This is a genomic window from Ruminococcus sp. XPD3002 (assembly GCA_900119535.1).
Classification (GTDB): Bacteria; Bacillota; Clostridia; order Oscillospirales; family Ruminococcaceae; genus Ruminococcus; species Ruminococcus flavefaciens_H.
Genome location: FPJT01000002.1, coordinates 57,672 through 173,014 on the forward strand (window position 1 = coordinate 57,672; position 115,343 = coordinate 173,014).

The 115,343-nt window shown below is 46.2% G+C and carries 108 protein-coding genes and 1 pseudogene (2 of these 109 cut by a window edge); 60 read left to right on the forward strand and 49 right to left on the reverse strand.

The genetic code is table 11. The features are described 5' to 3' along the window. The 3 genes in view from BT127_RS01665 to BT127_RS01675 are tightly spaced (at most 22 nt apart) and all read right to left on the reverse strand, a layout consistent with a single transcriptional unit that may run on beyond the window. A protein-coding gene (locus tag BT127_RS01665) for a phosphatidylserine decarboxylase (RefSeq protein WP_075423296.1) crosses the window boundary here: on the reverse strand, positions 1-352 show its 5' portion. It extends 512 nt beyond the left edge of the window; 352 of the gene's 864 nt are visible here — the first part of the coding sequence; it begins with the start codon at positions 350-352; its stop codon lies off the left edge, out of view. A gap of 4 nt (positions 353-356) precedes the next feature. After that, positions 357-1,586, reverse strand: coding sequence for a 2-hydroxyacyl-CoA dehydratase (locus BT127_RS01670; RefSeq protein ID WP_075423297.1), 1,230 nt, complete (start codon positions 1,584-1,586; stop codon positions 357-359). Between the two features lie 22 nt (positions 1,587-1,608). Then, on the reverse strand, positions 1,609-4,536 hold the full coding sequence (locus BT127_RS01675; RefSeq protein ID WP_075423298.1) for an acyl-CoA dehydratase activase: 2,928 nt from the start codon (positions 4,534-4,536) through the stop codon (positions 1,609-1,611). Positions 4,537-4,883: 347 nt separating this feature from the next. Between BT127_RS01675 and BT127_RS01680 the strand changes: the two genes are divergently transcribed. From BT127_RS01680 to BT127_RS01700, 5 genes are all read left to right on the forward strand, one after another. Beyond that, complete coding sequence (locus BT127_RS01680; RefSeq protein WP_075423299.1) at positions 4,884-5,582, forward strand: hypothetical protein; 699 nt, start codon at positions 4,884-4,886, stop codon at positions 5,580-5,582. 14 nt (positions 5,583-5,596) lie between these two features. Beyond that, complete coding sequence (gene uvrC, locus BT127_RS01685; RefSeq protein WP_075423300.1) at positions 5,597-7,420, forward strand: excinuclease ABC subunit UvrC; 1,824 nt, start codon at positions 5,597-5,599, stop codon at positions 7,418-7,420. A 215-nt stretch (positions 7,421-7,635) separates the two neighbouring features. Next, positions 7,636-8,193: a 16S rRNA (guanine(966)-N(2))-methyltransferase RsmD gene (gene rsmD / locus BT127_RS01690; protein WP_075423301.1), complete on the forward strand. Its 558-nt coding sequence runs from the start codon at positions 7,636-7,638 to the stop codon at positions 8,191-8,193. Beyond that, complete coding sequence (coaD, locus tag BT127_RS01695) at positions 8,190-8,681, forward strand: pantetheine-phosphate adenylyltransferase (RefSeq protein ID WP_075423302.1); 492 nt, start codon at positions 8,190-8,192, stop codon at positions 8,679-8,681. The genes rsmD and coaD overlap by 4 nt, the downstream gene beginning before the upstream one ends. A gap of 5 nt (positions 8,682-8,686) precedes the next feature. After that, the gene (locus BT127_RS01700; protein ID WP_075423303.1) at positions 8,687-9,232 is read left to right on the forward strand and encodes an ATP synthase subunit B family protein; all 546 of its coding nucleotides are present in this window, start codon (positions 8,687-8,689) and stop codon (positions 9,230-9,232) included. A 37-nt stretch (positions 9,233-9,269) separates the two neighbouring features. Here the strand turns inward: BT127_RS01700 and BT127_RS17110 are convergent, their stop codons facing one another. The 3 genes and pseudogenes from BT127_RS17110 to BT127_RS01710 form a co-directional block, all read right to left on the reverse strand. Further along, complete coding sequence (locus BT127_RS17110) at positions 9,270-9,446, reverse strand: DUF2179 domain-containing protein (protein ID WP_318257126.1); 177 nt, start codon at positions 9,444-9,446, stop codon at positions 9,270-9,272. 81 nt (positions 9,447-9,527) lie between these two features. Continuing rightward, positions 9,528-10,202, reverse strand: a pseudogene (locus tag BT127_RS01705) (YitT family protein); the annotation flags it as partial. Positions 10,203-10,223: 21 nt separating this feature from the next. Then, complete coding sequence (locus BT127_RS01710) at positions 10,224-10,460, reverse strand: hypothetical protein (protein ID WP_075423304.1); 237 nt, start codon at positions 10,458-10,460, stop codon at positions 10,224-10,226. Positions 10,461-10,836: 376 nt separating this feature from the next. On the opposite strand from BT127_RS01710, the gene BT127_RS01715 reads away from it, so the two are divergent. The 29 genes from BT127_RS01715 to BT127_RS01855 all read left to right on the forward strand — a co-directional run bounded on the left by BT127_RS01715 (position 10,837) and on the right by BT127_RS01855 (position 40,483). Continuing rightward, positions 10,837-12,222: a sugar transferase gene (locus BT127_RS01715; RefSeq protein WP_075423305.1), complete on the forward strand. Its 1,386-nt coding sequence runs from the start codon at positions 10,837-10,839 to the stop codon at positions 12,220-12,222. A gap of 2 nt (positions 12,223-12,224) precedes the next feature. Further along, positions 12,225-13,289 (forward strand): mannose-1-phosphate guanylyltransferase, encoded by a 1,065-nt coding sequence (locus BT127_RS01720; RefSeq protein ID WP_075423306.1) that lies wholly within the window; start codon positions 12,225-12,227, stop codon positions 13,287-13,289. A 75-nt stretch (positions 13,290-13,364) separates the two neighbouring features. Next, positions 13,365-14,402 (forward strand): GDP-mannose 4,6-dehydratase, encoded by a 1,038-nt coding sequence (gene gmd / locus BT127_RS01725; RefSeq protein WP_075423307.1) that lies wholly within the window; start codon positions 13,365-13,367, stop codon positions 14,400-14,402. A gap of 16 nt (positions 14,403-14,418) precedes the next feature. Next, positions 14,419-14,682 carry a hypothetical protein gene (locus tag BT127_RS01730; RefSeq protein WP_075423308.1) on the forward strand — a complete coding sequence of 88 codons (264 nt, stop codon included), beginning with the start codon at positions 14,419-14,421 and terminating at the stop codon, positions 14,680-14,682. A gap of 23 nt (positions 14,683-14,705) precedes the next feature. Continuing rightward, positions 14,706-15,854 carry a glycosyltransferase family 4 protein gene (locus tag BT127_RS01735; RefSeq protein WP_075423309.1) on the forward strand — a complete coding sequence of 383 codons (1,149 nt, stop codon included), beginning with the start codon at positions 14,706-14,708 and terminating at the stop codon, positions 15,852-15,854. Continuing rightward, positions 15,854-16,090 (forward strand): hypothetical protein, encoded by a 237-nt coding sequence (locus BT127_RS01740; RefSeq protein ID WP_075423310.1) that lies wholly within the window; start codon positions 15,854-15,856, stop codon positions 16,088-16,090. Before BT127_RS01735 ends, BT127_RS01740 begins: the two co-directional genes overlap by 1 nt. Position 16,091: 1 nt before the next feature. Continuing rightward, positions 16,092-17,219 carry a glycosyltransferase gene (locus BT127_RS01745; protein WP_075423311.1) on the forward strand — a complete coding sequence of 376 codons (1,128 nt, stop codon included), beginning with the start codon at positions 16,092-16,094 and terminating at the stop codon, positions 17,217-17,219. 14 nt (positions 17,220-17,233) lie between these two features. Next, complete coding sequence (locus BT127_RS01750; protein ID WP_075423551.1) at positions 17,234-18,169, forward strand: GDP-mannose 4,6-dehydratase; 936 nt, start codon at positions 17,234-17,236, stop codon at positions 18,167-18,169. A 23-nt stretch (positions 18,170-18,192) separates the two neighbouring features. Further along, positions 18,193-18,531 (forward strand): hypothetical protein, encoded by a 339-nt coding sequence (locus BT127_RS01755; protein WP_075423312.1) that lies wholly within the window; start codon positions 18,193-18,195, stop codon positions 18,529-18,531. A gap of 241 nt (positions 18,532-18,772) precedes the next feature. Further along, on the forward strand, positions 18,773-19,441 hold the full coding sequence (locus BT127_RS01760) for a F0F1 ATP synthase subunit A (protein WP_082334857.1): 669 nt from the start codon (positions 18,773-18,775) through the stop codon (positions 19,439-19,441). A gap of 20 nt (positions 19,442-19,461) precedes the next feature. Continuing rightward, the gene (atpE, locus tag BT127_RS01765) at positions 19,462-19,680 is read left to right on the forward strand and encodes an ATP synthase F0 subunit C (protein WP_075423314.1); all 219 of its coding nucleotides are present in this window, start codon (positions 19,462-19,464) and stop codon (positions 19,678-19,680) included. 26 nt (positions 19,681-19,706) lie between these two features. Further along, positions 19,707-19,925 (forward strand): ATP synthase F0 subunit C, encoded by a 219-nt coding sequence (atpE, locus tag BT127_RS01770; RefSeq protein WP_075423314.1) that lies wholly within the window; start codon positions 19,707-19,709, stop codon positions 19,923-19,925. A gap of 37 nt (positions 19,926-19,962) precedes the next feature. Further along, positions 19,963-20,451 carry a F0F1 ATP synthase subunit B gene (atpF, locus tag BT127_RS01775; protein ID WP_075423315.1) on the forward strand — a complete coding sequence of 163 codons (489 nt, stop codon included), beginning with the start codon at positions 19,963-19,965 and terminating at the stop codon, positions 20,449-20,451. Then, positions 20,451-22,472: a F0F1 ATP synthase subunit alpha gene (gene atpA, locus BT127_RS01780; RefSeq protein WP_075423316.1), complete on the forward strand. Its 2,022-nt coding sequence runs from the start codon at positions 20,451-20,453 to the stop codon at positions 22,470-22,472. Before atpF ends, atpA begins: the two co-directional genes overlap by 1 nt. An 11-nt stretch (positions 22,473-22,483) precedes the next feature. Then, positions 22,484-23,401 carry an ATP synthase F1 subunit gamma gene (gene atpG, locus BT127_RS01785; RefSeq protein WP_075423317.1) on the forward strand — a complete coding sequence of 306 codons (918 nt, stop codon included), beginning with the start codon at positions 22,484-22,486 and terminating at the stop codon, positions 23,399-23,401. 80 nt (positions 23,402-23,481) lie between these two features. Then, positions 23,482-24,879 (forward strand): F0F1 ATP synthase subunit beta, encoded by a 1,398-nt coding sequence (atpD, locus tag BT127_RS01790; protein WP_075423318.1) that lies wholly within the window; start codon positions 23,482-23,484, stop codon positions 24,877-24,879. A gap of 15 nt (positions 24,880-24,894) precedes the next feature. Further along, a complete protein-coding gene (gene atpC, locus BT127_RS01795; RefSeq protein ID WP_075423319.1) occupies positions 24,895-25,305 on the forward strand; it encodes an ATP synthase F1 subunit epsilon in 411 nt (136 codons plus the stop codon). Between the two features lie 229 nt (positions 25,306-25,534). Next, positions 25,535-26,944: a preprotein translocase subunit SecD gene (locus BT127_RS01800; protein WP_075423320.1), complete on the forward strand. Its 1,410-nt coding sequence runs from the start codon at positions 25,535-25,537 to the stop codon at positions 26,942-26,944. Further along, positions 26,941-27,909, forward strand: coding sequence for a protein translocase subunit SecF (secF, locus tag BT127_RS01805; RefSeq protein ID WP_075423321.1), 969 nt, complete (start codon positions 26,941-26,943; stop codon positions 27,907-27,909). The genes BT127_RS01800 and secF overlap by 4 nt, the downstream gene beginning before the upstream one ends. A gap of 442 nt (positions 27,910-28,351) precedes the next feature. Beyond that, entirely contained in the window at positions 28,352-29,125 is a 774-nt protein-coding gene (locus BT127_RS01810; RefSeq protein ID WP_075423322.1) for an alpha/beta fold hydrolase, read from the forward strand. A gap of 15 nt (positions 29,126-29,140) precedes the next feature. Beyond that, a complete protein-coding gene (locus BT127_RS01815) occupies positions 29,141-30,877 on the forward strand; it encodes a UDP-N-acetylmuramoyl-tripeptide--D-alanyl-D-alanine ligase (protein ID WP_075423323.1) in 1,737 nt (578 codons plus the stop codon). Positions 30,878-31,008: 131 nt separating this feature from the next. Continuing rightward, complete coding sequence (locus BT127_RS01820; protein ID WP_075423324.1) at positions 31,009-32,199, forward strand: D-alanine--D-alanine ligase family protein; 1,191 nt, start codon at positions 31,009-31,011, stop codon at positions 32,197-32,199. A gap of 88 nt (positions 32,200-32,287) precedes the next feature. Next, complete coding sequence (locus BT127_RS01825) at positions 32,288-32,866, forward strand: sugar O-acetyltransferase (RefSeq protein ID WP_075423325.1); 579 nt, start codon at positions 32,288-32,290, stop codon at positions 32,864-32,866. After that, positions 32,863-33,633 carry a CAP domain-containing protein gene (locus tag BT127_RS01830; protein ID WP_075423326.1) on the forward strand — a complete coding sequence of 257 codons (771 nt, stop codon included), beginning with the start codon at positions 32,863-32,865 and terminating at the stop codon, positions 33,631-33,633. The genes BT127_RS01825 and BT127_RS01830 overlap by 4 nt, the downstream gene beginning before the upstream one ends. A 30-nt stretch (positions 33,634-33,663) precedes the next feature. Then, a complete protein-coding gene (locus BT127_RS01835; protein WP_075423327.1) occupies positions 33,664-34,614 on the forward strand; it encodes a LysR family transcriptional regulator in 951 nt (316 codons plus the stop codon). 282 nt (positions 34,615-34,896) lie between these two features. Continuing rightward, on the forward strand, positions 34,897-35,736 hold the full coding sequence (locus BT127_RS01840; protein ID WP_075423328.1) for a sulfide/dihydroorotate dehydrogenase-like FAD/NAD-binding protein: 840 nt from the start codon (positions 34,897-34,899) through the stop codon (positions 35,734-35,736). A 1-nt stretch (position 35,737) separates the two neighbouring features. Further along, positions 35,738-37,123: an NADPH-dependent glutamate synthase gene (gene gltA / locus BT127_RS01845; protein WP_075423329.1), complete on the forward strand. Its 1,386-nt coding sequence runs from the start codon at positions 35,738-35,740 to the stop codon at positions 37,121-37,123. A 5-nt stretch (positions 37,124-37,128) separates the two neighbouring features. Beyond that, the gene (locus tag BT127_RS01850) at positions 37,129-37,755 is read left to right on the forward strand and encodes a redox-sensing transcriptional repressor Rex (RefSeq protein ID WP_075423330.1); all 627 of its coding nucleotides are present in this window, start codon (positions 37,129-37,131) and stop codon (positions 37,753-37,755) included. A 436-nt stretch (positions 37,756-38,191) separates the two neighbouring features. Continuing rightward, positions 38,192-40,483 carry a cellulase family glycosylhydrolase gene (locus tag BT127_RS01855; RefSeq protein WP_075423331.1) on the forward strand — a complete coding sequence of 764 codons (2,292 nt, stop codon included), beginning with the start codon at positions 38,192-38,194 and terminating at the stop codon, positions 40,481-40,483. A gap of 133 nt (positions 40,484-40,616) precedes the next feature. Here BT127_RS01855 and BT127_RS01860 read toward each other — a convergent pair whose 3' ends face one another. Next, positions 40,617-40,931, reverse strand: a complete 315-nt coding sequence (locus tag BT127_RS01860) for a hypothetical protein (protein ID WP_075423332.1) — start codon at positions 40,929-40,931, stop codon at positions 40,617-40,619. 56 nt (positions 40,932-40,987) lie between these two features. Next, the gene (locus BT127_RS01865; protein WP_075423333.1) at positions 40,988-42,055 is read right to left on the reverse strand and encodes a hypothetical protein; all 1,068 of its coding nucleotides are present in this window, start codon (positions 42,053-42,055) and stop codon (positions 40,988-40,990) included. A 302-nt stretch (positions 42,056-42,357) separates the two neighbouring features. On the opposite strand from BT127_RS01865, the gene BT127_RS01870 reads away from it, so the two are divergent. Then, the gene (locus BT127_RS01870) at positions 42,358-42,576 is read left to right on the forward strand and encodes a helix-turn-helix domain-containing protein (RefSeq protein WP_075423334.1); all 219 of its coding nucleotides are present in this window, start codon (positions 42,358-42,360) and stop codon (positions 42,574-42,576) included. Between the two features lie 47 nt (positions 42,577-42,623). Here the strand turns inward: BT127_RS01870 and BT127_RS01875 are convergent, their stop codons facing one another. Genes BT127_RS01875 through BT127_RS01925 form a run of 11 tightly spaced genes read right to left on the reverse strand, consistent with a single transcriptional unit; the run spans position 42,624 to position 53,510 of the window. Then, complete coding sequence (locus BT127_RS01875) at positions 42,624-43,010, reverse strand: metal-dependent transcriptional regulator (protein ID WP_075423335.1); 387 nt, start codon at positions 43,008-43,010, stop codon at positions 42,624-42,626. Positions 43,011-43,024: 14 nt separating this feature from the next. Beyond that, a complete protein-coding gene (gene pgsA / locus BT127_RS01880; protein ID WP_075423336.1) occupies positions 43,025-43,609 on the reverse strand; it encodes a CDP-diacylglycerol--glycerol-3-phosphate 3-phosphatidyltransferase in 585 nt (194 codons plus the stop codon). Then, complete coding sequence (rimO, locus tag BT127_RS01885; protein ID WP_075423337.1) at positions 43,606-44,937, reverse strand: 30S ribosomal protein S12 methylthiotransferase RimO; 1,332 nt, start codon at positions 44,935-44,937, stop codon at positions 43,606-43,608. Before rimO ends, pgsA begins: the two co-directional genes overlap by 4 nt. 2 nt (positions 44,938-44,939) lie before the next feature. After that, entirely contained in the window at positions 44,940-45,575 is a 636-nt protein-coding gene (locus tag BT127_RS01890; protein WP_075423338.1) for a regulatory protein RecX, read from the reverse strand. Further along, the gene (recA, locus tag BT127_RS01895) at positions 45,575-46,768 is read right to left on the reverse strand and encodes a recombinase RecA (protein ID WP_075423339.1); all 1,194 of its coding nucleotides are present in this window, start codon (positions 46,766-46,768) and stop codon (positions 45,575-45,577) included. Before recA ends, BT127_RS01890 begins: the two co-directional genes overlap by 1 nt. Next, on the reverse strand, positions 46,768-47,625 hold the full coding sequence (gene prmC / locus BT127_RS01900) for a peptide chain release factor N(5)-glutamine methyltransferase (protein WP_075423340.1): 858 nt from the start codon (positions 47,623-47,625) through the stop codon (positions 46,768-46,770). The genes recA and prmC overlap by 1 nt, the downstream gene beginning before the upstream one ends. Further along, positions 47,619-48,629: a DUF1385 domain-containing protein gene (locus BT127_RS01905; RefSeq protein WP_075423341.1), complete on the reverse strand. Its 1,011-nt coding sequence runs from the start codon at positions 48,627-48,629 to the stop codon at positions 47,619-47,621. Before BT127_RS01905 ends, prmC begins: the two co-directional genes overlap by 7 nt. Before the next feature lie 16 nt (positions 48,630-48,645). Next, complete coding sequence (locus BT127_RS01910; RefSeq protein ID WP_075423342.1) at positions 48,646-50,052, reverse strand: sensor histidine kinase; 1,407 nt, start codon at positions 50,050-50,052, stop codon at positions 48,646-48,648. Beyond that, the gene (locus tag BT127_RS01915) at positions 50,052-50,753 is read right to left on the reverse strand and encodes a response regulator transcription factor (protein ID WP_075423343.1); all 702 of its coding nucleotides are present in this window, start codon (positions 50,751-50,753) and stop codon (positions 50,052-50,054) included. Before BT127_RS01915 ends, BT127_RS01910 begins: the two co-directional genes overlap by 1 nt. Before the next feature lie 53 nt (positions 50,754-50,806). Beyond that, the gene (locus BT127_RS01920) at positions 50,807-52,123 is read right to left on the reverse strand and encodes a hypothetical protein (RefSeq protein WP_075423344.1); all 1,317 of its coding nucleotides are present in this window, start codon (positions 52,121-52,123) and stop codon (positions 50,807-50,809) included. Positions 52,124-52,151: 28 nt separating this feature from the next. After that, the gene (locus BT127_RS01925) at positions 52,152-53,510 is read right to left on the reverse strand and encodes a citrate synthase (RefSeq protein WP_075423345.1); all 1,359 of its coding nucleotides are present in this window, start codon (positions 53,508-53,510) and stop codon (positions 52,152-52,154) included. 167 nt (positions 53,511-53,677) lie between these two features. On the opposite strand from BT127_RS01925, the gene spoIID reads away from it, so the two are divergent. Continuing rightward, positions 53,678-54,691: a stage II sporulation protein D gene (gene spoIID, locus BT127_RS01930; RefSeq protein ID WP_075423346.1), complete on the forward strand. Its 1,014-nt coding sequence runs from the start codon at positions 53,678-53,680 to the stop codon at positions 54,689-54,691. Positions 54,692-54,732: 41 nt separating this feature from the next. On the opposite strand, the gene BT127_RS01935 is transcribed toward spoIID, so the two are convergent. The 8 genes from BT127_RS01935 to BT127_RS01975 form a co-directional block, all read right to left on the reverse strand. Next, positions 54,733-56,553 (reverse strand): hypothetical protein, encoded by a 1,821-nt coding sequence (locus tag BT127_RS01935; protein ID WP_075423347.1) that lies wholly within the window; start codon positions 56,551-56,553, stop codon positions 54,733-54,735. Between the two features lie 4 nt (positions 56,554-56,557). Further along, positions 56,558-57,124, reverse strand: coding sequence for an RNA polymerase sigma factor (locus BT127_RS01940; protein WP_075423348.1), 567 nt, complete (start codon positions 57,122-57,124; stop codon positions 56,558-56,560). A gap of 456 nt (positions 57,125-57,580) precedes the next feature. Then, positions 57,581-58,537 (reverse strand): AEC family transporter, encoded by a 957-nt coding sequence (locus BT127_RS01950; protein ID WP_075423350.1) that lies wholly within the window; start codon positions 58,535-58,537, stop codon positions 57,581-57,583. A gap of 16 nt (positions 58,538-58,553) precedes the next feature. Continuing rightward, positions 58,554-59,825: an ABC transporter substrate-binding protein gene (locus BT127_RS01955; protein ID WP_075423351.1), complete on the reverse strand. Its 1,272-nt coding sequence runs from the start codon at positions 59,823-59,825 to the stop codon at positions 58,554-58,556. Next, positions 59,822-60,631 (reverse strand): ABC transporter permease, encoded by an 810-nt coding sequence (locus BT127_RS01960; protein ID WP_075423352.1) that lies wholly within the window; start codon positions 60,629-60,631, stop codon positions 59,822-59,824. Before BT127_RS01960 ends, BT127_RS01955 begins: the two co-directional genes overlap by 4 nt. A gap of 12 nt (positions 60,632-60,643) precedes the next feature. After that, a complete protein-coding gene (locus BT127_RS01965) occupies positions 60,644-61,450 on the reverse strand; it encodes an ABC transporter permease (protein WP_075423353.1) in 807 nt (268 codons plus the stop codon). 1 nt (position 61,451) lies between these two features. Beyond that, entirely contained in the window at positions 61,452-62,498 is a 1,047-nt protein-coding gene (potA, locus tag BT127_RS01970) for a spermidine/putrescine ABC transporter ATP-binding protein (protein ID WP_075423354.1), read from the reverse strand. A gap of 244 nt (positions 62,499-62,742) precedes the next feature. Further along, the gene (locus tag BT127_RS01975) at positions 62,743-63,366 is read right to left on the reverse strand and encodes a cytidylate kinase-like family protein (protein WP_075423355.1); all 624 of its coding nucleotides are present in this window, start codon (positions 63,364-63,366) and stop codon (positions 62,743-62,745) included. A 445-nt stretch (positions 63,367-63,811) separates the two neighbouring features. On the opposite strand from BT127_RS01975, the gene BT127_RS01980 reads away from it, so the two are divergent. Further along, entirely contained in the window at positions 63,812-65,629 is a 1,818-nt protein-coding gene (locus tag BT127_RS01980; protein WP_175541895.1) for a phosphoenolpyruvate carboxykinase (GTP), read from the forward strand. A 394-nt stretch (positions 65,630-66,023) separates the two neighbouring features. Here the strand turns inward: BT127_RS01980 and BT127_RS01985 are convergent, their stop codons facing one another. The 5 genes from BT127_RS01985 to BT127_RS02005 form a co-directional block, all read right to left on the reverse strand. Then, a complete protein-coding gene (locus BT127_RS01985; RefSeq protein WP_075423356.1) occupies positions 66,024-67,760 on the reverse strand; it encodes a peptidoglycan DD-metalloendopeptidase family protein in 1,737 nt (578 codons plus the stop codon). 565 nt (positions 67,761-68,325) lie between these two features. Beyond that, positions 68,326-68,802 carry an S-ribosylhomocysteine lyase gene (locus BT127_RS01990; protein ID WP_075423357.1) on the reverse strand — a complete coding sequence of 159 codons (477 nt, stop codon included), beginning with the start codon at positions 68,800-68,802 and terminating at the stop codon, positions 68,326-68,328. 2 nt (positions 68,803-68,804) lie between these two features. Then, a complete protein-coding gene (locus BT127_RS01995) occupies positions 68,805-69,662 on the reverse strand; it encodes an RluA family pseudouridine synthase (RefSeq protein WP_082334858.1) in 858 nt (285 codons plus the stop codon). After that, positions 69,659-70,462: a hypothetical protein gene (locus tag BT127_RS02000; protein WP_075423358.1), complete on the reverse strand. Its 804-nt coding sequence runs from the start codon at positions 70,460-70,462 to the stop codon at positions 69,659-69,661. Before BT127_RS02000 ends, BT127_RS01995 begins: the two co-directional genes overlap by 4 nt. A 50-nt stretch (positions 70,463-70,512) precedes the next feature. Further along, positions 70,513-71,166, reverse strand: coding sequence for a histidine phosphatase family protein (locus BT127_RS02005; RefSeq protein ID WP_075423359.1), 654 nt, complete (start codon positions 71,164-71,166; stop codon positions 70,513-70,515). 278 nt (positions 71,167-71,444) lie between these two features. Between BT127_RS02005 and BT127_RS02010 the strand changes: the two genes are divergently transcribed. Continuing rightward, positions 71,445-72,176, forward strand: a complete 732-nt coding sequence (locus tag BT127_RS02010) for a helix-turn-helix domain-containing protein (RefSeq protein ID WP_075423360.1) — start codon at positions 71,445-71,447, stop codon at positions 72,174-72,176. Positions 72,177-72,570: 394 nt separating this feature from the next. On the opposite strand, the gene BT127_RS02015 is transcribed toward BT127_RS02010, so the two are convergent. From BT127_RS02015 to BT127_RS02035, 5 genes are all read right to left on the reverse strand, one after another. Then, complete coding sequence (locus tag BT127_RS02015) at positions 72,571-73,104, reverse strand: 2-oxoacid:ferredoxin oxidoreductase subunit gamma family protein (RefSeq protein WP_075423361.1); 534 nt, start codon at positions 73,102-73,104, stop codon at positions 72,571-72,573. Further along, a complete protein-coding gene (locus BT127_RS02020; RefSeq protein WP_075423362.1) occupies positions 73,104-73,874 on the reverse strand; it encodes a thiamine pyrophosphate-dependent enzyme in 771 nt (256 codons plus the stop codon). The genes BT127_RS02015 and BT127_RS02020 overlap by 1 nt, the downstream gene beginning before the upstream one ends. Beyond that, positions 73,874-74,917 carry a 3-methyl-2-oxobutanoate dehydrogenase subunit VorB gene (locus BT127_RS02025; RefSeq protein WP_075423554.1) on the reverse strand — a complete coding sequence of 348 codons (1,044 nt, stop codon included), beginning with the start codon at positions 74,915-74,917 and terminating at the stop codon, positions 73,874-73,876. Before BT127_RS02025 ends, BT127_RS02020 begins: the two co-directional genes overlap by 1 nt. Before the next feature lie 46 nt (positions 74,918-74,963). Beyond that, entirely contained in the window at positions 74,964-75,170 is a 207-nt protein-coding gene (locus BT127_RS02030; RefSeq protein ID WP_075423363.1) for a 4Fe-4S dicluster domain-containing protein, read from the reverse strand. A gap of 153 nt (positions 75,171-75,323) precedes the next feature. Further along, positions 75,324-75,983, reverse strand: coding sequence for a cobalamin biosynthesis protein CobQ (locus tag BT127_RS02035; protein ID WP_075423364.1), 660 nt, complete (start codon positions 75,981-75,983; stop codon positions 75,324-75,326). Between the two features lie 257 nt (positions 75,984-76,240). On the opposite strand from BT127_RS02035, the gene BT127_RS02040 reads away from it, so the two are divergent. The 3 genes from BT127_RS02040 (at position 76,241) to BT127_RS02050 (ending at position 79,489) form a co-directional block, all read left to right on the forward strand. Next, entirely contained in the window at positions 76,241-78,157 is a 1,917-nt protein-coding gene (locus BT127_RS02040; RefSeq protein ID WP_075423365.1) for a cellulase family glycosylhydrolase, read from the forward strand. 76 nt (positions 78,158-78,233) lie between these two features. Next, the gene (locus BT127_RS02045) at positions 78,234-78,443 is read left to right on the forward strand and encodes a hypothetical protein (protein WP_075423366.1); all 210 of its coding nucleotides are present in this window, start codon (positions 78,234-78,236) and stop codon (positions 78,441-78,443) included. 107 nt (positions 78,444-78,550) lie between these two features. Further along, positions 78,551-79,489, forward strand: coding sequence for a PPK2 family polyphosphate kinase (locus tag BT127_RS02050; RefSeq protein ID WP_075423367.1), 939 nt, complete (start codon positions 78,551-78,553; stop codon positions 79,487-79,489). A gap of 341 nt (positions 79,490-79,830) precedes the next feature. Here the strand turns inward: BT127_RS02050 and BT127_RS16175 are convergent, their stop codons facing one another. The 9 genes from BT127_RS16175 to BT127_RS02095 form a co-directional block, all read right to left on the reverse strand. Beyond that, the gene (locus BT127_RS16175; protein WP_082334859.1) at positions 79,831-80,979 is read right to left on the reverse strand and encodes a dockerin type I domain-containing protein; all 1,149 of its coding nucleotides are present in this window, start codon (positions 80,977-80,979) and stop codon (positions 79,831-79,833) included. A 100-nt stretch (positions 80,980-81,079) separates the two neighbouring features. Continuing rightward, positions 81,080-81,751: a dockerin type I domain-containing protein gene (locus tag BT127_RS02060; RefSeq protein ID WP_075423368.1), complete on the reverse strand. Its 672-nt coding sequence runs from the start codon at positions 81,749-81,751 to the stop codon at positions 81,080-81,082. 128 nt (positions 81,752-81,879) lie between these two features. Then, on the reverse strand, positions 81,880-83,304 hold the full coding sequence (locus BT127_RS02065) for a glycoside hydrolase family 16 protein (RefSeq protein WP_075423369.1): 1,425 nt from the start codon (positions 83,302-83,304) through the stop codon (positions 81,880-81,882). Beyond that, positions 83,301-83,822, reverse strand: coding sequence for a GNAT family N-acetyltransferase (locus tag BT127_RS02070; protein WP_075423370.1), 522 nt, complete (start codon positions 83,820-83,822; stop codon positions 83,301-83,303). The genes BT127_RS02065 and BT127_RS02070 overlap by 4 nt, the downstream gene beginning before the upstream one ends. A gap of 213 nt (positions 83,823-84,035) precedes the next feature. After that, on the reverse strand, positions 84,036-84,899 hold the full coding sequence (fba, locus tag BT127_RS02075) for a class II fructose-1,6-bisphosphate aldolase (protein WP_075423371.1): 864 nt from the start codon (positions 84,897-84,899) through the stop codon (positions 84,036-84,038). A 156-nt stretch (positions 84,900-85,055) separates the two neighbouring features. Beyond that, positions 85,056-85,520, reverse strand: coding sequence for a double zinc ribbon domain-containing protein (locus BT127_RS02080; protein ID WP_082334861.1), 465 nt, complete (start codon positions 85,518-85,520; stop codon positions 85,056-85,058). 224 nt (positions 85,521-85,744) lie between these two features. Next, the gene (locus BT127_RS02085; RefSeq protein ID WP_075423373.1) at positions 85,745-88,837 is read right to left on the reverse strand and encodes a glycoside hydrolase family 11 protein; all 3,093 of its coding nucleotides are present in this window, start codon (positions 88,835-88,837) and stop codon (positions 85,745-85,747) included. 314 nt (positions 88,838-89,151) lie between these two features. Continuing rightward, positions 89,152-91,272 (reverse strand): glycoside hydrolase family 11 protein, encoded by a 2,121-nt coding sequence (locus BT127_RS02090; protein WP_075423374.1) that lies wholly within the window; start codon positions 91,270-91,272, stop codon positions 89,152-89,154. Positions 91,273-91,590: 318 nt separating this feature from the next. Then, a complete protein-coding gene (locus BT127_RS02095) occupies positions 91,591-92,952 on the reverse strand; it encodes a peptidoglycan DD-metalloendopeptidase family protein (RefSeq protein ID WP_075423375.1) in 1,362 nt (453 codons plus the stop codon). A 392-nt stretch (positions 92,953-93,344) separates the two neighbouring features. Between BT127_RS02095 and rnhA the strand changes: the two genes are divergently transcribed. Genes rnhA through nifU form a run of 4 tightly spaced genes read left to right on the forward strand, consistent with a single transcriptional unit; the run spans position 93,345 to position 95,828 of the window. After that, the gene (gene rnhA / locus BT127_RS02100; protein ID WP_075423376.1) at positions 93,345-93,791 is read left to right on the forward strand and encodes a ribonuclease HI; all 447 of its coding nucleotides are present in this window, start codon (positions 93,345-93,347) and stop codon (positions 93,789-93,791) included. 11 nt (positions 93,792-93,802) lie between these two features. Next, positions 93,803-94,993 carry a cysteine desulfurase NifS gene (nifS, locus tag BT127_RS02105; protein ID WP_075423377.1) on the forward strand — a complete coding sequence of 397 codons (1,191 nt, stop codon included), beginning with the start codon at positions 93,803-93,805 and terminating at the stop codon, positions 94,991-94,993. A gap of 12 nt (positions 94,994-95,005) precedes the next feature. Beyond that, a complete protein-coding gene (locus tag BT127_RS02110; RefSeq protein WP_075423378.1) occupies positions 95,006-95,404 on the forward strand; it encodes a hypothetical protein in 399 nt (132 codons plus the stop codon). A gap of 7 nt (positions 95,405-95,411) precedes the next feature. Continuing rightward, positions 95,412-95,828 carry a Fe-S cluster assembly scaffold protein NifU gene (nifU, locus tag BT127_RS02115; protein ID WP_075423379.1) on the forward strand — a complete coding sequence of 139 codons (417 nt, stop codon included), beginning with the start codon at positions 95,412-95,414 and terminating at the stop codon, positions 95,826-95,828. 64 nt (positions 95,829-95,892) lie between these two features. Here the strand turns inward: nifU and BT127_RS02120 are convergent, their stop codons facing one another. Both BT127_RS02120 and BT127_RS16665 read right to left on the reverse strand, forming a co-directional pair. Then, positions 95,893-96,507 carry a DUF4230 domain-containing protein gene (locus BT127_RS02120; RefSeq protein ID WP_075423380.1) on the reverse strand — a complete coding sequence of 205 codons (615 nt, stop codon included), beginning with the start codon at positions 96,505-96,507 and terminating at the stop codon, positions 95,893-95,895. 20 nt (positions 96,508-96,527) lie between these two features. Then, positions 96,528-96,668 (reverse strand): hypothetical protein, encoded by a 141-nt coding sequence (locus tag BT127_RS16665; RefSeq protein WP_175541896.1) that lies wholly within the window; start codon positions 96,666-96,668, stop codon positions 96,528-96,530. Positions 96,669-96,840: 172 nt separating this feature from the next. Between BT127_RS16665 and BT127_RS02125 the strand changes: the two genes are divergently transcribed. The 4 genes from BT127_RS02125 to BT127_RS02140 all read left to right on the forward strand — a co-directional run bounded on the left by BT127_RS02125 (position 96,841) and on the right by BT127_RS02140 (position 99,145). Then, on the forward strand, positions 96,841-97,029 hold the full coding sequence (locus BT127_RS02125; protein WP_075423381.1) for a hypothetical protein: 189 nt from the start codon (positions 96,841-96,843) through the stop codon (positions 97,027-97,029). Between the two features lie 167 nt (positions 97,030-97,196). Next, the gene (locus tag BT127_RS02130; protein WP_075423382.1) at positions 97,197-98,462 is read left to right on the forward strand and encodes a hypothetical protein; all 1,266 of its coding nucleotides are present in this window, start codon (positions 97,197-97,199) and stop codon (positions 98,460-98,462) included. 70 nt (positions 98,463-98,532) lie between these two features. Then, positions 98,533-98,754 (forward strand): hypothetical protein, encoded by a 222-nt coding sequence (locus BT127_RS02135; RefSeq protein WP_075423383.1) that lies wholly within the window; start codon positions 98,533-98,535, stop codon positions 98,752-98,754. A gap of 25 nt (positions 98,755-98,779) precedes the next feature. After that, positions 98,780-99,145, forward strand: a complete 366-nt coding sequence (locus BT127_RS02140; protein ID WP_075423384.1) for a GNAT family N-acetyltransferase — start codon at positions 98,780-98,782, stop codon at positions 99,143-99,145. A gap of 96 nt (positions 99,146-99,241) precedes the next feature. On the opposite strand, the gene BT127_RS02145 is transcribed toward BT127_RS02140, so the two are convergent. Next, positions 99,242-101,257: an endo-1,4-beta-xylanase gene (locus BT127_RS02145; protein ID WP_075423385.1), complete on the reverse strand. Its 2,016-nt coding sequence runs from the start codon at positions 101,255-101,257 to the stop codon at positions 99,242-99,244. Positions 101,258-101,880: 623 nt separating this feature from the next. Here BT127_RS02145 and proS point away from each other — a divergent pair. The 11 genes from proS to BT127_RS02215 form a co-directional block, all read left to right on the forward strand. Further along, a complete protein-coding gene (gene proS / locus BT127_RS02150) occupies positions 101,881-103,323 on the forward strand; it encodes a proline--tRNA ligase (protein ID WP_075423386.1) in 1,443 nt (480 codons plus the stop codon). Positions 103,324-103,440: 117 nt separating this feature from the next. Further along, the gene (locus BT127_RS02155; protein WP_075423387.1) at positions 103,441-104,400 is read left to right on the forward strand and encodes a hypothetical protein; all 960 of its coding nucleotides are present in this window, start codon (positions 103,441-103,443) and stop codon (positions 104,398-104,400) included. Between the two features lie 15 nt (positions 104,401-104,415). Then, positions 104,416-104,754, forward strand: a complete 339-nt coding sequence (locus BT127_RS02160; protein ID WP_075423388.1) for an ASCH domain-containing protein — start codon at positions 104,416-104,418, stop codon at positions 104,752-104,754. A gap of 21 nt (positions 104,755-104,775) precedes the next feature. Continuing rightward, complete coding sequence (locus BT127_RS02165) at positions 104,776-105,432, forward strand: SIMPL domain-containing protein (protein ID WP_075423389.1); 657 nt, start codon at positions 104,776-104,778, stop codon at positions 105,430-105,432. A gap of 246 nt (positions 105,433-105,678) precedes the next feature. Beyond that, a complete protein-coding gene (locus tag BT127_RS16670; protein WP_175541897.1) occupies positions 105,679-111,144 on the forward strand; it encodes a lectin-like protein in 5,466 nt (1,821 codons plus the stop codon). A gap of 51 nt (positions 111,145-111,195) precedes the next feature. After that, the gene (locus BT127_RS02190; protein ID WP_075423390.1) at positions 111,196-111,699 is read left to right on the forward strand and encodes a class D sortase; all 504 of its coding nucleotides are present in this window, start codon (positions 111,196-111,198) and stop codon (positions 111,697-111,699) included. A 79-nt stretch (positions 111,700-111,778) separates the two neighbouring features. Further along, on the forward strand, positions 111,779-112,162 hold the full coding sequence (locus BT127_RS02195) for a VOC family protein (protein ID WP_075423391.1): 384 nt from the start codon (positions 111,779-111,781) through the stop codon (positions 112,160-112,162). Between the two features lie 14 nt (positions 112,163-112,176). Beyond that, complete coding sequence (locus tag BT127_RS02200) at positions 112,177-112,584, forward strand: hypothetical protein (RefSeq protein WP_075423392.1); 408 nt, start codon at positions 112,177-112,179, stop codon at positions 112,582-112,584. Further along, complete coding sequence (locus tag BT127_RS02205; RefSeq protein WP_075423393.1) at positions 112,585-113,718, forward strand: DUF5050 domain-containing protein; 1,134 nt, start codon at positions 112,585-112,587, stop codon at positions 113,716-113,718. Further along, positions 113,718-114,161: a hypothetical protein gene (locus tag BT127_RS02210; protein WP_075423394.1), complete on the forward strand. Its 444-nt coding sequence runs from the start codon at positions 113,718-113,720 to the stop codon at positions 114,159-114,161. Before BT127_RS02205 ends, BT127_RS02210 begins: the two co-directional genes overlap by 1 nt. A 255-nt stretch (positions 114,162-114,416) precedes the next feature. Further along, a protein-coding gene (locus BT127_RS02215; RefSeq protein ID WP_075423395.1) for a hypothetical protein crosses the window boundary here: on the forward strand, positions 114,417-115,343 show its 5' portion. It continues 447 nt past the right edge of the window; only the first 927 of its 1,374 coding nucleotides appear in the window; it begins with the start codon at positions 114,417-114,419; its stop codon lies off the right edge, out of view.

A 115,343-nucleotide genomic window follows, 5' to 3' on the forward strand; every position in this document is an offset into this window, starting at 1 on the left:
GTCCGTTTATCCTGTATGCGGAAAGCTTCGAGTCGCATGGACTGATAAGGTGGTTCGGCTCGGTATCAATGGGACGCTTCTCGGGACGCACTCTTCTTGTGAAGAAGTCGTTGTATGAGCGGAATCCGTCCATGATGTACTGTGAGGTGTCTATTCCGCCCGACTTTATGAACCTGTCGATAAGCGGCTTTGAAAGGGGCGAATCCATGTATGCTCCAGCAATTTTGGATACTATCGGAGCGGTAAGAACTTTAAGTGCCATACGTCCGCCGACAGTTCCGTAGAGCTTTTTAAGGAACTGCCCCTGTTTTTCGTTCGTGACGATTATCTCGCCGTTTCTTTTCTTTATCATAGGACTATCTTCTTGCATTAGCCAGCATGAGCTTTATGCGGTTTTCCTGATTGACTCTTGTAGCGCCGGGATCGTAGTCTATAGCAACGATGTTAGCATTCGGATTGTCCTGCTTTATGGCACGGGACATGCCCTTTGCCACGATATGGTTAGGAAGGCATCCGAAAGGCTGAGTGCAGATGATGTTCTCTACGCCCGACTGTGCGAGAGCTGCCATTTCGGCAGGTATCAGCCAACCTTCGCCCATAACTACGCCCTGATTTATGTACTTGTCGGCAAGTGCGCGGAGATGCTCGAAATCGTGGAGCGGCTCGAATACACCGTGTTCCTTCATAACGCTGATAAGCTCCTTCTGCTTTGAGTAGATAAGGTCATAGCCTATCTTGTTGAATATGGAGCTTTTTGTGACATGGTCGTATATCTTTGCATCGTTGAACGTACCTGCGGCACAGTACATTACGAATTCCAGAAGGGAAGGAACTACAGGTTCACAGCCCTCCGATATAAGGAAGTCTTCAAGGTGGTTGTTGGCAAGGGGAGAATATTTTACGTATATCTCGCCTACTATTCCGACTTTTACCTTCTTTTCGCCCGAAAGCTCAACAGAAGCGAAATCGTCGAGTATCATGCGGTATATCTTCTTTGTTTTGAGGAACTCCTTGCTGCCTGTGCGGAATATCCTTCCGAGTATGGTCTGCCATTTGTTGAGGTAATACAGTGAACGTCCCTTTTTTACCTCGTATGCACGGCACTTGTTGTAGCAGGTCATCATAAGGTCGCCGTAAAGCACCGCATAGAGCATCTTCATGAACATCGGTGCGGTTATCCTGAAGGCACTGTCCTTTTCGAGTCCGCTGAAGTTCAGCGAGCATACGGGAACCTGCGGATAGGTCTTTGCGAGAGCCTTCCTGAGCAGGTGGATGTAGTTTGAAGCACGGCATCCTCCGCCTGTCTGAGTTATAAGGAGCGCAGTCTTGTCGGGATCGTATTTTCCGCTGTTCAGCGCATCCATGAACTGTCCTATTACCAGAAGTGCAGGGTAGCAGGCATCATTGTGTACATTTTTAAGTCCCTCGTCAACTACAGCCCGTGAATCGTTCTGAAGCAGTTCAAGCTTATAGCCCTGTGCCTCGAATATGGCTATCAGGAGCTTGAAGTGTACCGGGAGCATATCAGGTACGAGGATGGTATGGGTTTTTATCATATCCTCGGTGAATTTTGCGTATTCTTGCATTTTTTTACCTCCCTGAGGGCGATTATTTCTGTTCCATTGCCGCAACAAGGCTCCTGAGCCTTATCTTAGCGGCGCCGAGATTGTTTATCTCGTCTATTTTCAGCTGAGTATACAGCTTGCCTTTGCTTTCAAGTATAGTACGAACCTCGTCACCTGTAACGGCATCGATTCCGCAGCCGAAGGATACGAGCTGGATGAGCTGCATATCGGGCTGAGTTGTTACGTACTCTGCGGCACGGTAAAGTCTTGAATGGTAAGTCCACTGGTTGAGGACTCCGAGCTTTGGTGTGTGGGACAGCTGAGCAACGCTGTCCTCAGTTATAACAGCCATGCCGAGACTTGATACCAGCTTGTGTATGCCGTGGTTTATCTCCTTGTCGATGTGATAAGGTCTTCCTGCGATGACGATTATCCTTCTGCCCTCTTTACGCGCCTGACGTATTATCTCTGCGCCCTTTGCGGATATATCGGCGTGGAAGCGGTCAAGAGCAGCGTAAGCTTTGTCGACTGCGGCAGGTATCTTGCCCTTGATGTTGAATCTGCTGAGGGACTTGGCAAGAACCTTTATCACGTTCTTGCGGATATTGAGGTCCATATACGGATGTATGAAGTTGTTGTCGTTAAGACGGGGATTATTGGCTAAAAGAAGCTCGGGGTAGTATGCGACTACGGGACAGTTGAAGTGGTTGTCGGAGTTGCCCTCGTCCAGATTGTAGCTCATGCAGGGGTAGAAAATGAAGTCTGCGCCCTTGTCGAGAAGGTTCTCGATATGACCGTGAGTGAGCTTTGCAGGGTAGCACACGGTATCCGAAGGGATAGTGTGCTGACCGAGGTAATACATATCTCGTGAGCTTTCGTCCGAGAACACGGTACGAAAACCGAGCTCGGTGAACAGTGTATGCCAGAAAGGCATCTGCTCGTAGAAGCTGAGTGCAAGGGGAAGTCCCACTGTTCCGCGGGGATACTCGGGCTGTCCCTCGTTTTCAAGGGCAAGTATGCTGTTGTACTTGTACTCGTAGAGGTTCGGGACTGTATTCCTTCCTGCCTTTCCGCCGCCCTTTTCGCAGCGGTTGCCTGAGATGAAGTTGCGTCCCTTGCCGAAGCTGATGATGTTGAGCTGACAGTTTGCGGTACATCCTCCGCACTGTGCGGAGCGTGAGGTATAGGAGAAGTTGTCAAGTTCGGCTTTGGAGATAAGTGAGGAGTCTCCGACGGAGTGCTCCTTTGCGTAGAGAGCGCATCCGAATGCGCCCATAAGTCCCGAGATAGCTGGACGGATAACGTTTCTGCCAAGTTCCTTTTCAAAGGAGCGGAGCACGGCATCGTTCAGGAAGGTACCGCCCTGAACTACTATATTCTTACCGAGGTCGTCGGGAGAATTTGCACGTATTACCTTATATATGGCATTCTTGATTATTGAAGATGAAAGACCTGCGGAGATGTCCTCTACTGTGGCGCCGTCCTTCTGAGCCTGTTTTACGGAGCTGTTCATGAATACGGTGCAGCGTGAACCGAGGTCAACAGGGTGCTTTGCGAAGAGTCCAAGCTGTGAGAACTCCGCAATATCGTATCCGAGAGCCATAGCGAAGGTCTGTATGAACGAACCGCATCCCGAGGAACATGCCTCGTTGAGCATGATGCTGTCGATAGTCTTGTTCTTTATCTTGAAGCACTTGATGTCCTGTCCGCCGATGTCTATGATGAAATCAACGTCGGGACAGAAGTAAGCAGCAGCCTTGAAATGGGCAACAGTCTCGACTATACCGTGGTCAACGGCAAGACCTGCCTTTATGAGATCTTCACCGTAGCCTGTTACTGCACTGCCCTTTATGACGATATCGGGGTTCATCTCGGAGTAGATGCACTTTACCTGATCGGCGATCTTGTCCAGAGGCTGTCCCTGATTTGAGGAGTAGTGGTGATAGAGGATGCGTCCGTCATCGGTGATGAGTACGAGCTTTGTGGTTGTAGAGCCTGCATCTATACCGAGGTAAGCATCGCCCTTGTATGTACGTATATCGGCGTAACCGAGGTCGAATTTCTTGTGACGGCTTATGAACTCGTCATACTCAGCCTGAGAAGCGAAAAGAGGTTCACCTGTAACGATGTTGTCCGAAGCCTTTGCGTTGATTATCTTGTCGATAAGGTCGGAAATACCGCATGGCTGTGAAGTCTCACGGGCGTATATCGAGCATCCGTAAGCTACGAAAACAGGAGCTTCATCGGGGAATACAGCGTGTTCCTCATCAAGACCGAGAGTTCTTACGAAGGCTTTTTTCAGTCCCCGCAGGAAGAAAAGAGGTCCGCCGAGGAATAGCACCTTTCCCTCGATAGTACGTCCCTGAGCGAGTCCCGAAACGGTCTGATCCACAACTGCCTGGAAGATACTTGCGGCAACGTCCTCACGTCTTGCGCCCTGATTGAGAAGCGGCTGTATATCGGACTTTGCGAAAACTCCGCAGCGTGAAGCGATAGGGTATATCTTCTGTGCACGGAGAGAAAGCTCGTCGAGTTCGTCTGCGGTTATGCCGAGAAGTGTAGCCATCTGGTCTATAAAAGCACCTGTACCGCCTGCACAGGAGCCGTTCATACGCTGTTCCACACCGCCTGTAAGGAAGATTATCTTTGCATCCTCACCGCCAAGCTCTATCACAGCATCCGCATCAGGCTGTTTTTCCTTTACCGCAAGGAAAGCTGCATGAACTTCCTGAACGAATGGTATTCCGGCAGAATTAGCAAGTCCGAGACCTGCCGAGCCTGTTATACATACAGTGAATTCCTCATCAGGGTAATCCGCTCTGATTATTTTCAGCTGATCTGTCACGGTCTCTTTGACCTTTGAAAGGTGACGCTGATATTTAGAATAAACGATATTTCCGTCGGTATCAGTTATTACCGTTTTGACGGTAGTAGAGCCGACATCGATCCCAAGTGAGTATCTGTTCGCCATATTACACCTCAATAATTATATTCTGAGCATAAAAATACATAATACATTATACAACATAATTCTGAAAAAATAAAGGGTTTTCACACAATTTTCGTATTTCCCGATATTACGTTGATAAAGCTGTAAATTTTTTGTAGTTTATGACGATATGGCGCTGAAAAAATGTATTCAAGGGGATTTTCTGCAAGAGAAGGCGTCCCTTCCGGGTTCTGTGATGATCATGAGGAAGAGCGGTTACAAACAGGGAATTTCTGTTACAATTTAAATTTGATGTTGCCAAGCACCGTTAAAATATGTATAATTATAAAAGAAAGAATAACTATCCCCATGAAGCGGAGGTAATAAAGATGAATATGAACAGGGTTAAAGCCTTTGCAGGTTCGGCACTTGTACTGATTTCGGCAGTTCTTTGCAGCTGCGGAGCTAAAAATACAGAGAGAAAGCGTCCCGTGACCGACAGCGGACTTGCTGTATTTACGGATGCACCCACAACTGCACCGCAGCAGACTGTTCCGCAGGTCGATAACGACTACGATCAGACAAAGGACGACTACTATTACAATGATGAGAGCGACTACTATCAGCAGGAAACTACTGCCGTGACCACTAAGAAGAACAAGAAAAACAAATCATCGTCCACAACAGCGGCAGCTTCCAAGAATAAAAAGAACAAGAAGAACAAGAATACCACTACTGCCGCAGAGGAGTATGAGTCTGCCGAGACCTACACCGAAGCATGGACTGAGTTCGATGATAAAAACTATGTGGAATATCACTTCCGCAATCAGAAGCTCCTGAACCAGCATTTTGAGAAGCACGGCGGAGAGTTCAGGAAGGACTTCGGCTATCAGAACGCCGAGGAGTACGAAAAGGGTGCAAGCGACGTTATCAACAATCCCGAGGCTCTCCATAAGACAGAAGCTGAGGACGGCGACGGAGTTTACTACATCGAAGCTACCAACGAGTTCGTGATACTCTCCACAGACGGTTATATCCGTACTTATTTCCGTCCCAACGGCGGACTTGATTACTATAACAGACAATAGCAAGAGGTGAGAAAATGAATCCGAGATTGCCGTATCTCCGAGATAAGACTTCAAAGCTGACTTCCTCCCCGGGAGTCTATATAATGAAGAACAAGGAGCTTGCTATAATCTATATCGGCAAGGCTAAGAACCTTAAAAACCGTGTTACCAGCTATTTCCGTGAGAATCCCGACCATACCCCGAAGGTAGCTGCTATGGTGTCGAATGTCTACGACTACGACTTTATAGTTACGGACAGCGAATTCGAGGCGCTGCTGCTGGAATGCAGCCTTATAAAACAGCACAAGCCGAAGTATAACATCCTCCTCAAGGATGACAAGGGCTATCACTACATCCGCATCTCCGACGAGGAGTATCCCCGTATCACCAACGAAAAGAACAATAAGGCTTCGGGCAGATATCTCGGACCGTACACCAGCGGCTTCATCACCAAAGAAGCTGTAAGCGAGGCGAACCGTGTTTACATGCTCCCCACTTGCCGAAGACGTTTTCCGCAGGATTTCGGCAAGGAGCGTCCCTGCCTCAACTATCATATCAAGCTATGCATGGGAGTCTGCCGCGGAAAAATTTCCGCAGAGGACTACCGTGAGACTGTGGAACAGGCAGTGGACTTCATAAAAACAGGAAGCGCACAGTCCGTTGAACGCATGGAAAAGGAAATGGAAGAAGCTGCCGAACGCCTTGAATTTGAAAAGGCTGCAATGCTCCGTGACCGCATAGCAGCTGTCCGCAAGGCTTCCGAGAAACAGAAGATGATAAACAGCGGTGTGGACTCCGCCGACGTTATAGGTATTGCCGCATCTGATGAGGGACTTTATATATCCGTCCTTATGTACCGCGAGAACCGCCTTTTCGACAAAGCGGTTTTCCAACTCGGCAGACCTGAGGAGGGTGAGGACATACTCTCACAGTTCATGATACAGTATTACCACGGCAGGGATGATATCCCGAAAACTATAGTTGTGGACCATATACCCGATGAGGAGGACCTTATAACCGAACTTCTCGAAAAACAGGCAGGCAGAGGCGTAAAGGTACATGTTCCGCAGAAGGGAAGACTCAACGACCTGCTGCGTCTTGCAAAGGACAACAGTGCGGAATACGCTGCAATAAAGCGAAGCCGTACTGCCAAAGAGGTCATTGCACTTGAACAACTGGGCAAGAGTCTTGGACTTGAAAAGCCGCCAAAGTACATCGAAGCTTACGATATATCCAACCTTTCTTCGGAATCGATGGTTGCGGGAATGGTAGTGTTCGAGGACGGCAGACCGCTGAAAAAAGCTTACAAGCGCTTCACCGTCAAGGAACAGGAGTACCAGAACGACTACGGCAGTATGCACGAGGTACTGAAACGCCGACTTATGCACATTGTAACTCAGGAGGGGGACGAGTATTTCACCCGTAAACCCGACCTCATCCTTCTTGACGGCGGCAAGGGACACGTTAATGCGGTAGTCCCCATACTCCGTGAGCTTGAACTGGATATCCCTGTTTTCGGCATGGTCAAGGACGACAAACACCGTACCCGTGCCATTGCAACAGGCGGACGTGAGATACAGATAAACGATATACGTGCGGCTTTCGACCTTGTTACAAGGATACAGGACGAGGTACACAGGTATTCCGTCAGCTTCATGCATACCCGTCACAAGAAAAAGACCTACAGCTCCGAACTTCTTACGGTAAAGGGCGTAGGCGAGAAAAAGGCGGCTAAGATACTCATGAAATACAAGACGAGGGACAAGCTTCGCTGTGCAACTCCCGAAGAACTTGCAGTTACCGCAGGAGTAAGTCTTGAAACAGGGGCGCAGTTATGGGAAGTTATACAGCACATGTAGTATATACACCACGTCAAAATGAACAAAAAATCAACTTTCTGTCGATTGCGGATTGTCAGGAATAACCTATCTTTTTAAAATGATATAGACAAGCTTTCGGAAATAGGTTATAATAGCTTATGTATAAAGTGATTTCGGCTTCCGTATGCCGTAAATGCGGAACAGCACGTTTACTGCTGCGCAAGGCAGTGTGAACAGCGGCTGCGGAGCTTTTGATGAGAGTTATTACAGGTTCTGCCAGAGGCAGGCGTCTTGTTGCGCCCGAAGGACTCGATGTGCGTCCTACGAGCGATAAAGTTAAAGAGGGCATATTCTCCGCCATACAGTTCAGAGTCGAAGGCTCTTATGTTCTTGATCTCTTCGCAGGAAGCGGTCAGATGGGCATTGAAGCACTGAGCAGAGGCGCAGAAAGAGCGGTGTTCGTGGATAATTCGCTCCGTTCCATAAGGTGCGTGAACGAGAATCTCAGGAATACCAAGCTTGAATGGCGTTCAGAGGTCATAAACCGTGACAGCTACGACTATATCAAGCTCACTGCCAAGAAATTTGACATCATCATACTCGATCCCCCTTACCGTCACGGTCATATAGCGAATCTTCTTCCCCTTGCGGCAAAGAAGCTCAGCGACGGCGGCTGCATCATCTGCGAGTATGAACAGGAAGCGGAAGAACCTTCTGCTCCCGAAGGAATGGTCCTCAGGAAGATCTACACTTATGGCAAGATAAATGTTGCCATTTTTGAAAAGCCCGACGCTGAGGAGGCTGAGGAATGAGAAGGATAGCTGTTTGTCCGGGAAGCTTCGATCCCGTAACACTGGGACATCTTGATATCATAACACGTGCTTCAAAGCTGTTTGATAAGGTGATAGTCCTTATATCAAGGAACGCAGGCAAGGCTCAGCCGAGCTTTACCGCTACCGAGCGTATGCTCATGATACAGGCTGTTACCCGTGATCTGGATAACGTCGTTATAGATATTCTCGACGGGCTCCTTGCGGATTACGTACAGAATGTCGGTGCGATAGCTATAGTAAAGGGACTTCGTGCCGTCAGCGACTTTGAATACGAATTTCAGATGGCTCTTGCCAATAAAAAGCTCTATGCAGGGGCAGAGACCGTCTTTCTTACTACTGCGGCAGAGAATATGTATCTCAGCTCCAGTGTTGTAAAACAGATAGCATATTTCGGCGGAGACATAAGTCATTTTGTCCCCGAACAGATACTTGGCGATATAACTCAAAGACTTGTTAAAGAGAGGTAAAAGATATGAGTATTGATGAGATCCTTGATGAAATGGACGAACTGCTGGATAAGGCTCCTTCAGTTCCATTTGTTGCACATAAAAAAGTGGTCGACGGAGAAAGACTCCGCGAGCTTATTAACGATGTAAGACTGAATATGCCTCACGAACTGAAAGAGGCTAAGAAGATAGAGTTCGACTGCCAGCGCATACTCAACGAGGCTAAGCTCAATGCCGAGGGTATCATCCGCAAGGCAGAGGAGCGCGCTCAGCAGATAGTCGGCAAGGAAGCTATCGTTGAGGAAGCAAAGAAGAAGGCTATGGAGATCATAACAAAGGCTCAGACCGCTGCTGCAAATCTCCAGAAAAGCGCAGCTTTATCTGTTGCCAAGATGCTTAACGATACTGAGACACAGTACAACAAGAACCTTCTTGACATAAAGCGTACAAAGGAGAAGCTTCAGATATCACTGAAGAATTCACCTGCACTTAAGCAGCCTGCACAGACTGCACAGGAGATGCTCCAGAGTTCTCCTGTAAGAAACCAGCAGAACAACATGGTAAGAAAGTAACAGTAAAGGCGTACAGTGATGTACGCCTTTGTTTTTGCTATTTATCCTGATTTGCGGCGAATATGTCCGCAACTTCATTCAGCGTGATATAGGCGAGAGGATCTATCTTCTGTACTATGTCACGCATTTTTATGACCTGAAAGCGATTGACCACGAAGTATACCACCTTGCGGTCCGTTCCCGAGAAACCGCCTTTTGCGTCGAATATAGTCATTCCGCAGCGGAATTCCGTTTGCAGTGCCTTGCATATCTTCTCGGATTCGGATGTTACTATGAAGGCTGCTTTTGAACGGTCGAGACCATCCACGATGTAATCTACGGTCTTTAGTGCGGCGGCGTAGGTCACTATCGAGTAAAGGGGCAGTATCCAACTGTGTATGACCGCACCGCATATGATGTAAAGGATGATGTTGTATATCATCACGAAGGTGCCGACTGACAGTCCGAGCTTTTTTGCGAATATAACTGCCATGACCTCGATGCCGTCCATAGCTCCGCCGAAACGCAGAGCGAGTCCGCTTCCTATGCCGGATATGACTCATCCGAACAGAGCACAGAGCAGCAGGTCGGTACCTGCAAGGGGAGATGCGATGCTGACATCCAGAGGCAGAACATCGGTTATCAGCCACGCTGATACCGAGTAGACTATTACCGTATATACCGCGCTGAATGTGAAATCCCTGCCCTGTTTTTTCAGTCCATAGAGGAAAAGCAGGATGTTGAGCAGTATAAGGAAAAATGACAGCGACAGGAAATGGGGCGTTATCTGTGAAAGCAGCATAGCTGTGCCCGATATGCCGCTGTCGTAGAGCTTTACACAGGCGTAAGGAACAGTGTGATGCCTATTGCGTTTATTATGCCTGCTGCGGTGAGCATGAGTATGTTTATGGGGCGGATGCTTTTTAATGTATCTGAGGCCTTTTTCAAGATTACTCCTTTCGTTATGCGTTAAAACAGGGGAGCTGTCCATCGGACCGCTCCCCTTTGAGTCTTACTTGTTTAAGATCTTGTTGATTATACCGCCGAGGCCGCCTGCCTTTTCGGTAAGCTCGTCGAGGTTTATCTTAGCCTTTATGCCTTCGATGATCTCGTTGATCTTTTCATCGGGAAGATCGATGCCAACTACACTTTCAACAGCCTTTACAGGATCGCTCTTGAACTTGCTGCCGAAGTCCTTATCGTCCTTTATCTTAGCGATGAGTTCTTCAATAATTTTTTTGATATCCATAACAGGTTACCTTCTTTCAAAAATAATATGTACATATTATACCATACTTCCTTTGAAAAATCAAGTATTTTGGACAAAAAATAACAGATATCAATATGAGAGCGCACCCTGATATCCTGCAAGGCTGACTGACTGTGAAATATATTGTGCAAATTGACATATTTGCTGGAAAGGACCGCTGAAATGGCTGTTATTCTATTGACATAGTTACGCGTATTTGTTATAATGACTTTGTACTGCTTTTTGCAGACATAGTGCGGAAAGCATATAATTATAAGGAAATAAAGCTCCGTTGAATGAACCTGTTTTTTCCTGATGATACGGGGCAATAAATACAGACAAAGAGGAGACCTTGCAGCTTGGACTGCTGTGTATTATGGTAAGTAAAAGAGATAAATATAAACGTTTTATATCCTTCGGCTCTGCGGTAGTGCTGCTTGCGGCACTTTCGGGAAGCTTCGCCTTTATCTGGTACAGGTATTACAGCGATACTATCGTTCTGCCTTACTACAGGCGAGGAAACTGGGTGCTGATAGGTATATATGCGCTGCTGGTATGGCTGTTTTTCAAGGCATACGGCGGCTTTAAGATAGGCTACCTGAAAAAGACGGACATGCTCTATTCACAGATGATATCTATGGTATGCGTCAATGTTGTGGGATATTTCATGGTAAGCCTTATCGGACGTGACTTCATGAGAGTAAGTCCGTTCCTGCTGCTGACTGCGGTGGATTTCGCATTTATTTTCGTCTGGACACTTGTTACTGCAAAGCTTTATTTCATGATATATCCCCCGAGGAAGCTCATCATTATTTACGGCAGTCATCAGGCTGCTTCACTGGTTCTGAAAATGAGTCAGCGTGTTGATAAGTATATGATATGCGAATCGGTAAGCGTAAATGAAGAACCCGAAAAGATACGTGAACTCATAAACAAGTATGAGGGAGTCATAATCTGCGATCTTCCTGCGGAATCACGTAATGATTACCTGAAATACTGCTTTGAAAATTCCATACGTGCGTATATCGCTCCGAAAATATCAGATATTATCATAAGAGGTGCGGACGATATAAGACTTTTCGATACTCCGCTCCTTCTTTGCAGAAATTACGGTCTCGACTTCGAGCAGAGACTTGTTAAACGCATATTTGACATCGTTTTTGCTTCGATCGGACTGGTCGTTTCCATGCCTTTCATGCTCCTTCCCGCTATTGCGATCAAGCTTTATGACGGCGGACCTGTGTTTTTCAGACAGAAACGCCTTACTATCGACGGCAAGGAGTTCGAGGTATATAAGTTCCGCAGCATGATAGTCGATGCGGAAAAAGCAGGCGTTCCCATGCTTGCATCCGAAAACGATCCCCGTATAACTCCTGTGGGCGCTTTCCTCAGAAGAACTCGTCTGGACGAGCTCCCTCAGCTGCTGAATATACTCAAAGGGGATATGTCCATTGTGGGACCTCGTCCCGAGCGTCCCGAGCTTACGGACGAATACGAGAAGGATATGCCCGAGTTCAGCTTCCGCCTTAAGGTGAAGGCAGGTCTTACAGGCTATGCTCAGGTAACGGGCGTATACGATACAACTCCATACGATAAGCTGAAAATGGATCTGATGTATATCGAGAACTACTCGATGCGTCTGGATCTTCAGATAATATTAATGACACTTAAAACCATGCTCTTCCCCGGAAAGACCAATGAGGCTTCTGAGGAGCTCATCCTCCACGGCGGACAGAGCAATAAAGGAAAAGAGGACAAATAAATATGAAAACAACAGCAGTTATCATGGCAGGAGGCAGAGGAGAAAGATTCTGGCCGAAAAGCCGAAATAACCGTCCGAAGCAGTTCTTATCCCTTACATCCGACGGAGAGACGATGATACAGAAAACTGTAAAGAGACTTCTCCCCCTTGTGGATATGGAGGATATCTATATCGTTACAAATGCGGCTTATACCGAACTGGTGCTGGATCAGCTCCCCGATCTTCCGAAGGAGAACATCCTTGCCGAGCCTTGTGCAAGAAATACAGCTCCATGTATCGCGTTTGCAGCGGCAGTTATAAAGCAGAAGTATGACGATGCAGTAATGCTCGTGCTTCCTTCGGATCACCTCATCGGATATGAGGATATCTACATCAATACACTGAAAAAGGCTATACGTGCCGCAGAACAGGGCAAGAACCTCGTTACTATCGGTATAACACCCACATATCCCGAAACAGGCTACGGCTATATCAACTTCGGCAAGGAGTGCGGTGATACCTACGAGGTAGAGAGATTCGTTGAAAAGCCTGACCTTCCAACAGCCAAGGAGTACCTTGCTTCAGGAAAATATCTCTGGAACAGCGGTATGTTCGTATGGAAGGTAACATCAATACTTGCAGATATGAAGGAATTCATGCCTGATATATATGACGGCGCTGTACGTATAGGAGAAGCTTTCAATACTCCAGGATTTGAAGATGTACTGGTCAAGGAGTTCTACGCTTTCAGAAGCGAGTCTGTTGACTTCGGCATCATGGAGAAGGCTGACAATATCTACACTATACCCGGAAGCTTCGGCTGGGATGACGTAGGAAGCTGGCTTGCTGTAGAGCGTATCAACGAGACCGACGATGACAAGAACTACATCGAGGGAGATGTTATCTCAATAGGCTCTGAGCGTACAACTATATGCGGCGGAAAGCGCCTTGTAGCTGCGGTCGGACTTGAGGATATCATCATTGTCGATACTGACGATGCAGTGCTTGTATGCTCGAAGAACAGCACACAGGACGTCAAGAAGGTCATCGCACAGCTTAAGGAAGCCAAGAGAGAAGAATTGGTATAAATTCAATGTCCACGAAATGCAGTCTGAATAAAACTGCTTTATATACACAATAAATTTTAAGGAGTCAAGGATAATATGAAAAACGCACTTATTACAGGAATCACAGGACAGGACGGTTCTTACCTTGCAGAGCTTCTGCTTGAAAAGGGCTACAACGTTTACGGTATCTGGAGAAGAAAGGCTACTGCTGATTACGGCAATATCGCTCACCTTAAGGACAAGGTAACTCTCATCTATGCAGATATGACTGATCCTGTTTCACTTATATCCGCTATGAAGATATCTCAGGCTGACGAAGTTTATAACCTTGCAGCTCAGTCCTTCGTTGCTACAAGCTGGGATACTCCCCTCGGTACAGCAGATATAGACGCTATTGGCGTTACAAATATGCTGGAGGCTATCCGCATCGTAAAGCCCGAGGCTCGCTTCTATCAGGCTTCAACTTCCGAGATGTTCGGTCTCGTTCAGGAGATCCCACAGAAGGAGACAACTCCTTTCTACCCAAGAAGTCCATACGGCGTTGCAAAACTCTATGGTCACTGGATCACAAAGAACTACCGTGAGAGCTATGGCATGTTCGCTTGCTCGGGCATCCTCTTCAACCACGAGTCTGAGCGCCGCGGAATAGAGTTCGTTACAAGAAAGATAACAGACGCTGTTGCACGTATCAAGCTTGGCGTTCAGGACTGCGTAGAGCTCGGAAATATGGACTCTAAGCGTGACTGGGGCCACTCCAAGGACTACGTAAGAGCTATGTGGCTCATGCTCCAGCAGGATAAGCCTGATGACTATGTTATCGCTACAAACGAGACAAGAACTGTACGTGAGTTCGTTGAGACTGCTTTCAGGCACGTTGGTATAGACGTAGAGTGGAAGGGTGAAGGTGTTGACGAGATCGGTATAGACAAGGCTACAGGCAAGACTATCGTCAAGGTAAACAAGAAGTTCTTCCGTCCTGCAGAGGTCGATATCCTCCTCGGCAACCCAGAGAAGGCTGAAAAGGCTCTCGGCTGGAAGCGTGATATCAGCTTCTCTGAGCTCGTAGAGCGCATGGTAAAGAACGATCTTGCACTTGTTGAAAAGGAAATAAAGATAAAGAGCATCACTGACTGATAAAAGGTGAACTGATATGCAGACAGAAGTTCTGAGAAGCGAAAAAGGCGGCTATGTTAAGGCGGATGTCCTGCATAAACTGGACAGGATGAACGCTCTGCTTATGGCTGTCAGAGGCGGTATGCGCCGTGAAGAGGCAATGGCTGAACTTGAAAGCATAAGAGAAACGGAACTCAGAAGAGAAAAGGCAGGTCTGTTCGGAAAAATCGGCTTTTCCGTTGAAGATACCGACGCATATCTGGAATCGGTCGGACAGATGATACTTGAAGCAGTATATTAATATAAAAGGTGGGAGAAGTTCAATTGAATATCGCTTTTGATGCAATACCCCTTATCAGCGACCGTATGACGGGAATAGGCTGGTGCGAGGCGGGACAGACTACTGCAATGGCTCGTCTTTACCCAGAAAACAAGTACACTTACAACTTCTTCTCACGCAAGGACGATAATATAAAGCTTGAAAGGCTCGCACCTTTCACAGCGGCGGGCATCGGTACGAATATGGCTCATTTTTCGGGCTATATCTACCGTGCTGCCTCCACTTTTGTGCCTGTTCCCTACAGTGCTTTCTTCGGCAAAAACGACGATGTTACCCACTTTTTCAACTACATCGTTCCCCCGAAGGTACACGGCAGGACGGTAGTTACCGTACACGATATGGTCTATAAGGCTTTCCCCGAGACCGTTCGTGCAAGGACAAAGTATATGCTGGATTCGGGACTTAAACAGTCCATGAAGCGCGCAGATATGATAGTTACGGATTCGGAGTTCTCAAAGAGCGAGATACTGAAATATTTCCCGCAGCACGAGAAAAAGCTCAGGGTAGTCCCCTGCGGTGTGGACCTTGATAAATTCCGTCCCTGCGAGACTCCCGAACGCATACCCGAGGTCAAAAAGTCGCTGGAGATAGAGGGGGATTACTTCCTGTATCTCGGTACTATCGAGCCGAGAAAGAACCTTGAACGTCTTATCGAGGCCTATCATATATTCACTCAGCGCAGCGGCAGTGATGTGCCGAAGCTTGTGCTTGCAGGCGGTAAAGGCTGGCTGTATGACAGTATTTTCCAGAAGGTCAATGACCTTAAGCTCAGCGACAGAGTTATATTCACGAAGTATGTTCCTTCAGAGGACATGAATCATCTTATGTGCGGAGCAGCAGCATTCGTGTTCCCGTCGATATATGAGGGATTCGGTATGCCGCCTCTTGAAGCGATGGCGTGCGGAGTTCCCGTAATAGCATCTGATGCCGCTTCTCTCCCCGAGGTCACGGGAGACTGTGCAGTCATCTGCGACGCTTATTCTCCCGAAAGCATTGCCGACGGACTTGAAAAGCTGTACACCGATACTGCACTCCGCAGTGAACTCAGTGTACGCGGAAGACAGAGAGCCGCTTCATTTACGTGGGAGCGCTCCGCAGAGATGCTTTATAATATTTATAAGGAGCTGTTTTGATGAAGGATGATTTCGTTGTAAAAGGTCCCTATGAGGACTTTCTTACGGACAGGGACAGATTTCTTATCGAATTTGATAAATATTATCCCGAATTTATGGATCGTCTTATGACAGACAGGCTCTATCAGGACGGCTTCAAGGAGCGTACCGAGAAACTTGAACTGCTTGCGGCTTCGGTAGGTATCAACCTTGAAAGCTATATAAGAAAAACTGCGGAAGAGAACGGGATAGAGTGATATGAACAAGGGAATGTTGAGGGTATTGGAGGTAAATAAGGCTTATTATCCCCATATTGGCGGTATCGAGAGCCTTGTCAGACAATATACCGAGGAGCTTGGCGCACTTAAAAACGTACAGCTCAGAACTCTTGTCTGCCGTGACGACAGAGGAAGTACCTACAGTGAAAAGGTCGGCGGCAGAAATATAGTACGTGCAGGAAGTCTGGGAACTTATTTTTCTTGTCCCCTGTCGCTTTCTTTTGTCCGCCTTTTCCGAAGAATGGCTAAGAATGCGGATGTGGTGCATATAAATGTACCGTTTCCTCTTGCTGATGCCGCACTTCTCCTGTCTGGCTATAAGGGCAAGGTAGTGGTATCGTGGCACAGCGATGTGGTCAAGCAGAAAAAGCTGATGAAGTTCTACAAGCCCTTTATGGACAGCTTGCTGAAACGTGCTGATGTGATACTGACGGCAACTCAGGGACATATCGACGGTTCGGACTATCTGCCGCAATACCGCAGTAAATGCAGGGTGCTTCCCTATGGTATAACTCCGGAGGACTATCTTTCCGTTGAACGGAAGCCTGTCCTTACGGAGAAGCTGAACGATAAGAACGCTGTGAAGGTGTTCTTTACGGGAAGGCTTGTTTACTACAAAGGCGCGGATATCCTGCTTAAAGCCTTTGCTAAAGCTGAGAACTGCGAGCTGTTCATAGCAGGTACGGGCGAGCTTGAAAAATCCCTGAAACACTATGCGGCTGTGAACGGACTTGACAAAAAGGTGCATTTTCTGGGGTTCCTGCCTGACGAGGAGCTGAAACAGGCTTATGCCGACTGCGATATATTCGTGCTTCCCTCTGTAGTAAAGAGTGAGGCTTTCGGCATAGTCCAGCTTGAAGCTATGGTCTACGGCAAACCCGTTATCAATACCGACCTGCCTTCGGGAGTACCTTACGTGAGCGTACACGGAGAAACAGGGCTGACTGTTCCGCCATCCGATCCCGATTCGCTGGCAGCGGCTATAAACCGCCTTGCTTCCGACAGGGAACTGAGGGAGACATTCGGCAGGAATGCGGCAGAACGTGTTGAGGAACAGTTCAACGAGAAGAACATAATAAAAGAATTATACAGGATACTTTCAGAATGAAAGGAGTGAGCGCTTTGAAGTCACTCATCATAGGCGGCGCAGGCTTCGTAGGGGGATACCTTATACGTGAGCTTGCGGAAAACGGACACGAGGTCCATGCCACCTGTCTCGCAAACGAGACTATATCTGCGGAAAACTGTACTGTCCATACCCTTGATATAATGGACAAGGAAAGAATCGGCAGACTTCTGGACGAGATATCGCCTGATACGGTCTTCCACCTTGCGGCGCAGAGTTCCGTGTCCGTATCGTGGAAAAAACCTCAGCTTACTGCCGAGATAAACGTTGTAGGCACCATAAACGTCCTTGAAGCGGTGAAGGATGCTGAAAAAAAGGATATCCGCATCATCCTGATAGGTTCGGGCGAGGAATACGGCTTTATCCGTCCCGATGCATGTCCCCTTTCGGAGGAGGAACCACTTCACCCGGGCAATATCTACGCTGCAACAAAAGCCTGCGGCGAGATGATAGGCAGTATCTACTCACGGGCTTACAAAATGGACGTTGTAATGGTACGTGCATTCAATCATTCAGGTCCAGGACAGTCAACTACCTTCGTTATATCCGATTTCTGCAAACAGATAGCAGATATAGAAAAAGGCATGGCAGAACCTGTTATATCAGTCGGCAACCTCTCTGCAATGCGTGATTTCACAGATGTCCGTGATGTTGTAAGAGCCTACAGACTGCTTGCGGATAATGGCGTAAGCGGAACTGTATACAACGTTGGCAGAGGAAAGGCAGTTCCCATAAGCATGATATTGGAAACTGCACTCAGCTATGCAGAATGTGATATAGAGACAGTAACAGATCCGAAACGTATGCGCGCTTCGGACATCCCGATAATAGAGCCCGATGTATCACGCATCAAGGCCGATACGGGCTGGAGCGCAGTTATAACCGTAGAACAGACAATAAAGGACACCCTCGATCACTGGAGAAATAACTGAAAGAGGGAAAAGGAGGCGATCGGTTGGAAGATATCAGACTTACAAACGAAAAGATGCTCACATTCGACGGGCATGATAAGATAGGCACTCTCAAGGCTGCCGAGAAGCTTATGCAGTTCGGTGAAAAGCAGAACAACGCCAACGAGATGCTTGCGGCGAATATCAACGATCTTATCAAAAGAGTCTGCGCTCTCGAGGATCAGCAGATCAATAATGCCGAGGTCATGCGGAAAATCGCAAATGAGCTTATGGCAGTCCGCAAGGAACTGGACAGGGTAAGGCTTACAGAAAAGCTGAATTCAGGCGCTATAGAGCGTCTCGACAAGGCTATGCGCCTTGCTCAGGGAGATACGGAAAGCTGATAAAAGTATATGGGATTATAGACAAAAATATATTACTGTTTTTGTGCAGAACCCTTGACTTTGTTAAAGTTTTGTTATATTATTATTAGTGTCGGTAATTGAGTTCCGTTTGCTTTTCAGAGCCATATCAAAAGCTTCGGAACGTGTATCAAGTACGCTGATCATTTTTTATCAACGGAGAGATGCGGCACAATCGCTGTCTCCGTTTTTCTGTTATTACTATATGAAAGAAGGTGTTATCATGGACAATATGATGGAAGAGCTTGCGGCTAAAACGGCGTTTACCATCCCGATATTCGGCGGTATACCCATTGCTGATTCCTGTGTTGTCACATGGATAATAATGGCAGTGGTCGTACTGCTGTCCATGATTTTTACACACAAGCTGAAAAAAGTACCTACAGGCTCGCAGTGCATACTGGAAGGCGTTATGGACTGGCTGGATAATTTCTTTACGGATATCCTCGGTCATAAGGGAAAAAAGTATCTCCCCTTCCTTGAAACTCTGATAATCTACATAGCCTTTGCAAACCTCATCGGTCTGTTCGGCTTTGTACCGCCTACAAAGGATATCAATGTAACTGCGGCTCTTGCAGGTGTGGCTATAATATTCGTTCAGGCTGCATTCGTTATCGAAAAGGGACCTTTAAAGTGGCTTAAGAGCTTCCTTAACCCTATAAATCTTCTGGACCTCATAACCCGTCCGCTGTCACTGTGTATGCGACTTTTCGGTAACGTACTCGGGGCTTTCGTCGTTATGGAGCTTGTCAAGGGACTCTGTCCTATCGGTGTTCCTGTTATCGCAAGCGCATACTTCGATATTTTCGACGGCCTGTTACAGGCTTATGTATTCGTATTCCTTACTTCACTCTATATGGCTGAAGCCATAGAAGATGAAGAACAACACTAACTTCACGGAGGTATATCATTATGGGAATGATAGCATTAGGTGCGGCAATCGCCGTTCTTACAGGTGCAGGCGCAGGTGTCGGAATAGGCATCGCAACTGCAAAGGCTACAGAGTCTATCGCACGTCAGCCCGAAGCTAAGGGTGATATCAGAACAGCGCTCCTTCTCGGATGTGCTCTCGCAGAGGCTACAGCTATCTACGGTTTCGTTATCGCGCTTCTTATAATCGGTAAAATGTAACAATACATACTTGGAGGTATATTAATATGGGAATGATAGCATTAGGTGCGGCAATCGCCGTTCTTACAGGTGCAGGTGCAGGTGTTGGTATAGGTATCGCAACTGCAAAGGCTACAGAATCGATCGCACGTCAGCCCGAGGCTAAGGGCGATATCAGAACAGCACTTCTTCTGGGTTGTGCCCTCGCAGAGGCTACAGCTATCTACGGTTTCGTTATCGCACTCCTTATTATCGGCAAAATGTAAGCCGTTTGAAAAAGAATATATATAAGGAGGACACATAATGCTTAAATTTGAATTCTGGAGCATTTTCGAGGCTGTTGCAAACGTTATCATACTGTTTGTACTGCTGAGGATTTTCCTTTTCAAACCAATAAATAAAATAAAGGATGAACGTACACGTACTGTACAGGATGACCTCGATTCAGCTAAAAAGGCAAAAGAAGAAGCCGAAGCACTCAGACAGCAGTACGATGATTCTATCAGCAGCGCCAAGGAAGAGGCTAACAAGATAATCATGAAGGCCCACGAGGACGCTGAGGCTGATAAGACTATGATAATGAAGAAGTCTCAGGAAGAGGCTGAAGAAATAGTTACAGCAGCAGGCAAGGCTGCCGAGAATGAGCGCAAGCGCATCATACAGCAGGCTCAGTCACAGATCGCCGACCTTGCTATCGCAGCTGCTTCAAAGGTTGTAGGCGCTAATCTCGATGACGAGAAGAACCGCCGCCTTGTTGATGAATTCCTTTCCGAAGAGGAGGGTGAAAAGTAATGAAGGACACAGATAAGGAGCTTCTGAAAGAGCTGGTCCGTCTTGATATCTCCCAGGAGGATAACGAGACCGCAAAGGGCGTTTTTACTGCTTGTCCCGATGTTGCTGAAACACTGGCTAATCCCCTTGTCACTCAGGATGAGAAACACGGCATAATCAAGCGTCTTTTCCCTCAGAGCATGGAAAGATTCCTGATGACTGTAATAAAAGAAGGCGCTATTGGAAGGATAAGTGAGATACTCGAGGAGTATACCGATATCCTCATCGACAGACAGGGAAGCATAAGAGCTGTAGTCCGCTATGTAACTCCCCTTACAGATTCCCAGCAGGCAGACCTCAAGCAGTTTATCATGGATAAATTCGTCAAAGAGGACGTTGCTATAGAGTACAGATACGATCCCGATATCCTCGGCGGCTTCATCCTCAATGCAGGTGATGAGGAGTACGATAAGAGCTATCGTACAGCCCTTCGTGCAATGAAGGATACTCTTCAGTCAAAGGCTGCTGAGGTTGCTGACGAGGACGGAGAGTACCAAGAAAGCGATATCATATCCGTACTTAAAACAGAAGTAAGAGATTTCAAGCTTAAATCAGGTGCAACAGAGACAGGATTCATTACCCGTCTCGGTGACGGTATCGCAAGAGTTCGCGGTATGAACAGCGTTATGTACGGCGAGCTTGTAGAGTTTGAAACAGGTGTCAGAGGCATCGTTCAGAGCCTTGAAGAAAAGACTGTAGGCGTAGTTCTCCTCGGAGACGACCACGGACTTACAGAAGGTTCATCGGCAGTCCGCACAGGCAAGAGAGCTGGTATCGGTGTAAGCGATGAGCTCCTTGGCAGAGTTGTGGACGCTCTTGGTGCGCCTATCGACGGAGCAGGTCCCATAAAGGCTGATGATTACTTCCCTATCGAGCGTGAGGCTCCCGGAGTTATCGAACGTAAATCGGTAAATGTACCGCTCCAGACAGGTATACTTGCCATAGACTCGATGTTCCCTATCGGACGCGGTCAGCGTGAGCTCATCATCGGCGACCGTCAGACAGGTAAGACCTCTATCGCTCTTGATACCATTATCAACCAGAAATCACAGGACGTTATCTGTATCTATGTTGCCATAGGTCAGAAGTCCTCTACAGTTGCTCAGGTAGTAAATACACTTAAAAAATACGGCGCTATGGATTACTCGGTAGTAGTATGCGCTTCTGCAAGCGATCCTGCACCTTTCCAGTATATCGCTCCGTATTCGGGTACTGCTATCGCTGAGTATTTCATGTCCAAGGGCAAGGATGTCCTGATAGTATACGATGATCTCTCGAAGCATGCCGTTGCATATCGTGCAATGTCGCTTCTGCTCCACCGTCCGCCGGGACGTGAGGCTTACCCTGGTGACGTATTCTATCTCCATTCAAGACTCCTTGAACGTTCCAGCCGTCTTGATGACGAACACGGCGGCGGTTCACTTACCGCACTGCCTATCATAGAGACTCTTGCAGGCGATATCTCGGCTTATATCCCGACTAACGTAATTTCCATTACCGACGGTCAGATATTCCTCGAAAGCGAGCTTTTCAACAGCGGTCTGCGTCCTGCGGTCAACTACGGACTTTCCGTATCCCGTGTCGGCGGTGCCGCACAGACAAAGGCAATGAAAAAGGCTGCGGGAAACCTTCGTATCGACCTTGCACAGTTCAAGGAAATGGAGATCTTCACACAGTTCTCCTCAGAGCTCGACCAGTCCACTACCGACCTTCTGAATCACGGTCATATGCTCACCGAGCTGCTGAAACAGCCGCTTTATAATCCTCTTCCGCATGCGGAACAGGTTATAACCCTCCATGCCGCACAGCACGGTCTGTTCGACGGCATACCGCTTAAGGAGCTCCGTGAATACCGTCAGGAGCTTATGAGCTATATCAATACCTACGGACAGGATATCATCAATGAGATAGATGAAAACAAAGTTATGACTGATGACCTTGCAGAGCGCATCGAAAGGATCATAACTGCATTTGAGGAATAAGGGGTGAGGGTATGCCCAATATGAGAGAGATACGTGATCGTGTATCAAGCATACAGCAGATACTCAAGATCACAAACGCTATGTACCTTATGTCCTCATCAAAGCTGAAAAAGGCGAGAAATGCACTGGATTCCACAGAGCCTTACTTTTACACACTTCAGGAAACTATCGAAAGCGTACTGGAGCATACTCCCCATACACGTCAGGAGTATTTCGACAGACGAAGCGATATCCCCGAGGAAAAGCGTAAAAAAGGCTACATAGTCATCACTGCCGATAAGGGACTCTGCGGAAGCTATAACCACAATATCCTTAAATATACCGACAGCAAGATAGATGAAGCTGCCGATCCCGAAAACTGCTACCTGTTCGTTATGGGACAGGTTGGACGTATGTACTTCCAGAGACGTATCCGCTCGGAGAAGAAGGGTTCACTGGACGGAGAGTTCCTGTATACCACCCAGAACCCCACACTTTACCGCGCTCAGGAGATCGCTGATCTGGTACTTGCGAAGTTTGAAAAGGGCGAGCTGGACGAGGTATATCTGCTGTATACGGATATGGTGAATTCAAGCCTTCAGGAAACACGAACACTGCAGCTTCTGCCCTTCAGCAGACGACATTTCGGTAAGGCTCCCGACGGCAAGATGAAGAAGCTCCCCAAGGCTTCGTTCATACCGTCGCCTGAGAAGGTTATGGAGTACCTTATACCGCAGTACGCCAAGGGTATCATCTACGGTGCTATGGTAGAGGCTTTCTGCTGCGAGCAGCAGTCGAGAATGACGGCTATGGACGCAGCTACTACCAGTGCAAAGGATATGATACGTGAGCTTTCGCTGATGTATAACCGTGCAAGACAGGCGGCTATCACTCAGGAGATAACCGAGGTCTGCGGCGGCGCTAAAAGTCTTGAAGAAGATGAAGATTAGTTTTTGAAAGGGACATGGGGAAACACTGTTCCCTGTATAAAATGTCAGGTCCCAAAATTCTCTTAAAAAAGGAGAAAAAAATGGAAAAAGGAAGAATCACACAGGTCATCGGACCTGTTATAGACGTTGAGTTCCCCTCGGGAAAGCTCCCCATGATAAGGGACGCTCTCACCGTTCAGGTGGACGGCAGACAGCGTGTAATGGAAGTCGCTCAGCATATGGGCAACCACATAGTACGCTGCATCATGCTTGCTACCAGTGAGGGACTCAGCAAGAATATGGAGGTTACAGCTACAGGTTCCTGCATAAAGGTGCCTGTCGGCGAAAAAACTCTCGGACGTATGTTCAACGTTCTCGGCGAGCCTATCGATAAGCAGGGCGAAGTCGAAACAGAGGAAAAATGGGAGATACACCGCAAGGCTCCTACATTCCAGGATCAGAGCCCTGTTGTCGAAGTCCTTGAAACAGGCATCAAGGTAATCGACCTTATCGCACCTTACGCAAAGGGCGGTAAGATAGGCCTTTTCGGAGGCGCAGGCGTTGGTAAGACCGTACTTATCCAGGAGCTTATCCGCAATATCGCTACCGAGCACGGCGGATATTCGATATTCACAGGCGTCGGAGAGCGTTCCCGTGAGGGTAACGACCTCTGGAACGAAATGCAGGAAAGCGGCGTTATCAGCAAGACAGCGCTGGTTTTCGGTCAGATGAACGAGCCTCCCGGATCACGTATGCGTGTTGCTCAGACAGGCCTTACAATGGCTGAGTACTTCCGTGACCGTGAGCACAAGGACGTTCTTCTGTTCATCGATAATATATTCCGTTACGTACAGGCAGGTTCGGAGGTATCAGCACTTCTCGGACGTATGCCTTCTGCCGTTGGTTATCAGCCTACACTGGCTACCGAAGTGGGCGAACTTCAGGAGCGTATCACATCCACAAAGAACGGTTCTATCACTTCCGTTCAGGCGGTATACGTACCTGCCGATGACCTTACGGACCCTGCACCTGCTATTACTTTCGCACATCTGGACGCAACTACCGTTCTTTCGCGTAAGATAGTTGAACAGGGTATCTACCCCGCAGTTGATCCGCTGGAGTCCAATTCACGTATCCTCGAACCTGAGATAGTCGGCGAGGAGCATTACTACGTTGCAAGACGTACCCAGGAGCTTCTCCAGAAGTATAAGGAGCTTCAGGATATCATCGCCATACTCGGTATGGAGGAACTGGACGAAGAGGATAAGCTTGCGGTATACCGTGCAAGAAAAATACAGAAGTTCCTCTCTCAGCCTTTCAATGTTGCAGAGAACTTTACAGGACTCAAAGGCAAATACGTGCCTATCAAGGACACTATCGAGGGATTCAAGGCTATCATCGAGGGTGATATGGATAAATACCCCGAGGCTGCGTTCCTTATGGCAGGTACTATCGATGACGTTCTCATGAAGGCTAAGCAGATAGAGGATAACGAGTAAGGGAGGCTGACCGCTGTGGCAAGGACCTTTCAGCTTGAAATAATCGCAACAGACCGCGTATTCTTCAAGGGAGAATGCGAGCATCTTGTAATAACCGCTATAGACGGACTTCTCGGCATCATGGCAGGTCATGAGCCTCTTGTAACCTGTCTGCCTACAGGCGAGCTGAAATATATGGTGAACGGCGAATGGAAATACGCTGCCATATCCGAAGGCTTCATACAGGTAATGCCCGAAAAATCCGTAATACTTGCGGATTCATGCGAGCTTCCCGAGGAGATAGATATCAAGCGTGCGGAGGAAGCAAGGCAGAGAGCAGAGGAAAAGCTCCGTCAGAAGCAGAGCATATTTGAGTATTACCAGACTCAGGCTGCCCTTAACCGTGCAATGAACCGTCTTAAGATATCACAGAAGCACTTCAAGTGATATAACATAACAGAGGGCGGATGAAGTCATCCGCCCCTACATTTTGACAGCTCGGTTTTATATGTTGATAATTCCAAAAATCAACTTCTCTAATTGTGCATATTCTTGAAATATGAACATTTATTATCTATTTACTTGACTTTTTTAGGAAAATATAGTACAATAATTGTAATTGTCGTAAGACTTTAGGATCCTTTGATCCGTAAAAACATTTAGGAGGCACAGAAACGTGAAAAAGATCGGCAAATCCACTTTCTTTATCGTTGTTGTGCTCATTGCGCTGTTCGCCGCATCAGCAGTTATCGGTCTCGATTACTACTTCGGCGATAATGCTACCACTGTTATCAAGGGCGTTGACGATATTCGTCTCGGTATTGATATCAAGGGCGGCGTTGACGTTACGTTCGCTCCTTCGGGAGATTTCGACGCTACGGATTCTCAGCTCGATGCAGCTACCGAGACAATGAAAACAAGACTTTCTTCTCTTGGTATCAACGATAACGAAGTTTACAGCGACGCAAAAAGCGACAGAATAATCGTCCGCTTCCCATGGCAGGCAGGCGAGAGCGATTTCGATCCTGAAGCTGCTGTCAAGGAGCTCGGCGAAATGGCAGAGCTCACTTTCCGCAAGGGTACAGATTCGGATACGGACGAAGAGGGCAATGTTACCCCTACAGGAGAGATAGTCCTCAACGGTACTGATATAGCTGAAGCAGGCTATGGTCAGCAGCCGAATGACTACGGTGACTATCAGTGGGTAGTATCACTCAAGCTCAATCCTTCAGGTAAAGAGAAGTTCGCAACAGCTACAGGCGAGCTCGCAGGTTCAAGCACACCTATCTCTATCTGGATGGATAACAATATGATATCTGCTCCTTCAGTCAACAGCGCTATCACAGACGGAAACGCTATCATCACAGGCAACTTTGATGCAGAGTCTTCAAAGAAGCTTGCAGACCAGATAAACTCAGGTGCTCTTCCATTCAAGATGGAAACTAAGAGCTTCAAGACCATTTCACCTACTATGGGTGAAGGTTCACTGGATGCTATCCTCCTCGCAGCAGCTATCGCATTCGCATTCATTGCTTTATACATGATAGTGCTTTACAAGGTTCCGGGATTCGTAGCTGTTATCGCTCTCTGCGGACAGATCGCAGGTTCTATCGCAGCTATCACAGGCTGGTTCGGATTCATGCCTGGTTCAACTCTTACTATCCCCGGTATCGCAGGTATCATCCTCTCTGTTGGTATGGGTGTTGACGCCAATATCATCACAGGCGAGCGTATCAAGGAAGAGCTTCGCTCAGGAAAGAACCTTGATTCAGCTATCAGAGTTGCTTACAAGAGAGCATTCTCTGCTATCCTCGACGGTAACGTTACAAACGTTATCATCGCTATCATCCTTATGGGTGCTTTCGGTGTACCTTCAAGCTTCTTCTCGAAGATACTCAACAGCACGATATTCAGAATGTTCGGCGCTACTACAGAAGGCGTTGTTTACTCATTCGGTTTCACACTCCTTGCAGGTGTTGTATGCAACTTCATCTTCGGCGTGTTCTTTGCAAGACTTATGGTAACTGCACTTTCCAAGTTCAAAGGACTCCAGAACAGAAAGCTTTATGGAGGTGACGTTAAATGAGTAAGAACAACAAAAAGACAGCTGCTCAGAAAAAGCCCGACATAAAGGTATACAACTTCTGTTCAAAGAAGAAAATGATACTCGGCATATTCATCGGTATCGTTATTGCCCTGATAGTTGGTATACTCGTAAGAGGCGTCAACTTTGCTATCGAGTTCAAGGGCGGTACAATGCTTACATATAACTACTCAGGCGATATCAATACAAATGATGTACAGTCCGCAGTCAAGAATATCGTAAACGTTCCTGTTACTGTACGTTCAGGTGAGGCTCTTGATACAGGCGGAAAGCAGCTTACAGTTTCCTTTACATCAGAGGAAGGCCTCAACGCTGACAGACAGCATGAGCTTACTGAAGCTCTTCAGCAGCAGTTCTCATCAAACGCTATCGAGCTTTCGGATTCAAACGACGTAAGTCCTTCATCAGGACGTGAGTTCCTGCTTAAGTGTCTTATAGCTATCGTATTTGCTGCTATCGTTATCATCATCTACATAGCTATCAGATTCAGAAAGATAGGCGGCTGGTCAGCAGGTCTCTGTGCTGTATTCGCACTTTGTACAGACCTTCTTGTTGCACTTGCTTCTTCTATCCTCTTCGGTTTCGAGTTCAACTCAAATATAGTTGCAGTTATACTCACTATACTTGGTTATTCGATAAACAACACTATCGTTATCTACGACAGAATCAGAGAGAACAGAGCACTCTATCCCAAGGCAAGCCTTAACGAGCTTATCAACTTAGGATGCACACAGTCTCTCACACGTTCAATAAGAACTTCTGTCACAACTATCGGTACAATGCTGATCGTTACTATCGTAGTTATGATAAGCGGATACAATTCGCTCCTCAGCTTCTCTGTACCGCTGGTATTCGGTCTTATTTCAGGTACTTACTCATCGCTTTTCGTTGCACCTGTAACATGGTCATGGCTTAAGGCAAGAGAGGCAAAGAAAAAGGCTGCATGATAGTTTTCCCTGACCAAAAGGGAAATGTAAAAAGATAATACATGCTTTAATGAGGAAGGTTCCTTTCAAAGGGACCTTCCTCAAAGTTTTTTATGGCGTAAGACACACATAAACTTCTGTACAAATGCCTTAAATGTTGAAAACTTGCCTCAAAAGAATTGACATTAACACCGCATCATGATATAATTAATGTGTATATGCGGTCGTTTAAAGACCTGATATGCATATACTTATCTTAAGGCAACACCGCACAAAGCCTGCCTGACGGCTTTGCACTGATTCTGCTTACATGTTTTTCGTCATCTTGCACAGAAATCCCTTGACATACGTCGGTATGCCTTCGGAATTTCTATACAATCTGACGAAAAATCTGTCGGCGCATCTTCAGCACAAGCTTTGTGCGGTGATGCCTTAAATATATAATGAATCGGAGATAATAGAATTGATAAAAACAGTAAACGGTCTGAATATCAACTATGAGGAAAAAGGCGAGGGCGACCTTATCGTGCTTCTGCACGGCTGGGGAAGCAATATAACTCTGTTTGCCAATATGATCGAGCTTCTTTCAAAGAAGTATAAGGTCGTGGCAATGGATATGCCCGGATTCGGCAAGAGCGACGAGCCGAAGGAAGTCTGGGACGTAAGCTCATATGTGCAGTTCGTCATCGATTTCCTTAAGGACTATGATACAAAGGAAGTAATGCTTCTGGGACACAGCTTCGGCGGACGTGTCATAATAAAGATGCACAGCCGCAATGACTTGCCTTTCAAGGTCACAAAGGTCATCCTCGTGGACAGCGCAGGTATAATGCCGCCGAAGTCCAACAAAAAGAGCTGGAGAACACGCTATTACAAGCTTGGTAGAACAGTCCTTTCATGGGGCATAGTAAAGAAGATATTCCCCGATGCACTGGAGAACTTCCGCAAGAAAATGGGAAGTGCGGACTACGCTGCCGCTTCTCCGATGATGAGACAGGTAATGGTCAAGGTAGTCAATGAGGACTTAGAGCCCTATCTGCCGAATATAAAGTGCCCGACACTGCTCGTATGGGGCGTGAACGATACTGCAACTCCCCTTTCGGACGGCGAAAAAATGGAGAAGCTTATCCCCGATGCGGGACTTGTAAAGCTTGAGCCTGCGGGACATTATTCCTTTTTAGATCAGCAGTTCACATTCAACAGGGTAATGTCCTCGTTTATGAAATTAGATGATTAAGGAGCAGACTTTTTAATGAATATCGTTTTATGGTTAATATTTACGGCTATCTCGCTTGCTGCGATCGTGTTTATGGGACTGAGAGAGTTCCATATGCTTCAGCTGAACGGATATAAGACTCCCGAACATTCATGGTGGATGAAGAAGAACAAAAAGCGCTATATCCCCAATGTACTGATGATACTTGTTTCGGTCTTCATGCTGTTCCTGCATCCTTATATGCCGACTCTTGATCCTGTTCAGTCAAAAGGCGAGGTCATGGGCGAACCGAGATACGTACCTTTTGTGGCTCCGCTTTTCTTCATTTGTCTCGGTGTGCTGACCGTTTTCAATATCGGACTTATAATTGCAAACAAGCCGGGCAAGAAGTTCAAGAAGCCTCTGGTATATACAGCAAGAGTCAAGAGAATGATGACAACTTTCTTCATTCTTATCGCACTTTTTATCATTGCAGAAATAGCATCTGCACAGAATAGTGTAACTTATATGACATCGATCGATGGCGTTGTTGACAGCGGCCTGAATACAACGGCTGAGATCACCGAAAAAATTTGGTTCAAGAACACAAAGCCGTATGTGCTTTCTGCACTGGCTGTTTGTCTGACTCCGATACTTGTTCCTCTTTCAAATATCATCAACAAGCCGATAGAAACTGCAATAAACAAGTGGTACATCAACGATGCCAAGAAGAAGCTTGCAGATATGCCTTCACTGCACAAGGTCGGCATCACAGGAAGCTACGGCAAGACCAGCATGAAGTTCTATCTCAGCGAACTTCTCAGCTCAAAGTACGAGACACTTAAGACTCCCGAGAGCTTCAATACTCCGATGGGTGTTACCATAACCGTCCGCCGTGACCTCAAACCGACTCACGAGTATTTCATCTGCGAAATGGGCGCAAGACGAGTTCACGAGATAAAGGAGCTCTGCGATATCGCCGAGCCTCATGACGGTATCATCACTTCCGTAGGCCCTCAGCACCTTGAGACCTTCGGTTCTATCGAAAATGTAGTAAACACAAAGTTCGAGCTTGCGGACTGCGTCAAGGCAAAGGGCGGTAAGATATACCTCAACGGCGACAACGAGCTCATCCGCAAAAAGGCTCCCGAGTATCCGGGCGCTGTGCTCTACGGACTTCAGGAGGGCAACAGCTACCGTGCTACCGATGTCAGCGTATCGGACAGAGGCACCGAGTTTACAGTTACCACGCCTTCAGGCGAGACCTGCCGCTTCTCTATGAAGCTTCTGGGCGAGCATAACGTACAGAACGTCCTCGGAGCTATAGCCTACGCTCACGGTACAGGCATAGCACTCGAAAAACTGGTGCTTCCTGTTAAGCGCATCGCCGCTGTACCGCACCGTTTACAGCTCCTTGACAAGGGAAACGGCCTTACCTATATCGACGATGCCTACAACTCCAACCCTAGCGGATGCCGTGCGGCACTTGCTGTTCTGGGACTCTTTGATGCCTGCCGCATACTGGTAACTCCCGGTATGGTCGAGCTTGGCGCAAAGCAGGAGGAACTGAACTTCGAGTTCGGTCAGGAGGCAGCAAAGTCCTGCGACTATATCATACTCGTAGGCAAGGAACAGACTAAACCCATATACAACGGCATCAAGGATGCAGGCTATGATATGGATAAGGTATATGTGGCTGACGGACTCAACGACGCCCTTGCAAAGGCGCAGTCCTATCAGACCGATAAGAAGAAGGTAGTCCTTTTAGAGAACGACCTGCCCGACAATTATTAATAAATCCCTTAGCTATTAGCTTTTAGCCTTTAGCTTATGGTATTGCTGTGCAATAATATTTGAAAATCTTAAGCTGACAGCTGATAGCTAACGGCTAATGGCTAACGGCTCAAATAAAAGGAGTAATTACAATGAAGATCAATCTTGCAGTTCTTTTCGGCGGAAGAAGCGTCGAGCATGAGGTTTCAGTCATTTCTGCTGTGCAGGCAATGGCAAGCATGGATAAGGAGAAGTATAACATAATCCCTGTTTATATGACAAAGAAGAGCGAGTTCTATACAAGCGAGAAAATGTTCGATATAAACAGCTTCAAGGATATCCCTGCACTTCTTGCAGAGGCTACAGAGTGCGTATTTGTGCGCTCATCCGAAGGAAAGGTACAGCTCATCCGTCAGAAGCTGAAGAAGTTCGGTTCAAACGTTATCTCTGACGTTGATATAGCATTCCCTATCGTTCACGGTACTAACGTTGAGGACGGCGCTCTTCAGGGTTATCTTCAGACTCTCGACCTGCCATACGTAGGATGCGATGTTCTTGCTTCTGCTGTAGGTATGGATAAATACGTAATGAAGATACTCCTTAAGGAAGCAGGATTCCCTGTTCTGGACTGCTGCCGCTTCTCATCCTATGAGATAGACGAAATGGACAGCATCGTTTCAAAGGTAGAGGGCAAGTTCCCCTATCCTGTTATCGTAAAGCCTATCAACCTCGGTTCCAGCGTTGGTATCTCAAAGGCAAGCGACAGGGACGGCCTTATCCGTTCGGTTGAAGAGGCTTTCCAGTTTGCGGACCGTATCCTCATCGAGCCTGCTGTAGTTCAGCTCAAGGAGATAAACTGCTCTGTAGTCGGCGACAGCGAGGAAGCTGAAGCTTCTGTATGTGAAGAGCCTGTACAGGCAAGCGATGATGATATCCTCAGCTACGAGCAGAAGTATGTAGGCGGCGGTAAGTCCGGCGGCAGCAAGGGTATGGCTACACTTAAGAGAAAGATACCTGCTGATATAACTCCCGAACAGGATGAATTCATCAGAAAGACCGCTGTTGATGCATTCCGTTATCTCGGCTGCAACGGCGTTACACGTATCGATTTCATGATAGATATGGCTACGGATAAGGTTTATATCAACGAGATAAATACTATCCCGGGTTCACTGGCATTCTATCTCTGGGAGCCAAAGGGCGTGAAGTATCCTCAGCTTCTTGAAAGAATGATACAGCTTGCACTTAAGCGCCACAGACAGTCCCAGAAGATAAACTACACATTCGATACAAATATCCTTTCAATGGGCGGAAGCTTCGGCAGCAAGGGCAGCAAGCGCTAATTAAGGTATCAGAAATGCATATAACTGCTTTTACGGCAGTGAAATAAAATAATCATGGGCATAGTTCCCGAATAAGGAGGTCAAGACAATGACAGAAAAGGAAAAACTACAGGCAGGAGAGCTTTATAACGCTAACGACAGAGAACTGCTCGCTGAAAGAGCAGCTGCGAAAAAGCTCTGCATGGAATTCAACTCAGCAACTTACAATGACTATCTGAAAAAAGACAGGATACTCGACAGACTTCTTCCCTTCAAGGGCGAGAATACGTGGATAGAACCCGATTTCTTCTGCGATTACGGCTATAATATATTCTCAGGCAACGATCTTTATATAAACCATAACTGTGTTATCCTCGACTGCGCTGAGGTAGCTATCGGCGATAATGTGTTTATAGGTCCGAACTGCGGAATATACACTGCCGAGCATCCGCTCGACGCAGAAACAAGAAGACAAGGTCTTGAATGTGCTAAGCCCATAAATATAGGCAACGATGTCTGGATAGGCGGAAACGTATGCATACTTCCGGGAGTTACTATCGGAGATAATGTAGTTATCGCCGCTGGAAGCGTAGTAACTTCCGATATCCCTTCCGGCACAGTTGCAGCAGGAAATCCCTGCAAGGTAATTAAACAGCTGACTGATGCAGATAAGGGTGAGCTTAAATGAAACTGAAACTTGCGGCAGTTCTTTCGTGTATAGTACTTTCTGCTGCATTTACAGGCGGATTTTCCGCATCGGCTGCGGATAACGCACTCGGCGATGTCAACGGCGACGGTATGGTGGATTCATCCGATGCTACGAAGATACTTATGGAGTATTCCGCACTTTCCGTTAAGGGCAGTTCGACACTTTCGGCAGCACAAAAAAAGGCTGCGGATGCTGATAAGAATGGCAGGATAGATGCCTCTGATTCATCGCTGGTTATGCAGTATTATGCCTATCTTTCGACAGGTAAGAGCGGAAGTCTTGAATACTTCAGCATGAACAGCAGGTCGGGCGTATCGGAAAGTCAGTACCGATCAGCAAGCATAGATGAAATGGTAAGACAGTTCAACAAGGAGCGCAGCACTTTCGGTGCGCCGCCTCTTAAGGTGCTGCCCTATCTGTGTGATATAGCTGATATCCGTGCAGGCGAGCTTTACAAGGGCTTCAGCCATACCCGTCCCAACGGAACGCAGGTCTTTGATATGATAGACGAAAGAAAGGCTCCATTTATGTATGCTGCCGAAAATATTGCCATGTGCGATAAAAACGTTGATACCGCTTTCAAGCTGTGGGTAGATTCTCCGAGTCACCATAACGCTATGATACGAAGAGAGTCCACTCATGTCGGAATAGGGCTGAGACCTGATCCCAATGTAAACGGAAGGTGGTACTGGGCAGCCGTATTCATAGAATGCGGAAGCAGCCTTTCAGGTGAATACATACCTTAATACAGTTCAGCAAAAAGGAGGGACTGGACCATGAACACACTGCATTTCAGATATGCCGTAGAAATCGAAAAAACAAGATCTATAACACAAGCTGCAGAAAATCTGTATATGGCTCAGCCGAATCTCAGTAAGGCTATAAAAGAACTGGAAAATTCGCTTGGTATAACTATATTCCGAAGAACTTCAAAGGGTGTTATACCAACGGATCAGGGTATGAAGTTTCTTGCATGTGCAAAGCAGATACTCATACAGATAGACAATATGGAGGCTATAAGCTCCCCTAACAAGCCGAGGGACAGAAAAATGCGTATATCCGTTCCCCGTGCGGGATATATCTCGAAGGCACTTTCCGAGTTTATTGCAGCTTCCGACACTTCGGACGATATGGAGGTCTATTTCTGTGAGACCAATTCCCTGAGAACTATCGAGAATGTACGTGAAAACGGCTATAACTTCGGTATAATCAGGTTCAATGCCGCTCACGAGAAGTACTTCATGGACTTCCTTGCGGAAAAGAACCTTGAAAGTCAGCTCTTGTGGGAGTATCAGCAGCTTGCGGTAATGTCCGCGGAGCATCCTGCCGCTGAAAAGGAGAACCTGACCTACGGTGAGCTTTCGGCTCATTATGCCGAGCTTGCACAGGGTGACGACGCGGTTCCTTACATAGCAGGAGCAGTGGATAAGCTCTTTGAGGCTAACCGTCCCGAGGGCACAAAGGTAAGACGAGTTTATATGTTCGACCGCGGAAGCGCTCTGGACTTCCTTCTTACAGTTCCGCAGTCCTTTATGCTGGATTCTCCCGTTCCCGACAGTCTTTGCGGCAAGTACGGACTGGTGCAGAGAAAATGCGAGTTCCCCGATAATAACTTCAAGGATATGCTGATCTATTCCAGCGGAAGAAAGCTCTCTCCGAGTGAGCTTGCGCTGGTAAACAAGCTGTATGAGGTAAGGAACGAAGCTGCTTTCAGGGAATATATATGACATATTAAAAACGGAATAATGTTATTCCTGAATAGTATAATCAAAATGATAATATGAAGCGTTTGCCGAATCGCCCTCTATGGCGGTAATTCGGCAGACGCTATTGTTTTTTTCGGTTTTTTACCGTTTTATGGAAGTTCGGATAGGAACGTGCAATATCGATAACCGAATATCGATATTCGGAAGATATATTTGAATCGGCATAACTACTATGTTATAATATGATTACGTTATCGTCGTCAACGGCGACGGCGAAATATATGCTAAGGAAGGTTCAGGACAATGTTTGAAATTCTCGAAAAAAGAAGCCTAAACCCCACTGTTACTCTTATGAAGATAAATGCTCCCCGTGTTGCCAAGAAGGCAGAGCCGGGACAGTTCATCATTCTTCGTACTGACAGTGAGGGTGAACGTATACCACTGACAATTGCGGATTTCGACCGTAATGCAGGTACTGTTACAATTATATTCCAGATAGTTGGCGCTACTACAGAAAAGCTCAATCACCTTAACGAAGGCGACTGCCTTCAGGACTTTGTTGGCCCTCTCGGACGTGCTACAGAGACAGAAGGACTCAAAAAGGTAGCTGTTGTAGGCGGCGGTGTGGGATGCGCTATTGCTTATCCCGTTGCAAAGAAGCTCCATGACCTCGGTGTTGAGGTTCATTCTATAGTCGGCTTCAGAAACAAGGACCTCGTTATACTCGAGGACGAATTCAGAGCTGCTTCATCCAAGTTCGTACTTATGTCCGATGACGGTACAGCAGGCGAAAAGGGACTCGTTACAGACGCTCTCAAGAAGCTCATCGAAAGCGGCGAGAAGTATGACAGAGTTATCACTATTGGTCCTCTTATCATGATGAAATTCGTCTGTCGTCTCACTAAGGAGTACGAGATACCGACTGTTGCTTCCATGAACCCGATAATGATCGATGGTACAGGTATGTGCGGAGGATGCCGTCTGACTGTTGGCGGAGAGACTAAGTTCGCATGTGTTGACGGTCCAGAGTTCGACGGACACCTTATCGACTTCGACGAGGCTATGGCAAGAGGTGCTATGTATAAGCCCTTCGAGCGTCACGCCTATGAAGAAGCCTGCAATCTGTTCAAGGAGGTAAAGTGAAATGGCTAATATGTCTTTGAAGAAAAACGAGATGCCCGTACAGGAGCCTGATGTAAGAAACAAGAACTTTAAGGAAGTTGCTCTCGGATATACCGAGGAACAGGCTATAGATGAAGCTAAGCGCTGCCTTAACTGCAAGAACAAGCCTTGTACTACAGGATGTCCCGTACAGATAGATATACCTGCATTCATTGCAAAGGTCGCAGAGGGCGACTTCGCAGGTGCTTACGAAGTTATCGCACGTTCAAGCTCACTTCCTGCTGTCTGTGGAAGAGTATGTCCGCAGGAGAATCAGTGCGAGGGCAAGTGCGTCCGCGGAATAAAGGGCGAGCCTGTTGCTATCGGACGTCTTGAGCGCTTCGTTGCAGACTGGCACAACGCTCAGCCTGAGACTGCTGTAAATAAGCCTGCTTCAAACGGTCACAAGGCAGCAGTTATCGGTTCAGGTCCTTCAGGTCTTGCATGTGCAAGCGACCTTGCAAAGAAGGGCTATGATGTTACTGTATTCGAGGCTCTCCACGTTGCAGGAGGAGTTCTCTCCTATGGTATCCCTGAATTCCGTCTTCCTAAGTCTATCGTTCAGAAGGAGATAGAGGGACTTAAGGCTCTCGGCGTAAAGGTAGAGACAAATACCGTTGTGGGCAAGACTATTTCCGTGGACGAGCTTATGAAGGAGGAAGGCTTCGAGAGCGTATTCATCGGCTCTGGTGCAGGACTTCCGAGATTCATGAATATCCCAGGTGAGAACCTTAACGGAGTTTACTCCGCAAACGAGTTCCTTACACGTATAAACCTTATGAAGGCTTACAAGCCTGACAGCTCTACACCTATCAAGGCAGGCACAAAGGCAGTCATCGTCGGCGGCGGTAACGTTGCTATGGACGCTGCTCGCTGCGCTAAGAGACTCGGCGCAGATGTCTACATTGTTTACAGACGTACAGAGACTGAGCTTCCTGCAAGAGCTGAGGAAGTTGAGCATGCAAAGGAAGAGGGCATAATCTTCAAGTTCCTTACAAACCCTGTTGAAATAAAGTCCACTGAGGATGGCTGGGTAAAGAGCGTTGTATGTCAGCAGATGGAGCTTTCAGAGCCTGATGCTTCAGGCAGAGCAAAGCCTGTTCCGATAGAGGGCGCATTCATCGAGATAGATGCAGACTGCGTTATCATGTCTATCGGTACTTCACCTAACCCACTCATCAAGTCCACTACTTCAGGCCTTGATACTCAGAAATGGGGCGGAATCGTTGCTGATGAGGCAGGTAAGACCTCTAAGGAAGGCGTTTACGCAGGCGGCGATGCCGTAACAGGTGCAGCTACAGTTATACTTGCAATGGGTGCAGGAAAGAAAGCTGCTGCTGCAATGGATGAGTATATGCAGAATAAATAAAGCTTATGGTTAACGATAAGAATATAACCTCTCAGACGCTTCAGCGCCTGCCGTTGTACCTTAATTACCTTATGTCTCTCTCGGAGAAGCGCAGGTCGGGACATATCTCAGCTACCGCTATTGCGGATGCACTGGGACTGAACGATGTACAGGTCAGAAAGGACCTTGCATCAGTAAGCAGCGGCGGAAGGCCTAAAATAGGCTATTCCACCGAGGAACTTATAAGCGATATAGGAAGCTTTCTCGGCTTTGGCAACCGTGACGGTGTTGTTGTTGCAGGTATGGGAAATTTCGGCAGGGCTATGCTGGAGTATAAGGGCTTTGAGGCTTATGGATTCGATATTCTCGGCGGTTTCGACTGCGATGAGGGTATAGTCGGAACGGAGATAGGCGGACACTGTATACTCCATATAAGCGAGCTTGCAGGATTCTGTCAGCGTGAAAATGTAAACATCGGTATCATAACCGTGCCCGAAAGCGCTGCTCAGGAGGTCTGCACTGTCATGACGGATGCAGGTATCAGATATATCCTGAATTTTGCGCCTGTACACCTTAATGTTCCTCATGGAGTAAAGGTTCATAATGAAAATATATCACTGACTCTTGCAATGCTTACGCGATGCGGACAGTGAAAAATAATATGTTAATGACAGCCGCAGGGAGGTGGAATAACTCTCTGCGGCTGTTCTGCTTTGAGAGAGTCCGAAAATGCCAAATTATATTTTATTACCAATATTTATATCGTACATAATTACCGAAAATCCCTGTAAATACGCATATCTGGCTTTTTGAGCCTAAATTATATTATATTACTTATTCATTTAGAATTAATTATTGTGTGCTTAACCAACAAAAATTATCGTGTTTTATTGTGCAGTCTGACTAAAATGATTTTGCAGAATTCTACAGTTTAATACGTTGACTTTTGCAAAAACCTATGGTAAAATGAAAATGTAATCAGTCAGTTATTGCTCTTGATAAGCATGACTGACCAGATATTGTCGGAGTTTACTGCACTGGACTCCAAAAACATGAATTTTTTTACAATTAAAATGGGAGGGTTTTCATATGAACAATAATGTAAAGCGCTTTGTCAGCTTCTTAGCAGCTGCTGTTTGTATGCTGGCTTCGCTTAATATCGTTCCTGCAGATTACTTCATCGCAGACGCAGCTGATACTATGACTGCGTTCGAGATCACTGAGAATATGAAGATAGGCTGGAACCTCGGTAACACTATGGATGCTACAGTTTCAGAACCTGATCCTGAGAATCCTAAGAAGTCTGTTCTTTCTGCTCATGCAGGTGTTGAATCAGAAACTGCATGGGGATGCCCGAAGGCTAATCAGACTCTGTTTGATGCTCTTAAGGCTAAGGGATTCAACACAGTCCGTATCCCTACAACATGGTTCCAGCATCTTGATGAAAATGACAACATCGATCCCGAGTGGCTTGCTCGTGTTAAGGAGATCGTTGATTACGGTATCAAGAACGATATGTACATCATCCTTAACGTTCACCATGAGAACTGGATAAACAGAGGCGATTTAGTTGATGCATATGATGAGATCAAGCCAAGACTCATGAAGATCTGGACTCAGGTCGCTGAAGAGTTCAAGGATTATGACCAGCACCTCATTTTCGAGTGCATGAACGAGCCTCGTGCTGCTGGTCAGCCTCACGAGTGGTGGGCTGCAGAAGCAGTTCCCGAGTGTGATGTTATCAACAAGCTCGAGCACGATTTCGTAGACCTCATCAGAAGCGGTGACGGTCCTTACGCTAAAACTCGTCTCCTGATGCTCCCAGGCTACTGTGCAAGCGCTGAAACACAGTTCCTCGAAGCTATCGATGTTCCTAACGATCCGTATGTAGCTGTTTCTATACACGCTTACACTCCTTACGACTTCACAATGAATACAGCTGTTAAGGATCACTCAGTATTCACAAGCGCTTACTCTGCTAACCTTGCAAATATCCTCCAGGGTATGCGTGATACTTTCCTTGATAGAGATATCCCTGTTGTTATCGGTGAGATGGGTACATCTAACTTCAATAACACTGAGGCTCGTGTAGCTTGGACAACACAGTATTTCACAACAGCTAAGAAGTATGGTATTCCTTGCTGTCTGTGGGATAACAACACTGTTACAAATCCAAGGGATCCTGGCGAGTGCCACGGCTATATCGACCGTGAAACAGGCGAATGGCATGAAGCAAGCCTTCCTATCATCAACAAGATGATGGAGATCATGGACGATGAGTCTATCCAGTGGGCAAGCGAGAGACACATTCCAACTGTTCAGCATCAGGCTTACGAAGAGGGTACTGAATTCCTCGCAGGACCTTACGAACTGGATGCTTCCCTTGATAAGGAATACAAGAATACAACTCCCGGCGGTGACGGCGAAGTTGAGTGGTCACAGCTCAAAGGCAAGGAAGTTGCTATCAAATTCACAGGATCTACACCTTTACTCTGCTTCTCAGATGCTAAATACGGCGGATGGACAGAGGTAAAGCCATACGATATAGATAAGGAAAACGGAATCGCTTACTACAACATGGCAAAGGTTCCGGATGCATGGGGCGATGATCCTACAACTATCGCACATATGCAGGCTAAGACACCTAAGCTCACAACTGTTGAGTCTATAAACATCCTCGAAGCTCCTGAGGGAGATATCCCTGAGCCTGAGGCAACTGCTAAGATCGCTAAGATCAAGTTCGCTGGTATGGACAGAGCTAACGGCCTCGAAGTTACTATCGAAGGCGAGCCGAATACATCACTCAACGGCTGCTTAGGCTTCATGAAGGGTGACGACTGGACTCAGATCGAGTGGAAGAGCAAGACTGACGCAGACGGTAAGCTCATAGTTACAATTCCTCTTGAAGAAGTTCCTGCTACAGTTGAACAGGGCGAGTTCCAGATCTGGAGCAACTTCGATAAGGTAGACATCAAGGGCTATAGAGAAATTGCAGCAGTTGCTGAGCAGCCTACAGAGCCCGCAACAGAGGCTCCTACAGAGCCTGCAACTGAGGCACCTACAGAGGCTCCTACACAGCCTGCTACAGAGGAACCAACACAGGCTCCTACAGAGGCTCTTCAGCCTATAACAACTCCTGCTTTAGAGCCAACAGTAGTCGGCGATACAAACCTCGACGGCAATGTTACTCTCGCAGATGCACTTGCTATACTCCAGTATATAGCAAATTCTAAAAAGTATGACCTGGAAGATCAGGCACTGGCAAATGCAGATACATTTGACGGTACAGACGGAATCACAGCTATGGATGCTCTTGCTATCCAGTATGTTGATTCAAAGCAGATAAGTGCTTCAGCACTTCCTGTTAAATCACTCGGCTGATTCAATCCCCCTATAAATAATTGCCACCGGTCCCCCAATAGGGGGGGCGGCTGTTTCAGGGGGCTTTTGAATAGTTAATAAAAAACTGCGGACGACCGATAAGCCGTCCGCAGTTTTTTAGGAGCATATTTATTCAAGTATCGTACATAATGCATATTATCAGAACCGCAAGACATATCACGCCAAGCAGTATGTATACGGGAAGATAATTAACGTTCTCCGTATTTTTATCGGGAGCTTTTTCCTGAGGCGGCGGTATCTTCTTAGGCGGAGTTTCATACAGTTCGTCAGGATAATCGTTTTCACCGCATAATTCGTTCTGAGCGCAGGCAATACAGAATCCGCCCATAGAATATATCGCATCCAACGGTATGCCGCAGAGTGGACAGACGCCGATATCCTCCTTGAATGGATCGATATTATTGAAAGGATCGTTATCGTCGAACATAGTTAGACCTCCTTTTCATCGGGAATTTTGTTGATCGGTTTGTATTCATTCATTCATTAAAGACTTGCTATAAATAAGCATAATACTACAATGCCGATAATGATTATGCTGCTAATTGTTATAAAAGAAGTGAGCCATGCTTGGGTGTTATCATTTGAAAAAGAATTATCAGGTTCTGTAGGAAACTGATTTGGCGTGTTTGGATACATAGCGGCATTATTTAAACTTCTGTAATTAGGAGTAGTCTGTTCACTGGTTTCGTAACAGATAACATTATTTTCTATCTCGCTTATTAAACTTTCAGAAATGGCAACGGTATTGAGTATGTATGCTTTATTCAGCCTTGGATTGAAGAAGCCGATTTTGTTTATTTGTTTGAACTCGAATCTGCCTGAATGTCTGCCCATAATCCAATACATCAGAAGCTGTAATGTATTCTGAGAAGATATTTGGCTTGATAATACTTTGATATCCCACATACCGTTTCGGGTAAGAAAATCACCGTATCCTGCATTTACGGTGGAAGTATAACCGCCGTAACTTGATATTGTACCTATAGAGAAGCTGGCCTTTTTATTTTCTGTGCTGTTGATTGGATCGAATGAGAATCCATGTTTTAAAACAGGACCGTATTTATTGAAGAAAGTTACCGTTCTTTTAACCATAGTCCTGATATTATGAATGGTGAATCTGTCTGGTGATTTATCAAGATCTCCTCTGCCTAATGAAGCTATTCCCGCGTTCATATTTTTTGTGAATAGTCCGAAAACACAGGCTTTACATGCAGAAATAATAGAAAGGTCATCTAAACCTGTGATGTTTGAAAAGATATCATCGTATGCAACTTCAAATATAACGCCGGGATTTGTGCCTTCGTTTAAACCTATGATCGAGGAAGCAAGCTTACATCCACTGATAGGCTCTTCAAAAGCCTGTTTGAATGGAATACCCATAACTAAAGCCGAAAGGTATTCAACAACAGAACCGATTGTTGAAGGGGATATGTTCTCTGTCGGACAAAGATCCGTATTGTCGTTATAATCGGTAACAGTAAACATAGACGGCGGAAGATAGCCGCCATAGGGCTGTTTTATCTGTTTTATCCTTTGAGTTACAGTAGCCATATATATCACCCTTTCGGAAGTATTGTAAGGACTATCCGTCCTAAGATGATTATAGCATCTATTCGACCGTTTGTCAAGCGCTTTTAGCGTAAAACAGGCAACTATACATGTAAATATATTTAATTTAATATTTTTATGATATTTTTATAGGACGTATAGTCAAGGACTATTAGTCCTATTTTCGTATATACCCCACTGCAATGTTTTATAATGTAATCAGAGAAAACCGATGGTTTTAAAACTATCGCAATAGTTACGAAACTATTGGTATTTGATTAAACTATTTAACAGGCGGTGAGGACATGTATACCCGTATAAAAGACCTCAGAGAAGACAGCGACAGAACTCAGCGTGAGATCTCGGAATATCTTTTCTGTGACCAGTCACTGTATTCCAAATACGAGCGGGGACTCCGTGAAGTACCCGTTAACGTAGTTATCAAGCTTGCAAAGCTCTATGGAACAAGTACGGATTATATCCTCGGACTTACAAATGAAAAACGTCCGTACAAGCGCAGATAAAAGAAAACAGCCGTGAAGAAGTTATCCTTCTTTACGGCTGTATGCATTTAAGATGTTCTTTTTTTGATTGTTCGTTTTACGATGCTTTTAAGTCTTTCGCAGGTGTCTTTAGGGAATTCTGTGATGAATAGTATTGATTGTGTGTGCGCTTCTTCTGCGGGGAGCTTAAGGAACTTATGGAAGAATGTGTAAACTTCGTTGAAGTTTGCGAAAATCTCCTCTACAGTTTTTTCACCCTCGGGAGTGAGAACAACGCTGTTGCAGTAGTCCTCATAGACAAGTCCCGAATTGGCAAGGCAGCGCAGCATTTTGCTTACGCTTGGACGAGATACCCCGAGATGACGGGATATGCTTACGCATTTTACGTATTCATCCGAATCTGTAAGCTCTTTTATTGCGATAAGGTATTTGATCTGTCCTGCACAGTGTTTCATATTTACCTCCTGTTTTATTTATCCGAATCGATAAGGTACCAGTAGCCTTTAAGGTAGATAGCTCCTGATATTACGGTCAGGATAGTGGATATCCAGATAAGTGCGGGTATTACCGCGTTGTCAACTGCCGAGCAGAGAGTCTCGGGCAGTCCTGCGCCTATATCAAAGCGCAGTGACAGCCATGCAAGTGAAGCCACGATAGCTGTCATAGTGAATGCAGTTTTGAGCTTGCCCCATATTCCTGCTGCAACTACGATACCGCTGTCGGCAGCAAGAAGGCGAAGTCCCGATACCATGAATTCGCGGGCACTTATGATAATAAGCGGGATAGCGCCAACGCGTATCTCGGGTACTTCCACGAATACTGCAAGTGCAGAAAGTACGAGGACTTTATCTGCAAGGGGATCAAGGAATTTACCGAAATTGGTAACAAGGTTTCTTTTTCTTGCTATATTTCCGTCGAGAGCGTCTGTAATGGAAGCTCCTGCGAATACCACCAGTGATATAAGGTAGTGGAACGGTATATCGATATAGAAAAACAGCAGGAAAAATGGGATAAGGCATACTCTTAAAAGAGTCAGTTTATTTGGCAGATTCATTCGTTTATCACCTCTCCGATAAGGTCATAATCAAGTGTATCGGTGATCCTTATTTTGACGTACTGACCGACTGAAAGCGGGTTTTCAGAAGTGAAGAAAACTTTTCCGTCGATGTCGGGAGCGTCCATTTCGGTTCTTCCGAACCAACATTCGCCGAAGCGGTCGAAGCCTTCGACTACAGCGGTGAACTCTTTATCCATAAGTTTGGCATTGTTCTCGCTGCTTATGAGCAGCTGCTGTTCCATGATTATATCTGCACGGTGAGCAGCTTCCTCAGGTTCGATCTGATCGGGGAATTTAGCAGCCTGAGTGCCGTCCTCGCAGGAATAAGCGAAGCAGCCGAGACGGTCGAATCGTACACGCTGTACGAACTCGGCAAGTGAGTTGAACTGCTCTTTTGTTTCGCCGGGGAAGCCTGTGATAAGGGTAGTTCTCAGGATAACTCCGGGGATCTTTTCGCGGATGTGAGCGAAAAGTGCTTCAAGCTGTTCCGCATCGCCCCAGCGGTGCATACGGCTGAGTATATCGCCGTCCGAGTGCTGAATCGGTATTTCAAGGTACTTTACCAGCTTTTCCTCGGAAGCTATAGTTTCAAGGAGCTCATCGGTAATGCGCTCGGGGTAGCAGTAGAGAGTGCGTATCCAGCGGAGCTTTTCTATCTTACAAAGCTCACGGAGAAGCTCGGGGAGCTTTGACTCGCCGTAGAGGTCGAAGCCGTACTGTGATGTATCCTGAGCTATTACCACGAGCTCTGTAACGCCGTTGTCAGCAAGCCACCGAGCCTCTTTCAGAACGTCCTCCATCGGAACGCTGCGGAATTTTCCGCGTATCTGAGGTATAGCGCAGTATGTACAGCAATTGGAACATCCCTCAGCTACCTTAAGGTATGAGAAGAAGGGAAGCGTAGATATGATACGTTCACCTGTAAGTTCCGCATCCAGCTTCGGAGCGAAGTTTATATATCTCTCATCAGCAAGGACGTGGTCGAGAACATCGACGATATCCTTATTGTTGCCGATACCGATGACAGCGTCCGCCTCGGGAAACTGTTCGGCTATTTCTTCCTTATATCTTTCAACGAGACATCCTGTGACAATAATTTTCTTCAGGGTGCCGTCCTCTTTCAGCTTTCCAAGCTCGAGTATAGTCTCGATAGCTTCTTCCTTTGCGGACTGTATGAATCCGCAGGTATTGACTACCGCAACATCGGCAAGTCCGGGTTCAGTCACCAGTTCATAGCCGCTTTTTCTCAGTTTATAGAGCATCCTCTCGGAATCCACAAGATTCTTTGAGCAGCCCAGTGATACCATTCCGACCTTGATAGGCATGATCATTCCTCCGATAATCCAGCGTTCTCGAAATACTCTTTAACTGCACGGTTTATTTCGTCAAATCCGTATCCATAGCGGACAAGAGCGCTTTTTACTTTTTCCACAGACTTTCTGTCCTCTATGTCTGTGAGATATCTGTAGTGTTTTGTATTCAGAAGGTGCATGAGGTTTTCGGCATAGGTCCCGCTGTAAGGTGCAAGAGCGTCCTCGGCTGTGAATTTATCTATGCCTTTGAGCGTTATCTCACGCAGAGCCCTTCTGAATCCGTATTTTTTTTTCTCGACCATTCTTCGCGCCAGCTTTTCGGCATAGCGTTCGTCGTCGATGAGCGTATTGTCTGTAAGCTTCTTCACCACATCGGTGCAGAGCCTTTCGTTTTTATATGTTCCGATGAGCTTTTTGGTCATTTCCTTTGCGGAGTAGTCCCTGTGATCGAGGCAATACAGCGCATACTGATATGCACGGCGGAAGTTTGAGGAATATATTATCTTTCTCAGCTCATCGCGTTCAAGCTGCATACCGCTTCTTAAGCCATAGTCAGCTATAATATCGATATGCAGGTATATCTTCCGTCCGTCGTCGAGTTCCACCTCATAGGTAGAGCCCTTGTATTTTTTTACAGAAGTGACTTCCATTATTCCTCAGCAGGAGTGAACTCCTCGAAGTCCTCATCGATATCAACGAGGATATCCTCTTCATTTGAAGGAGCACTATCTGCATTGTCCAAAGAGTCGGCTGATTTCTCAGCAGGCTTTGCTGCGGACTTCTTGCCGTTAGGAGTAACTGCATCGAACAGTTCGTCCTTGCGAGCGAGTATCTTATCCTCTATCTCCTTCATGAGTACGGGATCGTTTTTCAGCAGTTCCTTGACGTTATCACGTCCCTGACCGAGCTTCTGGTCGTTATAGCTGAACCACGAGCCGCCCTTCTTGATGATATCGAGCTCAACAGCAAGGTCAAGTACCTCGCCTGTACGTGAGATTCCCTCGCCGTACATCATATCGAAAGTAGCCTCCTTGAACGGCGGAGCTACCTTGTTTTTAACTACCTTGCAGCGTGTGCTTGCGCCGACGATGTTAGCGCCGTCCTTGATAGCCTCGCCCTTACGGACCTCGATACGGACGGATGAATAGAACTTAAGAGCTCTTCCTCCGGGAGTAGTCTCGGGGTTTCCGTACATAACGCCTATCTTTTCACGCACCTGATTGATGAATATAGCAACGCAGTTCGACTTGGATATAGCTGCGGTGAGCTTTCTCATAGCCTGAGACATTAGTCTTGCAAGCTGACCAACGTGAAGGTCGCCCATTTCGCCGTCTATCTCGGCACGGGTAGTCATAGCAGCGATAGAGTCAAGAACGATAACGTCGATAGCGCCCGAACGGATGAGAGCTTCGGCGATCTCGAGGGCCTGTTCGCCGCTGTCAGGCTGTGATACGAGAAGGTTATCGATATTTACGCCGAGAGCCTTTGCATAGGTAGGATCGAGAGCGTGTTCAACGTCGATGAAAGCAACTTCACCGTCAAGCTTCTGAGCCTGAGCGATTATCGAAAGAGCAACGGTAGTTTTACCCGAGCTTTCGGGACCGTATATCTCTACGATACGTCCTCTCGGAACACCGCCTATACCCAGTGCCATATCGAGCATCATGGAGCCTGTCGGGATAGCATCAACGTTGAGAGTCTTTGTCTGTCCGAGACGCATTACAGCACCTGCGCCATACTTTTTCTCTATCTGTTTCAGAGCGCCGTTAAGGGCAGTCTGCTTGTCTTCCTTCGTTGTTACCTTAACAACGGCAGCTTTTTTTGCAAGTTCCTTCTTTGCCATTACTTATCCTCCTGTATCTGTGCGGCTGCGGTACGGATTATGCCTCCGAGATCGCGGCGCAGAGTGATATTTTTAAAGCCGTTTCCGGCGAGTATATTCTTTACGTCATCATGCTGTCCCATGCCGAATTCATAGCACAGCCAGCCGTTGCTATTAAGTGTGGTTTTCCACAGCGGAGTCATTCTGCGGTAGAAATCAAGACCGTCCCCGCCGCCGAAAAGAGCGGATGAGGGTTCGTGAGTGACTTCCTCCTGCAGTGTATCCATATCCTCCTGAGTGAGGTAGGGCGGATTGCTTACGATAATGTCCATATCCCCGAAAAGAGCGGCGGTTTCAGGTGAAAGAACATCGCCCTTTATTATCCTGATGTCCGCTGAATTGAGAGAAACGTTCTGTTTCAGGTAATCCATAGCGGCATCTGAAAGCTCAACAGCAGTGACTTCCGCATTGGGAAGCTGTTTTTTCAGTGTTACCGCAATACAGCCGCTTCCTGCACAGAGGTCTGCTATTCGCGGAGCTTCAAGGTGCTCGCTGCGGCATATATCAAGTACCTGTTCTATAAGTGTTTCGGTATCGGGACGGGGGATAAGGACTCCCTTTCCCACTTTGAATGGATAGCCGTAGAACTCCCATTCGCCCAGTATGTACTGAAGCGGCTCGCCGCTGCATCTGCGCTTTGTCATGATGCGGATGAGCTGTTCGTCACGTTCCTCAACTGCTTCAAGGGGACGGAACAGGGGATTCTTTTCGCCGAGAACGTCCTGAAAAATGCACATTGCATCGTATTCGGCGTCGTCTGTTCCGCAGTTCTTCATCAGTTCGGAGCACTCTTTGTAAAGTGCGGACCTGCTTACCATTTGTCCTCCGATTTGTCCTCGGGGATGCAGGGTTTGAGAGCGGCAATAGCTATCTCTATCATGCTGTCATCGGGTTCACGGGTAGTTATGCGCTGCATAGCGAGTCCCGGAGCGGAGAGTATCCTTGTAAAGAGGTTATCCTTGTTTCCTGCAAGGCGTATGCACTCGTAAGAAATGCCGACAACCAGCGGAAGAAGCACGAGTGAAGCTATTATTCTCTGCCATGTTACTCTGAATGGAACAAAGCACATAACGAGTATGCTGATAATAAGTACGATGAAGATGAAGCTCGTACCGCAGCGCTTATGGAAGCGTGTCTGCTTGCGGACGTTCTCCACAGTAAGCGGAAGCTCAGCTTCATGGCAGGCGATTGTCTTATGCTCTGCGCCGTGGTACATATACTGTCTGCGGATATCCTTCATAAGGCTTACCAGAGCCATATATGCCACGAATATAACTATCTTTACTATGCCCTCAAGAAGTGAGCGCACAAAGTTGTTTGCAGTGAAAGCAGGAACGAGTCCCACAATGAATTTGGGCAGGAACACGAAAAGTCCCACAGCGATAACGACTCCAAGGATCGAACCGATAGTCATAACTGCATTGAAGAAGGCGTTGCCCTCCTCTTTTTTCTCAGCGGGCTTTTTTTCGGCAGTTTCAGAAGCAGTACCGCTTTCCGAAGAAGTACCCTCCTTCTGTTTGTGGTATTCCGCAAGCTCTTCCTCGTCCATCTGCTTTTCAGCGGACTTCATCATGTATTTGTAACCTTTTGTCAGTGAGGTAACGAAGCTTACGCATCCCCTCACCAGCGGAGTTTTCTTGTACCACGGAGCGTTCTTTCCGTTGTTTTCTTCCCATGTTTCAAGGTCAATAGTTCCGTCGGGCAGTCTGCATGCCATAGCTCCCGTATTCGGACCAAGCATCATTATGCCTTCGATGAGCGCCTGTCCGCCTATCTTGGATTTGAATTTTTCTGCGGAAGGTGCATTGTTTTTATCAGCCATTGGTATCTCCTAACTGTTATGAATCTGATTTTGCGGGCAGGGTTATCGTAACGGTAGTACCCATACCCTCGCCTTTACTTGTTATGTCCATAGAACCGCCGTGCATCGATATGATCTCGTCAGCAACAGCAAGGCCGATTCCCGAACCTCTGCGGGTGTGGTTCGCCTTGTAGAACTTTGTCTTTACCTTTGCAAGGTCTGATTCCTTGATACCGCATCCCGTATCGGCAACAGAAACGATAACGTTGTCATCCTTCTCCATAGCCTTTATGGTAACGGTATCTCCTGCGGATGAGTATTTTACTGCATTGTCTATTATGTTTATGAATACCTGACGGATGCGGTTCTTATCGCCGAAAACGAATGGGAGCATCTCAGGTTCGTCGTATATTATAGTGATATTGTCACGCCTTGCCTTGTCGCTGTATATGAGCACGGCGTCGCCAAGCTCGGCGAGTATATCCATATTTGCACTTTGCAGGGTGAAGTGGCCGTTCTGCATACGGGAGAAGTCCAGAAGCTCCTCGACCATCTGCGAGAGACGTTCTGTCTCGTTTACGATAACCCCGACGCCCTTTTTCATAGTCTCGGGATCCTCGCCGCCGTCCACCATAAGTGTTTCAGCCCAGCCCTTGATAGCGGTGAGAGGAGTTCTCAGCTCGTGTGAGACCGATGAGATGAACTCGTTCTTCATGGCTTCGGCAGTTGAAAGCTCGTCAGCCATGTGGTTTATGGCGGTACAGAGATCGCCGATCTCGTCATCGCTGTCGTTCTGTATACGCACAGAGAAATCGCCGAGGGCGAATTTCCTTGCGATATTGCTTATCTGGCGTATAGGTTTTACGATAGAGCCTGCAAAGTAAAGACCTGTGGTTATGATGATGAGTATGATAACGGTACAAACTATAGTTACCGCCAGTATATAGCCTTTTATGGTGCTGTCTATCTCGGTCAGGGAGGTTACCATCCTTACCGAGTTGTATTCGCTGTTGAAGGAGTTGATAGGAACGGATACTGCAAGTATCTTCTCGCCGCCCGAAAGCCTTCCTGTCCACGAACCTTCACCCTTTGTCATAGCTTCCTCATAGTCGGGCATTACCATATCCTCGTCGGGAGAGAATCCCGATGAAGTAAGGACTACCCTGCCCTTTGAGTTTATAGCCATAAGCTCTATTTTGTCCTTCTCGTTGAAGTTTTCAAGGGTATTTCGTATTTCAGCGGAGAAGTTTGTTGAGCTGTCCTGAGAGTGTATGCTCAGAACACTGGTAACAGCGTTTATCTTTGATATCATATACTGTTTCGCTGAATTATAGAAGTAATTCTGAACAGCATAAATAACTATCATCTCTATAACAAGGAGCGCCAGTACAACTACGCCCAGGTTATTTACTATCCAGCGTTTGGTTATGCTTTTTTTAGCCATTACTGATTGTCATTCCATTTGTATCCATAGCCCCATATAGTTATGATGTATTTGGGGTTAGAGGGTTCTTCCTCTATCTTCATGCGGATGCGGCGGATATTGACGTCGACTATCTTATCATCGCCGTAGTAGCTCTCGCCCCAGATATGGTTGAGGATGCTTGCACGGTCGAGAGCGGTATTCTTGTTGTTCATGAAGAATTCGAGTATCTGATATTCAACCTGCGTAAGCTCGATGGGAGTGCCGTTTTTGGTGACTGTACGGCTTTTCAGGTTGAGTACGAAGGGGCCAGATTCTATCACCGACTGCTTCTCGTTCTTGATGAAGCTCATACAAACTCTGCGGTAGATAGCGTCAACTCTCGCATTGAGCTCGGATGGTGAGAAGGGTTTTGTTATATAGTCATCAGCGCCTATCATAAGACCGCTTACCTTATCCATTTCCTGAGTTCTTGCGGTAAGCATTATTATGCCTATGGTAGAGCTTTTTTCACGTATCTTCTTGCAGACTGTGAAACCGTCGATACCGGGCATCATTATATCGAGAAGCACGATATCGAAGTTGCCGTGTTCAGCCTCAAAAGTTTTCAGGGCAGCCTCGCCGCAGTTTACGTCAACTACGTCATAGCCTGCACGTTTAAGGTTTATAACGACGAATTCGCGGATAGTATCCTCGTCCTCGCAGATAAGTATGCGTTTCATTTAGTTCAGCTCCTTAAAATAGATTTATGTTAAAGGTAATAGTTACCGGTATGTTATTCTCTGAATCTGAATCCGACTGCTGCATCGCCCTCGCTGATAGAGAGGCCGTCGCTGTTGCTGTCGGACTGTGGTATATAGGCAAGATATGCCGATTCGCCCTTTGTGTGGAGCAGCATATAGCCTGATGAGATGTGGTCCTCACGGGAAGCTGCGTCTTCGGCGCAGAAAATGTGGAGAAGTTCGCGGCCTTCCTTGCCGTCGGCATAGGCGCAGAAAACTATCTCGTCATTTATCGCATCACGCTTGACCGTGACCTTATTTCGCCATTTTTCAGGGAAAATGAAGATATATCCGTCACCTATACTGTAGTATGAGGTGTATTTTCTTGCAATTCTGCCGTTATTGCCGATGTACATCCAGTTGGTGAGCTTCATTTTCTCGCTTTCCGAAGCTTCCTCGTATCCGGGAGCATCGGACTGTACAGGTATCTCAATAACTCCGTCGCTGTCGATATCGAACGAGCTGAAGCCTGCGGGACGTGAAGTTATCTGAGCTTCCTCGGGCGTGGCAAAAACCTTATTGTGTCCCTTTGAGTCGATATATATGATATCCGTCTGTATGTTTCCCGAACCTGAAGCAGTGTCGATATACAGACCTTTTCTGCCGTTGCCAACATCACCGTAGCCCACAACATCGAATTCTGTGGGAGTTCCGTTCAGTTCGCACTTGAACAGCTCGTGGTAGCTTGCATCTGCATCAAGCATATAGGCGGATGCAGTCGCGGGAGTTCCCGAGCCTGCGCCCGATATAAGCAGGAAATCGTCAGTGCCGTTGCTGTCCATATCTGTAACGTCGATGAAAGAATAGGCGCTTGCGAAGTCTCTTACCAGTATGCCGTCTGTATAGGTATATATTGAAACGTTCTTTTCGGAACGGTTTATGGAGCTGCATCCGATTATCAGGTTTATACGCTGATTATCGCCGAGCTTAGATATCATTACCTTCTCAATTTCGGGACCTTCCGCAGAGGTATCGTATACAGAGCTCCATTCGCCGTTTTCTTCGTCGAGAATATTAATGCGAAGCTGGTTCTCGTCCATTGTAATGCTGTTGCGCTCATAGAAGACAACAGCTTCGTTGCCGCCGTCGCCGTCGAGGTCCTCGATAATGAAGGCGGAAAGATATTTTCCTGATTTGGGGTATTTAAGACTTATGGCAGAGCCTTCTGCCTTGGTGAGGGCAGCGAATATCTGCTCCTGTTCAACGCTCAGCTTCGGCGGCGCCATAAGTGTATCTATACTTGCACCGAACGAACAGCCTGTAAGGACTGTGAACGGCAGAAGCGAAAGAATGATACGTATTTTCTTCATATCTTTATGTTAGCGGAATGAAGCCGCATTATTCTCTTTCTTCGAGCTTTATATATTCATGAGCCTTGGCAATAGCCTTGTAAGCGGGACGGATTATTCTTCCGCCTGTGAGGATCTCCTCCATACGGTGAGCAGCCCAGCCTGACATTCTTGCGATAGCAAAGAGCGGAGTAAAGAGTTCGTCAGGGATGCCGAGCATACGGTAAACGAGTCCCGAATACATATCGACATTTGCACACATGGTCTTGTCGCTGCCCTTCATCTCCTTGAATATCTCGGGAGTAAGACGCTCTATGGTCTCGAGAAGCTTGAATTCGGCTTCGATATCCTTGCCCTTTGCAAGCTCGAATGCCTTCTTTTTGAGGATAACTGCACGGGGATCGGATATAGTGTAAACAGCGTGGCCCATACCGTAGATGAGTCCCGAGCCGTCATTTGTCTCCTTGCGGATAGTACGGCGCATATAGTCAGCAACTTCGCCTTCGTTGTCCCAGTGCTTGATATTTGCCTTGAAGTTATCCAGCATGTTGATGACCTGAAGGTTGGCACCGCCGTGACGAGGTCCCTTCAGTGAGCATATAGCCGAGGAATAAGCGGAATATGGATCTGTGCCTGATGATGTGAGCACACGGCATGTAAATGTGGAGTTGTTTCCGCCGCCGTGTTCAGCCTGAAGCATAAGGAGACGGTCCAGCATCTGAGCCTCGTCCTTTGTGTACTGTCTGTCGGGACGCAGCAGTGAGAGTATGCACTGTGCGGTATTTTCCTCGTAGTTTATCGGGTGCATAATCATGCTTGCGTTGTCGAAAACACGTTTCTTTACCTGATAAGCGTTCGCCATGATGACAGGGAGCTTTGCGATAAGGCTTATAGCTGTACGCATCTCGCTCTCGATGCCCTTGTTCTCGCACTCGTCATCGTAGGAATAGAGAGCAAGTACGGAACGTGCGAGCTTGTTCATGATGTTTTTTGAAGGAGCTTTCAGTATCATGTCCTCAACGAAGCCTGTAGGCAGGTCACGCTTGAGGGAGATGTATGTAGTGAAGTTTTTCAGTTCCTTCTTGTTTGGGAGGTGTCCGAAAAGGAGGAGGAAGGAAGTTTCCTCGTAGCCGTAGCGGTCCTCAGCCTCAACATTGTTGACGATATCGTTGATATTGTATCCGCGGTAAATGAGCTGACCGGGGATAGGCTCGACCTCGCCCTCGTTCATCAGATAGCCGTGAACGTTGCATATATTGGTGATGCCTGCCACAACTCCTGTGCCGTCACTGTTTCTGAGACCTCTCTTGACGTGATATTTTTCATAAAGACTGCTGTTGATAGCGGAATTATCTGCAAGTTCCTTGCATAGACCTGTAATATTGGCACCTGAGATAAAAGCGGGCATATGATCACTCTCCTAAAAATTATTCACTATTCATTATACACCTTTTTTTCGCTTGTGTCAAATATTTATAAGCGATTGCCCATAAGAAATCACAAAGCACATGCGGAGCCTTTCGCCTCTCTGCAAAAGGGGAGGTTAAAACCATATATCAGCAAAGGAGAAGCAATATGAAAAGATACCTTGTATCAGCCGCAGTTTTTTCAGTATCAGCAGTATTTCTGCCTCTTGCCGTAACGTCTTCGTTCGGTCTTACAGGCAGAGGAACGGCATCAGAAAGCGGAGTGGAGCTCCATGAATATATATTCGGGGACGAGTCTGAGGATGCACAGGTCTATAAGGTTCTGGATGTATCTACGGGAGAGGTTTACAGCGTACCCGTCAGGGAGTACGTTATAGGAGCGGTCTGTGCCGAGATGCCTGCATCCTTCGGAGAGGAAGCCCTGAAAGCTCAGGCTGTAGCCGCCCATACCTATGCAGAACGCCGCCACTTGCAGGAGGAGGACTCCCCTGATCCTTCCCTTAAAGGCGCGGATTTCTCCAACGATACCTCGAAGTATCAGGGGTATTTCACTCCCGAACAGATACGTGAGCGCTTCGGCGGCAGTTTCGAGGAAAGCTACGGCAGGATAAGCTCCGCTGTGGACGAGGTCCTTCCCTACCTTATAACCTACAGGGACGAGCCTGTTATAGCGGCATTCCACTCTCTTTCGTCAGGCAGGACGGAAAGTGCTGAGAATGTATGGGGCACAAAGGTGGATTACCTTGTGCCTGTGGACAGCTCTGCGGATATATCTGCACCGAAGTACCTCGACAGCGCTTCATTTACACGCCAGGAGCTTGAAGAACGTCTGAAAGCATCGTTCCCCTCTGCGGAACTCGGCGGAGATATGCGACAGTGGGTAACAGTGGACAGTGTCTCGGATTCGGGTACTGTGATATCGGCACATGTCGGAAATATAGAGACAACAGGCAACGATATCCGCATCGCACTGGGACTGAGGTCTGCGTGTTTTGCGGTGGAATACCGTGAAAACGAAGCGGTATTCACAACACGGGGATTTGGTCACGGTGTAGGGATGAGTCAGTACGGAGCAGATGCAATGGCGGCACAGGGCAGCAGCTGGAGGGAGATACTAATGCACTATTACCCGCATTGTGAGATAAAAAAATCGGCGGACTGAAAAAGTCCGCCAAAATAAAGGATAAGTTCATTGTATGGAGATTATTGAACGGCAGAATAAGCTGCCTGGGGGTCTTCAAATACTGTTGTTACAGAATCTGTGTTCGGATCATAGGTATATTCGCCCATTACCGCTCTGATTTGAGTGCTCTTGTTGATTATGCATAGCTGAGCTGTCTGTACATCGGGTATATTCTTTACAAATTGAATTCCGATACCGTAGTCTGCGGTGACACCTTCAAAGGCAATGAACGGTTCAGCGCGTTCTTCACTGACCTTATCTCCGCGGTTATATACGCATACGATATCATATGAGCGGTTGGTACCGTCCGAATTCAGGGTAAAGTAAACATTCTGCTCATGGAACCGGTATGGCGATACAACTGCCTGAGCGATCGCATCCCTGAAATAAGCGTAATCAATGCTGTAATAGTATGTTGACACTTTCCGAGCGAGATAATCATCATTTCCGACAATACCGTGTGTTACATAGAGATCATAACGCATAATGTTATTTTCTATGAAGGTTATTTCGTATATGAATGAGTCTTCCATATACATCATTGAGAAAGAATCGGTATCATCTGTGACAGTTTCCATATTTGGCTGAGTGGTGGTGTTCCATGTATAGTTGTTGAAGATATCCGATATGGTTTTCTTCTGTTCGTCGCTGAGAGGCGTATCCCACGCAAATTCACGATATTCCGTTGAATCTCCGAGTTCAAGCACTATACGTGTATTATGGTCGGGTTCTGTCAGAGTGTTTGCGGCATTGGCGATAGGACTGCCCTCTTTTGCGGAAGCAAAGCGGTAATCGCAATCCTTGAAGTTGCCGAATGGAGCGTGTGTCTGCCAACTGTACGTATCAACTGTGACGGTATGCTCTGTATCAAAAGCCTGAGGTTCGGAAGCTTCTGTTGTATCAGCTGCGGCGGATGAAGCGGGTTCTGTTGTGGGTTCGGTATTTGCTTCTGTAGGTGCAGGAACGCTTTCGCCCTTTAATATTGCGTCTATAGCTGCCTTGTATTTTGCTGAATCTATTTTGTAGTTCTTTCCTTTGTTAAAGTCGGCATCTGTGAAGAGTTTTCCGTCTTTTTCTGTAAGCTCTATTTCGTTGAAGAAAAGCGAGTTATCGTCACGGATCCATATGATACGCAGCGTGTTGTCTGTTCTGGCTGTGAATCTGTAAAGGATATGATTGTCGTCTGTATCGTCTGATACCATTTTGTCTGAAGGAAGTTCTTCCCACTGCTGCTGACTGAATAACGCATCAAGCGAAGCACGTTTATCAGCGGATAACTTATTATCCATATCCCAGAACATGAAGGCGGTTTCTCCGCTGGTGCTATAGATCATTAAATGGGGATCTTCTGTATGCTCTTTTTCCTTTGGCAGGTCTCCGCTGCTTACAGTGTATTCATAGTCTGTCATTTTGCCGAAAGGTACTTCGTATACGGCTGAAACTGCGTTCTCCGAGTCTGTATTTCCGCTGCTTGCAGGTTCGGTAGTAAGTGTGTTTGTAACGGCTGTAGCTACCTGATGAGGCTGAGGTATATCAGGTTCGCCCTTGTCTGCAAGGTTCATGTGCAGCGTTGCTGCTGTACCTGCTATTATGGCGAGACAAGCCGCCGCCGCACTTGTTATTCTCACCCATGAAAACTTTCTGTAGTGCTCTACTCCGCTGACGGTAACTTCTGTATCTTCATATCCGTCGGCTGATTTTTTACTGTTGTATTTTTCCATTGTCATTCTGAATATCTTTTCTTTTTCGTCTTCATCCGAAGGAGGATATTCCTCGGCGATGCGGTCAATGATATTCTGATCAGTATTTTCAAGTAAGTCCATATTATTGATCCTTTTCATAAAGTCACCTTCCTTCTCCTGCGGCTGCAAGTATCTCATTCAGGCGTTTAAGGGCACGGCTTATCCGCTGCCTTACAGCGGCAGGCTTCATGCTTACGGCGCCTGCTATCTCGCCTGAGCTTTTATTATAATAATACTTCTGTATGATTATAGTGGAATCAGGCTGTCCGAGAGACTTTACAGCGTTAAGGAGTGCGTTTGCAGTTTCTGCTGCTTCGGTCAACTGATCAACTCTTTCATCGGAGGCTATCTCTCTGACCCCTTCATCATCTATAGAAATATCTGTTTTCCCTTTTGATGAGAGCTTTCTGAACATATCAACTGCCCTGCGTCTTGCGATCGTTGCGATCAGTCCCTTGATGTCGCCGCCATGGATCTTATCGGAATCAAGACTTATAAAGACGTCCGAAAACACGTCGCTGACACATTCGTCTACGTCTTCACGGCTTCCGCAGCTTCGCAGTTTATTGAATACAATCGAGTAAACGTAGTTATAGTATTCGTCGAAAAGCTCTCTCTGACATAAGGACGGCTCGTCCTTCATGCGTGATTTATATTCGGTGTCGGTCATAGTACTCCTCCTTTCTGAAAGATAATTAAGTTTTCAAATGCATTTGTCCGCTCTGTAATATCTAATCGGAGTCTGGAACGAGAGTGTGACAGAAATAAGATATTTTTTTCATTTAATTAAAATGGGGCGCTTGAAAGCGTCCCAAAGTTTGTTGAAAAAGTACTGATTCATCAGGGAATGCCCTCTCTTGCAGGGCGTTCCCTCTTTCAAAACAGTCCACCGGACTGTTTTGAAATTCACCCTTTGCTGAGCGCTTTGTGTAATGTGGGACTCTGTCCCAACCTAACCGGTCCGTCCCCTCTGTCAGCTTCGCTGACATCTCCCCACACTGTGGGGAGTCACCCCACCAAAGGCTCTGCCTTTGGAATCCGCTAAAGGGATAGCATCCCTTTAGAATCCCCAAATTGATGATTTCAGGCTTTTTCGCCTCTCTCAGGGGCGCTTGAAAGCGTCCCATCACACGTATTTCATAGATCTCAGCAGGAACAGCCACGCCGTAAGAGTCAAGGCGCTGAACATGGTCGCAAGCATTACCGCATAGGCGGTGATAGTACCCTTGTGTCCGAAGTTCTTTGCCATTACGAAGCAGCTTCCCGTTGTGGCGCTTCCAAGCATTACCAGTATAGCTATGAGCTTTTCACCGCGGAATCCCATATGTACCGCAAGGGGCAGGAATATACAGCAGAAAAGCACCAGCTTTATGAATACTATGCCGGCTGTTACAGCAGTTTTACCCTTGGCGTCGCTTGTTCTGAATGAAGCTCCAAGTGCTATAAGCGAGAGCGGAGTTGCCATATTTCCCAGATAGGATACGGATTTTTCAAGTATAACGGGCTGAGGTATGCCTGCAACGGACCATATCATTCCAACTATTATGCCGAGGATGATAGGGTTGGTGATTATGCCTTTCAGCGTGTTCAAGAACAGCTCCCTGCCGCTCTTTTTACCCGATGTGTCGGGAGAAGTCAGCGAAAGCACGGTAACTGCGATGATGTTGTATATCGGTACGGTGCCCACTATCATAAGTGCCGCCATAGCCGCTTCGCCGTAGATATTCTTGACGAAGGCTATGCCAAGTACAGCGGCACTGCTTCGGTAAGCAGCCTGTATTATCTCGCCCCTTTCAGCCTTGTCCTTGTGGAGAAGCGAGTAAAGGGATGCAACTCCCACACTGAGGAGAGTTACTATAACGCAGAAAAGTACGAATCGTGTATCCCAGACTGCACGGAAATCCGCTTTTGACAGGTCCATAAACAGGAGCGCAGGGAGAGTAGTCCTGAACGTGAATTTGTTTAGCTTAGCCGTGGTATGGTCGTCCAGCAGACCTATTTTACGGCAGAACCACCCGAATACCATCATGAGGAAAACGGGGACGGTCGCATTCAGGCTGAATCTCAGATTTTCAAGAAACATTAATAGTCATTGCCTTTCAGAATATATCCTTTTTGTTTTTGATGTGGCGTCTTATAAGTACGAATACCATTATAAACACACAAGCCACAAGGAATACGGGAGCTATCCACTTATTCGTATTCTCGTCCTCAGCGGACTTCATTTCGGTCCATAAGCTCTGCATTTTCAGATTTGCCTCATCGGAGAGGTTCACGAAAACAGTAGTCTTATCCGCTATGAAATCGCTGTCGGGGTAGGAAACGGGACTCTCCCTCACTTCCTCGTCAAGCATATCGTAAGCCGCCTGATGCGGAGTTGAGTAGCAGATGTAGTCGATATTTGCGTAGGCTATATCGGGTTCGCACATGAAGTTTATGTACATTTCAGCCGCTTCCTTCTGACGTGATGAGGAAGGGATGCACATAGCGTCGATAAAGAGGTTTGTACCGCTTTTGGGTACAACGAAATTAAGGTCCTCGTTGTCCTCGAGGATAGTGAGAGCGTCACCTGCGTAATAGGGAGCGATAAGAGCGTCGCCTGCGCCCATTTTGTCGAAGACCTCATCCATGACGTATCCCTGAACTATGCGTTTCTGCTGACGAAGCCTGAAAGCCGCCTGTTCCAGTTCCTTCGGATCCTCGGTGTTGAGCGAGAAACCTTCCATAAGCTCTGCAATCGCGAAGGCATCACGGGGATTATCGAACATGAGTATCTGGTCGGCGTAGTCCTCGTTCCAGAGGAGATCCCAGTCGATATCCTCCTCGTCCAGATCTATCATTGTGGTATCGTATATGATGCCTACAGTGCCCCAAGTGTAGGGAACGGTATAGGCGTTTTCTGGATCGTAAGCCATATTGCGGAAGTTATCCATGATGTAGGAGAAGTTGGGAATGTTATCGAAGTCCAGAGGCTGAATGAGGTTCTCCTTTATCATCTTGCTTATCATGTAGTCCGAAGGGATTATAACATCGTAAGCCGCACCGCCGCCCTTGAGCTTTGCATAAAGCTCCTCGTTTGTGGCATAGTTTGTGTAGTTGACCTTGATGCCTGTGAGCTTCTCGAATTCTCCGTTCACATCGAGAGTTCCCTCGTCTGCACCTGTGGAGATGTATTCGCCCCAGTTATAGACGTTTATGGAGAGGTTCTGTCCCTTGAAACGGGTGTAGTAATCGGGATCCGAGACAGTAAGAGTCTGAGCCGCGGAGACTTCCTCCTCCTCGTCTGCTTCCTCGGGAACTTCCGAAGCACATCCGCTGAGAAGTGACATGCCTACCAGAGCCGTACCTAAAAGAGCTGTCAGTTTTTTCATGCCATGTCCCCCTTGTACATACCGCTTTTCTTTGCCGCTTTCTTCTCTATTGCGTTCTTGACTATCAAGACGATGACTACCGCAATGAATATCAGCGTTGAAAGAGCGTTTATCTCAGGTGAGACCTTTCGCCTTGTCATGGAGTAAATAGTTATAGGAAGTGTCTGTGAGGTAGAACCTGTTGTGAAGTAGCTTACAACGAAGTCATCCAGTGAGTAGGTGAAGGACATAAGGAAACCGCTTACAACACCCGGCATTATCTCGGGGAGAACGACCTTGCGGAAGGCTCTGAAGGGACTGCATCCCAGATCCTGAGCCGCCTCGTAGATATGCGGATCCATCTGATTGAACTTCGGCATCACGTTAAGGATAACGTAGGGGACATCAAAGGTGATGTGAGCTATAAGCAGTGTTACAAAGCCGAATTCGAGGTTCATTCTTGCGGCGAAGAATACGAAAAGAAGCATGAGGGATACACCTGTAACTATTTCGGGGTTGATGATAGGCATATTGGTTATGTTCATTACAACCGATTTAGGGACTTTACGCATACTGTTTATACCTATAGCCGCAAATGTACCGAGTACGGTAGATATGATACTTGCCGCAACAGCGATGATTATTGTATTCATAAGCGAGGATATGATTATCCTGTTGTGGAAAAGTCTCTTGTACCAGTCAAGGGTGAATCCGCTGAAAACGCTTCTGCTTTTTGTCTCGTTGAAAGAGAACACTATCAGCACGAATATAGGCACATACAGGAAAAGCAGTACAAGAAGCATATAGAATTTTCCGAGTTTTTTCATAGTACCGCCTCCTTACATAAGCACCTGATCGTCGGGATCGAACTGATTCATAACGGTCATGATAACAAGGATTATCACCATAAGTACGAGGGAAATGGCTGCGCCGAGGTGCGGATTATAGGCATTTCCGAGGAACTGCATCTCGATGAGGTCGCCGATGAGGAGGTTTGAGCCTCCTCCCAGCATACGGGAAATAATGAAGGTCGAGATAGCTGGTACAAATACCATAGTAACTCCCGAGGTGATACCGGGCATACTGAGAGGAACTACCACACGCCAGAGAGTCTTGCCCGAACTGCATCCTAAGTCGGAAGCGGCTTCAAACAGGCTTCCGTCTATCTTCTCCATAACGGAATAAAGCGGAAGTATCATGAACGGCAGGTAGTTGTAGACCATGCCCAGTACAACTGCTCCCGAGGTATTTATCAGCTTGAAGGGACCAAGCCCGATAAGTCCGAAAAGGTGGTTGATTATACCGTTATTGCCGAGAAGAGTCATCCAAGCATAGGTACGGAGCAGGAAGTTCATCCACATAGGGAGCATAACTATCATGAGCATAGTGCCCTGACGGTGCTTGTCCATACGGGAGAGGATGAAAGCAACGGGATAGGCTACCACAAGGCAGATCACTGTTGCGATAAGTGCCAGCCAGATCGAGCGGACGAATATATTGGCATACTGTCCCACATCGGATATGTATTTTATGGTAAGTCCGCCCTCATCGTTGGTGAAAGCGAAGTATGCTATCATCAGCAGGGGGACGAGTATGAATACTACCATCCAGACGAGGTAAGGCGCAGAGAAGTATTTCAGTTTCATATTATTCCTCCTCTGTCTTTTTCATTATGTGGATATCGAAGGGATCGAAGGTCATACCTATCATAGAGCCGACAGGTTCAGCCTTTGTGGAGTGTATCACCCATTTGTGGTCAACTCCGTCCACTATCATCTCGTAGTGAACGCCCTTGAATACAACGGATTCAACTATACCTGTCAGCTTAGCCTTATCCGCTGGTATCACCTTTACGTCCTCGGGACGGATAACAACGTCAACAGTCTCGTTGGGAGCAAATCCCTTATCGACGCACTCGAAACGGCGTCCCGTGAACTCGACTACGCAGTCCTCGGGCATAGAGCCGTTGACAATGTTGCTTTCGCCGATAAAGTCCGCAACGAAGGCGTTAACAGGCTCGTTGTATATATCTGTGGGAGAGCCTATCTGCTGGATATAGCCGTTGTTCATAACAACGATGCTGTCGCTCATGGTCAGAGCTTCTTCCTGGTCGTGGGTAACGTACACGAAGGTAAGTTCAAGCTCCTGCTGTATCTTTCTTAGCTCTATCTGCATCTCCTTGCGGAGTTTAAGGTCCAGAGCGCCGAGAGGCTCATCCAGAAGGAGCACCTTCGGGTGGTTTACCAGCGCACGAGCGATAGCTACACGCTGCTGCTGTCCGCCTGAAAGACGGTTCACCGAGCGCTTCTCAAAGCCCATGAGGTTGACCATTTCAAGCATCTCACCGACGCGCTTTACTATCTCTTTTTCGGGAACGTTCTTTACGCGGAGTCCGAATGCGATATTCTCATATACATTAAGGTGGGGGAAGAGAGCGTATCTCTGGAACACGGTATTCACGTTTCTCTTGTGGGGAGGAACTCCGTTGATGCGCTGTCCGTCGAAGAAAACATCTCCGCTGGTAGGTTCAAGGAAGCCTGCGATTATGCGGAGAGTAGTAGTTTTTCCGCATCCCGAAGGTCCGAGAAAGGTGACGAACTCCTTATCTTTTATGTCAAGGCTGATATTTTTCAGAATGCGTTCGCCTTCTTCAAACTCCACGATTATGTCTTTTAAGCTGACGATATTCTCCATAAAACCATTCCCTTCAAAAAAATTAAAGTGCCGCAGCTTCGTTATCTTTGCGGCAGAACAAAGGATGATTAATTATACCATATCAACGTATAAAAATCAATATATCGGGCGTATTGTTACACAGTTCATAGACAGCAGAAACTCCCCGTAAAAGAACGGGGAGTTTCTTAAAAGAGGTATAATTGGAATGAGCGATGAAAGATCGCTGCCTATAGCATATCTTCCACCATCTCATTGTGATATCTTATTCAGAAAAGCGCTTGTTGTATTCCTGATAAGCCTTGACTATTATTTCAGCACATAACTCGTCGCCGAGCTCTGCGCTGTTCAGGCACAGTGAATATATATCCTTATCCTGCCAGCTTTTGCCTGTATTGACGTTGAAGAAAGTTTCGCGGCGCTTATCAGCCTTTTTCAGCATGTTTTCAGCCTTGTTTTCGGGGATCTTGTAATCTTCTATTGCACGCTTTATACGATCCTCATGTGAAGCGTAGATGTATACGCTGAAACAGCCTTTATCCTCGAGGATATAGCTTCCGCAGCGTCCCACAAGGACGAAGCTCTGCTCTTTTTCAGCTATTTCATTGATTATACGGCTCTCCATAAGGAACACTTTATCCGAAAGAGGAAGATTATCCTCCATAGTTCTTGCAGGGTTTGCTGATAGCAGAAGGGAATACAGGAAGCTTGTAGGTACGCTTTCCTCTGCGGATTCAAGGTATTCTGCCGAGATGCCGCAGCGTTCTGCTGTCATTTCGAGTATCTGTCTGTTATAGCAATTCACTCCGAGCTTTTCAGCTGTAAGTTTACCGATAGCGCTTCCTCCGCTTCCGTACTGACGCTCGATAGTGATGATCTGTTTTTTCATTGTAATATTACTCCTTTTCCGATGATAGTAGATTAAGTTCCACTGTTAACCTTGGTTACGTGGAAGATAAAAATATAATATTATGACTTTTTCTATATTTTATTATACCACGTTTTACTATTTTTTCAAGGTGATGAAGGTCAAAAATACGGAGTTCAAGATAATTTCTATGTTTTAAACAACCTGTTGTTGAAAGAATTGTGCATTTCGCCTTTTAAAACTGAAGCACAGCTGAAACGTCGGGAATTATCATTATTTTTGGAGGAAAATACGCAGGAATATCATTATGACAAAAAAATATCATTCTTGCTATTGACAGCTTGACAGAAATTGTATATAATAGTAAATGAGGTACGATTGGATTTTTTCAGTCGCCCTTGCTGCGGCATTCATTTTTCGTGCCTGCCGCACCTGATAAGATCAATTTTTTAGGAGGTATTATACAATGTCACTGACAAAAAACCCTAATGTATTAAAGTGGGTAGACGAGATGGTTGCTCTCTGTAAGCCCGATAACGTTGTATGGATCGACGGCTCAAAGGAGCAGATCGATTCACTCATCGAGGAGGTAACTTCACTTCCTGATGACAGCTGGGACAAAATGTACAAGCTCAACCCTGAGAAGTATCCTAACTGTCTCTACCACAGAACACGCGCTAACGACGTTGCTCGTGTTGAGGACAGAACATTCATCTGCTCTAAGGAAAAGTCAGGCGCAGGTCCTACAAACAACTGGATGGCTCCCGACGAGATGAAGGCTCTCCTTACTCCTATGTATGACGGCGTTATGAAGGGAAGAACTATGTATGTTATCCCTTATTCAATGGGACCGATCGGTTCACCTCTTGCTAAGGTCGGCGTAGAGGTTACAGACTCTATCTACGTTGTCCTCAACATGAACATCATGACTCGTATGGGCAAGCAGGCTTTCGAGAACCTCGGTGATACTTCCGATGATTTCGTAAGAGGTCTCCACTCAAAGGCTGACGTTGATCCTGAGAAGAGATACATCGTTCAGTTCCCTGAGGAAAATACGATCTGGTCAATCAACTCTGCTTACGGCGGAAACGTTCTCCTCGGCAAGAAGTGCTTCGCACTCCGTATCGCTTCATTCCAGGGTAAGAACGAGGCTTGGATGGCTGAGCACATGCTCATCCTCGGCGTTAAGAAGCCAAACGGCGATGTTAAGTATATCACAGCTGCATTCCCATCAGCTTGCGGAAAGACAAACCTCGCAATGCTCATCCCACCAGAGGGATACAAGAAGGAAGGCTATGAAGTATTCACAGTCGGCGACGATATCGCTTGGATGAAGCCCGGCAAGGACGGCAGACTCTATGCTATCAACCCTGAGAACGGTTTCTTCGGCGTTGCTCCCGGAACAAATGAGAAGTCAAACTACAACGCTCTCGCTTGCACAAAGAATGGCGCTATCTTCACAAACGTTGCTCTTGATAACAGCGACAATACTCCTTGGTGGGAGAAGCTCACAGAGAATCCTCCAAAGGATGCTACAGAGTGGAAGGGTGAGAAGGTAGACGGTGAGGCTTATACAGCTGCAGGCAACAAGCTTGCTCATCCAAACTCAAGATTCACAGCTCCTGCACAGAACTGCCCATGCATCTCACCTGAGTTCAACAATCCTGAGGGTGTTCCTGTATCAGCTATCATCTTCGGCGGAAGACGTGCTACAACAGCTCCTCTCGTATATCAGTCATTCGACTGGACACACGGTACATACATCGGTTCAGCTGTTTCTTCAGAGACAACTGCTGCTGCAACAGGTGCAGTAGGTGTACTCCGTCACGATCCTATGGCTATGAAGCCATTCATCGGCTACAACGTAGGTGACTACTGGGCACACTGGCTCGAAATGGGCGCAAGACTCGGTAGCAAGGCTCCTAAGATCTTCAACGTTAACTGGTTCAGAACAGACGACGAGGGTAACTTCCTCTGGCCAGGTTTCGGCGATAACATGAGAGTTATCGACTGGATCATCAAGAGAGTTGAGAACGAGGTAGACGCTGTTGAGACTCCTATCGGATATCTTCCTAAGCCTGAGGACATCAACCTCAAGGGCATTGAGGACGAGGTTTCAGCTGACGCTCTCAAGCTCCTCCTTACAGTAAATAAGGACGAGTGGAAGAAGGAGATCGCTGAGATGAGAAGATACTATGATGAGGACATCAAGGCTAAGGGTGGTAACATCCCACAGGCTCTCTATGACGAGCTCGATATGATCGAGGCTAATCTCAACAAGTAATAAATAGCGATTAATAAAATGAAATGCTGCACTTCGGTGCAGCATTTTTTTCGGGGGAAAACCTTTCTGAGGAAAGATTCCTCTGACGGAGGCGGTCCCCTCTGCCTCACGTTGTTCGGCATCTCCTAACAGGAGCGATGACCCTCTGTCAGCTTTGCTGACATCTCCCTACACTGTAGGGAGTTACCCCGCACTGCGGGGAGTCACCCCGAACCCCTTTCCAAAGACTTTTTGCCCCAAATTTCCAGCCTTACAGGGTACTATTCCAAGTAAAACTAAGCCGGAAGCTTAACACGAGTACCCTGTAAGGCTGGAAATTTAAAGTAAAGGCTCTGAAAATGATTAAGGGAAACTCTTACTCAAAGAGTTTCCCTCAATAATTAACGTATAAGCATCAGCTTTCTTTATCCTTTTTATCGCTGTCCTTTTCCTTGGGTTTATTAGCGACCTGAGTGTTGAGATACAGTGTAGGATCGTAGCATACGCCTTCGTAACGTACTTCAAAGTGGCAGTGCGGACCTGTTGAGTCTCCTGTGCTTCCGATATAGCCGATGAGCTGTCCCTTGGTTACCCACTGACCTTCTACGGCTTCAACATATAACATATGGGCGTAAACCGTCTGATATCCGTTCATGTGGTCGATCATTACAACGTTTCCGTATCCGCCAGAGTTCCAGCCTGCGGAAACGACCATACCCTCTTCAGCGGCGAAGATGCTCTTGCCCTGATCGGCAGCTATATCAAGTCCCTTGTGGTTACGGTCACTGATGAAAGTATCGCTTATCCATCCGCCGTCAACAGGCCATCCGAATTCACCTGTACCTGCAAGAGGTGCGCCGAAGTAAACTGTTTCGGGATAATCAGGCTGAGCGGTGTAGGTACCTATACCTATCTGCTCCACAACAGGCTGTTTTGTGATCTTGCTGCTCAGTGTAGTGCGTGAACGCTCTATGCCGTCAACGTATGTTACTTCTATCTTGCTCTTCTTTTCGCCTCGTTCACCCTTTATCAGTGTGGAACGTATTCCTACGTTGAGTGAGCTTGTTTCAACTTCGATAGTTTCATAGTCGAGGAATGAAGTGGTTTCCATTTCTCTTGTGTACTGTATCGGCAGATAACTCTGAGTCTCAATGACTGTAAGTATCTGTCCGGCAGCGAATTTACCGACAGCATCCGGGTTGAGTTCTTCGAGTCTGTCCAGTGACATACCGTGCTTCTGGCATACCGAAACGATAGTATCGTTCGGCTGTACGATGTATACCGACTTTTTCTCCTTTTTGGATGTAAGGAGCTTTATCATATCGTCGTCGCTCATTACACTGTTAACGAGGTAGATACCCTGTGTGTATTCGACTTTGTTAACGTAAGCGAGGTCCTTGACGATACCGTCAACCTCGTAATTGAGGAGGTTGTCCATAAGTGCTTCCTGTACCTTATCGCGGTCTCTTACAGCGCCTATGAAATTACCGTCCACGTAAACGCCCCATGCGTCGGTGAGGTCCTCGTCGGATGCGGCGAGCATTTCGTCGGCAAGCTGACCAGCGGAAACGTAGCGGTCATCCTCGTTGATTATGCGAAGCGAGAATTTTGCCGAAAGGTCCACAGCTTCGTCGTTTTCAGAGTATGATATTCTCTGCTGAACTTCACGTTCGGCGTTCTCGAAGTCCGCCTCGGCAGAGATGATACCTATTTCCTTGCCGTTATACTCAACGGCTATACCGTATTCAAGTCCCGAGCCGTATCTTACGACTCCTATGAGGAATGCGGCACAGATTATCGGCAGGGTGTAGTTGAAAGCGGTGTAGAAAACTCCGCCCTCTCCGCAGAAGAACGAGCCGATAAGCTTTATCACAGCAAGTGTATGTTCTTTTTTGCCTTCCTTTTTGGCTTTTCTGACCTGTCTTGAAAGCTCGTTTGATACCTGGACACGTTTTCTGAAAGAATCCGTTACCTCGTTAAGCAGCCAGCGAACAAGTTTAAGGCAGCTTTTCAGAAGGTCGAGTATCTCAGAACCGATAAATTCCAGTATCTTGACGACGGCCAGAAGAATGGCGGCAATGAACTTTACGGTTACTATGCCTGCCCTTGTAAAAATATCCCAAATACTCCCGTTTTTATTAAATAAATTCAAAACAGCAGCTCCTTTATACTCTGCGCTATTGCAAAATATCAATTATGATATTTTGCAATCCGCCGACTATGACGGCGGACGGCGCATTGCGCCGTGAACGCTCCGTTTATATTGTATCTTCAAAGCCGCAGAGCGGCTTTGTGGCTGCTATGCAGCCTGCAAAATGTACATTGAACATTTTGCAATAGAGACAAATAAATAATGATCGGTGTGCCGGGAACAAAACAGCTAAATGCGGCACACATAAATGTCAAGCTCAACAACTAAAATGGCATTGTTTTGCTATTGCTCCACCAATTAACTCTTGAAGAAATATTGCGACGGACTGGCAGAGAAAGGCAAGGAAGAAAGCCGCAGGAATGCTGTCGCATTTCAAGACTTTCTGACGCAGTATTTCGCTGTCAGGACAAGCAAGAAAATTCAGGAGTTAGTTGGGGGAGCAATATTAATGGCAAAGCGAGCATGACATATTGTATTATAACAAATTCCTGTGATAATACAACGAAAATCTATCTTTTTTTGTAATTTAATGCCAGATTTTGTAGAATTGCACAAAAATTGCAGGTTAATTTCGGCTCATATGCCAAGAATAGTCAAGCATTTCAACAGTGTAATTCTCAAGTTTTTCAAGCAGAGGGAGAACATCCTTCCTTGCAGATTCAAGGTCGTGTTCAAGATAGTTTCCGCACTCTACGGCAGTACAGCCGGGGATCTCGTCGTGATACTCCGATATGAAGCGGTAGGAGTCCCTTACGAGCTTTATAGCGTCCTCGCCCGACATAGTGTCCCTTGTGATAAGGTAAAAACCTGTACGGCAGCCCATAGGTCCAACGTAGATTATCTTGTCGCTGAACTCGGAATTACGTGCATAGGTAGCAAAAAGGTGCTCTATAGTGTGGAGTGAGGGGTTGGATACATATACACCGCCGTTCGGCTTTACCATACGAACGTCATAGGTAACAGCATCGCCGTCTATACGTGATATGTACATACCAACGCCGAATTTAGTGTGATCTACCTGAAAGCTTGCGATTTTTTCCATGTTTATACCTCCGTGTCATTGAATAGTCCCCTTATATCGTCGGGGAGCTCTGATGTAGCTGTTGTTTCTTTGCCTGTATCAGGCGATATGAATGTGAGCTGACCGCAGTGCAGTGCCTGACGGCCTATGTGAGTCCTTAGTCCGCCGTACATATCGTCACCTGCAAGAGGATGACCGATGTGGGCGAAGTGGACTCTTATCTGATGAGTCCTGCCTGTTTCAAGGTGTATCTCCAGAAGGGAATACCCACCTGAAAAGGCAAGGCGTTTGTAATGTGTTACAGCGCTCTGACCGTCCTCACGGACACAGCGCAGGATTATGCTTTCCCTTTCGCGGGCAATTGGAGCGTTTATAGTCCCCTCTTCGTCTGTTTTGCCGTGAACTGCCGCATAGTAGACTTTATTGCAGCTGCCTTGCAGTAGATTTGCTGCGTGGGCATCTTTTGCCACAAGACAGAGTCCCGAGGTGTCACGGTCCAGACGGTTCACGGGACGAAAAGTGAGCTCGGGGTACTTGCTGGCGAAGAAATTGCCGAGGGTATCCCCCTGATGCTTTATTGAGGGATGAACGGGCATACCACCCGTTTTATTGAACACCGCAACGCTTTCATCCTCGTATGCAATGGGAACACTGAGCTGCGGATTCGGTTCAAGGAAGCTGCTGTCCTCTGACTTAAGGACAATGATATCGCCTTTTGATACGGTATCGATGCTGCGTATGAGCTTGCCATCCCTTGTTATGCCGTTTTCGGTGCGCTTCAGTTTTGTAAGGAGCCTTTTTGAGACGCCGCACCGTGAAGTCAGAAAGCGCTGAAGCTCCATTGGCTGTTCTTCGGTTACGGTAAGAACGATCTCTTTCAAACCAATTCTCCTTTCAGCTCTGAGGGCAGTGTGCGTTTGTGATAGTCGTCCTCCTGAGCAAATACTGATATACTTACTGCGAAAGCAGTCATAAGGTCCGGCAGAGCAAGCGGCAATCCTATCAGAGACAGCGCAGGCAGTGCATAAATACCTATAAGGCGAAGGAAATGCCCTCTTCTTCCGCTCATGAAGTGGAAGCTGCAGAATACAGTTCCTACTGCGCTTTTATCTGTACGTCTGACAAGCAGGAATGGAACAGCTGAAAGAGTCAGCCTTACCATAACCCACAGAAGCAGAGATACTGCTGTAAGCGCAGCAGTCTGAACTGCGGCAAACAGTTCATTTTCTCCGCCGCCTTTTTTCAGAAGCGCTGCAAGTGCTTCACCCGAGAAAAGCACAGGCATGAAGAATAAAGTGCCGATTATCCTGCAAAGTAAGCCTGATACTACAGAGCGCCGCAGAAAGCGCATATCCGTAAGCACCTCCCACAGCGGAGTTACGCCATCATCGCCGCAGCATAGCTCAGTCAGCCTGAATGCGGCGGCACAGGTAAGGGGAGGAACTGTCAGCACCCTCAGCACCATGCAGGTAAGGGAGAATACGAACTGCGGCTCGTTTTCACCTGTAAACAGTTCCGCAGGGGACATGTCGCTGAAATACAGCAGCAGACTGCAAACCGATGCTTCGGCAAGGCGGAAGAACAGTTCGGTAAACAGCGGCATGAGACATATTATAAGTATGTGCAGTCTGCCCTGCCGGACTATACTGCGTGAATAGCGGATGAGTTCTCTTAGTTTCAATGTACTTCCCTCCGATCTTTACAGAGGTAGTATATGGCAGAGAACGCCGATTATTCAAAGCGCCAGTTTTCCTCGTCCGCATCGGGGATTCGCTCATAGGGACAATATCCCAGTATCTCGAAAGCCTGAGAATTCAGCCACATCTGTGCGGTAACGAGTATATCGAAGCCTTCACCCGGGGATGCGTTAAGGTACTTCGGATCGTATTTCGGAAGTCCGAAGCAGGCGAGCATATTAGAGATGATGCCGCCGTGAGTTATTATTGCGCTGTGGGTTAGACCGTTGTTCATCATATCCATGATTATCTCGTGGAGTGCTTTATAGGTGCGGGCAGTCATTTCCTCGAGACTTTCGCCCTTTGGCGGACGTGTATCCTTTCCGCCTTTCAGCCACGCTTTGTAGTCCTCACGCCCCATAAGCTCATCGAAGCGCTTGTTTTCAAATACACCGAGGTTAAGCTCACGCAGGTCGTCCACCAGAAGCATTTCTGTTTCGGGGAAGAGTATCTCTGCGGTCTCGGTACATCTTCTCAGGGGAGAGGTGTAAACTCTGTGTACCGAAGGGTAATCGAACTCGTCCATTTTTGCGGCAAGTTCGCCTGCGCCTTTATCCGTAAGCGGCATATCAGTAGTTCCGATGTATATGCCTTTTTCGTTAGCCTCGGTCATACCGTGGCGTATAACACTTATTCTGTAACCTTTCATATATTCACCTTCTCTTTGCTTTTTTCTTTGCTGATTGTGCAATTTCCATAATATTATACAGATAATTTTGATATCTTGACGTTTTTGACAAAAAAACACAAAAAATCACTTTGATGTTTAATGGTTTTCGATATTTACTTATTATACAATTTGTATTATAATATAAATGTATTCTTTTTGTAGCAAGCAATGATGTATTAAGATTACTATATGTATTTTAACTTGTAAGGAAACATTGAACGGGGATCGTTCCCGTAAATTAAAGGAGGAAAAAAGAAATGAATTCGGATTTCGCCCGTATAATCACTCTTCAGAGAAAAGAACGTCATATCAGCCAGAAGCAGGCTGCCGCAGACCTTGGTATATCACAGGCTCTGCTCTCCCACTATGAGAAAGGCATCCGTGAATGCGGTCTTAACTTCCTTGTAAAGATAGCTGATTATTATAACGTATCATGTGACTACCTTCTCGGACGTACTCCCGAACCTGAAGGAAAAACTATCACTATAGAGGACATCCCTGATGATGACGGAAACAACACACTGAAAATGCCTTCACCTGAGATAATCAACTTCAACAGACGTATCATCAACAACTCGATAAGTCTGCTTTTCAGTCTTGCTCAGAAGGCAAACAGTATAACTCTTATCAAAGAGGTTTCTTCCTACCTTATGCTTTCTGTATATAAGCTTTTCCGTATAGTATACAACGCTAATCCCCATAACGACCAGAAGCTTTTCCGCATTCCGAAGGTTATAGCAAATGACAGCGCAAATGCTATCATATCCATGAGCGAAGCCGACATCAAGGCTGCTTCAAGCGGAATCCCACTTGACGGAAACGACTGCGTTGATAATTTCGATACACTTTATGTTACTACTTCAACACTTCAGAAGGACTATGCACAGTATTCATCATCACTGCTCAATCTCATCAAGCGAAGCGAAGAGAGCATAGCCCGTACCCGTGCAAAATACCGCAGCAACAGTGATAGCAGCCGCGGCTATTGATGTGCAGAACACTATATTAATTATATCATATTTTTCAGAAAAGTAAAGTCAATATTTATTAGAGAGACATCTTCTTGTGAAGGTGTCTCTTTTTGTTGACAGTTCAGAGAGGCTGTGCTATAATTGTTACTAACATAAATCGGAATTTAACACCGAAGGTGTTAAATTCCGAAGCCCTTAGCCTTTAGCTTTTAGCCATTAGGAAGCGGCTTCGCCGCTTTATTATCGGGCGGCGGAACGCCGCCCCTACATCAGGCTAACGGCTAATGGCTATGGGCTAACGGCTTAAATCAGAATTTAGCTTAGCATCTGTATAAAAAACTAATGCCCCGAAGCGGTAAACTTCGGGGCACTTCTTTTATACAGGTATCTGATAGATCAGTTACCTGTTTTATTATGCGTTCATACCTATCTCGATAGCCTTGAAGTTATTCGGGATAAGGGCAGCCTTTTTAGGAGGAACTACCTTCTCGATAGCCTTCTGCATTGTTTCGAGTGAGCAGATATTAGTCTCCTTAAGGAGTTTTCCGAGGAGGATGATATTTGAACCGCCCTTCAGCTCGTTATCATCAGCAAGCTGCTGTGAAGGGATGCCGAAAAGCTGGATATCAGTTCTGTCAGTCTCAGGCTCGATGAGAGTGCTGTCGAAGAACACCTTTCCGCCTGGTCTTACATCCTTAACGAACTTATCGAATGAAGGCTGGTTCATAGCGATAAGAAGGTCGGGAGTAAGTACGAGAGGTGAACCGATAGGCTCGTCTGAAATACATACGGAACAGTTACATGTACCTCCGCGCATCTCAGGACCGTATGAAGGAAGCCATGAAAGCTCCTTATTGTCCATAAGACCGCAGTAAGCGAGTATCTTACCTGCGAAGAGGATACCCTGTCCGCCGAAGCCTGCAAGGAGGATCTCAGTAGTAGCCATTATTCATTACCTCCTTCTGCGGGGAATACGCCTTCCTCAACGTCCTTGTAAACGCCGAGAGGATAGTATGGGATCATTTCGTCCTGGAGTCTCTTTATAGCCTCTATAGGAGTAAGGCCCCAGTTAGTAGGACAAGTTGAGAGAACCTCTACGATAGAGAAGCCCTTACCTGCCTTCTGGTTCTCGAAAGCCTTGCGGATAGCCTTCTTAGCGTTTCTGATGTGAGGAACGCTGTCTACAGCAACACGCTCAGCGTAAGCAGTACCTGTGAGCTGTGAGAGCATCTCGCATACCTTTACAGGGTAACCTGCAAGCTGTGGGCTTCTTCCGAAAGGAGTTGTCTGAGTTACCTGACCGGGGAGAGTTGTAGGAGCCATCTGTCCGCCTGTCATACCGTAAATTGTATTATTGATGAAGATAACAACGATGTTCTCGCCTCTTGTAGCAACGTGAACTGTCTCGGCAGTACCGATAGCAGCAAGGTCGCCGTCGCCCTGATATGTAAATACGAACTTATCGGGGTTTGTACGCTTAACACCTGTTGCAACAGCAGGAGCACGTCCGTGAGCAGCCTCGATCATATCGCAGTTGAAGTAGTCGTATGCCATAACGGAGCATCCAACAGGACATACTCCGATAGTATCGCCTTCGATACCCATTTCGTCGATAACCTCACAGAGGATCCTGTGAACTATACCGTGTGTACAGCCAGGACAGTAATGTGTAGGTACGTCGATGAGGGACTTAGGTCTTTCAAAAACAACAGCCATTAAAGTGTACCTCCTATCCTCTTGATCTCCTCAAGCACCTCTGTAGGTGTCGGGATAACGCCGCCTGTTCTTCCGTAGAACTCAACAGGCTTTGAGCAGTTGATAGCGAGCTTTATGTCCTCTACCATCTGTCCCATTGACATTTCTACGCTGAGAAGCTTCTTTGCGTTCTTTGCAGCCTCGTTTATCTCCTTTACAGGGAAAGGCCACAGAGTCTTAGGACGGAAGAGACCAGCCTTGATGCCGAGCTCTCTTGCTGAATTTACAGCAGACTTTACAACTCTTGCAGTAGCGCCGAATGCGCAGAGGAGGATATCGCAGTCCTCAGTGAGGTAAAGCTCAGCCTCTGTCTCGGTCTCCTTGATTATATCGTATCTCTTGTAGCGCTCTACGATAGAGTGCTCAAGCTCATCAGGCTTAAGGTAGAGTGAGTTGATGATGTGGTGCTCTCTTGCATTCTTGTGACCGTTTGCAGCCCAGCCGCTCTTATCGTAAGCGTCGGGATTGATCTCAGGGAATGAAACAGGCTCCATCATCTGACCGAGAAGGCCGTCTGCGAGGATCATTGCAGGCATACGGTACTTATCAGCGCGGTCGAAAGCCTTTACAACGTAGTCTACCATTTCCTGAACTGAAGCAGGAGCATATACGAGAAGCTGGAAGTCGCCGTGGCCGAGTGCCTTTGTAGCCTGCCAGTAGTCAGCCTGTGAAGGCTGGATACCGCCGAGTCCCGGGCCGCCTCTCTGTACGTTTATGATAACAGCAGGAAGATCTGAACCTGCGATATAGGATACACCTTCGCTCTTAAGAGAGATTCCGGGTGATGAAGATGAAGTCATAGCTCTTACGCCTGTTGATGCAGCGCCGAGAACCATATTTATAGCAGCAACTTCAGACTCAGCCTGAAGGAATACGCCGCCTGCCTTATGCATACGCTTTGCCATATAAGCGGCAAGCTCTGTCTGTGGAGTTATCGGGTAACCGAAGAAGCATTTACAGCCTGCTCTGATAGCAGCCTCTGCAAGAGCCTCGTTGCCCTTCATAAGATTTCTTTCCAAAGCTTAACAGCTCCTTTCAAATATTGATCGTTTACTTCTCTACTTTGATAGCGCAGTCGGGACACATCATAGCGCACATTGCGCATCCTATACATGCTGAATCATCAGTGCAGACAGCATAGAAATATCCCTTTTTGTTACGCTTTTCCTTCTGCAGAGCAACGATTCCCTTCGGACAGGCAGTCGTACAGAGAGCGCAGCCCTTGCAGCGTTCGGTAATAACCGTCATTTTAGCCATACAATTCCGCTCCTTTCAGATGAGAATGATTTTCCGACGCAAAAAGCGCGGTATATATGAGCCGTTAGCTTTTAGCTGTCAGCCTGCGGCGCAGCGCAAACTGACCTACGCGATAAGCTGATCGCTAAAGGTTAACGGCTGATAAACATAGGTTCAAAGCTCCCAGATGGGCTTTACGTAGATCTTTACGGGAAAAACGTTATCTGCCTTTATGCTGTCCTCAATACCTTCGGGACAGGTCGTAAAAGCAAGTGGGACGCCTGTTTTTTCGGATATGCCTGCGGCGAAATCCGCAGAAGCGTTTATGATATCCGCAGTAGTCTCGCATCCGAGGTTTGTGTTGTTTATGATGGCGGTATGCTTCATACGTGCAGCGGTTTCTATCTCGTACATGAGCTGTACCGTATCCTCAACGGAAGCGGTGAGAGTTCTGCGCTGATTAACGACATAGAGCATATCGATATCGCTGCTGAAAGCAGAAAGAGCTTCGGCATAGCGTCCGAGAGCGACAGCACCTGCATCATCTCCGCCGACGTCTATGATAAGACAATCCTCGCTTACGGCAAGCTGTTCCACGTCAAACTGAATTGAGGGAACGTCCAGATTGCTGTTTGCGAAATCGGGAGCTATCATTTTTATGCCTTTTTCCTCAAACAGCTGCTTAAAATCGGCTGTACGGAAATAAGGGTTTACAAGATCGAGGTCGACTATAGCGGCGGATTTGCCTTCTGCGGCAGCCTTAACAGCAAGATTTACCGAGAAATTGGTCTTTCCGCTTCCGTAGTGACCTGTGATAATGGTGATTTTTTTCATATTGTACCTCAGTTTAAAGTTATTGCAGCAAATATCTGCGGTATTCCTGCCGCTTTGCACTGCCGCAATATCAGAAAGTTCTGCAACTTATATTATATCACATCGGAATAACAATTGCAAGTGCTATTTTATGTTAACATACGAAATCTTTTGCCGCATCGGATAAGCGGATATATATTGACAATCAGGCAAATAAATGATAGAATAAAAGTAGTAAGCATGCATAAAAGCGTGCATAATGAGAGGGGTAATCTATTATGAAGAAAACAAGAAAAGCTGCTGCATTTCTTGCATCAGCAGTACTTGCGCTGACAGGTTCAGCTGCATCACTGCCGATGTCCGCAGCAGAACTCAGCACAGCTGTCGCTGTTGATGACGGAAATGACGACTGGCTCCACGCAGTAGGAAGCCGTCTCTACGACTCGGCAGGCAATGAGGTCTGGCTCACAGGCGCTAACTGGTTCGGTATGAACTGTACGGAGAACGTTCCTCACGGACTCTATGCGAGAGACGTTGATGACATGCTCTCGACTATTGCCGACCACGGTATCAACATCATCCGTTTCCCTATTTCAACAGAGCTGCTGCTCTCATGGATGGACGGCTCTCCGCTTCCTGTAGCTTCTGTACAGGCAAGCTATAATCCTCCCCAGGATGAAGTAGGCGAGGACGGAACCATAACTCCCGCAGGTAAATACGGCAACATCAACCGTGAATTCTGCGAGGCTGACGGCAAGACACTCAAGGATAGCTATGAGATATTCAAGGTAATAATGCAGAAGTGCAAAAAGTACGGCGTTAAGGCTCTTATCGACGTTCACAGCCCTGCATCACACAACTCGGGACATAACTACAACCTGTGGTACTACGAGCCGACTGCTGATGACTGCGACGGCATGGCTACAGGACACTTCTCCAAGAAGGAGATAACATGGGATGACTGGAAGGACTCTATCACATGGCTTGCAGAACAGTATGCAAACGATGATACTATCCTTGCTTACGACCTTAAAAACGAGCCCCACGGCAAGCGCGGCTACAGCGGAAATACTTGCCCTGCAAATATGGCTAAATGGGACGATTCAACTGATAAGAACAACTGGAAATACTCTGCTGAAGAGTGTGCAAAGTCTATCCTTGCAGTAAATCCTCACGCACTTATCCTCGTTGAAGGTATCGAGCAGTCACCTATGATCGGCAAGGGCATAACATGGAACGATCCCGATAAATTCCAGCCTGCAAAGGGCGAGGAAAGATGGTACGGCGCATGGTGGGGCGGAAACCTCCGCGGCGTAAAGGACCTTCCTGTACTTCCCGACTCGGGACAGATAGTTTATTCACCGCACGATTACGGCCCGTCAGTATATGCACAGTCCTGGTTCGACAAGAACTTTGATACCAATACGCTTCTTGATGACTACTGGCGCGAGACATGGGCATATATCAACGAAGACGATATAGCTCCGCTTCTTATCGGTGAGTGGGGCGGTCATATGGATGCTGGCAAGAATCAGAAGTGGATGGAGCTTCTCCGTGACTACATGATATCTCATCACATCAACCATACATTCTGGTGTATCAATCCTAACTCAGGCGATACAGGCGGACTTCTCGATTCTACATTCATGAACTGGGATGCTGACAAGTACGGACTGTTTGAGGAGTCTCTCTGGCAGACATCAGGCGGCAAGTACATCGGTCTCGATCACCAGACTGCACTCGGACAGAACGGTGTTTCGCTTAACCAGTTCTATTCATCTGGAGACAAGAGTAATCTCGACGGCGGCAAGGCAGGAAACGGAACACCTATCATTGCAGACGCAACAAAGCCTGCAACTACTGCTCCCGTAACTACAGCGGCTGTCAATACAACAACAAAGGCTGTAACTACTGTTCCTGTTACTACAGCAGAAAAGTCTGTTGATCCGACAAATGCTGATGTACCAAATTCAGCTGTTGTTTACGGAGATGCTACTCTCGACGGTAATGTCAATCTTTCGGATGCACTTCTGATACTCCAGAACATTGCAAACGCAAGAAAGTATCCTCTTAATGAAGCGGCAGCAAAGAACGCTGACTGCTATAATCCCGGAGACGGCATAACAGGCAAGGACGCTCTTGCTATACAGATGCTTGATGCTAAGCAGATAAGTTCACTTCCATACAAAGAGTAATTTTCAAGGGGCGGATGTCTTATCCGCCCTTTTTGAAAACTGCATTGCTGTCCGATGATGAAAGGAGCTGTGGAAAATGTCCCTTAACAAAGCTATAATTCACGGAAAAGAGCACCGTAAGCAGTATAAGGGCGTTAAAGCCTATGATTCGCAGTGCTGCAACCACGGAAGCTGCGATCGCTGCAAGGGTGGAAGACTGTATCAGTATAACCGGTCATTGGCAGCGGCAGTGCAGAAACTTAATGAGTATGACGAAAGGCATGAGGATGATCCCTCATGCCTTTAAAATTTACGTGGATTTTTACAAATTTTTTCTTTACTCTTGATAAATTATGTGATATAATAAGAGGGACGGAGCTCAGCTCCCACTATTTTCCGAAAGGACGTGTTTTGATGAAGGCGGATAAGTACGCCGTAAACGGCAGTAAAAAGATCGATATAAGAAAACTCCCTACCGACAGCAAGGCTGATAAGGCGGACAAGGAAGAGATATTACAGAAATACGAAGAAAACAAGCGCATTTTAGCCGAGCTTCAGGATAAATACTACGCTGATGCCCATGAGGGACTTATCGTGGTGTTCCAGGCTCTTGACGCTTCAGGCAAGGACTCTGCGATAAAGAATGTGTTCAGCGGCATAAATCCCCAGGGCGTCAGGATACATTCCTATAAGGCTCCGACTTCCGAGGAGCTTGCACATGATTACCTCTGGCGTATCCACCAGAACATCCCGAGACGCGGCGAGATAGTCGTTTTCAACCGCAGCCACTATGAGGACCTTATCACGGTGCAGGTCGAGAATATAAAGCCCCATTACCATATGTCCGAGAGAGTTATCGGCGAATCGGACAAGAAGTTCTTCGAGAAGCGCTATGAACAGGTTAACAACTTCGAGCAGTACCTCTATGAGAACAGCTATCGTGTTGTAAAGATATTCCTGCATATAACCAAGGAGGAGCAGACAGAACAGCTTCTGGAGCGTATCGAGCTGCCGGAGAAGAACTGGAAGTTCCGTTCCGACGATCTTAAGGTCAGGGACAAGTTCGATGCATATCTTGACTGCTTCAACGAGGTTATAAACAAGACCTCTACCAAGCAGAGTCCGTGGTATGTGCTTCCTGGAGATCAGCGCTGGTATACACGCTATCTCATAACCGAGATACTTATCGACGCTCTTAAGGCAAGTGATCCGCAGTACCCCGAGCTTCCCGATGAGGAGAAGGCAAAGCTTGACGAGTGCAGGGAGATACTGAAAGCAGACCTTGAAAAAAAGGATGAGGTAAAGGAAGAAAAGTCCGAAGAACCAAAAAAGAAGAAAAAATCCAAGAAATAATGAAACAGCCATAAATAAGTATAGCTATTCTTTAATGGTGATACTTGTATAGAGGTTTATATGTGAGTTATAGAGGAAAACCCTTTTGAAAATGGTTTTCCTCTATTTCTTTGTAAAGCATTAACTTTAAATTTTCAGCCTTACAGGGTGCTTAGGTAAAACTATGGGGTTAGTTAAACATAGAGGAAGCACCCTGTAAGGCTGAAAATTTGGGGCATAAAGTCTTTGGAAAGGGGTTCGGGGGAGAACCTTTCCTCAGAAAGGTTTCCCCCGATAATACATATAATTCTTCTATATAAGTATCTTTGCTATGGCTGTAGTTTTATCATATGATACAGTTATCAGAGTCCGAGATACTTCTCAAGGCTTCCTGTTCCGCCTGTTGAGAGGAATGAATAGTACTGAAGGACAGCTGTTGCGTCACTTGCGTCTATCTTTCCGTCCTTGATGACCTCGGCAGCCTTTTTCTGCTTGTCGTTGAGACCTATAGGCTCACCTGTTGAGATCCTTGAATATGCAGCAAGTATCTCTGTAGCATCTGATGCGTTTACCTTCTTATCGAGGGTAACGTCGCCGAGCATGAAGTCATCATCGACTGAACCCTTAGCTTCATCTGAGAAAACATAGTTTATAGAATCGGTTATGTTCTCGCCCTTGTCATTGACTATCATAATATCAGTTGGCTTCCATGCTCCGTCGGGATATGCCTTGTCAAGTGTAATGGTTGCGATCTGGAAACCTTCTGTATAGCTTTCTGTTCCTGAGGTAACAGCCCATGCAAATTCATTTGTTTTTGTATTTCCGACAAAAGTCTGAGGATTTGTCCAGCCGAGACCTTCAGAGGCAGATACTACCTTGACATCCTTGCTTATATTGAACTGGTAGCCTGCCATAGAAAGTGACTTTCCGTTGAGAGGACCTGCTGTAACGTTTATGACAGTCTTGCCGTCGGAATTGACAGCCTGTGTGAATGTAATACCCGGCTTTGAAGTGTCTGCTGAAGAGTCAGCCAGAGTTTTGCCGTCGGTACCTGTTACGTAAACGTCCATGATGTTAACGTCGTATGACTTATATTCCTTTTCAGCCTCGTAATTAATAGTAGCGAGGATATCGCCCTTCTTTACGCTCTTTGTATCGCCTGCCTGATTTGCGAAGGCAACTTCCTTGTCGTTACAGTGGAATTCGCCTGTAAAGCCGCTGCCAAGTGATGAAGAAACGTACTTGAGAGCATCAGGTGAATTGATAACGAACTGGAAGCCTGATACATCGAATGTTCCTTCGCTGTCAACAACAGCATTTATAGTTACGTTCTTGCCGCTGACAGTCTTATCGAGGCGTATCTTTAATGCAGCATCTGCTGTTTTAACTGAAGATACGGATAAAGCGTCTACTGATGCAGCGTTTGCAGTCAATGCGCTTACTGCGAATGCACTTCCTGCTGCAGCGAGCTGTAATGCTGCTGCCAGAGCGATGATTTTCTTGAATTTCATGTTAATTCCTCCTTTATGGTCGGATGCGGTGCATCCTTTAGTTTATTATATCACTTAATTGATGCATAGTCAACTCTTTGATGGGAAGCACCAATTATTCTTATTGGAAATCTGCGGTGAAGCTGTCCACCTTTTTCATGTATACGGTCACTGCATAGTCCGAATAATCGCCTTCCATTTTTATCATGCCGTTTTCAAGCGTCAGGAGAGCAGTGTAGCTGTTGGCAGATATTTTCAGCGAATCGCCGACAAACTCGGAATCCATTTTAAGGGTTTTACCATTGGGATCATTATATTTGGAATGAAGCTTTATATCATCGCCGTTTATTTCCAGTGCAAACAGTTCATACATAGGCTTGCCTTTGTAGCTTCTTATTGTGGCAAGTCCGCTGATAACAGCCTTTTCGCCTTCCCACTTGCCGTTGAACTTCTCGTTTTCCGTTCCTCCGATGAAGCCTGTATAGCCGTTCTGACCGCCTGTTGCAAGATAGGAGTAGTATTGCAGTATCATGGTAGCATCGGAAGCATCCAGTTTACCGTCGCCCGTCAGGTCTCCCGCAGTTTCCTGAGCTGCGGAAAGCAGGGAGTGCGAACCTGTTGAAAGTCGGGAGTAGGTTATAAGCACCTCTGTGGCATCCGAAGAATCGACCTTGCCGTCGAGGTTCACATCGCCGTAGTTAATATCGGCAGCAGATGCCGATGCAGGCATATATGCACCGAATGACATGCAGACAGCAAGTAAAAGAGCAGCTGCCGTATGTTTCCTTTTCATATTTTTCCTCCTAACATAGCAGTAATGCAAATAAACCGCTATCATACCTTGATTGTATCACATTACATTTAATTAATCTACGCATATATTGTTAACAATGTTCAATTGTTCCGTTTTCAGGCGAAATGTTATTGTTTTTTAGTCCAGCTGATATCCGAAATGGTAACGTCGTGAGCACCGACAGCTGCGGCATTTCCGATATTTCCAAGCTGGAACTTGATATCGGCGGACATATCTCCCGTGAAAGTGATATCATAGCTGTATGCGGTGTCAGCGGCGCTGACGCTTACTTTTTCGTCAAGGTAACGGGTGTAGGCGCTGTCCTCGATGGTAACTATCATGTCACGTTCTGCGGTAGAAGATGCACGGAAGCTGAGGTTCCATGTTTCGCCTGCGTGGACATCCTGAGCGCGGATAAGTCCCATAACGCCGTATTCAAGGCTTCCCACATTGCCGATGCTTACAACTGAACAGCCGTCCTTGTTGGTGAGCCCTGCATCCGAACCTTCGGTGTAGAGTTCAAGCGAGCGTGAGGTCTGAACTGTAGGTGCAAAGTCCGAACCGTCCTTGCTGTATACGCGGACGTAATCGATATCGAAACAGCGCTCGCCGTCTGCGAATGTAGCAGGATCACCGTAGATACCGTCAATGCCGTCGAAGTGACCTCCTACTGCAAGGTTGAGGATAATATAGAAATTCTGGTCGAACGGTGCAGGGTACTTCCTGTTTACGGAGTACCAGTCGGACTGTGTGCTGTAGAGAGTATCATCCACATACCAGCGCATCTCACTGCTGTCCCACTCTATGGAGTAGGTGTGCCAGTTTTCGGTGGAATTGCCCTCGGGGAAGATGTAGTCGTTGGTGAGGTATGTGTTATTTGGCCATACGTCGCCGAAATGGATAGTGCCGCAGATCTTGTCGGGAGTGCTTCCCCAGCCCTCCATAATATCTATCTCGCCCGAAGCCGCCCATGTACCGTAAACGCTGTCCTCGGGAAGCATCCATATCGCAGGCCAGAGGGACTTGCCCGAGTCGCACTTAGCCCTGACTTCTATACGTCCGCCGCATACAGAGAACTTGTTCTGAGTGCTAAGACGTCCCGAGGTGTATTCGTAGTTTCCCTGAACGGGATCGGACCAGTTCTCGTGACGTGCAGCGATAGTTAGGACGCCGTCTTTTACGGTGGTATTGCAGTCGGTGTAGAATTCCTGTTCGTTGTTGCCCCAGCCGCCTGTTATGTAGTTTCCTGCGGCATCGAGCTTCCAGTTGCCAAGCTCGTAGGACCACTTGGACATATCCAGCGAATCACCGTCGAATTCGTCGCTCCACTGAAGGGTGTAGCCGTTTCCGTCGGAGGGACGGCAGAACAGAAAGTCCTCCAGTTTTTTCATTGCTTTTTCGTTTCCTGAGTTCCTTGCGCCGATCATGTCGAAGGTGCTGACTATACCGTCACCGGAATAGTCCATATCAACGGCACAAAGCGCATTCAGGCTCATGCTGCCGAGAAGTGTCAGTACCGCAGAAGCACATGCGGTCAATTTTTTTATATTCATGGTCTTCCTCCGTAAAAGTCCTGTTTTTTCATTATCATGTTGCATCTGCCCCACTTTTCATCGCCGAAGGGAAATGCTTCGGGAGTTGTATGCCTTTCGGTGAAGCCTGCACTTTCATAGCACTTTCTTGCTCTTTCGTTTGAGGTGAATACATTGAGCTGTACAGCGTCGGCTTTCAGCATACTGAAGCAGTATTCAGCGGCAAGCCTTACCATTTTCCTTCCGTAGCCATTGCCTCGCTGAGCGGGATCGATCATGACAAATGCAAGCATAGCCTCGTTGCTTTCGGGATTTATGGAACAGCATATAAAGCCGACTATAGTTCCGTCGTCGGCAGTTGCCACGAATGGACAGTCACCGTATTTCTGGTATATAAAGTCGAGAAAATCGGCGAAAGCCGTCTTTTCAAGGGGGTAAGGAGCGTGATTTGCACTCCACATTGCGTGAGTTCTCTCATCGGTTATCCAGTTTTTTATGTAATCGAAATCTGCGGATAATATAAATGGTCTGAGCCGCATAATAAACCTCCTTTGTAACTCTGTGTTAAGGTCATTTTAGCATAAGCTCCGTATTTTGTCAACATAAATGCATATGAAAAATAAGAGGAAAAACGTATCAGTAAAGGCGAAAAAAAGACGTTTCCGCCGCAGTGGCAGAAACGTCCTTCAGAAAAATCTTTGTTGCGGACCATAAGGTCCATACAGTTATATGAGATTGTAAGTATCAGCCGATCAAGCCTTGTTAACGCTTCCGAAGAGTTCCATCTTCTCCTTGACCTTAGCCTTGATTGCCTCAACGCCGGGAGCAAGAAGCTTTCTTGGATCGAAGCCCTTACCCTGCTGATCCTTGCCTGCTTCAATATAGCCTCTTGTAGCCTCTGCGAATACGAGCTGGCACTCTGTGTTAACGTTGATCTTAGCAACGCCGAGAGAGATAGCCTTTGTGATCTGATCGTCAGGGATACCTGTACCGCCGTGGAGAACGAGTGGCATCTCGCCAACAGTCTTGTTGATTGCTTCGAGAGTATCAAAGCTGAGGCCTTCCCAGTTTGCAGGATATACACCGTGGATGTTACCGATACCTGCTGCGAGGAAGTCTACGCCGAGATCAGCGATCTGCTTGCACTCCTGAGGATCAGCGCACTCGCCCTTACCGATAACGCCGTCTTCCTCACCGCCGATAGCGCCGACCTCTGCCTCGATAGAAAGGCCGAGACCGTGAGCAACGTTTACGAGCTCTGTAGTCTTAGCAACGTTCTCGTCGATCGGGAAGTGTGAGCCGTCGAACATGATAGAAGTAAATCCAGCCTTGATGCACTTGTAGCAGCCCTCATATGAGCCGTGATCGAGGTGAAGAGCAACCGGAACAGTGATGCCGAGAGACTTGTCCATAGCAGCAACCATAGCAGCAACTGTCTCGAAGCCGCACATATACTTGCCTGCGCCCTCAGAAACACCGAGGATAACAGGGGAATTGAGTTCCTGAGCAGTGAGAAGGATAGCCTTTGTCCACTCGAGGTTGTTGATGTTGAACTGACCTACTGCATACTTGCCAGCTCTTGCTTTCTGAAGCATTTCTGTAGCTGAAACTAACATAAAAAAGATTCCTCCATATTTTTCAGTATAAGGCAGATAAAGCCCTATCGTTAACATTGTAACATACTTTTACTGAAATTGCAAGGGGTTATGATAAATTTAGCAAAAAGTGCAACAAAACACAAAAAGGACGCAAAAACGTCCTTTTTGAAAAAACTATATTTTTATCATTTCTCCGCCGCAGGAAGGACAGTTATCTTCGCCGGCTTTAACGAGATGTCCGCATGAAGGACACCTTATAAGGTTCTGTTTATAGAGCTTGCGCTGCATAACGAGATCGTTGTTGCATTTAAGGCAAGTCCGCTGAGTTCTTGATATCTCCATGCCGCACTTGAAGCAGATAAGCTTCTTATCGGGGGAGTTATCCTGCTTTGCCGGATCGTTTCTGTGGAGCATATTGCGGACAGTCAGAGCAATTCCCACAATGACAACGATGATGCCGACCACTATCAGGACGTTTGAGATGTTGATTATCTTCTGTGCCTGAGCGAGATCATGGTCAAAGTAATCGGTGCCGTTTCCGTAGGCTTTTGCGTCTTCGATGAGAGTCAGCCTCGATTCTTTCACGAAGTATCCGCTGAATGAGATCATTAAACCTGCTATTATAATAATTATCGACATAAGATCACCTCAATAATATTATAGCTCTTATTGTGCATAGTGTCAACTGCTTTTAATACAAGGAGAATATTTTTGTCTAATCCTTATAATGGAAAATTCGGTTTTTTGTGTGTAGTTGCTAACCGTTAAGCTAAATAATAAGAAAAAACCGTACACATAAGTGTACGGCCTTTTCCATTTTATGAAGAGTTGTGTGAAAAGCTTATTTTATGATGCTTCTTGTATCACCATATTGAAGTCTGCTGATTTATCAGTGAGTAGCTTCCGTTGCAATCGAAGGCGTTGAACTTGATGCCCATGTATGTTGCATCGTCTAAAGTAAGATTGATACCGCAATCAAGCAGTCCTGCAACAGCGCTTTTGATATCGACCTTTCTGCTGACTGTTTCTGAATCCGGATAATACCTATTGGGCGAAGAAAGCAGGATATATCTTGTTAATCTGTTCGCCGCTGTAGTGGGATATTTTGTTTTTTCCTTGTAGACTGTATAAGTTTCGGTCTTAACTTTGATTGTACCTATCTTATCGGAATTTTCCGTAGGATTCCAGCCGCTGTAGTAATCTATTATATCAACTTCAGCCTGCTTGTTTTGGAAAAGAAGCTGAACACCCAGATTCCATATGCTTGAAGAAGGTGCATCGACCGCAGCAGTGTATTCATAATCGACCAAAGCCCTGTGATTTAGCCCTAATTCTTCGATATTTTGACCTGATGTAAATACAACATCGCTGTCAGAGTTCCATACGCCTCTCATGAGACCGCCGTGTTCGCCGAATCCGACCTTGACATCAGTATCGGTTCTGTAGCCTTTGTCTGCGAAAGCTTCAAAGATAAAACCATCAGCCTCGCCCTTTAAAGTGCCGTTAACATCCTGCATCTCGAATTCGGAATTGATCGTTTCAACGCTCTTTTTCTCGGTTATAAATGTTTTTGTGAGCTCGAGTGTTCCCGAACCGTTATCGGCATAAGCTGTAGCTGTAACTGTGTTTAACTTTCCGAGTTCTACTTCTTCAAATTTTGAAGCGGCTTTCAGGAAAGCGTTGATATTGATCTTGTCTGAGTAGAGAGTGTTGTAATTTTCAACTGAAGTGTGAGCAGAGCTTGATACACAGCTGTAGATGATGTGTGAACCGTCGCCCTGTTTTACGTATAACTTGTAGAGAGCGTTGTCCACAAAGATATCGCCTATGTATTTGCCGAAGTCGATGTTACCGCCATAGTGTTCGATAATATCGAATTCTGCATCGGGTTCAAAGAATACAGCTGTAGCACCTAATGCGAAACCGCCGCGGCTCTTGATATAGCAATCATATTCAACGGTGAAGTCGTTTATTACGGGATAGGTCTGGCTTTCTATATGCTTGCATGAATCGAAGAAAGCCTGATGCTTTGTATCCCATTCGCCCTTGATCTGTTGACCGTCATATCCGAAACCTCCGCTGACTTTGTCAGTCTCATCCGAATTGAGAGGACGGTATATTGATGCTGTATAATCGTAGGATTCGAGCTTTTGTATCGTTTTGATATCTACCATTTCTTCAACGTTGGTGAGCTGTTCGGGTTCTTCAGGCTTATCCAGCTTGTTGAAAGGGATGCCGTTTATGATTATATCATTCTTTTTGATGTATGCATCTCCGCCTTCGCTGTTTAAAGCTTCAACGCAGAGAGAAACATCGATAAACTGACCGATATCGCATTTTGCAATCTCGGACATAAGAGTAAGGCAATCGGTAACATTCACTGTACCTGAAATATAGTTGCGATTTTCCTGATCCAGCAGTCCGTCGCGGTTTACGCATACATATCTGTGGACAGTAGGTGAGGAAGTGGCAATTGTGTGGTATACATCATAGGTCTTGCCGTTTGAAGTGAAAGCACCGAGATTCTTGTATTTCTCAGTGGAATACATGCTGTTATCGGTAAGTCCCTCGACTATATACCATTCGATGTAAGGATTCTTGCACCAGCCGTATACAGAGACTGAAGCGCCGCCGTGAGCTTCAAGCTCAGCGTCATAGTCCACGAGGATGTCACCTGTACTGAGGTCGAATTTACTTGGTCTTTCCGCCATTTCCGACATAAACAAAGCGTTATCTGTATCGATCCAGTTGCACATGTATGCGCCATCACGTTCAGAATACCAAGGGATGATCTCGGCGGTATCGTTCTGATCCTGATTCCATATACGGTAAGCGTATCCGTTTTTGACTTCCTGACTGCTATACTCGAGATTTGGTTCTAAAGCTGTAACAGTAGTTACAGTGGTGGTTACAGCAGGCTTTGAAGCGGTAGTTCTCGGAACTTCGGTACCTATTGGCTCTACATATGTGTCCACAAGGCGGTCTGTTTTTCCTGTAACGAATTTTGCAAGTCGGAGAAGGTCGTTTATTCTTACCTTTCCGTCGCCGTCGATGTCGGCTTCTGAAACAGCTTTCTCGTCGCCGAGTATCTTTGCGATCTCTTTGCGGAACAGTACAACGTCGAAAACGTTTACCTTCTTGTCGCCGTTTATATCGCCTTTTATAACGTCCTTGCCGCCGTCTATGATGATGTCATTCTTTGTGATACTGAATTTTCCGCTTTCTGCGTTAAAAGCCTCGATGCAGGTGTTTACGGAATAAAGCGGTATATCAACGTCCAGACCGCATTTCTTCCACGCCTTCATATGATCGTTGATACAGATATTTCCGCTTGCGGAAACCTGACCATCGGATATGGGGTTGACTCTTCTTATGCTCCAGTACTGAACGATAGGCGGAGCGCCGGGAGAAGAATATATCTGGGTTTTATAAATATCGTAAGTGTTGCCGTTGGAGTCGAGTGAACCCATAGGCTTTGCATCCTTTGAAGGCAGTGTCCAGTTGCTTCTGCCGTCTATAATGAACCATTCAGTCTGAGAAGATACAGAATCCTGTTTTTCAAACAATCCATAAGCTCCGTAGATAAAGGAATTAGTGACGTTCTTCGTGGAATAGACAGCTGAATCGGCGTCTATATCGACTGCGTAATCAATATTGATCCTGCCGATATCACTGTATGTCTTACCCTGTTCTACGAACTCTTTTCCGACTGCCATGAAAGCATCGGTTATATTATCCCACGAACCTTTCAGAGTTCCCTGACTGCCTTTTTCGTACTTCAGACCTTTCAGATCATTGTCGCTGAAAAGTCTGTAATTATAGCCGTCATATTCAAAGTTATCGGTCAGTGATGCGGCTGCCTGAGCGGTTATTGTTTCTGATGCAGGAATGTATGGCAGTGCGCCGCCGAAAACACATAACGATGCAGTGATAAAGCTTAGCAATTGTTTTTTCATATTCATCCTCCTTCTGTTGTAAAACGTTAATGCAGAATGACCTTAACGTCCCGTCAGACTGCGCTTATACTATTATTATATGGGACACTGCTTAAATAATCAAGACAATTCTTGCTTAAAGGAATGTCAAAACGCTCAATTATTGCGGTGAATTGTTACAATTTGTCATTTATAGCGATGAAAAAGCCGCACCCGAAAGAGTGCGGCTTATCTGATTTGTCCCTTACAAGTTATAAAGTTATCCGATCATACGGAAATGTATTCAATGCAGTCCTCCAAAAAGTGTGCAGATAAGGACTGCTTAAAAGTAGATATCACGCTTTGAACAGATTCTTCATGTAGTTGTAGAACAGAGGCTTTCCGACAATTGCGTCGTGACCTGCGCCCGGAACAGAGAACCAGTAGTGGTCTACACCGTTCTTCTCGAACTTCTGGTGATACTGCTCAGGGAAAGTTCCTACAACAAAGTCATTTGTTCCGCCGCCGATCATAAGGATGTACGGCTCCTTGCCTGACGGGAATCTGAAGTCTGAATCGCCCATTACCTTGCCGCTGAGATCATAGCTTCCACGGTGGTTGAGGAATGAATCCTGACACGGGAAGATACCGGGGGCAGGTGATGAAGCGCAGATATAACCGATCTTATCGGGAACCATAAGTCCGCAGTAGAGTGATTCTCTTCCGCCCATTGAGAAGCCTGCGATAGCAGTATTCTCACGTCCCTCGGCTACTGAATAGTGCTCGGACATATAAGGCATAAGGCTCTCTGTAAGATCGTATACGAAATCGTCATAATGATCCATACCGGCCTGAGTTATAGAACCTCTTTCGGATGCGGGATCTGTGTACATCTGTGGGAATACGATGATGAATGGCTTTACCTCGCCTGATTCGATAAGAGCGGTAGCCATCTGACGAATATCCCAGCCTGAAGCGAGCATATCGTCCTCGCCGCCGCCTACACCATGATTCATGTAAAGCACAGGATATTTCTGGCTTTCTGAATAGTTCGGAGGCAGCCAAATATTTGCAGGCTTTTCACGGTTAGCCTTCTTTGAGAAATACTTGATCTTTGATGTTTTGCCCTTGTCGGAAGCGCTTCCGATATTTCCGGGAACATCCTTTGTGAAGTTGGATTTTACTAATTCCATATACTCCTTAGCAGAGCTTATGCTTCCTGAGGAAGGTGTGCTTGGTGTGCTTGGCGTGTCGTTATTATTGTTGGTTGGAGGCTGCTGCTGCTGCTGTGTACGCTCAGGGAATTTATTTATCTTTCCGAATATGAATTCCTGAAGAGTTACGATATCAGCTATTTCATAGCTTCCGTTGCCGTTTGTATCAGCTTCTTCTGTTGACTGTGCTCCTGCCATTGTCTTTAATAGGAGACTTCTTGCAGCGAGAACGTCAAAGGTATTTACCTTGCCGTCACCGTTGATATCGCCTATGATAACGTTTGACTGCGGCTGAGCCGGCTGAGGAGCCTGTGTAGGTGCCTCGGTAGCAGGCTGAGGTGCAGGATCGTTTCCCGGGAAAGTCCAGTTGCCCGGGAAGGTCCAGCCGTTTTCGCCATTGCCCGGGAAGGTCCAGTTGCCCGGCATCTGCCAGCCGGGATTGTTTGTATTGCTGTTTCCGGGAGTTTCGTTGTTGTTGCCCGGAGTTTCATTGTTGTTGCCGGTTTCGGGAGTTGTAGTGCTTGGTGAAGGACTTCCGCCCATAGTAAGAGCGTTCTTCTTTACCTTAGCTTCGCCGTTGGACATGTATCCCTCAATGTTAAGAGAAACTTCCCAGAGAGTACCGCTCATATCAAGATTTGCTTTTTCCCAGGCTGCAAAATGATCTGAAACGGTTACAGTGCCCTTGAGATTTGTCTGAGAGTAAGCCCTTGCAGGGTTTGTTGTGTTGACGCTCCAATACTGATCGAAGGTCTCTGTACCGTGGATAGAAGGCTGATTGACTCTTGTGGACTTATAGACGTTATAAGTCTTTCCGTCAAGGCTGAGAGTAGCCAGTCCGCCGCCCTGCTCTCCGGGTGGTCTCCAGTCGCCCCATGCTTCTACAATATAGTATTCTACAGTAGGATTCTCTGTCCAGCCGTACACACACATGTAGGAGTTGCCGTTCGGTGTGTAATCAACATCGTAATCAATGGTAATCTTGCCGTAAGTCTTGTAATTTTGCTTGTCTGTGAGCTTTTTTCCTGTACGGAATAAGCAGTTCTGAATACCGTTCCATGAGCATGAAAAGGCACCGCCTGTGCCGAGATCCATGGTGGTATTTCCCTGACCGCCCTGGTTCCACATTTCCCAGTCATAACCGTCAGAAGTTTTGCCCTTATCCTGCTCGACACCGGCCGATGCAGGAATTGCAGGAACACTGAGCGCACAAACCGCAGCCGCCAGTGAACCTGTTAACAGACATCTTAACTTCCTGTTCATTTGAATTCCTCCTTTTGGATTAATTGAATAGAATAGATGCCCGTTTCCCCTTTTATATTTCTTTAAATATATTATATTTCTGAATTATGAATTATGCAAGTCATTGTTTGTGAGATGTGGTGTGCAAATGTGCAAAAATTGCGGCATTAGCCGAAACTGGGCGTTTCTTGCTATTAAAAACAAATATTATATCATAATTTAAGTATGGTCATCAACCCACAAAGTGAAGATTTGGTGGACAATCTGAATACCAATCTTTTTAACAGAAAAAAGCCATAAAGACGTTCTTCGTCCTTATGGCTTTAATTTGTATCGTTTTTATTCTGTGACTACCTGTTTCATTACGATCATGTCGAAAACATCTACAGAGCCGTTTTCGTTCATATCCGCAGCCATGTACTGGTCTGCTGTGAACTCGGCTTTGTGGAGCAGATAGTTCTGAAGCATGACTCCGTCAGCGATATTTACTTCGCTGTCGCCGTTAAGGTCGCCTGTGATGACCTTCTGTACGGGAGTATCAGCCTTTTCTGCTTCGGGAGCGGCGGATGCATTTCCTACGAAGAACTCGTTGCTTATAAGTTCGTAGGTCTGACCGCTTGTGTCCTCTGCTTCGATGCGGAAGATGTAGCTTCCCTCTGCAAGTCGGTTGAAAATTATCTTTCCGTCAAAGTAGGATTTAAGGTCATAGGTACGGGTATTCGGCTCTGCTTCGGCATACTGTGCTGTAGGCTGTCCGTCGGAGGTGTAGACTCCTCCCCACACCTTGGTGATAGGAAGTGCAGAGGTGATATTTCCTCTGATACCGAAGGAAGTGTTAACTGCGAGAAGTCCGTCGGGAGCAGCAACGTCGCTGATAGTCATATCGGAATCCACGTCGCTGATCTTCTGGAGGTAATCCATAGAGCAGAAGCCTGAAACTCCGTTGTACTCAACGTGCGCCCAGCTTCCGTCAGCCTTTGTGACTTTCACCTGAGCGTTTGCAGGTACTTTTCCCACTGCTGCGTATGATGAACCGTGTCCCGATCTGATGTTCAGATAGGTGGTAACGCCCTTTGTTGTGTATTCACCTGCATAATCTTCGGAACATCCGCAGGAAGGTGCACCCTCTGTGTATGTATCCGAACCTGTATTGCTTGTTACAGGTACATTTGCGGCAGGTACATTTTCGGTGTAGGTGAAATAAGTCAGCGGATCGTAGAATGTTACGGAAGGATAGCCTGTACCGTCGAGACTGCTGCTTACGCCGAAATGAAGGTGGTTTCCCGAGGAAATGCCTGTGCTTCCAATCTTGGCGATAACTTGTCCCTGACTTACCGACTCGCCTCTTGAAACGAGAAGTGATGATGCATGAGCATAGAATGTATAGACTCCGAGGTCTGCGTGGTAGAGTATCACTATATAGCCGTATCCGTCGAGCCAGCCTGCGTAATTGACTGTTCCGGGACAGGCTGCGTATATGTTTGTGCCGTAATCTGCCTGGATGTCTATAGCGTTATGATATCCCGAGACGTTGTTCACGTTTCTCATTGGATCGAATGGTGTAGTGATTATTGTAAATTCAGGCTGAGTAGGCCATACGGCGTTGACTGCAGCAAAAGAGTTTAACAAGCTTGCAGGGGCTGTGCATATAACTGCACCTGCAAGAACGGCTGCCAATGTATTTTTGAAAGTTTTTTTCATGAGACACACTCCTTAATGTTTTAACCCAAAAATTCGGCTTTACCATGCAATTTTTATAGTATCATATCTTCCAAAAAATGTCAATCAGGTTACAAAGATTACAAAATAAAATTATAATATCCGCTGTTAAAAATTAACTATTTATATACCGTTTTGTATAATTTACACATAGATTTCCGCACGGTACATTGTCATATGAACCTATTTTGATTGGATAAAAGATACATATAATTAATCTTCAAGGCAGTTTTATTGTTGCAGTTTTAACAAGATAGTTATTGCTAACAACTATATGTTTACAGCGGTTAACAAACCTACTTTACCGATGTAATATAGGATATAATATTATCTGTGATATGCTGGCCTGGCTACAGGTCGTTGTTGAGAGGTGAATTCCTATTAAAACAGTAGAGATTTACAGTGACGGTGCCTGCAGCGGTAATCCCGGCCCCGGAGGTTACGGAGTGGTTCTTCGCTATGGAGGCGTTGAAAAAGAGCTTTCAGGCGGTGAAAAGGAAACTACCAATAACCGTATGGAGCTTTCGGGCGTTATTGCAGGACTTTCCGCTCTGAAAGAGCCTTGTAAGGTAATACTTACTACCGATAGTAAATACGTCTGTGACAGTGTCACAAAGGGATGGGTATACGGCTGGAAGAAAAAAGGCTGGATAAAAAGTGACAAAAAACCTGCACTGAATGTCGATCTTTGGGAGAAGCTCCTTCCGCTTCTTGAAAAACACGATGTTACATTTGTCTGGGTAAAAGGTCATGCAGGTCATCCCGAAAACGAACGCTGCGACAGACTTGCTGTTCAACAGCGTGATAAATATTCGCTTTAGGAGGCGTTGATATGGATAAGAGGTTTATTTATGCGGATAATGCGGCTACTACTGCCGTATCTGAGGAGGTCCTTAATGCGATGCTGCCCCACTTCCGTGAGGCTTACGGAAACGCTTCGAGTATCTACAAGCTCGGACGTGATGCGCAGAAGGACGTTGAGACCGCAAGAGAAAAGGTAGCAGCTGCTCTCGGTGCAGAGCCAAGAGAGATATTCTTTACAAGCTGCGGTTCGGAATCCGATAACTGGGCTATAAAGGGCACTGCGGAGCTTATGGCAAAGCGCGGAAAGAAGCACATAATCACTTCCGTTTTCGAGCATCATGCTGTACTCCACACCTGCCAGGATCTTGAGAAAAAAGGCTTCGAGGTAACTTACATCCCTGTAAGCGACAAGGGACTTATCGATCCCGAGGATGTTAAAAAGGCTATCCGAGAGGATACAGCTCTTGTAACTATAATGTACGCAAACAACGAGATAGGTACTATCCAGCCGATAGCTGAGATAGGTGCGATATGCAAGGAGAAAAAGGTACTCTTCCATACGGATGCTGTTCAGGCTGTGGGACACATTGATATAGATGTTCACGCACAGAATATAGATATGCTTTCACTTTCGGGACACAAGATACACGCTCAGAAGGGCATCGGCGCTCTTTACGTGAGAAAGGGACTCAGCCTTCCTAACCTCATCCACGGAGGCGGTCAGGAAAGAGGAAAGCGTGCAGGTACGGAAAATGTACCCGCTATCGTGGGACTCGGTGTCGCTATCGAGGCCGCTACACGCAATATTTCCGAGAAGAATGCCATTATAACTCCAAGAAGGAACAGACTTATCGACGGCCTGCTGAAACTGCCATACACTCGTCTCAACGGCGACAGGGACAAGCGCCTTCCCGGTAATCTGAATATATCCTTCGAGGGCATCGAGGGAGAGTCGCTTCTCCTTATGCTCGATATGAACGGCATATGCGGTTCATCGGGTTCAGCCTGCACTTCGGGTTCGCTTGATCCGTCACACGTACTGCTGTCTATCGGACTTAAGCACGAAATAGCACACGGTTCGCTCCGTCTTTCTATTGAGGAGGACGTTACCGATGAGGACGTTGACTACATCCTTGAAGTGGTTCCTAAGGTAGTAGCACGTCTGCGTGAGATGTCCCCTGTATGGGAAAAGATGATGAAGGGCGAAAAGTACGAATAAGGAGGACATGATATGGGGCTTCTGGACAAACTGTTCGGGGATCGCAGACCTGACGATTACATGACTGATGACGAGAAGGAACTGCGTGATTATGAGGAAAACGAATACAACGGAGATTCACGCATAGACGAAAACGGATATGCTGAGTTCATAATAGCGGCTTCTTACGAATCGAAAACAGGTGTTTCTGCGGACGGCGTTGTTACCGAGGGCACTTTACGCACGGGTGACAGAGTTGAGATAGTACACAACGGCGCACATGCGGAATTCAGCGAGATAGCGGCTATAAAGTTCTGCGGCAAGGACGTCAGCAGCGTTTCCGAGGGCAGCAAGGCGGAATTGTGGCTTAAGGATACTGAGAAAAAGCAGTTGAGAAGAAATGATATAATCAAAAAAATTGCAAAGGAGTAATATAACCATGATGTACAGCGAGAAGGTTCTGGACCATTTTTCAAATCCAAGAAATGTCGGCGAGATAGAGAATGCCGACGGAGTAGGCGAGATAGGTAACGCTAAGTGCGGCGATATAATGAAAATGTATCTTAAGATAGACAACGGTATCATTACCGATGCGAAGTTTAAGACATTCGGATGCGGTGCGGCGGTTGCAACATCTTCAATGGCTACAGAGCTTATAAAGGGAAAGTCCATCGACGATGCTCTTAAGCTCACGAATCAGGCTGTTGTTGAGGCTCTGGACGGCCTCCCGGCAGTAAAGATACACTGTTCTGTGCTTGCTGAACAGGCTGTAAGATCGGCACTTTCCGATTACTACACAAAACAGGGTATTGATCCCCTCCCGATAGTCGGCGAGATAAAGATGCCTGAGGAATAAGAGAAAAGCCATAAGGAAGCGGCTGCTTCTTTATGGCTTTTTTGATTGTTTTACTAAATTGTTATTATTTAAAAGTAACAGTGTAATCCTTTGTGGCTTCAGATACAGTCAGAAAGTTTTCAAGAACAGACTGGGCGTTTTCCTCGACCTCTTTAAAGAATTCTCCGTCTTCTTTCAGTTTTTTCTCCTTTGCCTCTTTTAATTCAGCCATTAGTGCAGTGTAATCATCTAATGATGTTTGCGTGAATACTGACTTTTTTACATCATAAAACTTGAAGCCCTTTTCGTCCATTTCATGAGAAAGAACTTTAGCTTCGGGGAGAGTGACAATAATGCGTTTTGCATCGTTGATTATTTCGTACTTAACTTCGGAAATATCGATTCCTGCACTGATAGTGCCGCTATATGTAAATACAACTTTATCTGTTGTAAAGGGCACAGTCATTCCTTTCCATTCTTTGTTTTTCTCGTAAATATCTGCATCGGTGTAGCAGTATTTAAGAGATACCAGTTCACTTGCAGGTTCAAGTATTTCATCAAGGGTTATTGAAGTAAGTGCTTCCTCTGTTGTTACGGTTTTATCATCTTTGCTGCTGCTTGAAACTTTACCAAAAACAAATCCCAGAACAGCGCATACAACAACTGCAATGCTTAAAACGACAATAATAGCTTTTTTCATTTTAATTCCTCCTTGCTGTGTTAGCTGTTATTTCTTAAATAGCGGATCAGAACAACGATCAACCAAAATCCGCCTGTTAAAATTGTTAGAATAACATCAAGTAAACAGCCGCCAGTATCGTTTTTTTCTTTTGTTTCGATTACGACTTTTTTCTTTGCCATACACACAACTCCTCTATAAAAAGATAAAAACACAAACATTGATTTGTTTGTGTTTTTATTATACCATTCTTACAAGATATTTACAAGATATATATAATATAAATTTAATGGGAATTTATTGTATATTTCCACTAAAATGTGAGAGATAATTAATATAAAGGAGCGTGGACATATGTTTAAACTGCAAAAAGGATACAACGAATACGTGACCAAGACATTCCGTCTGCCGAAAGAATTCGTTGAACAGCTCGAAAAACTCGCATTTGACAATAATCTTTCACTTAACCAACTGGTAATACAGTGCCTTCAATATGCAATAAATGACCTCGATACGGGAGAGGAGAAAAAGGGAACAGACTGAATATAGTCAAATTTTGACATAAAAATGAACAATGTGTAAAGCTTTTGCGGAAGAATCTTATATTTTTCTTAAATCGTTGACATCCTCATATAAACCTGCTACAATATAAAGTGTATCGGTATACCCGTTCTGATAGGGAGAACGCGGCCCGATAAGGAGGATGAAATATGAAGCTTAAAAAAAGAATCGCTTCTCTGCTTGCTGCTGCAGCGCTTGTGGCTGCGGTCTCAGGCTGTTCTGACAAGCCTCAGATGCCTGCCCCTCCTGTAACGGATGCAAGCTCACCTGCCGACCATACAGAATTTATAAAAGGTACGGCGGAATTTCAGACTGAGACAGAGAGTAATTCGATTTCAACTGCGGTAACGACCGCTGCAAAAACAACTACTGCCGCTTCGACACGGACAGCAGCCGTGGGAAAGGTAATGCCTTCCTTTACTGCGCCTGCGGACAAGGGCGATTTTACCGTGCCCGATGAAGTGGTATATAAATATCAGGGAGAAAGTGTAAGCGGAGAACTTGTGCAGGTCCTTTGCGCCGATCTGACATACGACGGTGAAAGCGAACTTATCGGCAAGTATTACAGCTTCGATAAGGATAAATACTTCTACCGCGTTTATGATAATGACGGCGGTCTGCTGAACACAGTCATTTCGCCTGCCGATGATCCCGAACTGACTTCGGAGTGCGTTCTGGTCAAGGACGAGAATACCGATTCGGTATGCTTTGCGTGGTTCAACATAAGAAGCAGCGATCAGAGCATCAATATCGAGTATTACGATCTCGGAAGCGGTTCACCGTCGGATAATATAGCTGCCTACAGCTATGGTACAGTCAGCAGCGACAGGAACTCTGCTTACCTCAACGGAAGCAAGGTATCCCTTGAAAAGTGCCTTAAGTACATAAGGAACATCTGCATAATAGACGATGATGAGCGTGATCTCGGTTCGTATCTCAATTTCCGTATAGCCGAGCCGAATCATACTGTGGTAACACAGCCTGCTGTTGTAACGACTGTGAAGCCTACAGAGCCAGAAACTGTTCCTGTTACTCAGACGGTAACAACTGTTTCGGTTCCCGATCATTCGGACGAGATAGCTGAGCTGAACAAGACGTACAGCAGTCTTATCGACGAGGCTCAGGAGCGTATCGACGGCTATACGAGCGATCCTAACTATAATCCGCAGGTAGTGGATGCCGATCCGCAGGCTTACCGTGATGCGGCTGCGGAGCTTAGCAAGGAACAGGCAAGCCTTGAACGTTCTGGCGACCTTGCAGGAGCTGCCGAGATGCAGGAAACTATCGACAAGTATAACACTCTTGCAACACAGGCGGAGTTCACACAGCAGATAGAGCCTGAAATAGCAAGATTCAGAGAGCAGATAGAGCAGTACCGCACAGAATGGGATAACAAGCTTGCGGCATTACAATAAAAACCAGAGCCTGAGATACAGCATCTCGGGCTCTTTTAGTATGTAACTCTGTTTCGGAAAGGAGAAAATTATGACAGAGACAGTCATTCGCAAGGTGGATAAAGATACCGAACTTTCGGTACAATTGATAGATTTCGTAAGGAACTTTTCGTGGGATGAGGTCAGGGAGCATACTCTCCATGTGCTGGAAAACTGGGAGTTCACGGACTGGGAAACGCCTTTTGCGGCGATTTCGGAGGGCAGGATAATATTGCTCCCCCAACTAACTCCTGAATTTTCTTGCTTGTCCTGACAGCGAAATACTGCGTCAGAAAGTCTTGAAATGCGACAGCATTCCTGCGGCTTTCTTCCTTGCCTTTCTCTGCCAGTCCGTCGCAATATTTCTTCAAGAGTTAATTGGGGGAGCAATAGGAATGATCACAGTCATGAAGACGGATTACTACCCCTTGCCCGAAATATATCCCTGGATATCGACCTTATTTGTCAGCGAGAAATTCCGTGGTAAACGCATAAGTCAGAAGCTTATAGAAGCTGCGGAAGAATATGCAAGAGCATCAGGCTTTGAAAAAACATACATCCCGACGGAGTTTGTGGGACTGTATGAAAAATACGGTTACAGCTATGTCAGAGATATCGAGAATTATGGCGGAGGCGTTGACCGCTTGTATGCCAAGGAAATATAAGACAACACCCCGAAGCAATCGCTGCTTCGGGGTGATATTGTTATGTTAGTACCGTTCTTGCATTGCTGCCCGGGTACTGTTTATACGATGCAGATATTATTCTGTAACAGGTAAGCTTGAAATAACCTTTGCATCAAGTCTCTGGATAGCAAGAGCGTCCATAGGTGAGATACCGTCGCCGCGGTTGAAAACATCTGCGTTGGACTGTGCCTGCTCGTCCATGTAATACTTTGTAGAGTTTGCACAGTTCTGAAGAATGAGGAGTGCATCTGCAAGTGATACGTCACCGTCAAGTGTAGCGTCACCGAGAAGTGTCGGCTGTGGAAGCGCAGGTGTTGGCATTACTTCTACTGTAGTTGGCTGTACAACATCTGCTGTAGCTGGCTCTACTGTAGTAGGTGCAGCAGTTGTAGGTTCAACAGCAGGCTTTGTAGCCTTTACAACGTCCTTGGACTCGCGTCCCTCGATGATAGAGTAGTAAGCAGGTTTTGCCTTGTACTCGCTGTCGAAGATAAGAGGAAGCTGCTTAGCTCTCCAGCTCTGATCGTCTGTGATTCCCCAGAAGATAACTGCTGAGATGCCGTCCTTATACTTGTCGATAGCATTGAAGATACCCTTGTAGTAATCAGCCTGGTGATCGAAATACTTGCTTCCGTTCTGCTCAGGAACAGTTACGTCAAGCTCAGTGATCTGAACATCGAGACCTGTTGCAACATAGTCCTTAAGAGCTGATTCATACATTGAAATTGATGGGAATGCAGACTGCATATTGTCGCGGCAGTCGAGGTGTGACTGCATACCGATACCGTCGATATTGCCGGCAGCCTTAAGTCTCTCAGCCATTTCGATGATCTGAGTCTTCTTCTGCATATACTCGTTGTAGTCGTTGTAGTAGAGCTTGCAGCCCTTAGGAGCGTACTTTCTTGCATACTCGAAAGCGTAGTCGATGAATGAGTTGTCACCGAATACAGCTACCCAGTCTGAAGCTGCGTAGTTGTTGTCAGCACCGCAGTGGCCTGGTTTACGTGGAGTACCGTCCTCGAGCCAAGCCTCGTTAACAACGTCGCAAGCATAGAAGTCAACGTCAGGATAGAGCTCAGTGAGAGTCTCGAAGTAGTTCTTTATGTAGTTCTCCATACGCTTGAGCATCTTTTCCTTTGAAACGTACTTGCCGTCAGCTTTGTAGTCTTCCTTGAAGAACCACTCAGGAGTCTGGCTGTGCCATACGAGAGTGTGAACTCTTACAGGGATATTGTTCTTGCGGCAGTAGTTGAGGATAGGCTTAGCAGCAGAGAATGATACCTGTGGGTTCTCGTCGTCGCCTGTCTCTTCGAGATATTTGAGAGTTGCAGACTGGTTGAGAACGCTGTCAGGCTTCATCTGGTTACCTACTGTAACGCTGTCGCCGAAGTGCTTTTCAACGAGAGCCATGAAAGGCTTTGAAGAAAGGTTATCGGGAGTAAGAGCAGTACCTACCTTGAAGTCGCCGCTGAAGTATGAGCTGAAAGGCTTGATATCGTCTTCGATGTCAACGCTTGGAGCTTCCTTTACAGAGAAGTCGTCGATGTAGAGGTCATCTGTACCGCCTTCAAAGTATACATATACGCCTTCCATTTCCTCAGTGAAGCTTACCTTGACATCCTTTACGGACTGCCAGTCGCTTCCGTTGAGGTTCTGAACGAGGTTGTTGTAGTGAGTCTCACCGTCAACAGTGTACTGGAAGCTGAAAGTAGCACCTGTATAGTACTTGCCCTTTACGGAAGCGCTGATGAGGTACTCTGTGTTAGGCTCGAGAACACCGTCAAGACGGAAAGCTGGACCGTTCCATGATTCGGTACGTCCGCTTGCGAGCATAGAGCCCTTTGCGCCCTTGCCCTCTGTTGAGTCGAGAGACAGCTCTGTAGTATCGTCTCCGCCTCTGTTTGAGAAATACTTAAGGTCGTCTTCGCTGTCGAAGCTGAAGTCGAAAAGTGTGGAACCCTCTGCTGTTTTAGTGCCTGAAACATCCAGAGTTGCAGGTAACGAAGCTGCATATGCTGCTGAAGCAGCAGTACACATGGTAGCCGCACTGAGAATACCTGCGATCAGTGCTTTCACAGTTTTTGTTTTCATTTGTAATCATCCCTCCGTGGATATATTTATATAGTTATTATACCATATAAAATGTATCTGTTCTACTCATAATTTGTGAATTATTTGTAATTTTATCAAGTTAGCAAAAAATGACCTAATCGCAATTAATGATAAATTTGTACGAGTCCTCTCATACTGACGGAAACAGAATTTACTTTTGATTTTTATATTAGAATGATAACCGGTGACAGAGAGTAAATAAAACCAAGAATAGGCGGGGTGCAGGGAGCCGCTCGCTCCCTGCCGGAGTTCGGAGGCAGCGCCTCCGGTGGGGTGTGGGGCAAAGCCCCACGATCCGAAAAGCGCTCTGCAATGGGTGAATTCAAAAACAGTCCGGCGGACTGTTTTTGGAGAGGGAACGCTCTGCAAGAGAGAGCGTTCCCTTCTAACATTTTAAAAATGATTATTCTGAAAACTGAATTCTGACCAAAAGTAAATGATGCTGCGGCCCTTTCAGACTCTCTTTGTATTGACAATATCTGCATAAAATGGTATAATGATTCTGTTCGTACATTAACGTCCCGAGGTCTTGAAGGATTCGCGGACGTCGGTATAGATCCCGCTTTTATGCGGACTTAATTAATCTGAAAAGAGGAAGTTTTATGGCAAAGGATAAAAAAATGGTCACAGCGATAACCTCAATGGACGAGGATTTCGCTCAGTGGTATACCGATATCTGCAAGAAAGCAGAGCTTATCGAGTATACAAGCGTTAAGGGATGTATGGTCATCCGTCCCTACGGCTATGCTATCTGGGAGAACATCCAGAAGATACTTGACGGAATGTTCAAGGCTACAGGACACGAAAACGTATGTATGCCTATGTTCATCCCCGAGAGCCTTCTTCAGAAGGAAAAGGACCATGTAGAGGGATTTGCTCCCGAAGTTGCATGGGTAACTCACGGCGGAAACGAGAAACTCGAAGAGCGACTTTGTGTACGTCCTACATCCGAGACACTTTTCTGCGAGCACTATGCTAACATAGTACACTCATACCGTGATCTCCCTAAGCTCTATAACCAGTGGGTAAGCGTAGTACGCTGGGAAAAGACAACACGTCCTTTCCTTCGTTCAAGAGAATTCCTCTGGCAGGAAGGCCACACTATCCACGCAACTGCTGAGGAGGCTATTGAGGAAACAGAGCGTATGCTCAATGTATATGCAGATTTCTGCAAGGACGCTCTTGCTATGCCTGTAGTAAAGGGCAGAAAGACAGAGAGCGACAAGTTTGCAGGCGCTGTTTCAACTTATGCTATAGAGGCTCTTATGCATGACGGTAAGGCTCTTCAGGCAGGTACTTCGCATTACTTCGGCGACGGCTTTGCAAAGGCTTTCGGCATTGAATATACAGACAAGGATAACAAGAGAGTTAATCCTCATCAGACAAGCTGGGGCGTTACAACACGTCTTATCGGTGCAGTCATCATGACTCACGGCGATGATAACGGACTTGTTCTTCCGCCTGCGGTTGCTCCTACACAGATAGTTATAATCCCTGTTGCTCAGCACAAGGAAGGCGTACTCGAAAAGGCCGGCGAGCTGAGAGACCGTCTTGCAGCAGCAGGCTACCGCGTAAAGCTTGATGACAGCGAGAACTCACCCGGATGGAAGTTCGCTGAGTATGAGATGAAGGGCGTACCGCTCAGAGTTGAGATAGGTCCCCGTGATATCGAAGAGGGCAAGTGCGTTATCGCTTCACGCTGGAACGGCGAAAAGTCCGATACAGCTCTTGATGCACTGGAGGAAACCGTTGCAAAGAAGCTTCAGGAAGCTCACGACGGTATGTATGAAAAGGCTCTTGCAAATCAGAAGAACAGAACCTACGAATGCACTTCTATGGACGAGATAGTGAAGGCTCTTGAAGAAAAGGGCGACGGCTTTGTCAATGCAATGTGGTGCGGTGAGGAAGCTTGTGAGGACGAGGTAAAGGAAAAGACAGGTGTTGGTTCAAGATGTATCCCGTTTGAGCAGAAGAAGCTCTCAGATGTATGTGTTTGCTGCGGAAAGCCTGCAAAGCACATGGTATGCTGGGGCAAGGCTTATTGATGCAGGGGATGAACGCTTAAAACCCTGATAATATCGAATATCAGCCCCGATGCAGTTTATAACAGCGTCGGGGCATTGATGTAAATATGAAACGGATATGGAAATGAGGATACTTTAATGGGACGTGCTAAAAAATGGATAATATGGGTAATAGCAATGGTCATGGCAGTATTTATAGCAAATCTGATCGGAACTTTTCTGACGAAAAAATATGCGGAAATTCTTATTCCTGCGTATAATGGCTATTCGCGTAAAATGGTGTTGCCTCTTCAGTCGGACGGCAGTGAGGAAGCTGAGAAGAAAAATCAGGGAATAATAATGGTAAGATCCACACTGAGTGACACGGTTATACAGAACAATAACAATGTCATCTTATCAAGTCTTGTATTTGCTGACTTTCATGTGGATCAGTCAATAGTTTTTTTCGGACCTGAGGGAATGAATGAACTCTCTGAAGGTATTTTTGCACCCGTTTATACAGACAATGGACAGTATGTGTATATTAAGAATATCATCGGAGTTATAAATGTGAAAGATCTGTACGGGCTTGACTGCGGAAAACAGCTTATGAAAGAGCTTGAAAAAAATCGTGAAGCTACAGTTCGTCTCGACTCATACGCTATTGATAACTATATCATCGAACCTGCTGAGATATCGGTTATCGGCAGCAGCGGAGATGTGATCGCCGCTATTGACTGCCCGTGTTCGGGTGAAACGGTCAAAGGTGAAAACGTAGTTATATTGAACAGATATAAGGACGAAAACGACTTGGATAGTCTCTATATCAAGCTGAGGACAGCTTCACTGGGCGAGCGCAGCTCTGATATCAAGGCCAAGAAGCTTGCCGAGGAGATAGACCTTGACAACGGCGACTATGAGCTCAGCAAACAATCTTACGGATTCGCAAAGTATACACAGCAATACAGTGAAGTGGAAGATGGCAGAGGCGAGGTTCTCATACTTGAATACAGCTATCTTAGGGGCGTTATCGTATATTCCGTTATTTTCGGTATACTGTTTTCTGTACTGATCCTTGTGATATTCAGAAAAAAGGGATCGGATAACGATCTCTATTGATAAAAGGTGATATTTATGCTTCATAAAATGAGACTTAACCCCGAACCATTCGCAATGATAGAAAATGGCAGCAAGACCATTGAGCTTCGGCTGAACGACGAAAAACGCCGCATGGTCAGCATAGGTGACACTATAGAGTTCTCAGAGACCGATGCTCCCGACAGGAAAATACGGGTTGAGGTCACAGCTCTGCACAGCTACAGCAGTTTCCGTGAGCTGTTTGCAGAACTGCCAAAGGAAAAATGCGGATTCGGCACAAACGAGACAGTTCCCGATGATTATATGGACAGCTTCTATCCCCGTGAAAAACAGGAAAAATACGGCGCACTCGGCATCGAGTTCCGTAAGATATGATCGGACAATAAGGAGGAAAAAATGAGAACTATCAAAGTTACAGGCAAAGGGAAAATAAAAGTCCGCCCCGATGTTACAAGAATAACATTGAACCTTGAAGGAAAATACAAGGATTACAGCGATACTCTTGAACGTTCCTCCGAGGAAACAGAGATACTGAAAAACGTCCTTGAACCTTTCGGATTCGGACGCAGCGACCTTAAAACTCTCAGCTTCAATATCGATGCGGAGTATGAAGGCTATCAGGAAGAAGGCGTGTATAAACAGCGTTTTATCGGCTACAGATATCGTCACAGCATGAAAGTGGAATTCCTCTCAGATAAAGAACTTCTCGGAAAGATGCTTAAGGCGATAGCCGAATGTTCGCTGCATCCCGAATTCAGCCTGAGTTATACCGTAAAGGACGCCGAAGCTGTAAAGAATGAGCTTCTTGGAAAAGCTGTAAAGGATTCCGCAGCAAAAGCCGCTGTACTTGCGGATGCAGCAGGAGTTACACTGGGCGATATACAGAGCATAGACTATTCGTGGAGCGGACTGGAGCTTGAAGTTCGTCCCATGAACCGCGGACTTATGGCAAATAAGGCAGCTTCGGCTGATGCATATGGCTTTGCTCCCGATGTTGAACCCGACGATATAAGCATAGAGGACAATGTTACCATAACATGGGAGATACGATAAAACCTCGCAAATAAATAAACATCCTGTATAGTCTAAAGTGCGGACTGTACAGGATTTTTTCAGCATTATTGGTATTTCTTTGGATTTTAGTCGCTGCTAACGCCTTTTCATAGGTGTTATTTAACAAAAATATTATCAATCGCAACAAATGTGTTGACAATTAATGTATGTGATAATATAATTATAACCGACAGATAATTTTCTGTTATTTTATGCAAATAGTATAATGAGTAAGGAGGTTTTTGAGTGAAAAAACAATCTGGAAAGCTTGGAAGACGAGTTCTGTCAGCACTTGCTGCTTCGGCTATGGTAAGCAGTCAGGTACTTTCAGCTATGCCATTTGGAGCAATAGCTGCGGATGGGGAAGTCTTCCCCGGCGATGTAAAAGAAGACGGCAAGATCGATGCGCATGATGCGGTTATGATCGAGAACTATGCTACAGGCAAAACATCTTCGATCAAACTTGAAGCCGCAGATGTCAATGCTGACGGTAAGGTAACTCTCGCTGATGCTGAACTGGTGTATAAGTATTATGCGTATTCATCCACAGGCGGAGCACTGCCAATTAATGAATTCTTGCTGAGTATGGATGATTTCAAGTGGCAGCACTACCCTGATTCTTCAAACTATGAGATCATTGATGAAGGTATGTCATGGCAGGAGGCTGAGAACTACTGCGAAAGTCAAGGCGGTCATCTTGTTGTCATTTCCTCAAATGAAGAACAGGCACAGGTAGAGGCTCTTCTGAAAGAAAAGGAGTCTGTAAAAAACACATACTGGATAGGTATGCGCAGAAACAGCAGCAATGATTTCGGCTGGGTAACAGGTGAAGAATCAGACTTTGCCAACTGGACTATCGGAACTCCGAACAATTCGGACGGAAGCCAGAATGCTGCGCTTATTTATGCCACTGCATATCCAAAGTATGAAAGAGAGACAGGCCAATGGGATGACCTGAATGAAAGCGGAGAGTGGGAAAATGACTCTTTCTTCGGACTTGAAAATTTTGGCTTCATAATGGAAAAGGACGGTTTGACTCCTGCTGAATACAATCTCTGGAAGGATGAGACGTCGCTTCCGACATCAGGCTACTACAAACTTGATTGCGATGTAACTGCAGATTCGCTGGATGTTGCAGGTTACCTTGATATCGACCTTAACGGACATACTGTCAATATACCGAAAATGTCCTGCGGCAGCAATGAAACGCTCGTTATAAGGGACAGCCAGAATAACAGCGGTACTATCAACAGTACAGCTTCAGGCAATCTTTTATCCATATCAGGAAATCTGAAGGTATACGGCGGTACTATCAACGGCAATGAAAAAGGAAACGATTCTGCTACAATAAAACTGAATGGCAGCAGTAACTTCGATATGTACGGCGGTATCGTAAATGCAAGCTACAGCAATGTACTTTCTCTCAGCAACAGCGGTACTGTAAATCTTATTGGCGGAAAACTCTGTGCAGAAAGCAAGAGAACGAACAGTGCTTTCAGTGACACAAGTGCTATATGGTCATGGGGCAGCTTTTCAGGTAAACTTAATATCACAGGCTCTGAGATATATGCAAATATCGGCCCGGGTATCCACGGCGAGTCTTCTAATTGCGAAATCAATATCTCGGGCGGTAAAATAAAGAGCGATGAAAGCTATGGCCTTTATTTCAAATCAAAACCCGTGATAAATCTCAGCAAGTCCATTGATATAAACGGCCCTATGGGCGGTATTTATATCAACAAGGGACAGAAGATAAACATCACAGGCGGAATATCAAATGCTTCAACAACTGTATATGCAGAAGAATCGGGCGTTATCACAAACGGACTTTCCGAATTTGTGAATGCAAATTATGCTGCATCTTATGTAGGCAATGCAGGCGTTAACGGTAAGATGTCCGTTGTGGACGGCGAGCTCTATTTCACAGTAAATGAAGAGCCGGCAGCAACAACAACTGTTGCTGAAACCACTGTTCCTGCAACTACAACAACTCCGGTATCGGCAGGTCCTGCTGCAGGAAAGCAATATGATACAAAGGGCCTTGATCCGAATGATTCACCTGTAAAGCCGATCATTTCACTCAGCAGACTGTCTGTTCCGATCAGTCAGATACAAAACGATCAGACAATAGAGCTTACAGTTTCAGGTGCTGATGAAAAGTATTCACCTACAGGTTTCCACATCCAGTTCGATGAAAGACTTCAGCTCATTAAGACCGATAGGGGCTATTATGCTGAACTCGGTAAAGCAGGTCATGCTCTTTCAAATGAACAGCTTGAAGACGGCAGTAATGGCTTCTTCGTAGCAACGGCGGCTTCAAGCGATACAGGCAGAGACGGCGTTCTCTGGTCATTCAAGTTCCGTCTTCCTGCTGATGCTCAGGTAGGCGATAAGTTCCCGATACAGATCACTTACAAAAGCATGCCTTCTGCTGAAGATCTCTTCACAAACAGCATGAAGGATGCAGATGGTGCTCTCATGCAGGCATGGGTATTTACTCATGGTATCCAGCAGGGATATATTGAGATCGTAGCTGATGATACTGCTGTTACAACAACATCATCTACATCAACTACAGCTTCTACTACAACAACCACAACTACTACAGTAACACGTCCCGATCCTGCAAAGTATCAGATATTCAAATCAGGTCTTACATGGGACGAGGCAGAGACTTACTGCGAAAGCGTAGGCGGTCACCTTGCTGTTATCACATCTGCTGAGGAGCAGGCTGTTATTGAAGAACTCCTTGCAAACGAGGAAGACGGCAAGAACAGCTACTGGCTCGGTGCTAAGAGAAATTCAAACGGAACATTTGAATGGGTAACAGGCGAAGAGTGGAGCTATACAAACTGGGCAAGCGGTCAGCCTGACCGCAGAAGTGAAAATGCTCTTATGATCTATAATGCACAGAATCCGCGTGTAGGTTATACATGCAGAAACAAGTGGAACGATCTTAAGGACGATGGAACATGCGGCAGTGAAGCATTCTTCGGCAAGTCGAACTTCGGCTTTATCTGCGAGTGGGACGATGCTCACGAAAAGGTATCAGAGCCTGAAGCAGCAACCACTACAACATCCACAACCACAACTACAACAACATCAACCACCACCACCACAACAACTACTACTACGACAACCACTACAACAACTACCACAACAACTACTACCACCACAACAACCACAACCAAAAAAGCATCACCTGCTACAACAACTACTACAATTACTACGACAACAACAGGTACTACAACTACTACAGAGCCTGCACGTCTTAAGATAGACGGTGAACTCAAAATAACTCCTATGACAAAGGAAGAAGTTATAGCAGCAGGTATCGACCTCGGCGACGAGGAGAACTTCAACAGCTTCAAGTACTCTATCGAGGCTGACTTCAAGGCTGGCGGCGTAGTTATCGAGAGAGTTGTTGCACGTACTCCCGGCAGAACTTACGGCAGTAATGCAGTTATAACCTTCGGCGGCGGAGAAACTGTTGTTATCACAAACAAGCCTACATATATACCGAGTCTCGGTGCTTATGTCCTTCGTGAAGAAACAGTTGACGAAGAGATGTACATGATAATCTACGGCAAGAGCAAGTGGCTCAAAGAATTCTATGATGTACAGCTCATCGTTGTAAACAACGATACAAACACACTTAAGAACAGCAGCGCTACACTCAATATCCCCGAGGGACTTACTCCCGTTAACTGTGATGTTACACAGGATATGGGCGACCTCGGACCGAATGAGGTAAAGACAGCTGACTGGTATCTCCGCGGAGATGCTGAGGGCGATTACGACCTTACAGCACTGTTCAGCGGCGAAAACAACGGAAAGAGATTCGATTACACATTCAAGTCTAAGGAAACACTTCACGTATATTCCTATTCAGCACTTAAAATGTATGTAAAGCTTCCGAGATATTCTTATTTCAATAAGCCTTATCCGATACAGATAGGTCTTATGAATATGTCCGACAAGCCTATCTATGACCTTGAAAATGTTATCACAGGTGTAGAGCAGGGCTCAACAGCTACACTTAAGCGTACTGTCAACGGCGTAACGACCGATGTTGACACAAAGGCAGAGACACTTTTCAAAAAGAAAAATGTTGCAAGTATAAAGGTCGATGAGCTCCTCCCCGGCGAGACAGCGGTTATCGAGCTTAAGATAAACGACCTCTGGAAGTCTATCTGGGAACAGTACATCGATGCTGAGAGATTTGATGCGAACTATCAGCGACTTATGGCTATGTTCTCAAGAAATCCGAGCATGATAAACACTTACTGGTTCCGTACTGTCTACGAGTCGGCATTCAGTGAGCTTCCTACAGAGCACATCCTCAAAAATGTGACTGTAAGCTTCGAGAATTCAGATCATTCTATTCCTTACGAGGTAATAATCACAGAGCCTGAAACAGAGAGAAACGGTGTAGTAAGCAGAATTTGGACAAATGCTGCAAACAACTCGCTCCGTGATATCTTCTACGGTCCTAAGACTCCGACAAACGCATTTGAGGCATTCAGAAACAATTACATCTTCAATTACGACACAAGCCTGACGAGAGATGAAGTTGACGACTTTATGGCATACGTTGACGAACAGCTTTCATACAACAGAGCTGAGGCTATAATTGACATTGTTGATGATATGTTCTTTGTTGTAAAGCCAAGAGCAAATGTCAAGGCTAAAGTAAGAGTCTATGCTCCAGGAACATTCAATACTTCTTCAAATCACGGTTTATCCTTCAACGGTCTGAACGCATCTATCTCATCACTTAAGACAGGCGGTGCGCTTGCTGTTGCAGCAGCCGATCCCGACAACGCTTTCGAGCTGACAGACATCAACGGCGCAGTTCCTGACGCAGACGGATATATCACTGTTGACGCTGAGACTATCCTTAAGCTGACTGCAAAGAAGGCAAACAAGGAAGCTGTTGTAAGCATCGAATACTCTGACGGAACAAGCGAAGAATTAAACGTTCGCAGTGTAGAAGAGCATGAGTGCAGTGCAACAGGTCCATACATACTTGTAGACGCTCCTAAGAACGGACAGCCCGGACTTGCAGTAAGAAAGTGCGATACATGCAGCGCTATCGTTGACACTGTAAACATCAACCCACAGGCAATTGCAATGCTCAGCAACAAGAAGACTTATGCTGACATCAGAGTTGCAGTTGAAGAGGCAGTAAATGCAGGCGAAAAGACAGAGATATCACTCTTTGGAAATATCGATGTTACAGCAGACGTTACTATCCCTGATTACATCGATGTACTTATCGCTCCCGATACAAAGATCAATGTAAGCGAAGGCTGCAAGCTCGTTGCAAAGGGAACAGTAAGAGACTTCAGCGGATATAACTACGATCTCAGCGGAAACGGTCCTATAGTTCCTGCTGCTCCTGTTACAACAGCTGATGACTCTGTTACAACAACAACCACCACAACAACTACTACTACAGAAACAACTTCGACTTCAACTTCCACAACAACTACTACCACAACAGAAACATCCACAACTTCACCTGTTGCAACAACTACAGATGCAGCAACTCAGCCGGCAACTACAGCCGCTGAAAGCGGTAAGAACAATGACGGAACATTACCGCAGACAGGTTATCCTCTTCCATACAAGACTGTTGCAGGACTTGCAGCTCTTATCACAGCAGCAGGTGCAGTAATGGTTATCAGAAACAGAAAAGAAGACGAATAAATGAACTGAGAGCACCACTTTCACGGGTGGTGCTCTCTTAATATTAACGCTATGAAAAAGAAGATATTCAGAATTACAGGATATGTGATGATATTCTGCGGACTTTTCGTCCTCGGATTTTTCACATACAGAAAAATAAGCAGAGAAATTTATCTAAGGCGGCTTCTGAGAGAGAATATTATTTTTGAAGTGCCTGAACTTGATATAAAAGTGCCTGTACTTGAAGGTACGGACAGCAAAGCTTTGCAGGTTGCGGCAGGTCACTTTGAAGGCAAGGGTTCTCCCGGAAAGGGAAACTACTGCATTGCAGGTCATAACAGTACCATTTATGCGGAGGTCTTCAACGAGCTGGACAATATCGGTGTCGGTGACGTTATGTACGTTTATGATATCGACAGCGGCCGTACAAAGTACACCTATGTAGTGACAGATTACAGTATAGTATTGCCTGATGACACAAGCGTACTAAGTGAAAGCAGTGAACCGATAATTACCGTGATATCATGCACCGATGACGGAGAGTTCAGACAGGTGGTAAGGGGACGGCTTCAGTGAATAAGGCAAACGGCGGAAGGTTGACAGTTCCGCCGTATCGTTTTATAATATGGTGTATAGAGAACGTGAGGAGGACAGTATGTTTATCGAACATATTGCATTGTATGTCAACGACCTTGAAAAAGCAAGGGACTTTTTTATAAAATATCTCGGCGGTCGCTCAAACGATGGATACCACAACGTAAGGACGGGTTTCAGGTCTTTCTTTATCAGCTTTGATGAAGGTGCAAGGCTTGAACTCATGAACAATCCGCAGGTCATCGAAGGGGACAGGACCGCAGAGCATACAGGTTACGCTCACGCTGCTTTCAGTGTCGGAAGCAGGGAAGCGGTCGATGAGCTGACGGAAAAGCTCAGGACTGACGGCTATGAAGTAAGAAGCGGTCCCCGTACAACAGGTGACGGCTATTATGAAAGCTGCATAGTAGCTGTAGAAGGAAATCTTATTGAGATAACTGTATAAACGGAGGTGCAGTGATGAAACGTGATTTAGGTATTGCCAGATGCGGACTTGCCTGCTGTTTATGTTCCGAAAATGTGGAATGTAAAGGATGCAAACGTGACGGATTTCTGGAGCTTTCATGGTGTAAGGATGCTGAATGGTGCGAAAACAGGAAATGCGTTATAGAAAGGGGACTCAGAGGATGCTATGAGTGCGAACCCGAAAACTGCACTAAAGGTCTGTACGAAAGGCTGGTCAAGGCGCGTGGATTTGCCGTTTTTGCTAAAAGGTACGGAGTTGACGCACTGCTGGACTGCCTTGAACGCAACGAGAAAGCAGGCATAGTCTATCACCGTGAGGGCATAGTCGGAGACTATGACGGCTTTGATGATATTGAATCGCTGATAAGTTTTATTAAAAGCGGAAGAAAGGAAGATGTGTGAATGAGTATCGGAAACATATCAAAACATTTTTTATCATTTGTTACAGCAACAGTTATTTGTACTCCCATTTCGATTTGTGCTGATGCTTTTGCAGAGGATAGCAATTCCGCTGTACTTCCCCGTGGCTGGATTTTATGGCACAGCTACAGCGACTATTCAGCACTTGACAGCGAACTGTTCCTGCGGAGTCCCGACGGTTCTACAGAGACTATAAGCGGTGATTTCATTCACGCTATGAACGGCAGTTTCGGTACTTCTCCCGAACAGATGACCTTTATGGCTATCGATCAGACTGCGGACGAATGGGATATCTTTCTCCGTGAAAACGGAAACATCGTGAACCTTACGCAGAACAGCGGTCTGCGCAACGAGGATCCGAAGTTCTCGCCCGACGGCAGAAGCATTGTGTTCAAGCGCGGTCACTGGGACAGAAGTGTGGACGGTTTTGTTTATGACCTTGCACTTATGGACGTTGCAACAAGGGAAGTTACCATGCTTACAAACGACCTTGCTGAGGAGGCTATGCCCTGTTTTTCTTCCGACGGCAATTATATATACTACGCAAGCTATACAGACGGTATCGGTTCGATATGCCGATATGATACAGGTTCGGGAAGCGCTGAAACTGTGTACAGCGATGAGGGCGTAACTGCATACTATCCTGTTGTAAGCGGTGATGAACTCTACTTCACAAAATGGTATTCCGCAGACAACAGATGCGATCAGATAGTCCGTATGGATGAAAACGGTATAACCCGTCTGTCCGTTGATTCTTCGGAGTATAACTGCTCGGATGCTTGTCCTACGGGAACGTACAGCATAATTTTCAGCAGCACAATGAACGGCGGTTATGACCTTTACTTCTCCGACGGAGAGAATGTTTTCCCTCTTTCGGAGCTGAATACCGACAAAAATGAACTGGGTGCGGACTTCTTTCCCTGCCGTGACGAGCGCGACTTGAATAATGACGGTGAATTCGGTATCGCTGATCTGGTACTGTTCAGCGAATGGCTTCTCGGAGCTGCGGACAAGGAGCTTTATAACTGGAGAAATGCCGATATTTGCTGTGACGAGAGACTGAATGTGTTCGACCTGTGCGTACTCAGAAAAGAATTTGCAGAAAGGCAGAAATAATGGATACAGAAGAAAAGATAGACGCTCTTTTGGAAAAACAGGCTTGCATTATAGATATTTTCCCCGAGACCGTGCCGCAGAAGCCCGATGACCGCTATTTTAAGATAGAGGAATACTTTCAGAATAACAGGGAAAGTGTGGATCGGAAATTCATGGATATCATGCTTAAACTCTTCTGTTACTTCGATATCATTTTAGTAACGCAGGAGGTCGAAAAGGAATCTCCACAGGCAGAACAGCTTATCGGTACGCTTGAAAGTTTCTTTGAAGGCGAAACGGGATATGTTATACTCCTGTTTATCGAATGTGATGCGATGCTCTCTGTTAACAGAGAGGACCTGTATATGACGGTCTACAATGCAGATGGACATCTTAAAAAACTGATCTCTGAGCTTGCGGATTCGGAAGGACTGTTTTTCTATAAAGCAAAAGATAAAAATTAGCGTAAATAAGTGTGAATAACTGATCCGCTGTACAGTTACCGGTACTTCACTGAATTATGAACGGATAGAATTTGTATAAACGTATTGACATTAAAAAAATTGTGTGATATAATATTGAAGTCCTGAACAGTAAAAATAAATTCATCGAAAGATGAGTTTATTTTTTGCTAATTTGTTAGTATCTACTAATACAAATAAATTAGTCTCTGTATGCGTTTAAACTTAATTAGCATACACAAACAGGAGGACGAATAAATGTCATTAATAAGTATAGTTTACATTGTTCTTACGGCGATCATGCTCATTATGATAATACGAAAAAAAGAAGTAATGATCATGGGCGTTGCAGCAATACTTATCATAGGTCTGATCTATACAAAGAATCCTGCTAATGCACTGATAGTTCTTTGCTCGGCGGTCACATCGGGTATGAGCGAAATATTGCCGATATATATCGGTATTTCCCTTATAGTCTCAATGACCTTTGCTCTTAAGAAAACTGGAGCGGACAGATATATTTCCGTTGTTTTCAATTATCTGCCGAAAAAACACGGTGCAGCATATCTGACTATAGGCTTGTTTATGATGGTGGTATCATTTATGATCTGGCCTTCGCCTGCGGTGGCTCTTCTTGGAGCGCTCCTTCTTCCTGCGGCTATCAAAGCGGGACTGCCGCCGGTATATGCTGCATCAGCAATGAGCCTTTTCGGCTATGGTGTGGCTTTATCAGGCGATTTCCTTATACAGGGAGTGCCTGCTATAGTAGCGAAAAGTACAGGCGTTTCCTGCGGCGAACTTATGTCTTATCTGGTACCGCTCTGGGCTGTAATGAGCGTTGTGACCATAACAGCAGCGTTTGTGCAGTTTATAGCTGACAAGAAAAACGGAAAAGCAGCAGCAACCGCTCAGGTATCGCAGGAAAAGATAGATTATCCATGCGGAAGCCGTTCAAGAAAACTTATAATCGTAGCAACATTTTTCATTTTCCTTATTGGTATAATTGCTATGATTGCTATGGATATCAAAGGCGACGATGCAACTGCACTTATCTCAGGAATAGCGCTTGTATGCACCTGCGTAGCAGGTATCCTTGCTTATCCTAAGGCTGAGGCAGCTGAGCGTGTGCTGGATTTCATAGTGGACGGATTCCGTTATGCTATGAAGGTATTTGCTCCCGCAATA

Excerpts from the sequence above, each read along its gene's own strand:
- BT127_RS01670 (WP_075423297.1), bottom strand. The coding sequence starts at position 1,586 with ATGCAAGAATACGCAAAATTCACCGAGGATATGATAAAAACCCATACC.
- BT127_RS01675 (WP_075423298.1), bottom strand. The coding sequence starts at position 4,536 with ATGGCGAACAGATACTCACTTGGGATCGATGTCGGCTCTACTACCGTC.
- BT127_RS01680 (WP_075423299.1), top strand. The coding sequence starts at position 4,884 with ATGAATATGAACAGGGTTAAAGCCTTTGCAGGTTCGGCACTTGTACTG.
- uvrC (WP_075423300.1), top strand. The coding sequence starts at position 5,597 with ATGAATCCGAGATTGCCGTATCTCCGAGATAAGACTTCAAAGCTGACT.
- rsmD (WP_075423301.1), top strand. The coding sequence starts at position 7,636 with ATGAGAGTTATTACAGGTTCTGCCAGAGGCAGGCGTCTTGTTGCGCCC.
- coaD (WP_075423302.1), top strand. The coding sequence starts at position 8,190 with ATGAGAAGGATAGCTGTTTGTCCGGGAAGCTTCGATCCCGTAACACTG.
- BT127_RS01700 (WP_075423303.1), top strand. The coding sequence starts at position 8,687 with ATGAGTATTGATGAGATCCTTGATGAAATGGACGAACTGCTGGATAAG.
- BT127_RS17110 (WP_318257126.1), bottom strand. The coding sequence starts at position 9,446 with ATGACTATATTCGACGCAAAAGGCGGTTTCTCGGGAACGGACCGCAAG.
- BT127_RS01710 (WP_075423304.1), bottom strand. The coding sequence starts at position 10,460 with ATGGATATCAAAAAAATTATTGAAGAACTCATCGCTAAGATAAAGGAC.
- BT127_RS01715 (WP_075423305.1), top strand. The coding sequence starts at position 10,837 with ATGGTAAGTAAAAGAGATAAATATAAACGTTTTATATCCTTCGGCTCT.
- BT127_RS01720 (WP_075423306.1), top strand. The coding sequence starts at position 12,225 with ATGAAAACAACAGCAGTTATCATGGCAGGAGGCAGAGGAGAAAGATTC.
- gmd (WP_075423307.1), top strand. The coding sequence starts at position 13,365 with ATGAAAAACGCACTTATTACAGGAATCACAGGACAGGACGGTTCTTAC.
- BT127_RS01730 (WP_075423308.1), top strand. The coding sequence starts at position 14,419 with ATGCAGACAGAAGTTCTGAGAAGCGAAAAAGGCGGCTATGTTAAGGCG.
- BT127_RS01740 (WP_075423310.1), top strand. The coding sequence starts at position 15,854 with ATGAAGGATGATTTCGTTGTAAAAGGTCCCTATGAGGACTTTCTTACG.
- BT127_RS01745 (WP_075423311.1), top strand. The coding sequence starts at position 16,092 with ATGAACAAGGGAATGTTGAGGGTATTGGAGGTAAATAAGGCTTATTAT.
- BT127_RS01760 (WP_082334857.1), top strand. The coding sequence starts at position 18,773 with ATGGACAATATGATGGAAGAGCTTGCGGCTAAAACGGCGTTTACCATC.
- atpE (WP_075423314.1), top strand. The coding sequence starts at position 19,462 with ATGGGAATGATAGCATTAGGTGCGGCAATCGCCGTTCTTACAGGTGCA.
- atpE (WP_075423314.1), top strand. The coding sequence starts at position 19,707 with ATGGGAATGATAGCATTAGGTGCGGCAATCGCCGTTCTTACAGGTGCA.
- atpF (WP_075423315.1), top strand. The coding sequence starts at position 19,963 with ATGCTTAAATTTGAATTCTGGAGCATTTTCGAGGCTGTTGCAAACGTT.
- atpA (WP_075423316.1), top strand. The coding sequence starts at position 20,451 with ATGAAGGACACAGATAAGGAGCTTCTGAAAGAGCTGGTCCGTCTTGAT.
- atpG (WP_075423317.1), top strand. The coding sequence starts at position 22,484 with ATGCCCAATATGAGAGAGATACGTGATCGTGTATCAAGCATACAGCAG.
- atpD (WP_075423318.1), top strand. The coding sequence starts at position 23,482 with ATGGAAAAAGGAAGAATCACACAGGTCATCGGACCTGTTATAGACGTT.
- secF (WP_075423321.1), top strand. The coding sequence starts at position 26,941 with ATGAGTAAGAACAACAAAAAGACAGCTGCTCAGAAAAAGCCCGACATA.
- BT127_RS01815 (WP_075423323.1), top strand. The coding sequence starts at position 29,141 with ATGAATATCGTTTTATGGTTAATATTTACGGCTATCTCGCTTGCTGCG.
- BT127_RS01820 (WP_075423324.1), top strand. The coding sequence starts at position 31,009 with ATGAAGATCAATCTTGCAGTTCTTTTCGGCGGAAGAAGCGTCGAGCAT.
- BT127_RS01825 (WP_075423325.1), top strand. The coding sequence starts at position 32,288 with ATGACAGAAAAGGAAAAACTACAGGCAGGAGAGCTTTATAACGCTAAC.
- BT127_RS01830 (WP_075423326.1), top strand. The coding sequence starts at position 32,863 with ATGAAACTGAAACTTGCGGCAGTTCTTTCGTGTATAGTACTTTCTGCT.
- BT127_RS01835 (WP_075423327.1), top strand. The coding sequence starts at position 33,664 with ATGAACACACTGCATTTCAGATATGCCGTAGAAATCGAAAAAACAAGA.
- BT127_RS01840 (WP_075423328.1), top strand. The coding sequence starts at position 34,897 with ATGTTTGAAATTCTCGAAAAAAGAAGCCTAAACCCCACTGTTACTCTT.
- gltA (WP_075423329.1), top strand. The coding sequence starts at position 35,738 with ATGGCTAATATGTCTTTGAAGAAAAACGAGATGCCCGTACAGGAGCCT.
- BT127_RS01850 (WP_075423330.1), top strand. The coding sequence starts at position 37,129 with ATGGTTAACGATAAGAATATAACCTCTCAGACGCTTCAGCGCCTGCCG.
- BT127_RS01855 (WP_075423331.1), top strand. The coding sequence starts at position 38,192 with ATGAACAATAATGTAAAGCGCTTTGTCAGCTTCTTAGCAGCTGCTGTT.
- BT127_RS01860 (WP_075423332.1), bottom strand. The coding sequence starts at position 40,931 with ATGTTCGACGATAACGATCCTTTCAATAATATCGATCCATTCAAGGAG.
- BT127_RS01865 (WP_075423333.1), bottom strand. The coding sequence starts at position 42,055 with ATGGCTACTGTAACTCAAAGGATAAAACAGATAAAACAGCCCTATGGC.
- BT127_RS01870 (WP_075423334.1), top strand. The coding sequence starts at position 42,358 with ATGTATACCCGTATAAAAGACCTCAGAGAAGACAGCGACAGAACTCAG.
- BT127_RS01875 (WP_075423335.1), bottom strand. The coding sequence starts at position 43,010 with ATGAAACACTGTGCAGGACAGATCAAATACCTTATCGCAATAAAAGAG.
- pgsA (WP_075423336.1), bottom strand. The coding sequence starts at position 43,609 with ATGAATCTGCCAAATAAACTGACTCTTTTAAGAGTATGCCTTATCCCA.
- rimO (WP_075423337.1), bottom strand. The coding sequence starts at position 44,937 with ATGCCTATCAAGGTCGGAATGGTATCACTGGGCTGCTCAAAGAATCTT.
- BT127_RS01890 (WP_075423338.1), bottom strand. The coding sequence starts at position 45,575 with ATGGAAGTCACTTCTGTAAAAAAATACAAGGGCTCTACCTATGAGGTG.
- recA (WP_075423339.1), bottom strand. The coding sequence starts at position 46,768 with ATGGCAAAGAAGGAACTTGCAAAAAAAGCTGCCGTTGTTAAGGTAACA.
- prmC (WP_075423340.1), bottom strand. The coding sequence starts at position 47,625 with ATGGTAAGCAGGTCCGCACTTTACAAAGAGTGCTCCGAACTGATGAAG.
- BT127_RS01905 (WP_075423341.1), bottom strand. The coding sequence starts at position 48,629 with ATGGCTGATAAAAACAATGCACCTTCCGCAGAAAAATTCAAATCCAAG.
- BT127_RS01910 (WP_075423342.1), bottom strand. The coding sequence starts at position 50,052 with ATGGCTAAAAAAAGCATAACCAAACGCTGGATAGTAAATAACCTGGGC.
- BT127_RS01915 (WP_075423343.1), bottom strand. The coding sequence starts at position 50,753 with ATGAAACGCATACTTATCTGCGAGGACGAGGATACTATCCGCGAATTC.
- BT127_RS01920 (WP_075423344.1), bottom strand. The coding sequence starts at position 52,123 with ATGAAGAAAATACGTATCATTCTTTCGCTTCTGCCGTTCACAGTCCTT.
- BT127_RS01925 (WP_075423345.1), bottom strand. The coding sequence starts at position 53,510 with ATGCCCGCTTTTATCTCAGGTGCCAATATTACAGGTCTATGCAAGGAA.
- spoIID (WP_075423346.1), top strand. The coding sequence starts at position 53,678 with ATGAAAAGATACCTTGTATCAGCCGCAGTTTTTTCAGTATCAGCAGTA.
- BT127_RS01935 (WP_075423347.1), bottom strand. The coding sequence starts at position 56,553 with ATGAAAAGGATCAATAATATGGACTTACTTGAAAATACTGATCAGAAT.
- BT127_RS01940 (WP_075423348.1), bottom strand. The coding sequence starts at position 57,124 with ATGACCGACACCGAATATAAATCACGCATGAAGGACGAGCCGTCCTTA.
- BT127_RS01950 (WP_075423350.1), bottom strand. The coding sequence starts at position 58,537 with ATGTTTCTTGAAAATCTGAGATTCAGCCTGAATGCGACCGTCCCCGTT.
- BT127_RS01955 (WP_075423351.1), bottom strand. The coding sequence starts at position 59,825 with ATGAAAAAACTGACAGCTCTTTTAGGTACGGCTCTGGTAGGCATGTCA.
- BT127_RS01960 (WP_075423352.1), bottom strand. The coding sequence starts at position 60,631 with ATGAAAAAACTCGGAAAATTCTATATGCTTCTTGTACTGCTTTTCCTG.
- BT127_RS01965 (WP_075423353.1), bottom strand. The coding sequence starts at position 61,450 with ATGAAACTGAAATACTTCTCTGCGCCTTACCTCGTCTGGATGGTAGTA.
- potA (WP_075423354.1), bottom strand. The coding sequence starts at position 62,498 with ATGGAGAATATCGTCAGCTTAAAAGACATAATCGTGGAGTTTGAAGAA.
- BT127_RS01975 (WP_075423355.1), bottom strand. The coding sequence starts at position 63,366 with ATGAAAAAACAGATCATCACTATCGAGCGTCAGTACGGAAGCGGAGGA.
- BT127_RS01980 (WP_175541895.1), top strand. The coding sequence starts at position 63,812 with ATGTCACTGACAAAAAACCCTAATGTATTAAAGTGGGTAGACGAGATG.
- BT127_RS01990 (WP_075423357.1), bottom strand. The coding sequence starts at position 68,802 with ATGGAAAAAATCGCAAGCTTTCAGGTAGATCACACTAAATTCGGCGTT.
- BT127_RS02005 (WP_075423359.1), bottom strand. The coding sequence starts at position 71,166 with ATGAAAGGTTACAGAATAAGTGTTATACGCCACGGTATGACCGAGGCT.
- BT127_RS02010 (WP_075423360.1), top strand. The coding sequence starts at position 71,445 with ATGAATTCGGATTTCGCCCGTATAATCACTCTTCAGAGAAAAGAACGT.
- BT127_RS02015 (WP_075423361.1), bottom strand. The coding sequence starts at position 73,104 with ATGGCTACTACTGAGATCCTCCTTGCAGGCTTCGGCGGACAGGGTATC.
- BT127_RS02020 (WP_075423362.1), bottom strand. The coding sequence starts at position 73,874 with ATGGCTGTTGTTTTTGAAAGACCTAAGTCCCTCATCGACGTACCTACA.
- BT127_RS02025 (WP_075423554.1), bottom strand. The coding sequence starts at position 74,917 with ATGAAGGGCAACGAGGCTCTTGCAGAGGCTGCTATCAGAGCAGGCTGT.
- BT127_RS02030 (WP_075423363.1), bottom strand. The coding sequence starts at position 75,170 with ATGGCTAAAATGACGGTTATTACCGAACGCTGCAAGGGCTGCGCTCTC.
- BT127_RS02035 (WP_075423364.1), bottom strand. The coding sequence starts at position 75,983 with ATGAAAAAAATCACCATTATCACAGGTCACTACGGAAGCGGAAAGACC.
- BT127_RS02040 (WP_075423365.1), top strand. The coding sequence starts at position 76,241 with ATGAAGAAAACAAGAAAAGCTGCTGCATTTCTTGCATCAGCAGTACTT.
- BT127_RS02045 (WP_075423366.1), top strand. The coding sequence starts at position 78,234 with ATGTCCCTTAACAAAGCTATAATTCACGGAAAAGAGCACCGTAAGCAG.
- BT127_RS02050 (WP_075423367.1), top strand. The coding sequence starts at position 78,551 with ATGAAGGCGGATAAGTACGCCGTAAACGGCAGTAAAAAGATCGATATA.
- BT127_RS16175 (WP_082334859.1), bottom strand. The coding sequence starts at position 80,979 with ATGAAATTCAAGAAAATCATCGCTCTGGCAGCAGCATTACAGCTCGCT.
- BT127_RS02060 (WP_075423368.1), bottom strand. The coding sequence starts at position 81,751 with ATGAAAAGGAAACATACGGCAGCTGCTCTTTTACTTGCTGTCTGCATG.
- BT127_RS02065 (WP_075423369.1), bottom strand. The coding sequence starts at position 83,304 with ATGAATATAAAAAAATTGACCGCATGTGCTTCTGCGGTACTGACACTT.
- BT127_RS02070 (WP_075423370.1), bottom strand. The coding sequence starts at position 83,822 with ATGCGGCTCAGACCATTTATATTATCCGCAGATTTCGATTACATAAAA.
- fba (WP_075423371.1), bottom strand. The coding sequence starts at position 84,899 with ATGTTAGTTTCAGCTACAGAAATGCTTCAGAAAGCAAGAGCTGGCAAG.
- BT127_RS02080 (WP_082334861.1), bottom strand. The coding sequence starts at position 85,520 with ATGTCGATAATTATTATAATAGCAGGTTTAATGATCTCATTCAGCGGA.
- BT127_RS02085 (WP_075423373.1), bottom strand. The coding sequence starts at position 88,837 with ATGAAAAAACAATTGCTAAGCTTTATCACTGCATCGTTATGTGTTTTC.
- BT127_RS02090 (WP_075423374.1), bottom strand. The coding sequence starts at position 91,272 with ATGAACAGGAAGTTAAGATGTCTGTTAACAGGTTCACTGGCGGCTGCG.
- BT127_RS02095 (WP_075423375.1), bottom strand. The coding sequence starts at position 92,952 with ATGAAAAAAACTTTCAAAAATACATTGGCAGCCGTTCTTGCAGGTGCA.
- nifS (WP_075423377.1), top strand. The coding sequence starts at position 93,803 with ATGGATAAGAGGTTTATTTATGCGGATAATGCGGCTACTACTGCCGTA.
- BT127_RS02110 (WP_075423378.1), top strand. The coding sequence starts at position 95,006 with ATGGGGCTTCTGGACAAACTGTTCGGGGATCGCAGACCTGACGATTAC.
- nifU (WP_075423379.1), top strand. The coding sequence starts at position 95,412 with ATGATGTACAGCGAGAAGGTTCTGGACCATTTTTCAAATCCAAGAAAT.
- BT127_RS02120 (WP_075423380.1), bottom strand. The coding sequence starts at position 96,507 with ATGAAAAAAGCTATTATTGTCGTTTTAAGCATTGCAGTTGTTGTATGC.
- BT127_RS16665 (WP_175541896.1), bottom strand. The coding sequence starts at position 96,668 with ATGGCAAAGAAAAAAGTCGTAATCGAAACAAAAGAAAAAAACGATACT.
- BT127_RS02125 (WP_075423381.1), top strand. The coding sequence starts at position 96,841 with ATGTTTAAACTGCAAAAAGGATACAACGAATACGTGACCAAGACATTC.
- BT127_RS02130 (WP_075423382.1), top strand. The coding sequence starts at position 97,197 with ATGAAGCTTAAAAAAAGAATCGCTTCTCTGCTTGCTGCTGCAGCGCTT.
- BT127_RS02135 (WP_075423383.1), top strand. The coding sequence starts at position 98,533 with ATGACAGAGACAGTCATTCGCAAGGTGGATAAAGATACCGAACTTTCG.
- BT127_RS02145 (WP_075423385.1), bottom strand. The coding sequence starts at position 101,257 with ATGAAAACAAAAACTGTGAAAGCACTGATCGCAGGTATTCTCAGTGCG.
- proS (WP_075423386.1), top strand. The coding sequence starts at position 101,881 with ATGGCAAAGGATAAAAAAATGGTCACAGCGATAACCTCAATGGACGAG.
- BT127_RS02155 (WP_075423387.1), top strand. The coding sequence starts at position 103,441 with ATGGGACGTGCTAAAAAATGGATAATATGGGTAATAGCAATGGTCATG.
- BT127_RS02160 (WP_075423388.1), top strand. The coding sequence starts at position 104,416 with ATGCTTCATAAAATGAGACTTAACCCCGAACCATTCGCAATGATAGAA.
- BT127_RS02165 (WP_075423389.1), top strand. The coding sequence starts at position 104,776 with ATGAGAACTATCAAAGTTACAGGCAAAGGGAAAATAAAAGTCCGCCCC.
- BT127_RS02190 (WP_075423390.1), top strand. The coding sequence starts at position 111,196 with ATGAAAAAGAAGATATTCAGAATTACAGGATATGTGATGATATTCTGC.
- BT127_RS02195 (WP_075423391.1), top strand. The coding sequence starts at position 111,779 with ATGTTTATCGAACATATTGCATTGTATGTCAACGACCTTGAAAAAGCA.
- BT127_RS02200 (WP_075423392.1), top strand. The coding sequence starts at position 112,177 with ATGAAACGTGATTTAGGTATTGCCAGATGCGGACTTGCCTGCTGTTTA.
- BT127_RS02205 (WP_075423393.1), top strand. The coding sequence starts at position 112,585 with ATGAGTATCGGAAACATATCAAAACATTTTTTATCATTTGTTACAGCA.
- BT127_RS02210 (WP_075423394.1), top strand. The coding sequence starts at position 113,718 with ATGGATACAGAAGAAAAGATAGACGCTCTTTTGGAAAAACAGGCTTGC.